The 115,343-nt window shown below is 61.8% G+C and carries 101 protein-coding genes and 3 tRNA genes (2 of these 104 running past the window's edge); 69 read left to right on the top strand and 35 right to left on the bottom strand.

Annotation, left to right across the window (positions count from 1 at the left end; translation table 11 throughout):
* From K3759_RS14445 to K3759_RS14420, 6 genes are all read left to right on the top strand, one after another.
* A protein-coding gene (locus tag K3759_RS14445) for a TRAP transporter substrate-binding protein (RefSeq protein ID WP_259982823.1) crosses the window boundary here: on the top strand, positions 1–307 show its 3' portion. It extends 824 nt beyond the left edge of the window; the window shows 307 of its 1,131 coding nt (coding positions 825–1,131); its start codon lies beyond the left edge, outside the window; the stop codon is at positions 305–307.
* 75 nt (positions 308–382) lie between these two features.
* Positions 383–967, top strand: a complete 585-nt coding sequence (locus tag K3759_RS14440) for a TRAP transporter small permease subunit (protein ID WP_259982821.1) — start codon at positions 383–385, stop codon at positions 965–967.
* On the top strand, positions 964–2,382 hold the full coding sequence (locus K3759_RS14435) for a TRAP transporter large permease subunit (RefSeq protein WP_243261476.1): 1,419 nt from the start codon (positions 964–966) through the stop codon (positions 2,380–2,382). The genes K3759_RS14440 and K3759_RS14435 overlap by 4 nt, the downstream gene beginning before the upstream one ends.
* Positions 2,372–3,727: an amidase gene (locus tag K3759_RS14430; RefSeq protein WP_409202490.1), complete on the top strand. Its 1,356-nt coding sequence runs from the start codon at positions 2,372–2,374 to the stop codon at positions 3,725–3,727. The genes K3759_RS14435 and K3759_RS14430 overlap by 11 nt, the downstream gene beginning before the upstream one ends.
* Positions 3,728–3,737: 10 nt before the next feature.
* Entirely contained in the window at positions 3,738–3,899 is a 162-nt protein-coding gene (locus K3759_RS14425; protein ID WP_162931793.1) for a hypothetical protein, read from the top strand.
* A gap of 3 nt (positions 3,900–3,902) precedes the next feature.
* A complete protein-coding gene (locus K3759_RS14420) occupies positions 3,903–4,862 on the top strand; it encodes a D-glycerate dehydrogenase (protein WP_259982817.1) in 960 nt (319 codons plus the stop codon).
* An 8-nt stretch (positions 4,863–4,870) separates the two neighbouring features.
* Here the strand turns inward: K3759_RS14420 and K3759_RS14415 are convergent, their stop codons facing one another.
* Both K3759_RS14415 and K3759_RS14410 read right to left on the bottom strand, forming a co-directional pair.
* Positions 4,871–5,806, bottom strand: coding sequence for a DMT family transporter (locus K3759_RS14415; protein ID WP_259982815.1), 936 nt, complete (start codon positions 5,804–5,806; stop codon positions 4,871–4,873).
* Positions 5,803–6,390, bottom strand: coding sequence for a TetR/AcrR family transcriptional regulator (locus K3759_RS14410; RefSeq protein WP_259982814.1), 588 nt, complete (start codon positions 6,388–6,390; stop codon positions 5,803–5,805). Before K3759_RS14410 ends, K3759_RS14415 begins: the two co-directional genes overlap by 4 nt.
* Before the next feature lie 353 nt (positions 6,391–6,743).
* Between K3759_RS14410 and K3759_RS14405 the strand changes: the two genes are divergently transcribed.
* The 11 genes from K3759_RS14405 to K3759_RS14355 all read left to right on the top strand — a co-directional run bounded on the left by K3759_RS14405 (position 6,744) and on the right by K3759_RS14355 (position 19,955).
* Positions 6,744–7,928 (top strand): ROK family protein, encoded by a 1,185-nt coding sequence (locus K3759_RS14405; RefSeq protein WP_409202489.1) that lies wholly within the window; start codon positions 6,744–6,746, stop codon positions 7,926–7,928.
* A 3-nt stretch (positions 7,929–7,931) separates the two neighbouring features.
* Positions 7,932–8,858, top strand: a complete 927-nt coding sequence (locus K3759_RS14400; protein WP_259982813.1) for a carbohydrate kinase — start codon at positions 7,932–7,934, stop codon at positions 8,856–8,858.
* 149 nt (positions 8,859–9,007) lie between these two features.
* The gene (gene zwf, locus K3759_RS14395) at positions 9,008–10,471 is read left to right on the top strand and encodes a glucose-6-phosphate dehydrogenase (RefSeq protein WP_259982812.1); all 1,464 of its coding nucleotides are present in this window, start codon (positions 9,008–9,010) and stop codon (positions 10,469–10,471) included.
* Positions 10,468–12,276: a phosphogluconate dehydratase gene (edd, locus tag K3759_RS14390; RefSeq protein WP_259982810.1), complete on the top strand. Its 1,809-nt coding sequence runs from the start codon at positions 10,468–10,470 to the stop codon at positions 12,274–12,276. The genes zwf and edd overlap by 4 nt, the downstream gene beginning before the upstream one ends.
* A 3-nt stretch (positions 12,277–12,279) precedes the next feature.
* A complete protein-coding gene (gene eda / locus K3759_RS14385; RefSeq protein WP_259982809.1) occupies positions 12,280–12,933 on the top strand; it encodes a bifunctional 4-hydroxy-2-oxoglutarate aldolase/2-dehydro-3-deoxy-phosphogluconate aldolase in 654 nt (217 codons plus the stop codon).
* Positions 12,934–13,077: 144 nt separating this feature from the next.
* On the top strand, positions 13,078–14,109 hold the full coding sequence (locus K3759_RS14380; protein WP_259982806.1) for a LacI family DNA-binding transcriptional regulator: 1,032 nt from the start codon (positions 13,078–13,080) through the stop codon (positions 14,107–14,109).
* Positions 14,110–14,224: 115 nt separating this feature from the next.
* Positions 14,225–15,529, top strand: coding sequence for a sugar ABC transporter substrate-binding protein (locus K3759_RS14375; protein ID WP_259982804.1), 1,305 nt, complete (start codon positions 14,225–14,227; stop codon positions 15,527–15,529).
* A 118-nt stretch (positions 15,530–15,647) separates the two neighbouring features.
* Positions 15,648–16,514 (top strand): carbohydrate ABC transporter permease, encoded by an 867-nt coding sequence (locus K3759_RS14370; protein WP_259947585.1) that lies wholly within the window; start codon positions 15,648–15,650, stop codon positions 16,512–16,514.
* Positions 16,515–16,526: 12 nt separating this feature from the next.
* Complete coding sequence (locus K3759_RS14365; protein WP_259982802.1) at positions 16,527–17,357, top strand: carbohydrate ABC transporter permease; 831 nt, start codon at positions 16,527–16,529, stop codon at positions 17,355–17,357.
* A 15-nt stretch (positions 17,358–17,372) separates the two neighbouring features.
* Complete coding sequence (locus K3759_RS14360) at positions 17,373–18,377, top strand: ABC transporter ATP-binding protein (RefSeq protein ID WP_259982800.1); 1,005 nt, start codon at positions 17,373–17,375, stop codon at positions 18,375–18,377.
* Between the two features lie 72 nt (positions 18,378–18,449).
* Positions 18,450–19,955, top strand: a complete 1,506-nt coding sequence (locus K3759_RS14355; RefSeq protein ID WP_259982798.1) for a mannitol dehydrogenase family protein — start codon at positions 18,450–18,452, stop codon at positions 19,953–19,955.
* A 7-nt stretch (positions 19,956–19,962) separates the two neighbouring features.
* Here K3759_RS14355 and arsJ read toward each other — a convergent pair whose 3' ends face one another.
* The 3 genes from arsJ to K3759_RS14340 are packed head-to-tail and all read right to left on the bottom strand — an operon-like array spanning position 19,963 to position 23,059.
* Complete coding sequence (gene arsJ / locus K3759_RS14350; protein WP_259982796.1) at positions 19,963–21,225, bottom strand: organoarsenical effux MFS transporter ArsJ; 1,263 nt, start codon at positions 21,223–21,225, stop codon at positions 19,963–19,965.
* Positions 21,222–22,220, bottom strand: coding sequence for an ArsJ-associated glyceraldehyde-3-phosphate dehydrogenase (locus K3759_RS14345; protein ID WP_259982795.1), 999 nt, complete (start codon positions 22,218–22,220; stop codon positions 21,222–21,224). The genes arsJ and K3759_RS14345 overlap by 4 nt, the downstream gene beginning before the upstream one ends.
* On the bottom strand, positions 22,217–23,059 hold the full coding sequence (locus tag K3759_RS14340; protein ID WP_259982793.1) for a helix-turn-helix domain-containing protein: 843 nt from the start codon (positions 23,057–23,059) through the stop codon (positions 22,217–22,219). Before K3759_RS14340 ends, K3759_RS14345 begins: the two co-directional genes overlap by 4 nt.
* Before the next feature lie 622 nt (positions 23,060–23,681).
* On the opposite strand from K3759_RS14340, the gene K3759_RS14335 reads away from it, so the two are divergent.
* The 3 genes from K3759_RS14335 to K3759_RS14325 all read left to right on the top strand — a co-directional run bounded on the left by K3759_RS14335 (position 23,682) and on the right by K3759_RS14325 (position 25,175).
* Entirely contained in the window at positions 23,682–24,212 is a 531-nt protein-coding gene (locus tag K3759_RS14335) for an autoinducer binding domain-containing protein (RefSeq protein WP_259982791.1), read from the top strand.
* 17 nt (positions 24,213–24,229) lie between these two features.
* Positions 24,230–24,400, top strand: coding sequence for a helix-turn-helix domain-containing protein (locus K3759_RS14330; RefSeq protein ID WP_259982790.1), 171 nt, complete (start codon positions 24,230–24,232; stop codon positions 24,398–24,400).
* A 67-nt stretch (positions 24,401–24,467) separates the two neighbouring features.
* Positions 24,468–25,175 (top strand): SDR family oxidoreductase, encoded by a 708-nt coding sequence (locus K3759_RS14325; RefSeq protein WP_259982788.1) that lies wholly within the window; start codon positions 24,468–24,470, stop codon positions 25,173–25,175.
* A 15-nt stretch (positions 25,176–25,190) separates the two neighbouring features.
* Here the strand turns inward: K3759_RS14325 and K3759_RS14320 are convergent, their stop codons facing one another.
* Positions 25,191–26,996, bottom strand: a complete 1,806-nt coding sequence (locus tag K3759_RS14320) for a histidine kinase N-terminal 7TM domain-containing protein (protein ID WP_259982787.1) — start codon at positions 26,994–26,996, stop codon at positions 25,191–25,193.
* 457 nt (positions 26,997–27,453) lie between these two features.
* Here K3759_RS14320 and K3759_RS14315 point away from each other — a divergent pair, with 457 nt between their 5' ends.
* Positions 27,454–28,956 carry an ATP-binding protein gene (locus K3759_RS14315; RefSeq protein WP_259982785.1) on the top strand — a complete coding sequence of 501 codons (1,503 nt, stop codon included), beginning with the start codon at positions 27,454–27,456 and terminating at the stop codon, positions 28,954–28,956.
* A gap of 63 nt (positions 28,957–29,019) precedes the next feature.
* Here the strand turns inward: K3759_RS14315 and K3759_RS14310 are convergent.
* Positions 29,020–29,096 (bottom strand) — tRNA-Arg (locus tag K3759_RS14310).
* Positions 29,097–29,201: 105 nt separating this feature from the next.
* Here K3759_RS14310 and K3759_RS14305 point away from each other — a divergent pair.
* Positions 29,202–29,723 carry a superoxide dismutase family protein gene (locus K3759_RS14305; protein ID WP_259982783.1) on the top strand — a complete coding sequence of 174 codons (522 nt, stop codon included), beginning with the start codon at positions 29,202–29,204 and terminating at the stop codon, positions 29,721–29,723.
* A gap of 187 nt (positions 29,724–29,910) precedes the next feature.
* Positions 29,911–32,628, top strand: coding sequence for a Hint domain-containing protein (locus K3759_RS14300; RefSeq protein WP_259982782.1), 2,718 nt, complete (start codon positions 29,911–29,913; stop codon positions 32,626–32,628).
* Between the two features lie 325 nt (positions 32,629–32,953).
* Here K3759_RS14300 and K3759_RS14295 read toward each other — a convergent pair.
* Positions 32,954–33,028, bottom strand: a tRNA-Thr gene (locus tag K3759_RS14295).
* Between the two features lie 85 nt (positions 33,029–33,113).
* On the opposite strand from K3759_RS14295, the gene K3759_RS14290 reads away from it, so the two are divergent.
* The 8 genes from K3759_RS14290 (at position 33,114) to K3759_RS14255 (ending at position 38,969) form a co-directional block, all read left to right on the top strand.
* Positions 33,114–33,290, top strand: coding sequence for a hypothetical protein (locus K3759_RS14290; protein ID WP_259982781.1), 177 nt, complete (start codon positions 33,114–33,116; stop codon positions 33,288–33,290).
* 3 nt (positions 33,291–33,293) lie between these two features.
* Positions 33,294–34,565, top strand: a complete 1,272-nt coding sequence (gene murA, locus K3759_RS14285) for a UDP-N-acetylglucosamine 1-carboxyvinyltransferase (RefSeq protein WP_259982779.1) — start codon at positions 33,294–33,296, stop codon at positions 34,563–34,565.
* Positions 34,562–35,032 carry a DUF2948 family protein gene (locus K3759_RS14280; RefSeq protein ID WP_259982777.1) on the top strand — a complete coding sequence of 157 codons (471 nt, stop codon included), beginning with the start codon at positions 34,562–34,564 and terminating at the stop codon, positions 35,030–35,032. The genes murA and K3759_RS14280 overlap by 4 nt, the downstream gene beginning before the upstream one ends.
* Before the next feature lie 29 nt (positions 35,033–35,061).
* A complete protein-coding gene (locus tag K3759_RS14275) occupies positions 35,062–35,391 on the top strand; it encodes a hypothetical protein (RefSeq protein ID WP_243261423.1) in 330 nt (109 codons plus the stop codon).
* Positions 35,392–35,443: 52 nt separating this feature from the next.
* A complete protein-coding gene (hisD, locus tag K3759_RS14270; RefSeq protein WP_259982774.1) occupies positions 35,444–36,745 on the top strand; it encodes a histidinol dehydrogenase in 1,302 nt (433 codons plus the stop codon).
* Between the two features lie 304 nt (positions 36,746–37,049).
* Positions 37,050–37,937 (top strand): DUF2189 domain-containing protein, encoded by an 888-nt coding sequence (locus K3759_RS14265; protein ID WP_259982772.1) that lies wholly within the window; start codon positions 37,050–37,052, stop codon positions 37,935–37,937.
* A 90-nt stretch (positions 37,938–38,027) separates the two neighbouring features.
* Positions 38,028–38,507, top strand: coding sequence for a UPF0262 family protein (locus tag K3759_RS14260; protein WP_259982770.1), 480 nt, complete (start codon positions 38,028–38,030; stop codon positions 38,505–38,507).
* On the top strand, positions 38,508–38,969 hold the full coding sequence (locus K3759_RS14255) for a low molecular weight phosphatase family protein (protein WP_259982767.1): 462 nt from the start codon (positions 38,508–38,510) through the stop codon (positions 38,967–38,969). It abuts the gene before it with no gap.
* 4 nt (positions 38,970–38,973) lie between these two features.
* Here the strand turns inward: K3759_RS14255 and K3759_RS14250 are convergent, their stop codons facing one another.
* Positions 38,974–39,336: a hypothetical protein gene (locus tag K3759_RS14250; RefSeq protein ID WP_259982765.1), complete on the bottom strand. Its 363-nt coding sequence runs from the start codon at positions 39,334–39,336 to the stop codon at positions 38,974–38,976.
* A gap of 215 nt (positions 39,337–39,551) precedes the next feature.
* Here K3759_RS14250 and lepA point away from each other — a divergent pair, with 215 nt between their 5' ends.
* The 5 genes from lepA to K3759_RS14225 all read left to right on the top strand — a co-directional run bounded on the left by lepA (position 39,552) and on the right by K3759_RS14225 (position 45,144).
* Positions 39,552–41,351 carry a translation elongation factor 4 gene (lepA, locus tag K3759_RS14245; protein WP_259982764.1) on the top strand — a complete coding sequence of 600 codons (1,800 nt, stop codon included), beginning with the start codon at positions 39,552–39,554 and terminating at the stop codon, positions 41,349–41,351.
* 186 nt (positions 41,352–41,537) lie between these two features.
* Positions 41,538–42,446, top strand: coding sequence for a hypothetical protein (locus tag K3759_RS14240; RefSeq protein ID WP_259982763.1), 909 nt, complete (start codon positions 41,538–41,540; stop codon positions 42,444–42,446).
* A 358-nt stretch (positions 42,447–42,804) separates the two neighbouring features.
* Positions 42,805–43,317, top strand: coding sequence for an alkylphosphonate utilization protein (locus K3759_RS14235; RefSeq protein ID WP_259982762.1), 513 nt, complete (start codon positions 42,805–42,807; stop codon positions 43,315–43,317).
* A 139-nt stretch (positions 43,318–43,456) separates the two neighbouring features.
* A complete protein-coding gene (locus K3759_RS14230) occupies positions 43,457–44,287 on the top strand; it encodes a 3-keto-5-aminohexanoate cleavage protein (protein ID WP_259982761.1) in 831 nt (276 codons plus the stop codon).
* Between the two features lie 80 nt (positions 44,288–44,367).
* Positions 44,368–45,144: an MBL fold metallo-hydrolase gene (locus tag K3759_RS14225; protein ID WP_259982759.1), complete on the top strand. Its 777-nt coding sequence runs from the start codon at positions 44,368–44,370 to the stop codon at positions 45,142–45,144.
* A gap of 17 nt (positions 45,145–45,161) precedes the next feature.
* Here the strand turns inward: K3759_RS14225 and K3759_RS14220 are convergent, their stop codons facing one another.
* Positions 45,162–45,806 (bottom strand): 5-formyltetrahydrofolate cyclo-ligase, encoded by a 645-nt coding sequence (locus tag K3759_RS14220; RefSeq protein WP_259982758.1) that lies wholly within the window; start codon positions 45,804–45,806, stop codon positions 45,162–45,164.
* Between the two features lie 211 nt (positions 45,807–46,017).
* On the opposite strand from K3759_RS14220, the gene K3759_RS14215 reads away from it, so the two are divergent.
* Genes K3759_RS14215 through K3759_RS14165 form a run of 11 tightly spaced genes read left to right on the top strand, consistent with a single transcriptional unit; the run spans position 46,018 to position 58,092 of the window.
* Complete coding sequence (locus K3759_RS14215; RefSeq protein WP_259982756.1) at positions 46,018–47,073, top strand: C4-dicarboxylate TRAP transporter substrate-binding protein; 1,056 nt, start codon at positions 46,018–46,020, stop codon at positions 47,071–47,073.
* Positions 47,074–47,100: 27 nt separating this feature from the next.
* Entirely contained in the window at positions 47,101–47,634 is a 534-nt protein-coding gene (locus tag K3759_RS14210; protein ID WP_259982754.1) for a TRAP transporter small permease, read from the top strand.
* Entirely contained in the window at positions 47,634–48,974 is a 1,341-nt protein-coding gene (locus K3759_RS14205) for a TRAP transporter large permease (RefSeq protein WP_259982753.1), read from the top strand. Before K3759_RS14210 ends, K3759_RS14205 begins: the two co-directional genes overlap by 1 nt.
* On the top strand, positions 48,971–49,756 hold the full coding sequence (locus K3759_RS14200; protein ID WP_259982751.1) for an IclR family transcriptional regulator: 786 nt from the start codon (positions 48,971–48,973) through the stop codon (positions 49,754–49,756). Before K3759_RS14205 ends, K3759_RS14200 begins: the two co-directional genes overlap by 4 nt.
* Before the next feature lie 17 nt (positions 49,757–49,773).
* Positions 49,774–51,870, top strand: a complete 2,097-nt coding sequence (locus tag K3759_RS14195) for a 3-hydroxyacyl-CoA dehydrogenase NAD-binding domain-containing protein (protein WP_259982749.1) — start codon at positions 49,774–49,776, stop codon at positions 51,868–51,870.
* The gene (locus K3759_RS14190; protein WP_259982747.1) at positions 51,867–53,042 is read left to right on the top strand and encodes an acetyl-CoA C-acyltransferase; all 1,176 of its coding nucleotides are present in this window, start codon (positions 51,867–51,869) and stop codon (positions 53,040–53,042) included. The genes K3759_RS14195 and K3759_RS14190 overlap by 4 nt, the downstream gene beginning before the upstream one ends.
* Positions 53,043–53,053: 11 nt before the next feature.
* On the top strand, positions 53,054–54,253 hold the full coding sequence (locus K3759_RS14185) for an acyl-CoA dehydrogenase family protein (protein WP_259982745.1): 1,200 nt from the start codon (positions 53,054–53,056) through the stop codon (positions 54,251–54,253).
* The gene (locus K3759_RS14180) at positions 54,250–55,383 is read left to right on the top strand and encodes an acyl-CoA dehydrogenase family protein (RefSeq protein ID WP_259982744.1); all 1,134 of its coding nucleotides are present in this window, start codon (positions 54,250–54,252) and stop codon (positions 55,381–55,383) included. The genes K3759_RS14185 and K3759_RS14180 overlap by 4 nt, the downstream gene beginning before the upstream one ends.
* Positions 55,364–55,771: a PaaI family thioesterase gene (locus tag K3759_RS14175; RefSeq protein WP_259982743.1), complete on the top strand. Its 408-nt coding sequence runs from the start codon at positions 55,364–55,366 to the stop codon at positions 55,769–55,771. Before K3759_RS14180 ends, K3759_RS14175 begins: the two co-directional genes overlap by 20 nt.
* On the top strand, positions 55,768–56,535 hold the full coding sequence (locus K3759_RS14170) for an oxepin-CoA hydrolase, alternative type (RefSeq protein ID WP_259982741.1): 768 nt from the start codon (positions 55,768–55,770) through the stop codon (positions 56,533–56,535). The genes K3759_RS14175 and K3759_RS14170 overlap by 4 nt, the downstream gene beginning before the upstream one ends.
* Positions 56,536–56,589: 54 nt before the next feature.
* The gene (locus tag K3759_RS14165; RefSeq protein ID WP_259982740.1) at positions 56,590–58,092 is read left to right on the top strand and encodes a class I adenylate-forming enzyme family protein; all 1,503 of its coding nucleotides are present in this window, start codon (positions 56,590–56,592) and stop codon (positions 58,090–58,092) included.
* A gap of 27 nt (positions 58,093–58,119) precedes the next feature.
* On the opposite strand, the gene rpe is transcribed toward K3759_RS14165, so the two are convergent.
* Together rpe and K3759_RS14155 are read right to left on the bottom strand one after the other, a co-directional pair.
* Positions 58,120–58,809 carry a ribulose-phosphate 3-epimerase gene (gene rpe / locus K3759_RS14160; RefSeq protein WP_259982738.1) on the bottom strand — a complete coding sequence of 230 codons (690 nt, stop codon included), beginning with the start codon at positions 58,807–58,809 and terminating at the stop codon, positions 58,120–58,122.
* Positions 58,810–58,872: 63 nt separating this feature from the next.
* Positions 58,873–62,079 (bottom strand): 4Fe-4S double cluster binding domain-containing protein, encoded by a 3,207-nt coding sequence (locus K3759_RS14155; RefSeq protein ID WP_259982736.1) that lies wholly within the window; start codon positions 62,077–62,079, stop codon positions 58,873–58,875.
* A 122-nt stretch (positions 62,080–62,201) separates the two neighbouring features.
* On the opposite strand from K3759_RS14155, the gene K3759_RS14150 reads away from it, so the two are divergent.
* The 5 genes from K3759_RS14150 to K3759_RS14130 all read left to right on the top strand — a co-directional run bounded on the left by K3759_RS14150 (position 62,202) and on the right by K3759_RS14130 (position 67,504).
* Positions 62,202–63,221 (top strand): ABC transporter substrate-binding protein, encoded by a 1,020-nt coding sequence (locus tag K3759_RS14150; RefSeq protein ID WP_259982734.1) that lies wholly within the window; start codon positions 62,202–62,204, stop codon positions 63,219–63,221.
* A gap of 177 nt (positions 63,222–63,398) precedes the next feature.
* Complete coding sequence (locus K3759_RS14145; RefSeq protein ID WP_259982733.1) at positions 63,399–64,658, top strand: sodium:proton antiporter; 1,260 nt, start codon at positions 63,399–63,401, stop codon at positions 64,656–64,658.
* Between the two features lie 81 nt (positions 64,659–64,739).
* Positions 64,740–65,507 carry an ABC transporter ATP-binding protein gene (locus K3759_RS14140; protein ID WP_259982731.1) on the top strand — a complete coding sequence of 256 codons (768 nt, stop codon included), beginning with the start codon at positions 64,740–64,742 and terminating at the stop codon, positions 65,505–65,507.
* A complete protein-coding gene (locus tag K3759_RS14135) occupies positions 65,500–66,306 on the top strand; it encodes an ABC transporter permease (RefSeq protein WP_259982729.1) in 807 nt (268 codons plus the stop codon). The genes K3759_RS14140 and K3759_RS14135 overlap by 8 nt, the downstream gene beginning before the upstream one ends.
* A 283-nt stretch (positions 66,307–66,589) precedes the next feature.
* Positions 66,590–67,504, top strand: coding sequence for a D-amino acid aminotransferase (locus K3759_RS14130; RefSeq protein WP_259982728.1), 915 nt, complete (start codon positions 66,590–66,592; stop codon positions 67,502–67,504).
* Between the two features lie 254 nt (positions 67,505–67,758).
* Here K3759_RS14130 and K3759_RS14125 read toward each other — a convergent pair whose 3' ends face one another.
* The 6 genes from K3759_RS14125 to K3759_RS14100 form a co-directional block, all read right to left on the bottom strand.
* The gene (locus tag K3759_RS14125; RefSeq protein WP_259982727.1) at positions 67,759–68,250 is read right to left on the bottom strand and encodes a copper chaperone PCu(A)C; all 492 of its coding nucleotides are present in this window, start codon (positions 68,248–68,250) and stop codon (positions 67,759–67,761) included.
* Between the two features lie 43 nt (positions 68,251–68,293).
* Positions 68,294–68,665, bottom strand: coding sequence for a hypothetical protein (locus K3759_RS14120; protein ID WP_259982726.1), 372 nt, complete (start codon positions 68,663–68,665; stop codon positions 68,294–68,296).
* A gap of 118 nt (positions 68,666–68,783) precedes the next feature.
* Positions 68,784–68,858, bottom strand: a tRNA-Gln gene (locus tag K3759_RS14115).
* A 62-nt stretch (positions 68,859–68,920) separates the two neighbouring features.
* Positions 68,921–70,264 (bottom strand): mechanosensitive ion channel family protein, encoded by a 1,344-nt coding sequence (locus K3759_RS14110; RefSeq protein ID WP_259982725.1) that lies wholly within the window; start codon positions 70,262–70,264, stop codon positions 68,921–68,923.
* A 67-nt stretch (positions 70,265–70,331) separates the two neighbouring features.
* Positions 70,332–71,324 (bottom strand): NADPH:quinone reductase, encoded by a 993-nt coding sequence (locus tag K3759_RS14105; protein ID WP_259982724.1) that lies wholly within the window; start codon positions 71,322–71,324, stop codon positions 70,332–70,334.
* Between the two features lie 77 nt (positions 71,325–71,401).
* Positions 71,402–71,911, bottom strand: coding sequence for an SH3 domain-containing protein (locus tag K3759_RS14100; protein ID WP_259982722.1), 510 nt, complete (start codon positions 71,909–71,911; stop codon positions 71,402–71,404).
* Between the two features lie 155 nt (positions 71,912–72,066).
* Between K3759_RS14100 and K3759_RS14095 the strand changes: the two genes are divergently transcribed.
* The 4 genes from K3759_RS14095 (at position 72,067) to K3759_RS14080 (ending at position 78,010) form a co-directional block, all read left to right on the top strand.
* Complete coding sequence (locus K3759_RS14095; protein ID WP_259985649.1) at positions 72,067–73,053, top strand: D-glycerate dehydrogenase; 987 nt, start codon at positions 72,067–72,069, stop codon at positions 73,051–73,053.
* A gap of 106 nt (positions 73,054–73,159) precedes the next feature.
* Positions 73,160–74,563, top strand: coding sequence for an FAD-binding oxidoreductase (locus tag K3759_RS14090; protein ID WP_259982721.1), 1,404 nt, complete (start codon positions 73,160–73,162; stop codon positions 74,561–74,563).
* Positions 74,564–74,774: 211 nt separating this feature from the next.
* Positions 74,775–77,267: an FAD-dependent oxidoreductase gene (locus tag K3759_RS14085; protein ID WP_259982720.1), complete on the top strand. Its 2,493-nt coding sequence runs from the start codon at positions 74,775–74,777 to the stop codon at positions 77,265–77,267.
* Positions 77,264–78,010: a hypothetical protein gene (locus K3759_RS14080; RefSeq protein WP_259982718.1), complete on the top strand. Its 747-nt coding sequence runs from the start codon at positions 77,264–77,266 to the stop codon at positions 78,008–78,010. Before K3759_RS14085 ends, K3759_RS14080 begins: the two co-directional genes overlap by 4 nt.
* A 91-nt stretch (positions 78,011–78,101) precedes the next feature.
* Here K3759_RS14080 and K3759_RS14075 read toward each other — a convergent pair whose 3' ends face one another.
* From K3759_RS14075 to xdhA, 11 genes are all read right to left on the bottom strand, one after another.
* Positions 78,102–78,890 (bottom strand): glycoside hydrolase family 25 protein, encoded by a 789-nt coding sequence (locus K3759_RS14075; protein WP_259982716.1) that lies wholly within the window; start codon positions 78,888–78,890, stop codon positions 78,102–78,104.
* The gene (locus tag K3759_RS14070; RefSeq protein ID WP_259982715.1) at positions 78,887–79,540 is read right to left on the bottom strand and encodes a class I SAM-dependent methyltransferase; all 654 of its coding nucleotides are present in this window, start codon (positions 79,538–79,540) and stop codon (positions 78,887–78,889) included. The genes K3759_RS14075 and K3759_RS14070 overlap by 4 nt, the downstream gene beginning before the upstream one ends.
* A complete protein-coding gene (locus tag K3759_RS14065; RefSeq protein ID WP_259982713.1) occupies positions 79,537–80,475 on the bottom strand; it encodes an aldo/keto reductase in 939 nt (312 codons plus the stop codon). The genes K3759_RS14070 and K3759_RS14065 overlap by 4 nt, the downstream gene beginning before the upstream one ends.
* Before the next feature lie 65 nt (positions 80,476–80,540).
* A complete protein-coding gene (locus K3759_RS14060; protein WP_259982712.1) occupies positions 80,541–81,158 on the bottom strand; it encodes a glutathione S-transferase family protein in 618 nt (205 codons plus the stop codon).
* Positions 81,159–81,273: 115 nt separating this feature from the next.
* On the bottom strand, positions 81,274–82,347 hold the full coding sequence (locus K3759_RS14055; RefSeq protein WP_259982711.1) for a BMP family ABC transporter substrate-binding protein: 1,074 nt from the start codon (positions 82,345–82,347) through the stop codon (positions 81,274–81,276).
* Between the two features lie 70 nt (positions 82,348–82,417).
* Complete coding sequence (locus tag K3759_RS14050) at positions 82,418–83,338, bottom strand: ABC transporter permease (RefSeq protein ID WP_067935773.1); 921 nt, start codon at positions 83,336–83,338, stop codon at positions 82,418–82,420.
* Positions 83,338–84,420, bottom strand: a complete 1,083-nt coding sequence (locus K3759_RS14045) for an ABC transporter permease (protein WP_259982708.1) — start codon at positions 84,418–84,420, stop codon at positions 83,338–83,340. Before K3759_RS14045 ends, K3759_RS14050 begins: the two co-directional genes overlap by 1 nt.
* 42 nt (positions 84,421–84,462) lie before the next feature.
* The gene (locus K3759_RS14040; RefSeq protein WP_243261379.1) at positions 84,463–85,980 is read right to left on the bottom strand and encodes an ABC transporter ATP-binding protein; all 1,518 of its coding nucleotides are present in this window, start codon (positions 85,978–85,980) and stop codon (positions 84,463–84,465) included.
* Positions 85,977–86,732, bottom strand: a complete 756-nt coding sequence (gene xdhC / locus K3759_RS14035; protein ID WP_259982706.1) for a xanthine dehydrogenase accessory protein XdhC — start codon at positions 86,730–86,732, stop codon at positions 85,977–85,979. The genes K3759_RS14040 and xdhC overlap by 4 nt, the downstream gene beginning before the upstream one ends.
* Positions 86,729–89,143, bottom strand: coding sequence for a xanthine dehydrogenase molybdopterin binding subunit (gene xdhB / locus K3759_RS14030; protein ID WP_259982704.1), 2,415 nt, complete (start codon positions 89,141–89,143; stop codon positions 86,729–86,731). The genes xdhC and xdhB overlap by 4 nt, the downstream gene beginning before the upstream one ends.
* Positions 89,140–90,531, bottom strand: a complete 1,392-nt coding sequence (xdhA, locus tag K3759_RS14025; RefSeq protein WP_259982702.1) for a xanthine dehydrogenase small subunit — start codon at positions 90,529–90,531, stop codon at positions 89,140–89,142. Before xdhA ends, xdhB begins: the two co-directional genes overlap by 4 nt.
* 199 nt (positions 90,532–90,730) lie before the next feature.
* Between xdhA and dnaE the strand changes: the two genes are divergently transcribed.
* Together dnaE and K3759_RS14015 are read left to right on the top strand one after the other, a co-directional pair.
* Positions 90,731–94,267 carry a DNA polymerase III subunit alpha gene (dnaE, locus tag K3759_RS14020; protein ID WP_259982700.1) on the top strand — a complete coding sequence of 1,179 codons (3,537 nt, stop codon included), beginning with the start codon at positions 90,731–90,733 and terminating at the stop codon, positions 94,265–94,267.
* A gap of 97 nt (positions 94,268–94,364) precedes the next feature.
* Entirely contained in the window at positions 94,365–94,931 is a 567-nt protein-coding gene (locus K3759_RS14015) for a hypothetical protein (RefSeq protein ID WP_259982698.1), read from the top strand.
* Between the two features lie 13 nt (positions 94,932–94,944).
* On the opposite strand, the gene K3759_RS14010 is transcribed toward K3759_RS14015, so the two are convergent.
* The gene (locus K3759_RS14010; protein ID WP_093928613.1) at positions 94,945–95,139 is read right to left on the bottom strand and encodes a SlyX family protein; all 195 of its coding nucleotides are present in this window, start codon (positions 95,137–95,139) and stop codon (positions 94,945–94,947) included.
* A gap of 167 nt (positions 95,140–95,306) precedes the next feature.
* Between K3759_RS14010 and hisS the strand changes: the two genes are divergently transcribed.
* From hisS to K3759_RS13965, 9 genes are all read left to right on the top strand, one after another.
* Positions 95,307–96,803: a histidine--tRNA ligase gene (gene hisS / locus K3759_RS14005; RefSeq protein WP_259982696.1), complete on the top strand. Its 1,497-nt coding sequence runs from the start codon at positions 95,307–95,309 to the stop codon at positions 96,801–96,803.
* Positions 96,803–97,885: an ATP phosphoribosyltransferase regulatory subunit gene (locus tag K3759_RS14000; protein ID WP_259982695.1), complete on the top strand. Its 1,083-nt coding sequence runs from the start codon at positions 96,803–96,805 to the stop codon at positions 97,883–97,885. The genes hisS and K3759_RS14000 overlap by 1 nt, the downstream gene beginning before the upstream one ends.
* Positions 97,882–98,571 (top strand): ATP phosphoribosyltransferase, encoded by a 690-nt coding sequence (gene hisG / locus K3759_RS13995; protein ID WP_259982693.1) that lies wholly within the window; start codon positions 97,882–97,884, stop codon positions 98,569–98,571. Before K3759_RS14000 ends, hisG begins: the two co-directional genes overlap by 4 nt.
* Before the next feature lie 210 nt (positions 98,572–98,781).
* Positions 98,782–99,597 (top strand): ABC transporter ATP-binding protein, encoded by an 816-nt coding sequence (locus tag K3759_RS13990; RefSeq protein WP_259982692.1) that lies wholly within the window; start codon positions 98,782–98,784, stop codon positions 99,595–99,597.
* A 73-nt stretch (positions 99,598–99,670) separates the two neighbouring features.
* Positions 99,671–100,675, top strand: a complete 1,005-nt coding sequence (locus tag K3759_RS13985; RefSeq protein WP_259982691.1) for a branched-chain amino acid ABC transporter permease — start codon at positions 99,671–99,673, stop codon at positions 100,673–100,675.
* Positions 100,672–101,742, top strand: a complete 1,071-nt coding sequence (locus K3759_RS13980; RefSeq protein WP_259982690.1) for a branched-chain amino acid ABC transporter permease — start codon at positions 100,672–100,674, stop codon at positions 101,740–101,742. The genes K3759_RS13985 and K3759_RS13980 overlap by 4 nt, the downstream gene beginning before the upstream one ends.
* Before the next feature lie 27 nt (positions 101,743–101,769).
* Positions 101,770–102,978: an ABC transporter substrate-binding protein gene (locus tag K3759_RS13975; protein ID WP_259982688.1), complete on the top strand. Its 1,209-nt coding sequence runs from the start codon at positions 101,770–101,772 to the stop codon at positions 102,976–102,978.
* Between the two features lie 71 nt (positions 102,979–103,049).
* Positions 103,050–103,844 (top strand): ABC transporter ATP-binding protein, encoded by a 795-nt coding sequence (locus K3759_RS13970; protein WP_259982686.1) that lies wholly within the window; start codon positions 103,050–103,052, stop codon positions 103,842–103,844.
* A 10-nt stretch (positions 103,845–103,854) separates the two neighbouring features.
* On the top strand, positions 103,855–105,672 hold the full coding sequence (locus K3759_RS13965; protein ID WP_259982685.1) for a long-chain fatty acid--CoA ligase: 1,818 nt from the start codon (positions 103,855–103,857) through the stop codon (positions 105,670–105,672).
* Between the two features lie 3 nt (positions 105,673–105,675).
* Here the strand turns inward: K3759_RS13965 and K3759_RS13960 are convergent, their stop codons facing one another.
* Positions 105,676–106,128: a DUF1489 family protein gene (locus tag K3759_RS13960; protein ID WP_409202488.1), complete on the bottom strand. Its 453-nt coding sequence runs from the start codon at positions 106,126–106,128 to the stop codon at positions 105,676–105,678.
* Positions 106,129–106,262: 134 nt separating this feature from the next.
* Here K3759_RS13960 and K3759_RS13955 point away from each other — a divergent pair, with 134 nt between their 5' ends.
* Both K3759_RS13955 and K3759_RS13950 read left to right on the top strand, forming a co-directional pair.
* Positions 106,263–108,542, top strand: coding sequence for an adenosylcobalamin-dependent ribonucleoside-diphosphate reductase (locus K3759_RS13955; protein WP_259982683.1), 2,280 nt, complete (start codon positions 106,263–106,265; stop codon positions 108,540–108,542).
* Between the two features lie 335 nt (positions 108,543–108,877).
* A complete protein-coding gene (locus K3759_RS13950) occupies positions 108,878–109,990 on the top strand; it encodes an AAA family ATPase (RefSeq protein ID WP_259982682.1) in 1,113 nt (370 codons plus the stop codon).
* Between the two features lie 10 nt (positions 109,991–110,000).
* Here the strand turns inward: K3759_RS13950 and K3759_RS13945 are convergent, their stop codons facing one another.
* The 4 genes from K3759_RS13945 to K3759_RS13930 form a co-directional block, all read right to left on the bottom strand.
* Positions 110,001–111,104 carry a hypothetical protein gene (locus tag K3759_RS13945; protein WP_259982680.1) on the bottom strand — a complete coding sequence of 368 codons (1,104 nt, stop codon included), beginning with the start codon at positions 111,102–111,104 and terminating at the stop codon, positions 110,001–110,003.
* Positions 111,091–111,726 carry a hypothetical protein gene (locus tag K3759_RS13940; protein WP_259982679.1) on the bottom strand — a complete coding sequence of 212 codons (636 nt, stop codon included), beginning with the start codon at positions 111,724–111,726 and terminating at the stop codon, positions 111,091–111,093. Before K3759_RS13940 ends, K3759_RS13945 begins: the two co-directional genes overlap by 14 nt.
* Positions 111,727–111,928: 202 nt before the next feature.
* Complete coding sequence (locus K3759_RS13935; protein WP_259982678.1) at positions 111,929–114,928, bottom strand: type I restriction endonuclease subunit R; 3,000 nt, start codon at positions 114,926–114,928, stop codon at positions 111,929–111,931.
* Positions 114,929–114,939: 11 nt separating this feature from the next.
* On the bottom strand, positions 114,940–115,343 hold the 3' portion of the coding sequence (locus K3759_RS13930) for a hypothetical protein (RefSeq protein WP_259982676.1). Its footprint extends 4 nt past the window's final position; the window shows 404 of its 408 coding nt (coding positions 5–408); the start codon falls outside the window, past its right edge; the stop codon is at positions 114,940–114,942.

Raw genomic sequence — 115,343 nt, 5'->3', positions numbered from 1 at the left:
GAAATACGCCGTCGAAGCAGTCTCGACCGCGAACACGGCCAAGGCGATGGATCGCTACTCAGCAGACCTACAGTTCCTACAGAACGAAGCCGGTGTGAACGTGCGACGGACCTCCAAGGAGATCCTCGATGCGCAGCTCAAGGCATGGGACGAGTTGATCCCTGAGCTGGAAGCGGATCCCTTCATGAAGAAGACGCTCGACAGCCAGCGCGAATGGGTCAGCCGTGTGTCTTATTACGAGCTGATGAACTCGCCGGATTACGGTCTTGCTTACGAGCATTACTTCCCCGGCAAGATCAAACTCTGATCACGCAACCCATAAAAGCAATGTGAACTCCGGCGCCAACGTGCGCCGGGGTTTCCTGCGAGATACAGGGGCATCATGATTTCATTCATTCGGTTCGCCGATAACCTTTCCGCATGGTTCGGCAAGGCCTTCGCTTGGCTCATTCTGCTGATGTCTATCGGCACGGGCTACGAGGTTTTTGTGCGCTATGTGCTGAACAATCCCACCGCTTGGGCGCTGGATGTGTCCTTCATCATGTATGGCACGCTCTTTATGATGGGCGGGGCCTATACGCTGTCGCGAGGCGGCCATGTGCGGGGGGATTTCCTTTACCGGCTATTCCAGCCGCGCACACAGGGCATGATCGATCTGGTGCTCTATATCATCTTCTTTTTCCCCGGGGTCACGGCGCTGATCCTCGCGGGTTGGAAATACGCGGCACGCTCTTGGCAATACGGCGAAGTGTCGGTCAACAGCCCGGCGGGGGTTCCGATCTACCAGTTCAAGGCGATCATCGTGGCGGCGGGGATACTGCTGTTCATCCAAGGCATGGCACAGGTTTGCCGCTGCCTGATCGCCATACGTTCCAATTACTGGCTCGAAGCAGAAGAGGACGTCTTTGAAACCGAAGACCTCATGATGCGTGCCGCCAACCAGGCCGAGAAAGACCATATCACATGACCGATCCGCAAATTGCCCTGATGATGCTCGGGCTCTTCATCGTCTTCGTCTTTCTGGGGTTCCCAATTGCCTTCACGCTGATGGCGATGGGCATCGGCTTTGGCTACTACGCCTATTTCGACGCGCGCCGCATGTGGCGCAGCTTTGACCGGCTGGAGGAAACCGCCGGCCCCTGGGAGCAATGGTCGACGTGGTTCGAGGGGTTATTTAACAACCGAATATTCGACCTCTTCGTGAACCAAACCTTCACGGTGATGTCGAACGAAGTGCTGACCGCCGTGCCGCTGTTTTTGTTCATGGGCTATATCGTCGAGCGGTCGAACATTGTGGACCGTCTGTTCACCACGCTCAACATCGCGTCCAAAAACATTCCCGGTTCGATGGGCGTCGCGGCGCTGATCACCTGTGCGCTCTTTGCCACCGCCACCGGGATCGTCGGTGCCGTGGTGACGCTGATGGGCCTGCTAGCGCTGCCTGCGATGCTGAAGGCGCGCTATGATCCGTCCTTTGCGGCAGGGATCATCTGCGCGGGCGGGACACTGGGCATCCTGATCCCTCCGTCGATCATGCTAATCGTCTATGCGGCGGCAACGAACGTCTCCATCGTGCGGCTCTATGCGGCGGCGCTCCTGCCGGGGCTGACGCTGGTCGGGCTCTATCTGGTCTATATCATCGGTCGCTCGCTGTTGCAGCCATCCTCCGCGCCACGCCCGACGGCGGATGAGGTGCCGGACATGCCGATGGGCAAGCTCTTGTTGATGATCGCCACCTCCTTCCTGCCACTCGCCTTCCTGATCTTCGCGGTGCTGGGGTCGATCCTTTTCGGCCTTGCAACCCCGACTGAGGCGGCCTCGATCGGTGCATTGGGCGGCATCTTCCTCGCCTTCATCTACCGGGCAATGACATGGCAGCGGATGCGCGAAAGCGTGTACCTCACGGTGCGCACCACGGCGATGGTCTGCTGGCTGTTTGTCGGCTCCTACACTTTCTCGGCAGTCTTCTCCTACCTCGGGGGCGAGCATGTGATCTCCGAGTTCGTTCAATCGCTGAACCTCTCGCCAATCATGTTCCTGATCCTCGCGCAGCTCATCATCTTCCTGCTCGGCTGGCCGCTGGAATGGTCAGAGATCATCATCATCTTCGTGCCGATCTTCCTGCCGCTGCTGGCGGTGTTTGAGATCGACCCGCTGTTCTTTGGCATCCTCGTGGCGCTGAACCTGCAAACCAGTTTCTTAACGCCACCGATGGCCATGTCAGCCTATTATCTCAAGGGCATCGCCCCGCCGGAACTACGGCTGACACAGATCTTCGCGGGGGTCATGCCCTTCCTGTTCTGCGTCATCCTGTCGATGGTGCTGATGTATGTCTTCCCGCAGATCGTCTTCTACCTGCCGGAGCTGTTCTATGGGGGCTGAGGCAAAGATGACAGCCGCCGCAGCGCTCGGCGTGGTCGAACTGCGCGACCGCTTGGCGAGCGGCGCGCTCGACGCGTTGGCGCTGGTGGAAAGCTGTATCGCGCGGATCGAAGCGCGCGAGGAGGTGGTCGGCGCTTGGGCATGGTTCGATCCCGAGTTTGCCCGCGCGCAGGCCCGCACGCTCGACAGCTATCGCCGGGCAGGCAGGCCGCTGGGGCGTTTGCATGGGCTGCCGGTGGGGCTGAAAGACGTCATCGACACCCGCAGCATCCCCACGGAAAACGGCGCGGCCCATGACAAGGGGCGCGTGCCGCTGCGCGATGCTTTCATCGTGGAGCGGCTCAAGGCCGAGGGCGCGATCATCATGGGCAAGACGGTCACGACCGAACTGGCCTTCATGCATCCGAACAAGACCACCAATCCGCACAACCCAAACCATACCCCCGGCGGCTCGTCCCAAGGCTCGGCTGCGGCGGTGGCGGATGGAATGGTGCCTCTGGCCATCGGCACGCAGACGGGCGGCTCGGTGATCCGGCCTGCGTCTTTTTGCGGGGTGACGGGGTATAAACCCACCTTCGGCGCGATCCCACGGCGCGGGGTGCTGACGCAATCGCCCTCGCTCGACACAATAGGAGTTTTTGCCAGCGATCCCGCTGGTGCGGCGCTGCTGGCCGAGGTGCTATTCGGTCATGACCCCGATGACAGCGCCACCGCGCTGGCGCCGACACCTGCGCTGTTTGCGCAGGCCACCAGCGCCCCGCCGATCCCGCCGGTCTTCGGGTTCGTCCGCCCGCCGGGGTGGGGTGACGCCGATCCCCAGCTTCACGCCGCCTTTGAGGAATTGGTCGCAGCACTTGGCGATCAGGCGTTTGAGCTGCCGCTTCCGTCGGTCTTCAACGGGGCGGCCGAGGCGCGCAAACGCATCAACTTTGCTGAGATGGCCTACCACTTTTACCCGTACCTGCGCGATGCTCCCGAATTGCTCTCGCCAGTAACCCGCGAGGCGATGGAGGCGGGTAACAAGGTGCTGGCCCGCGATTACCAATCGGCCCGCGACCTGCCCAAAGTGCTGACCGCCGCGCTGGAGGAGTTGCTGACCCGCTGCGATGCGATCCTTTGTCCCTCCGCCACCGGCCCCGCTCCGCGCGGGCTGGAGACGACCGGCGATCCGATTTTCAACGGGCTATGGACGCTCTGCGGCAGCCCCTGTGTGAACGTGCCTTTGATGACTTCGGAAGACGGGCTGCCGATGGGCGTGCAACTGGTCGGCGGTCACGGCCAAGACGGACGATTGATGCGCAGCGCCCAGTGGCTTTTCGACTGGGCCGACGGAACAACCCAATGAGGATTGAAACATGAACCGCTTGCTTGCCCTTTTCGCCTTTGCCGCGATTGCGGTCTTTTTGCTGATCCTTGCTGTAGAGGTGCCCAGCATCGACCTGATCATCATCGTCGCGGTGACACTGGCCTTCGTAGCCTATGATTTCTTCACCTCCAGTCGGAAAGACCGGGACTGACCCATGGCCAAACCCGTCATCTGGATCACCCGACAGCTTTCGGACGCCACGCTTGAACGGGCGCGCCGTGATTATGAGGTGATCTGGGATCCCGCCGACGAACCCGGCAGTGCCGAAGACATCATCGCGATGAGCGCGCGGGTGGATGGGATGATCCCCTGCCATTCCGAGCATTTCAGCGCGGAGGTCGTGGCGCAGCTTGACCCTCGGCTCAAGATCATCGCCAACCACTCCGTCGGCGTAGATCACTGCGATCTGCCGAGCCTCAAGGAGCGGGGTATTGTCGTGACGAACACGCCCGGCGTTCTGTCGGATGCCACGGCGGAACTGGCGCTGATGTTGATGCTGGGTGCCGCGCGTCATGCGGTGGCGGGTGATCGGCTGGTGCGCAGCGGGCAGTGGCAGTCGTGGTCGCCTGCGACGCTGGTGGGCAAGCAGCTTTCCGGCGCGCGGCTTGGCATCGTCGGGATGGGCGGCGTGGGCCGTGCCTTTGCCCGCAAGGCGCGCGGGCTGGATATGGAGATCCATTATCACAACCGCCGTCGACTGGATACGGAAGCGGAGGCGGGGGCGACCTATCACGCAGCGTTGGACGACCTGCTGGCAGTGTCGGATTTCCTGTCGCTGCACTGCCCGGCCACGCCCGAAACCATTGGCCTCTTGAACGCTGCGCGCCTCGCGCAGATGCCCAAGGGCTGCGTGATCGTGAACACCGCGCGGGGCAATTTGGTGGATGAGGCGGCGCTGCTCGACGCGCTCATCTCAGGCCATGTTGGCGCGGCGGGGTTGGATTGTTTTGTGACCGAGCCGGGCGGCAACCCGGCCTTTGCTGCGCATGACAACGTCATGATGATGCCCCATGTCGGCAGCGCCACGGTCGCCACCCGCAATGCGATGGGTTCTAAGGCGCTTGATAATCTCGATCACTTTTTCCGAGGGGAAACCCCGCCGGACCAGTTGTAGGCATCCTTTCAAACGACACCCGGCGGCGGTGCGGGCGCGGCGCGACGCAGCCGTGACGGCAAGGGCAGGGTGATGATGGCAAGACAGCCGATCACCAGTGCCACACCAATCCAGCCAAGCGGAGGCAGGCGTTCGCCCACGATTAAAACAGCAAGCACCGCTGCGACGACCGGTTCGAAAAGGGTGATCACGGTCGCCGTGCTCGCCTCCACCCGGGCAAGGCCGTAGCCAAAGGCAATATAGCCCAGAAACATCGGCACGGCGGCCATATAAAGCCCCACGGCAGCGTTGCTCCATGATGCCAGAAACGCCCCGCCCGAGACCATCAGCACCGGCATCAGAAGTAGGCCACCCAGTCCAAAGGTGGCGCCCATCGCGATCTTGGAGCCTGTTCCTTGCAGCATCATCCTCCGCGCGCTCCACGAATACAGCGCATAGGTAAGGCCGCCGATCAGACCCAGCAAAACGCCCAGAGGCGCCGAGGATCCGCCTACCACCTGACCGTGCGCAGCACCTTCGGCCAAACAGATCAGCCCCATGCCGATCAGCCCCACCGCCGCGCCAAGAGACCAGCGCAGGGTGAGGCGTCGACCATCCAGCACGTATTCGATCAGCGCCGAAAGCAACGGCGCAGAGCCGATCGTGATGACCGTGCCCACCGTCACCCCCGCCAGCCGCATCGCGCCGTAGAAGGCCAGCGGATAGACCGCGACCGCCAGTGCCCCGATGACCAGCAGGCAGCGTTGCTCCCATAGGCGGGCGCGCTGGTTCCTAATGCCCCGCCCTGCCCAAAGTGCTTGTCCGATCCCGCCCAGACCCATGGCCGCCGCGCCGATGGCGGCGGCGCTGACACCGGGGGCGAAAGTGGCGGCGGTGCCGGTCGTGCCCCAGACCACGGCGGCGAAGAGGATGGCGATCACGCCCCAGCGGCGGCCCTCCATCATGTCAGCGCCTTCAGCATGTCATCAGCCATCGCACGTGCCGCGAGCAGCTGACGGCTGTCGCCTTCCAACCCCGCGCGGGCCATCGCGCCTTCGAGCAGGAAGGCCAGATGTGCGGCAATGGGGGCGGCGCGTTCCGGCGTGTTTGGCAATAAGTCGGAAAGGTGCCGGGCGAGGATGCGTTCCACTTCCTCCTTATGCCGCCGCACCGCCGCGCGCCCGGCGTCGCCTGCTTCAAGCTCTGCCGCTGCGTTCAACAGGCCGCAGCCGCGAAACCCGTTTTCATAGGCGAGTTCAGCGTGATCCTGATAGGCATCAAAGACCGCCAAGGTACGGGTCCGTGCTGTCTGTGCGGTCGTGACGCGCGCCTCGTAAAGCCCCAGCCACTCCGCATGCCGCGCCTCAAGGTACTGGCTCACCAGATCGGCTTTGGAGGTGAAGTTGTTGTAGAGGCTTTTCTTGGCGACACCCGCCCGCGCGACGATTGCGTCAATGCCCGTGGCGCTGATGCCGTGGTTGTAAAACAGCTCCATCGCGGCCTGCATGAGGCGGTCATAGGCCGGGGGTCGTTTCTGGATCTCGGACATGGTCGCTCCCGTAAGCTAGGTAGACCGGTATACCTACTCACTTACCCGCACAAGAGTTTCGTTTACAATGAGGCCCTCGCCAAACGTTTCGCGGCGGTCACAGCATCGTTGCCATGCAGCGATGTTGACCAGCGCAGTGGCTATCGCAGCGCTTCGCGCGAAGCTTATTTTTTGCCGCGACAGTAAGGCACGCCGTCTTTCGCTGCCGAATGGGCGGCAACGATGGCGTGAAACAGGCGTTAGGCGAGGCTTCAACCTCAATAAGTAAATAAGATTGATTTAATCATTGACTCATCCCTACTCATTTGGGATTTGTCCCTTGAAACGCGGCATAGACCGGAGGGGAGGCCAGCTTGCAGCACGCACAAGGACCCATTGACCGGACCGGGCGTGGTTCAAACCAGAGTGGGATGCGGGCCTATAACGAAAGGCTCGTCCTGTCGCTGATCCGGCGTAGCGGGCCGACCTCCAAGGCTGAGATTGCCCGGCTCACGGGCCTGTCGGCGCAGACTGTGTCCGTCATTATGCGTGCCCTCGAAGCGGACGGGCTGTTGAAGAAGGGCGCGCGGGTACGGGGCCGGGTGGGGCAGCCTTCGGTGCCGATCAGCCTGAACGCGGAAGGCGCGTTTTTTCTGGGGCTTAAGGTGGGACGGCGCAGCGTCGCGCTGATCTTGACCGATTTCGAAGGGCAAGTGACCCGCCGCAGCAGTGACGTCTACGCCCATCCGACCCCCGCGGCGGTCATGGAATTTGCGCGGCTTGCTCTGCAGGACACACTTGGCTCGCTAGCCGCAGAGCAGCGGGCACGGGTGGCTGGGCTCGGTGTCGCCCTGCCGTTTGGCATGTGGGAATGGGAGGTCACTGGCGGCGATCTGAGCGATTGGCAGGGGTTCGATATTGAGACCGCTTTAGCAGAGGTGGTCGATCTGCCGATCTTCATTTGCAATGACACCTCTGCTGCCTGCGGGGCGGAACTGGTCTTCGGTGCGCAGGACAAACCGCGCGATTTTCTGTATTTCTATATCGGCTATTTCGTAGGCGGCGGGCTGGTGCTGGATAGCAAGCTCTACACCGGCAAAAGCGGCAATGCGGGGGCACTTGGCTCCATGCCGTTGGCGGGGAATGCACAGCGACAATTGGTCGATGTCGCGTCGCTGGCGACTTTGGAAGCGGCGCTGAGAGACGCCGGAGAGGCCCGCCGCGCCCCATGGAGCGATCCGGCGGCATGGGACTTTTCCGCCGATATTCTTGACCCCTGGCTCGACAGCACCGCAAAGGCGCTGGCGCAAGCGACACGGGCGGCGGTCTGCCTGATTGATTTCGACACGGTGCTGATTGACGGATCATTCCCCGAAAACATTCGCGCGGAAATCATTGCGCGCGCCCGACACCATCTTGCTGCCCTGCCTCTGCCGGGCGTCACCCTTCCGGACTTGCGCGAAGGGACCGTCGGCAGCGACGCCCGCGCGCTTGGCGCCGCAAGCCTGCCGCTTTCGGACCGTTTCCTCGTCGACCGCGACGCATTTTTGAAAGGCTGACAGATGATCCTTTGCTGCGGAGAAGCCCTGATCGATATGATCCCGACCCCAACCACCGCAGGCCCCGACGGCTTTGTGCCCCATGCGGGCGGGGCGGTCTTTAACACGGCCATCGCCTTGGGGCGGCTCGGGGCGCAGGTGGGGATGCTGTCGGGCCTGTCGTCTGACATGTTCGGGCGGCAGTTGGTCGATGGGCTGAAGGCCAGCCATGTGGAGGTCTCGCATCTGGTGCTGTCCGACCGTCCGACGACGCTGGCCTTTGTTCGGCTGGTGGGCGGCCACGCGACCTATGATTTCTATGACGAAAACTCAGCCGGTAGGATGATCACACCGGAGGATATGCCCACGCTGTCGAGCGAGGTCTCTGCGCTGTACTTCGGTGGGATCAGTCTGGCCTGCGAGCCGGGGGCGGATGCCTATGCCGATCTGCTGGCGCGCAACGCCGAAGGGCGCGCGGTGATGATCGACCCCAACATCCGCCCCGGTTTCATCAAGGATATCGAGCGCTACCGCCAAAGGCTCGACCGGATGCTGGCGCTGTCGGACATCGTGAAGGTATCAGATGAAGATCTGAATTGGATCAACCCCGAGCCCCTGTCGCTGCGCGACAAGGTAACCGAGTTGCTGGAGAAGGGGCCGTCGGTGGTCATCCTGACCCGTGGGGGTGAGGGGGCAACGGGCTATCTGGCGAATGGTGAAGAGGTGCAAGTCCCTGCCGTAAAAGCGGAAATTGTCGATACGGTGGGGGCAGGCGATACGTTCAACGCAGGCGTCTTGGCAAAGATGTCCGAGCTGGGGCAGCTGCATAAATCCGCCCTCTCCACCCTCTCGCCCGAGATGCTATCCGAGGCGCTGGCCTATGGCGCGCGCGTCGCCGCCGTGACCGTTTCGCGGGCCGGGGCGAACCCGCCTTGGGTTGTGGAAGTATGAAATGTTGAAGAACCGCCTATCTTTTTCCCTCAGATATGTTAGCGCTACCAGTGGCCGCCCGGAGGAGGGCGCGAAGGGGATGACGATGGCTTTGAGCAGTCGAAAACATGGTGCCGCCGTGCATCAACGCAGGCAGGAGGGCTGACCCCATGGTATCGCGCGTAATTCCCGTTGATCCTTTCGACCTCGTCATTTTCGGTGCGACCGGCGATCTCGCCCGGCGCAAGATCCTGCCCGGTCTGTTCCACCGTTTCACCGTCGGCCAGATGCCGGAGGCCGCGCGGATCGTCGGCGCGGCCCGTTCCGAGCTTGACGCCGATGACTTTCGCAAGATGATCCGCGACAGTCTGCTGGAGTTTGCCCCCAAGCTTGTGCAAGAAAGCGCCGCCTTGGAGCGGTTCCTTGGCATGGTACATTACGTGCGCGTGGATGCGTCGGGCGATGCGGGCTGGGCGGACCTCAAAGACCTGATGCGCGATGATGTCGTGCGGGCCTTTTACCTCTCGGTCTCGCCGTCGCTGTTCGGGACGATCGGCGGCAAGCTGCATGGCCACGGCATCGCCACATCCGACAGCCGCATCGTTGTCGAAAAGCCCTTTGGTCATGATCTGGCGACCGCGCAGGCGTTGAACGCCGATCTGCGCGCCAATTTCGACGAAAGCCAGATCTACCGCATCGACCACTACCTTGGCAAAGAGACGGTGCAGAACCTCATGGCGCTGCGTTTTGCAAATGCGCTGTGGGAGCCGCTGTGGAATTCCACCCATATCGACCATGTGCAGATCACCGTCTCCGAGAGCCTAGGCGTCGAAGGGCGGGGCGAATACTACGATAAATCCGGTGCCATGCGCGATATGGTGCAGAACCACCTGATGCAGCTTTTGTGTCTAACGGCGATGGAGCCGCCTTCGCGCTTTGACCCCAACGCGGTGCGTGACGAAAAGGTGAAGGTGATCGAGGCGCTGGAGCCTGTGGCGCAGAAGGACATTGCCCGCGGCCAGTACCGCGCGGCGAAAGGCGAGGGCAGCTACCGCGACCATGCGGGCGACCCCGACAGCCGGACCGAGAGCTTCATCGCCATGAAGGTTAAAATTGCCAATTGGCGGTGGGCGGGCACGCCGTTTTACCTGCGCACGGGCAAAAAGCTGCGTGGGCGCAGTTCCGAGATCGCGGTGATTTTCCGCGACCCGCCGCATATGATCTTCCCCGCGATGGAGGGGCATAAGGGCAATGCGCTGATCATCCGCCTGCAGCCGGACGAAGGCATCACCCTGCGCAACACGATCAAAGACCCCGGCCCCGGTGGCATGCGTCTGGCCGAAGTGTCGCTGGATATGACCTTTGCCGATGCCTTGGGCGAACAGGCCACTCCGCAAGACGCCTATGAACGGCTCATCATGGATGTGATCCGCGGCGATCAGACCCTGTTCATGCGCGGGGACGAGGTCGAAGCCGCTTGGGCTTGGGCCGATCCGATCATTCACGGCTGGGAAGAGACCCGGCAACCTCCCTACCCCTATGACCCCGGCAGCTCCGGCCCCGAAGAAGCGCTGATGCTGATGCACCGCGACGGCCGTCGCTGGCGCGAGATCACACGAAAGGACGAGACATGACCCTGCATTCCACGATTGACCGCGTCACCGACCGTATCATCGCCCGCAGCGAGGCGACCCGGCGGCCCTATCTGGATCGGATGGAAGCCGCCCGTGCCAAAGGGCCTGCGCGGGCACATTTGTCGTGCAGCGGGCAAGCCCATGCCTATGCCGCCTCCGGCGAAGACAAGGACCGGCTGGCGACCACCAGCGCAGGCAACCTCGGCATTGTGACGACCTATAACGACATGCTCTCGGCGCATCAGCCGTTTGAGCGTTACCCCGAACTGATCCGCGACGCGGTACGTGCAGCAGGCGGCACTGCGCAGGTCGCGGGCGGTGTCCCGGCGATGTGTGACGGGGTGACCCAAGGGGAGGCGGGGATGGAGCTGTCGCTTTTCTCGCGCGATGTGATTGCTTTGGCGGCGTCGGTTGCGCTCAGCCACAACACATTCGACGCGGCAGTTTTCCTTGGGGTCTGCGACAAGATCGTGCCGGGGCTGGTGATTGCCGCGCAGGCCTTTGGGCATCTGCCTGCCGTCTTCCTGCCCGCCGGGCCGATGGAGAGCGGGCTGTCGAATGATGAAAAAGCCAAGGTGCGCCAGCAGTTCGCCGCGGGCGAAGTCGGGCGCGACGCGCTGATGGCCGCCGAGATGGCCGCCTATCACGGGCCGGGCACCTGCACATTCTACGGCACCGCCAACACCAACCAGATGTTGATGGAGTTCATGGGGCTGCACCTGCCGGGGGCCAGTTTCGTGCCACCGAACGGATTGCTGCGCGATGCGCTGACCCAAGAGGGCGCGAAACGGGCGCTGGTGCTGAGCGCTCTGGGCAATGATTATACCCCCGTCGCCTCGGTTCTGGATGAAAAGGCCTTTGTAAACGGCATCGTCGGGCTCAATGCCACGGGCGGGTCGACCAATCTGCTGATCCACCTTATCGCCATGGCGCGGGCCGGGGGGATCATTCTGGATTGGGAGGATTTCTCGGATATCTCCGACATCACGCCGCTGCTGGCGCGGGTCTATCCCAACGGTCTGGCCGATGTGAACCATTTCCACGCGGCGGGCGGCTTGGGCTATATGATCGGTGAGTTGTTGAAATCCGGCCACCTGCATCCCGACACTCATACCGTCGCCGGGCAGGGGTTGGAGCATTACACGTCTGAGCCGAAGCTAAAGGCCGACGGTCTGGTTTGGGAAGAGGGCGCGGGCGAAAGCCTGAACGAGAAGATCCTTCGTCCCGCCAGCGATCCCTTCCAGCCCACCGGCGGGCTGCGCCGCATGGCCGGATCGCTCGGCACCGCCTGTATGAAGGTCTCTGCCGTGGCACCCGAACATCACGTTATCGAAGCCCCGGCGCGGGTTTTCGCGGATCAAAACGAGGTGAAGGCAGCGTTTAAAGCGGGCGAGTTGACCGGGGATCTGGTCGTCGTCGTCCGCTTCCAAGGGCCCAAGGCCAACGGCATGCCCGAGTTGCACAGCCTGACGCCGCTTCTGTCGATCCTTCAGGGGCGCGGGCAAAAGGTGGCGCTGGTCACCGATGGGCGCATGTCGGGGGCTTCGGGCAAGGTGCCTGCGGCGATCCACGTCAGCCCAGAGGCGGTCGATGGTGGCCCCATCGCGCGGGTGCAAGATGGCGATCTGCTGCGCGTCGATGCGGTGGCGGGCAGGCTGGATGTTCTGGCCGAGGGTTTTGAGGACCGCCCCAACGCCACCGCCGATCTGTCGGCCTATCACGCTGGCACGGGGCGCGAGCTTTTCGCCATGTTCCGCAATACCGTCGGGGCCGCCACCAGCGGCGCGACCATTTTTGGAGGTTGATCCATGACGCTTACTGCAAAAGGTGCCAGCCGTCGCACCCGTGAAATCTGCGCGCTCGCCCCGATCGTGCCTGTTCTGGTGATCGAAGACGCCGTCCACGCCCGCGCATTGGCCGAGGCCTTGGTCGCCGGAGGGCTGCCCGCCTTGGAGGTGACACTACGCACCCCTGCCGCACTCGATGCCATTTCGGCCATGGCCGAGGTCGCGGGCGGTCATGTGGGGGCGGGGACGTTGATCTCCCCTGAAGACGTGCGCGCGGCGAAACGGGCGGGGGCGACCTTTGGCGTCTCGCCCGGTGCCACCGAGGCGTTGATCGCGGCCTGCGAGGAAGAAGACTTGCCGCTGCTGCCCGGCGCTGCCACTGCGAGCGAAGCAATGCGCCTGTTGGAACGTGGCTATGACATGCTCAAGTTTTTCCCCGCCGAAGCCTCTGGCGGGGCACCCGCACTCAAAGCCATCGGCGCACCGCTGCCGCAGATCACCTTTTGCCCGACCGGCGGCGTCAGCCCCGACAATGTGGAAAGCTACCTGAGCCTGCCCAATGTACTTTGCGCAGGCGGCAGTTGGGTGGCCCCGAAAAAGCTGATCGACGCGCAAGACTGGGCAGGGATCGAAGCGCTTGCCCGCGCCGCGGCGCAATCCGGGCAAAAAGGCTGATTTCTATTCGGACCGAGGGCTTTCCGCCGAGGTTAAAAGTTGTCGCGGAAAGCTCGACACCATCAGACCCTTGCTGGCTGACCGAACTTATCTCTATATTGACTTTAGTTTACGCGCGCTGCGTTTCGTCAAGGGAGGGTTAAGATGGGTCAGCAAAAGATCCGAAATATGGAGGAGTTTGCCTCTGTAAGTGGCATCTCTCGGCCCACCCTGTCGAAATACTTTAACGATCCCGACAGCGTGCGCCGCTCCACCCGCGAACGGATCGAAGCGGCCCTCAGTCAGTATGACTACCGCCCCAACGTCTATGCGGTGAACCAGAACCGCCGCAAAACCCGCAACATTGGCGTGGTCGTGCCCAACCTCGCGGACCCGTTCTTCTCTGAGATTGGTCGTGAGGTGGAGCTGGCCTGTCTTGCCGCAGGCTATAGTCCCATTTTGCTCAGCTCTCACGGCAACCCGGCGCAGGAACGGGCCAATCTCGATTCGCTTCGGGCGCTAAAGCCTGCGGGCGTGCTCTTGGCGCCCTTCGGCAAGGCCTCGGACCGAGAGGCCATCGCGCGCTTTTGCAGGGACGTGCCGGTCGTGACCCTTGATGCGAATGTCGAAGGGGTCTGTGAGGCTTTTGTCGGCACCGATAACTTCCAAAGCGTTGACTTGATTGTCGAATACCTTTGTCGCAGCGGCGAACCGCCGTGCTTTTTTGAGATGAGAACCCCCAGCAACCCGAACGCCAACAAGCGCCGCCAAGCCTATTTCGAGGCCATGGAGCGACACGGCTTTGCACCGCATATCCATCAGGTGCCAGGCGAGGGGTGGAATTTCGAAGAGATCGGCGCGACTGAGGGCGGGAAGCTGATTTCGGCGGGCGCGTTTGAGACGGATACGGTGCTCTGCTCGAACGACCGTTTGGCCATCGGCATGCTGTCGGCTGCTTATGAGTTGGGTGTGCGGGTTGGTCATGGCAAGAATTGCACCATGCGTATCGCCGGTCAGGACGATCACCCATTTTCGCGTTACACCTGTCCGCCACTGACCACCATCGCGCAGGATTACGGGGCCATCGCGAATCGTGCGGCCAGTACCCTGTTCCGCATTATCGACACTGAAACCCGATTGGCCGAACGAGAAGAGACTTTATTCGAGGGCAAACTGGTGATGCGCACCTCGGCCTAACCCCTTGAGTTCGCAAGTTGCCCAGAAAATAATTAACGCGCGTAAAATTTAAGTTGACTGCGCGTTAGGTCGATCGCTAGTCTCCCCTCATCATCTATAGAGGGAGGAACTATCGATGTTCTGCGATAAATCACTTTATGCCGCGACGGCTCTGGGCCTGATCATGGGCGGCGGCGCTGTGGCCGAGACGATCACCATCGCCACCGTGAACAACGGCGATATGATCCGGATGCAAGGCTACACCGACAAATTCACCGAAGAGACCGGCCACGAAGTGGAGTGGGTCACGTTGGAAGAGAATGTGCTGCGCCAGCGCGTCACCACCGACATCTCGACCAAGGGCGGTTCTTTCGACATCATGACCATCGGCATGTATGAAACGCCTATCTGGGGCGCGAACGGCTGGCTGGTGCCGCTAGACGACCTGAGCGAAGACTATGACGCGGACGATATCCTGCCCGCGATGGCCGGTGGTCTGAGCCACGACGGCACGCTTTACGCCGCACCCTTCTACGGCGAAAGCTCCATGATCATGTACCGCACTGATCTGATGGAAAAAGCCGGCATGGAAATGCCGAAAGACCCGACATGGGACTTCATCCGCGAAGCCGCGGCCGCCATGACCGATCGTGAGAACGACATCAATGGCATCTGCCTGCGCGGCAAGGCCGGTTGGGGCGAAGGCGGCGCGCTGATCACGGCGATGTCCAACTCCTTTGGCGCACGCTGGTTCGACGAAGACTGGAACGCCCAGTTCGACACCGAGGCTTGGGCCAACACCATCAACTTCTACAAAGACCTGATGGATGAAAGCGGCCCGGCGGGCTATGCCTCCAACGGCTTCAACGAGAACCTCTCGCTGTTCCAGCAGGGCAAATGCGGCATGTGGATCGACGCCACTGTGGCGGCGTCCTTCGTGACCAACCCCGACGATTCCACCGTGGCCGACAAGGTTGGTTTTGCGCTGGCACCTGACACGGGTCTCGGCAAACGCTCCAACTGGCTCTGGGCATGGGCGCTGGCGATCCCGGCGGGCACTCAGAAAGAAGATGCCGCGAAAGAGTTCATCGAATGGGCCACCTCGAAAGACTATATTGAGTTGGTTGCAGAGAACGAAGGCTGGGCAAACGTCCCTCCCGGTGCCCGCAAGTCGCTCTATGAGAACCCCGAGTACCAGAAAGTGCCCTTCGCGCAGATGACGCTCGATTCGATCCTATCGGCTGATCCTGAGAACTCCACGGTTGATCCGACGCCCTATGTCGGCGTGCAGTTCGCCGCGATCCCTGAGTTTGCAGGCATCGCGACCGACGTGAGCCAGGAGTTCTCCGCCGCCTATGCCGGTCAGCAGACCGTCGAAGAGGCGCTTGAGAAGGCACAAGCTCTGACCAACGACGCGATGGAAGCCGCAGGCTACCGTTAAGCCGCCGCTTCAACGGCTTACAGGGCGGCGGTCACCGCCGCCCTTTTCCGCCCCACCACCCGATATGATAGCCTTGACCTAACCGCGGCATCCGCCGCCAGCAGAGGAGATGTGCCCGATGGCTACCCAACATTCCCGATCAGCGGCACGCCTGATGATGGCCCCGGCGGTGGTCTTGCTACTTGGATGGATGCTCATCCCGCTGACCATGACGCTCTATTTCTCGTTCAAGAAATACCTGCCGATGCGCGGCGGTGATCTCGGCTGGGTCGGGTTCGACAACTATGTGCGTTTCGTCACCTCAAGCGCCTTCTGGCCCTCGGTGATGACCACGCTGATTATCGTCGGCGGTGTGCTGGCGATCACGGTGGGTCTGGGCATCCTGCTCGCCATCCTTCTGAACCAGCCGATGTGGGGGCAGGGCTTTGTCCGCATCCTTGTCATCGCGCCCTTCTTTGTCATGCCCACCGTGTCGGCGCTGGTGTGGAAGAACATGTTCATGGACCCGAACTATGGTCTCTTCGCCCATCTGTGGGAGTTCTTCGGCGCGACCCCGGTGCAATGGATGAGCCAAGCCTCGTTGTCGTCGATCATAATCATCGTGTCATGGCAGTGGCTGCCCTTTGCGACGCTGATCCTGCTCACCGCGATCCAGTCGCTCGACCGCGAGCAGCTGGACGCCGCCGAGATGGACGGCGCGCCCGCCACCAAACGTTTCGCCTATATCACCCTGCCGCATCTGGGCCGCGCGATCACCGTGGTGATCCTGATCCAGACGATCTTTCTCTTGTCGATCTTTGCGGAGATTTTCGTGACCACGGGCGGTGCCTTTGGGACCAAAACACTGACCTATCTCATCTTCCAGCGGGTACTGGAAAGCCAGAACATCGGCCTCGGATCGGCAGGCGGTGTCTATGCAATCATTCTCGCCAATATCGTTGCCATCTTCCTGATGCGCATCGTCGGCAAGAACCTGGACGCCTGAGGAGGAGACATCATGGCACGCGCAGTCACCAGACAACGCAAGATCGTCAACACGGCCATCGCATGGGGCATCGGTTTCCTGATCTTCTTCCCCATCCTTTGGACCATCCTCACCAGCTTCAAGACCGAAGCGCAGGCCATCGCCGATCCGCCGATCTTCCTCGGCTTTGATTGGACGCTGGCCAACTACGAGGCGGTTCTGGAGCGGTCGAACTACGGGCGCTTCCTGTGGAACTCGATCATCATCGCCGGGGGCTCGACCATCCTTGGCATCTTGATCGCGGTGCCCGCCGCATGGTCGATGGCCTTTGTGCCCGGCAAGCGGACCAAGGACATTCTGCTCTGGATGCTCTCGACCAAGATGCTGCCAGCGGTCGGTGTGCTCTATCCGATCTATCTGCTCTGCATCCAGTTTGGCGTGCTCGACAGCAAGATCGCTTTGGTCATCATCTTGATGCTCATCAACCTGCCGATCATCGTCTGGATGCTCTACACCTACTTCCGCGAAATCCCCGGCGAGATCTTGGAAGCGGCACGGATGGATGGGGCAAGCCTGCGTGAAGAGGTGCTCTATGTCCTCACGCCGATGGCGATCCCCGGCATTGCATCGACGCTCTTGCTGAACTTCATCCTCGCATGGAACGAAGCCTTCTGGACGCTCAACCTCACCGCGGCCAAGGCCGCACCGCTCACGGCTTTCATCGCGAGCTATTCCAGCCCCGAAGGCCTTTTCTACGCCAAGCTCAGCGCGGCCTCCACCATGGCCATCGCGCCAATCCTCATCCTCGGCTGGTTCAGCCAGAAACAACTCGTCAGCGGCCTGACTTTCGGCGCAGTCAAGTAAGCAAGGGACAGTCACATGGGACAAATTAAACTCAATCAGGTTTCCAAAAGCTTCGGCGATGTGGAAGTCATTCCGCCCCTTGATCTGACCATCGAAGATGGCGAGTTCACGGTCTTCGTCGGCCCCTCGGGCTGCGGGAAATCCACACTGCTGCGGCTGATCGCGGGGTTGGAGGATATCACCTCGGGCCATATCGACATCGACGGCACGGACGCGACCCACGTGCCGCCCGCGAAACGCGGTCTGGCGATGGTGTTCCAATCCTACGCGCTTTACCCGCATATGTCGGTGCGCAAAAACATCGCCTTTCCGATGAAAATGGCCGGGCTGCCTGCGGATGAACAAAACCGCCGCATTGAGGCGGCTGCCAAAGCGCTGAACCTGACCGATTACCTTGACCGTCGTCCGGGCCAACTGTCAGGCGGACAGCGCCAGCGTGTCGCCATTGGCCGTGCCATTGTGCGGGAGCCTTCGGCGTTCCTCTTCGATGAGCCGCTGTCGAACCTCGACGCCGCGCTGCGCGTGGGGATGCGTCTGGAAATCAGCGAGCTGCACAAGCGGCTGGCCACGACGATGATCTACGTGACCCACGATCAGGTCGAAGCGATGACCATGGCCGATAAGATCGTCGTGCTACGGGCGGGGCATATCGAACAGGTAGGCACCCCGCTTGAGCTTTACTACAAGCCGCGCAACGAATTCGTCGCGGGTTTCATCGGCTCGCCCAAGATGAACCTCATCAAAGGTGCCGAAGCCGAAGCGCGCGGCGCGCCGACCATCGGCATCCGGCCCGAGCATTTCGACGTTTCCACCACCGAGGGCGCGTGGGAAGGCACCATCGGCGTGGCCGAACATCTGGGTTCTGACACCTTCCTGCATGTCCATGGCGTGGCGGGCTGCGACCCGATGACCGTGCGCGTGGATGGCGAATTGTCGGTCCGACATGGGGACCGGATTTTTCTCACCCCGCAGGCGGACAAGCTGCACCGGTTCGACGCACAGGGCCTTCGGGTCGAGTGATGCAAGCGACAGGAATGACAGGCCGACCCCCGCACCCACTCCCCGGTGCGCGGCCCTTTGAGGATGTGGATCATGGATAAGCTGGTAGACCTCTCAAATGCGACGCTGGGCGATCTGGACATCGCACGCCCCACCTATGATCGCAGCGCCCTGACGCCCGGTATCGTGCATATTGGCGTGGGCAATTTCCACCGTGCGCATCAGGCGTGGTATCTGCACCGTTTGATGCAGAACGACCAAGCGCATGACTGGGCGATCCTTGGTGCGGGGGTGCGCCCCTATGATGCGGCGATGCGGGAAAAGCTCTTGGCGCAGGACTGTCTGACGACGCTGATCGAACTCGACCCCGCGCAGACCTCGGCTGAGGTTGTGGGGTCGATGATCGACTACCTGCCGATCGAAGAGGGCAACGGTGCGTTGATCCGCGCCATGGCCGATCCGGCCATCCGCATCGTCGGGCTGACGGTGACCGAAAGCGGCTATTACATCGACCCCGTAAGCAAGGAGTTCGACGCCGCTCACGCGGATATCATCCATGACGCGGCGAACCCTGACACTCCGTGCACCGCCTTTGGGGCCATGGTCGCGGCCTTGCGGTTGCGCCGCGATGCGGGGCAGGGTCCGTTCACGGGGCTGAGCTGTGATAACCTGCAGGGCAATGGCGATATCCTGCGCCAAGCGGTCGTGTCGTTGGCGAAGATGTCCGACCCGGCGCTAGCCGATTGGATTGAAGCGAACGCCAGCTTCCCTAACTCCATGGTCGATTGCATCGCCCCGGCTACTGGCCCTGTCGAGATTGCGCAGGCGCGGGAGTTCGGCGTGAACGACGCCGCCCCGGTGACGCATGAAGCCTTTCGCCAATGGGTGATCGAAGACGACTTCTGCGCAGGCCGCCCGGATTGGGATCAGGTGGGAGCGACCTTCTCGGACGATGTGCATGCCTATGAAAAGATGAAAATCCGCATCCTAAACGCGGGCCATCAGGTCTTGGCCAATGTCGGTGAGGTGCTGGGGATCGAGACGATTTCCGCCACCATGGCGCATCCGGCGATCCGCGCGATGTTCCACCGCGTACAGGCCGAAGAGATCACCCAGACGGTCGCTCCGGTGCCCGGCATGACGCCGCTGGCCTATCTCGATCTGATCGAACAGCGGTTCTCGAATCCGCGCATCGTCGATACCAACCGCCGCGTTGCTTTCGACGGGTCGGCGCGGCACACCGGGTTTGTCCTGCCGATCTTGCGGGATCAACTGGCGGCGGGGCGCTCTGTCAGCGGTCTGGCCTTGGTCGAAGCGCTCTGGGCGCGGATGTGTGCGGGCACGCGGGAAGATGGTACTGAGATCGTGGCGAATGATCCGATCTGGGACGCGTTGCAATCCGTGGCGCAGGCCGCGCGGGAACGGCCTGAAGCGTGGCTAGAGCAAGACCGCCTTTACGGTGATCTGGCGCAGACCGAAGCCTTCCGTGATGCTTTTGTCGCTTGGCTCACGCTCATCTGGGACGCGGGCGCAGTCGCGGCGATGAACGCCTATACGCAGGTCGATCAAAGCAACGGTCGCGCCAGCAAAGCAGGGTGACCCCCGACTAGCTCTGGTCGGGTTTCAAGAACCCGACCAGCAGCGCCGACAGGGCCACCATGATCGCCGCCGCCCCCAACATCAGGGGCAGACCGCCGATCTGATAGCTCAGACCCGACATCAACGTTCCCAACAGCCGCCCGGCGGCATTGGCCATGTAGTAGAACCCCACATCCATCGTCACCCGTTCGGCCTTTGTGAAGGACAGGATGAGGTAGGAGTGCAGGGAGGAGTTCACCGCAAAGACCGCGCCAAAGGCCAACAGGCCGATTACAAGGGTCACGGTGAGCCATGTCTGCGGCCCGTCGCTGAACAGCGCCGCCAGCGTCAGCGCCGCAGGCACGGCGGCGAGCGACCATGCCCAGCCCTTCGCGGCTGAGATCAGGTCTCCTGCCGGGCGGGATTTGGCGCGGAGCAAGCGTGGGGCGTAGATTTGCACCAACCCGTAGAGGATCACCCAGACCGCCATGAATGTGCCGATCATGAAGAAGGCCGCACGGTTGCCCTCCTCCGTGCCGTCCGAGAGGACCGCGTAGAAATAGATCGGGATGCCCACCACGAACCACACATCCCGCGCGCCGAAGAGAAACACCCGCGCCGCGCTGAGCCAATTCACATTGGGGGATTTAGAGAAGACTTCGGAGAATTTCGCCCCCTTGCGTCCTTTGGGCAGGCCGGGCGGCATGGCGGTCAGCACGGCAATCAAGATCAACGCAAGGATTGCCGACATGCCCAGCACGGCCCAGACAAAGCCGAGCGTCGCCAGCAAGGCCGCGCCGAGTAGAAAACCTAAGCCCTTGACCATGTTCTTGGAACCGGTCAGCAGCGCCACCCAACGAAACAGCCCGCCATCCTCGGAGGGCGCCAGCAGTTTGACGGCGGATTTGGACGACATCTTGGCCAAATCCTTGGCCACGCCGCTTGCACCCTGCACCAGCATGACGAAAACGACCGAGGCGCCAACCGCCCATGTGGGATCAAGCAGCGCCAGCGCCAGCAGCGCCACGATCTGCAACCCCAGCCCCGCATAAAGCGTCGAGGCGAGCCCGAAGCGCGCCGCGATCCAGCCCGCGCAGAGGTTGGTAATGACCCCTGCGATCTCATAAAGCACAAAGAGATAGGCCAGTTGCACCGGCGAAAAGCCCAGCCGGTGGAAATGCAGCAACACCAACATGCGCAACGCGCCATCGGTCAGCATGAAGGCCCAATAGGCCGCCGTGACCGCGATATAGGCCGAGAGCCCCTCGGGGCGGGTCGCGCTCTGGCTCACAGGCTTGCCCCGACCATCAGCGCCACATCGACCAAACGGTGCGCATAGCCCATCTCATTATCGTACCATGCGTAGATCTTTACCTGCGTGCCGTTCACGACCATCGTCGAGGGCGCATCGACGATGCTTGAGCGGGTGTCGTTGGTGTAATCGGCTGAGACGAGCGGGCGCTCCTCATAGCCGAGGATGTCTTTCAACTCCCCTTCGGCCGCGGCTTTGAACAGGGCGTTCACCTCTTCCACCGTCGTCTCGCGCTCTACCTCAAACACGCAATCGGTCAGCGAAGCGTTGAGCAGTGGCACCCGCACCGCGTGGCCGTTCAAACGACCTTTGAGTTCGGGGTAGATAAGCGTGATCGCCGTGGCGCTGCCGGTGGTCGTCGGGATCAGGGAGTTCAGGGCCGAACGCGCGCGGCGCAGGTCTTTGGCAGGGCGGTCGACGATGGTTTGCGTGTTGGTCACATCGTGGATCGTGGTGATGGAGCCATGTTTGATCTTCATCGCCTCCTGGATCACCTTCACCACTGGGGCGAGGCAATTGGTCGTGCAGCTTGCCGCTGTGACGATGCGGTGACGGGCGGGGTCATAGACGCCTTCGTTGACGCCATAGACGATATTTGCCGCATCGCCATCTTTCACCGGGGCCGAGATCACCACCTTCTTCACCCCTGCATCGAAATAGGGGGCGAGCTTGGCCTCGGTCTTGAAGACCCCAGTGCAGTCGATCACCACATCCACCGTATCGAGCGGCAGCGCGCTGAGGTCGCGCGCGCCGATGAAGGGCAGGCGGGTGCCGTTGATCGTGACGCTGTCGGCGTCATGGGCGAAATCCGCCTCCCAGCGCCCGTGCACCGTGTCGAATTCCAGCAGATGGGCGTGCATTTCCGGATCGCCCACCGCGTCGTTGATCCATGCAATCTCGGCCCCCTGTTCCAGCAGGGGTTTCAGGGCGAGCTTGCCGATACGGCCAAGGCCGTTGATCGCGTAGGTAATCATGCGGGGGTTCCTTCTTTGTTGGTTTGGCCAGCGTCATCCAGCGCCTTTTGCAGCGAGATGCGGTCGAGCGAGGTAAGGGGCAGGCTGGTAAAGCCCAAAATGCGGTTGCGCAGGGTGCCGTAGGCTTGCTGGAAGGCGAGGCTCTTTTCGGCGTCCGAGCCTTCGACCTTCACCGGGTCGGGCAGGCCCCAATGCGCGGTGATCGGCTGGCCGGGCCATGTGGGGCATTCTTCGTTTGCTGCTTGGTTGCAGACGGTAAAGACGAAGTCAAAGGCGGGCGCATCCGTGCACTGAAACTCTGATACGTGTTTCGCGCGCAGGTGCGATATGTCGTGGCCCTTCTGCTTTAGCACCTCAACCGCATGTGGGTTCAGCTCAGACCGGGGCCGCGTACCTGCTGAGTAGACGTTGAAACGATCCCCCGCGAGGTCGCGCAGGATGCTTTCGGCAAAGATCGACCGGGCGGAGTTACCGGTACAGATGAACAGGACATTGAACTTATGGCCGGTAATCGGGGCATTGCCGTCAGGAGAGCTGAGCGGGACGCAAATCTCAGGCCGTCCACGACAGCAGTCGTTCAGCAGGTAACCGATGGTGTCTCGGGCGGCCTCAAGATCAATTGCATAGCGTAGAGAGGTGCCTTGTCGCTCCTGAGTGACAAGCCCGGATTGCAATAACGCGCCGATATAGGCCGAAAGGGTATTTGGCTTTAGCCCAAGCGCCTGCGCCAGTTCGGTCGCCGGTACGCGATCAGGATAGCGCCGCATGAGCAGCCGGAAAAGCGCGAGGCGCTGCGGGTGGCCGAGGGTGGCAAGGCGGCTTGAAATCACTTGTTCCATGATTCGTGAATTACGGAATTGGCGAAGTCTGGGCAAGTGAAAGTTTTGTTACAGTGTCGCCAAAGGTGAGTGGCGGGGCAGTGCTTTCCCGCGTTGATTCACCGCACCTGTAAATTCTACCAGCTTTACAAGTTCGATCTCTGCCACTCAGGCCGAATGTGCCGAAAAACTAATTGAACGATTGCAAAGGCTTGTGGTGCTATGGCGCTAATTTTGTGATCTGGGTTTGCGGTTGTCTGGAATGGCAGCCAAACGAGAGATGCGCGCTACGGCTGACGCGACCTTTCAGCAGGGCCTGCCATTTGGCTCTGCCGGCGGTCCCCGCCACGGAAGCCGTGCCCCTGTCCGGTGTATTGGACAACTGTGTTGATGTAGGGGTGCAAGGGTTTCTGGGCGGGGGCCGTTCTATTCCGCCGCGCCGCCTTTGGTGCAGCATAACGCCCCGGACATCAGCGGGGCGCCCAGTGGTGTTGACCCAAGGGCGTGGGGGTAAATTTGCAACGCTCTGCGCCATTTCGCCTATTCTGAGCCGTCATTTCACCGGCTGCATGTTCCCTCAATGGTTGAGGTGTCCTATCAAGAATGCTCTATTTTTATCAAATGAGCATTTGAGCGCCGCCCTATGGTGACCCCCCTTTCAGACCGCTACCTTGCCTTGAAAGAGCAGCAACCTGACCTCAAAACCGATGAGATGTTGCGCATTTTGGCGCAGGATATGGGGCTGAATAACCTGTCCTATCTGGGGTTCCACAAGACGACGTCCGGCAACAGCGATCCGGTCATTCATACGACCTATGACCCTGCTTGGCTGGCGCGCTATCAAGAAGAAAGCTATCACCTGATCGACCCGGTGGTCGACCAATCCCTTGAGGGCACCTTGCCCGTGGATTGGAGCGAATTGCCCAAGGTCGACCGAACCACGCGCAACTTTTTCGGGGAGGCGATGGAGTTTGGCGTGCGTCAGAATGGTGTGTCGATCCCCATTCGGGACCACCTGCATGGTAGGGCGGTGCTGACGCTGAACTCTGACCTGCGCATTCACGAATGGCGCAAATACAAGCGCGGGATCATCGCTGATGCGATCTATCTGGGCTGCCTGATCCAAAGCGATATTGTGGCAGGCATCAGCGGCGCGCCACTGGGCCGCGGTTAAGCAACCGCGAGAAGGAGGTGCTGAAATGGGCGGCTGTGGGCAAGACGGCATGGGAAACGGCGCAGATCATGACAGTCTCTAACAGCACCGTGAACCACCATCTTTATAACGCTTGCGCCAAGCTGGAGGTGGTGAACAAGACCCATGCGGTGGCCAAGGCTATCCGAGCGCAGATCATCACGGTTTGATCCAGATGGCAGGGCTTTGCAAAGCCCTGCGCGTCGCGGTAAGCCGCCGCCAACATAGGAGAGCGATATGGAACTGCGCGACAAACGTATTTTGGTCACTGGCGGTAGCGATGGGATCGGGCGACATATCTGCCTGAAACTGGCAGAAACCGGTGCGCGGCTGGCCATGCTGGGCCGCGATGAGAAGCGTCTGCAAGCAGTGGCAGAGGCCTGCCAAGCTGCAGGCGCGCCGGAGGCGGTGGGGCTGACCTGCGACCTGCAAGACCCTTCGGCGATTGCGCAGACCGCCGCGCAGGTGGTGGAACGCTTCGGCGGCTTGGACATTCTGATCAACAACGCCGGGATCTGGCACAAGGCCGGGCCGCTCGACACAATCGCGCCCGAGATGTTGCAAGCTACGGTACAGACCAATCTGACAGGCTTGATGCAGATGACACAGGCCACGCTGCCCGCATTGCGCGACAACGACGAGGCGATCATCCTCAATGTCGTTTCCAAATCCGGGGTCGTGGCGCAGGCCGGGCAGTCGGTCTATACGGCCACAAAATACGGCGTGCGCGGCTTTACCGAAGTGCTGAAGGCAGATGAGGAGGGCACCGGCGTGCGGGTTGGTGGGCTCTATCAGTCGGGGACCAATACCGGCATGTTCGCCAAGGCGGGCGAGGATGTGCCGAACCACATTTTTACCGAGCCGGATGATCTGGCGGATGTGGTGGTCTTTGTCCTTTCGCGCCCGCCGAAACTATGGATTCACGATATCCGCATCGAACTTTAGGGGAGGCAGAGCCGATCAGGCTGTCTTTTGCAGTACTCCGGCATCCGCCTTTGGGGGGAGATCACCCTCCGCCCCGATGCCAAATTCGACATGGAAAGTCGATCCGACGTCAACTTCGCTTTCGTAAAAAAGATCCCCCGCCATCTGCCGCGCCAGTTGGCGGGAGATATGCAGACCAAGGCCAGAGCCTTGGGTCGATTTCTGACCGTCGCCGTCCAACTGCCCGAAGCGGCCAAAGACCCGTTCCTCCATCCCCTCGGGGATACCCCGCCCATGATCGCGGATCGAAATCCGCACCCGGCCTTGGTGGGTCGTCAACGTCCCCTCCACGGTATCGCCCACATGAGAGAATTTCACCGCGTTCGAGATTAGATTGTCGACCACCTGCCGGATCGCAAAGGCATCACCTAAGACCACGGCGGGTTGGCCGATCTTGCCGATATCAAGTCTGATGCCACGCTCATGGGCGTACATGCGATTTTCTTCGATGCTTTCGCGCAGCAGGGCGGGCAGATCGACGGGCAGCCATTCAAGCGACAATGCCTGCACTTCAAGCTTTTGCACCAACAGGATATTGTCCACCAGCCGCGACAAGCGCACCCCGTTGCGGTGGGCGATGTCGAGCGAGGAACGCAGCGGGCCTTTGACCTCGCCTAGCTTGCCGCTGAGCGCCAAGGCCAAGCCGCCTTTCAGGGAGGTCAGCGGCGTGCGCAGCTCATGGCTCACGACCGAGATGAATTCGTCCTTGGCGCGGTTGGCCTTATCGGCCTCATTCAGCGCTTGTTCAAGGGCCGTGGTGGTGGCAATCCGTTCGGTCACATCGAGGAAGGTAACGCTCCAGCCAATTGCGGGGCCTGCGGGGGTAAGCGGGTTTTCGATGGGGTGGATGCGTGGCTCATAAAGGCGGTCGTTACAGGTAATATGCGACGAGCTGCCTTCGGCAGTTTGCGCCTTGATCCCGGCGATCAGATCGTCGCCAAGGTCCGGATCCGTAAGCAACCCGCTGCGCTTGGCCGCGGCGTTCGTGCGAATGACATGACGGCGCGCGTCCAGCAGAATGAGCGGTTCGCTCATCGTGTCGAACAAGGTGGATTGCCCGACCGAGGGCATGTCCATCGTCTTGTTCGTGACCAACAGCCATGAAAAAGCGAAGATGCCCAAGGTGAACATGAAGGCCGTCGGATCAAGCCCAAGCACCGTGAAGCCAAATAGCGCATAGGCGGCATTTGCCGCCAGCGGGGTCAGGGTGATCACCACCAGCATCGTGAGCAGCGGCCAAGCAGCCCGTTTCGCCCGCAAAAAGGCGCGCCCCAGCCAGATGAGTGTCGCCATCACGAAGCAATAGAGCACCGCAAGCACAAGAAAATACCCTGCGCCATGGTCAAAGGTGATTTGATCCTCACCGGCGTGGATCGCGGTCTCGGTCGTGTAGATCAGGTGATGGGAGTCGTTCGTCGCGGCAAGGACAAAGGCCGTCAGTGGCACGGCGATAAGGGCCAAAAGGCTCGCCCTGCCACGCGCTTGGTTCGAGGGGCCGACATAGTCAAAGATAAAGAAACACCATGCCACCGGGACCAGCCCATGACCCAACCATGCCAATTGAGCCTGTTGCATCTGGCAAGCGTAGCTGGGCGTTGCCGCCTCGGCCCCGACCATCATCAGGGTCCAGATCATCCCGAAAAAGGTCAGCGCGTAGTAAATCTTGCCATGGAACTGTTGGAACTTAAGTGTCCAAAACGCGACAGCTGCAGCGATCGTGCTGACGGCGATCACGGCCCAATAGACCGGGTCCAGCATCAGCCCTTGAAAACACGTTAGCATGGCAGAGTTACCTATGAGCCAAATACAATGAGCGCAGATCAGCATTAAAATACGGCGCAAGTTGGGCGCAGTAGTGGCGTATTAATGCAGGTTGATGCAACCCTTGGGTGTGAACGAGCCCGGTTTGCTGCGAATTTTATTCTGCGGTGGGCGGCACCTGTAGGCGATGCAATGCGACATCAAGGATCCCTGGGAGCGTGGTTTTGCGTGAGTTTGGGCGCGAGGAGGCTTTAGGCCGCGGCGGCGAAATCTGTCTTAACCGGCCCCAGACGAAGGCCCGCCGCTCATGTCCGTTCGTCAGAGCCCCGCCAAGCGCGCTGGTTTTACTACGTGAAATTACCGCCAAAAAGAACGCCCGGAGACAAGGTTTCGACGCATTCCTTGGAGAATACTAGCATGATTATCTTGAGGTTAAAAAATGTTAACAGTTGCTCATTCTATGCGCTCTGACCACGATATGACGTTGGTCCTGCTTGCGGCGCTATTGTGTACTTTCGGCAGTTGGGTGATCACAAATCTTTACCGACATGCGCTTAAGCAGACCCCGCGTCAGGCGCTGTTGTGGTATTTTATGACCGCTGTGACCTCGGGTATCGCCATTTGGTGTACGCATTTTATCGCAATCCTCGCCTATCAGCCTGATGCCCCGGTAAGCTTTGACCTTGGCCTCACTTTTGCATCGCTGGTGATCGCGATCCTTGGCTGTACCATCGGCATCCTGATCGCCGGGATGTTCCGGCTTTGGGCAACGACCGTAATTGGCGGAGTGATCTTGGGCCTGTCGATTTCGGCCATGCACTACACCGGAATGGTCGCCTATCGGGTCGAAGGGATCATTCATTGGGATCAGACCTATCTGATCGCCTCCGTCATTCTTGCTATGGTGTTCGCGACGGTAGCCTTGTTCTTTGGCATGCAGGACGCGAAATATGCCACGTTGAAGATGACCCTCACCTTTGCGCTGGCGATTGTCGGGCTGCACTTCACCGGGATGGCCGCCTTCCATGTGACGCCGACCACATTGATGGGGGGCTATAGCAACCCGGATGAGTTCAAGCTGCTGGCACTGGTGATCGCGGGAACCGCTGCGATGATCGTGCTCGGGGGGCTGTTCACCTATTTCATCGAAAACCGCACGCGGATGGAGAATATCGTCGAGTTGCGCCAGGCACGGGACGAGGCGCGCAATGCCAGCCGCGCCAAGTCAGAGTTCATGAGCGTGCTGAGCCATGAGCTTCGCACCCCTCTGACGATCATCAACGGCTACGCCAGTTTTTTGACGAACCTCAAAGGCCATACCATGGCCAAGCTGAAGCCGAATGAGCCGATCACCAAGGTCCATTTCGACGAGCTGGGCGATCAGACAGAGCGCTACGGGGGTCGGATCAAATCCGCTGGCGACCATCTGTTGACCATTATCAACGAACTCCTGGACTACACCAGCATCGAGTTGAACTCGATCAAGCTTAACAAAACCTGTTTTCAACCCGGTGACCTCCTCGCCGAGTTGGAGGAGCAGTTTCAGGGCCTTGCAAAGGAAAAGCAGTCACTGCTGGAGATCGAATTTGATGGGTTCAACGTTTTGGCCGACCGGGGGCGCTGCAAGCAGATCCTCATCAACTTGCTGGGCAACGCATTGAAATTTTCCGCGGCCTCCAACATCCGGATGCGGGCCAAGATGATTGGCGAGACGTGCCGTCTAGAAGTGGAAGACAACGGCTGCGGGATGCCCGCGGAGGACCTCGAGCGGATTTTCCAAGCCTTTATCCAAGCTGAGACTGCGACCAAAAGCGCGGAGGGTGGCACGGGGCTGGGCCTTGCGATCAGCAAAAAGCTTGCCGCGGCGCATGAGGGTGACATTCAGGTTGAAAGCACCATCGGAGTCGGGACGAAGTTCACCGTTGACCTGCCAAATTGCGCGTCGGTGATTGAAGCGGAAAAGGCGCTCGCTGCGGCCTGAGGGGCAGTGGGGCGCTTGGGCTACGCGGTCCGTATGGGCGAACTGACAAAGCGGACATGCAAATGGCGCTCCCTGAAGGATTCGAACCCTCGACCTGCCGATTAGAAGTCGGCTGCTCTATCCAGCTGAGCTAAGGGAGCACTCGGCCGCTTATAGGGGCAAGCCTTGCCTTGCATCAAGAGGAACCCGACGCCATCCGGGCGGGTTGAGTTGTCATCTGATAGAGAACCCAACGGAGGACAGCCATGTATCTGCGCAATATCCTACTCGGGGCCGCTTTGGCCGCTACGGGCGCCGCTACGGCGCAGGCCGAAGGCCACATGCAAACGGCGGCGACCGCTCAGGTGGCTGGCAATGCTGACGATATCAACGGCAGTGTTACGCTGAACACGACCGCTTCGGGCCGGACCTTGGTCAAGATCGACGTGACAGGCGTTCCGGCGGGCACGCATGGTGTGCACCTCCATGAGACCGGCGATTGCTCGGCGGAGGACTTCAAATCGGCGGGCGGCCATATTGCGGGGGATCACCAACATGGTGTGCTCGTCGACGGTGGGCCGCACCCCGGTGACATGCCAAATATGGTCGTAGGCGAAGATGGGGTGCTTCAAGCCGAAGTCTTCCTCGACCTGCTCGACATTGAGGCCATGATCAAAGACGACGATGGCGCTGCCTTTGTCATTCACGACGGGGCGGATGACTATACCTCGCAGCCAGCAGGCGACGCGGGGTCGCGGATTGCCTGTGGGGTGTTTGAAGCGTCCTGACGCGGTCTGAGCAACTAAACAATTCCTCCTGTCCCGCCTGTCGGGGCAGGGGTTTTCTGCGGTAACATATTTGCAACGCTCATGGCGCTCGCCCAATTGCCGTCCAATCTTCGCCATATTTCAAAGCGAATGAATGCCCTCACGAGAATGAAGGTCATAAGACCTCGAGATCTAAGGGGCGCGTGCAGTGGGTTATCAATTTACCGTCTATGATTGGTCTATGTTCGAGACCCCGTCGGACTTGTCGGAGGCCAATCTGACCGGCGATGTGCAGGCCAACGATAGCGCGGCGCGCTACTACGACAGCTCCAAACCCAGTTGGCTGGATCAGGATTTTACCTTCAAGGGCGGCGAAGGTACGGATATCGTTATCAATGACGATGACGCCTATTTTGACGATGGATACGTCGAACAAGGCGGTGCGCAGACCCTCGCACAGCCTGTAACGATAAACGGGGTCACCTACCCCGCAGGGTCAGTTCTTGAGAATGAATTCTCGCTCATTGACGCCTCTGGCACAGAGGTCTACGTCCTGCGGATTGACGGGCAGAACGTGGGCTTTGTCTATCCGGCAGCGGATCAACCCTCGGCGGGGGAAAGCTTTTCCGCATCCTCTTCGCGCAACGGTCACGCGATGGACAGTGCGGATGGGGAAAGCTCCTCTGTCCGCTATGCTTCAACCGACACACGGCCCGGTGTTGTCGAAGGCACCTCTGAGGGAGAGAGCATCGACGCGCAATATACCGATGCCGACGGCGACAGCATTGATGATGGGAACGGTGGCGGGGCAGAGGGCAACGACGATGTGGTCTATGGCGGCGATGGCGCCGACCGGATCAACGCGGGCGCAGGCGATGATACCGTCTATGGCGAGGCGGGCCGCGACTATATTGAAGGAGGGGCGGGCGACGATTCCCTCGACGGCGGTGCGAGCAATGACACGCTCAGCGGGGGCGAGGGGGCAGACACCCTAAACGGCGGCGCCTGCCATGACATGATCGACGGCGGCGCCGGCGATGACGTGATTGACGGCGGCAGCGGCAACGACCAGCTTTATGACGGCGATGGCAACGACCGGGTCGAGGGCGGCGCGGGGAATGATACCTTCTACATGGGCGGGGGGAATGACAGCTTCTCTGGCGGCACGGGCATGGACCGCTTCGTGGCCAATGATGGTTTCGGCAATGATACGGTCGATGGAGGCGGCGGAGACTATGACACCGATTACATCGATTTCCGCGGCCACAGCCAAAGCGTCACCGTCACCTTCACCGGATTTGAGCAGGGCACCGCGCGGGCGGGCGATGATCAGGTCACCTTTACCGACATCGAAGCCATCTATCTCTCTGAACAGTCTGACCGGATTGATGGCACGGCCAGCAGCGGGGCCATGGCTGTCAGCGCGGGCGACGGGGGTGACACGGTGCTCGGCGGCTCTGGCGATGATTACTTCCTTGGCGGGGCGGGCAATGACAGCATTGCGGGGAATGCGGGCCATGACACGATCTATGGCGGCACCGGAGATGATACCATCAGCGGCGGAGCGGGGGATGATTTACTCTACGGGGAAACAGGCCATGACAGCATCAGCGGTGGTGAGGGCGCGGACCTGATCTATGGCGGTGAGGGGGACGACACGCTCCACGGCGGCGCTGGCGGCGATACGCTTTATGGCGGTGACGGTGCGGATGAGATCGACGGCGGCACGGGTAACGATCTGATCTACGGCGGTGCCGATAATGACCATCTTGAAGGCGGTGAGGGGGATGACATTCTCCACGGCGGCGGCGGCAATGACGCGCTCTCTGGCGGGGCGGGGAATGACAAGCTCTTCGGTAACGAGGGGTCTGATCGCATGAGTGGTGGTCAAGGCAACGACTATGTCGACGGGGGCGCGGGCGACGACTATCTCTCAGGCGATGACGGCAGTGGCGCGGGCGGCAATGACACCCTTGCTGGCGGGGCAGGGAATGACACGCTGGACGGGGGCGCGGGTGATGACCAGCTGATCGGCGGTGACGGCAACGACCTGTTCCGGGTCAGCGAAGGGCATGACACGGTCAACGATTTTGGCGTTGGCAATACCGGGCGCGCGGGCGACGGAGACCCCAGCAACAACGATTCCCTCGATCTGGGGGCCTATTATGACAGCCTTGATGAACTGCGCGCCGACCAAGCCGATGACGGGGTCTTGAACCAATCCAACACCCATGACGACGAAGGCAACGCCGTCGACTACACCGATAACGCGCGGTTCGAGCAAAGCTCTCTCACGGTGAAGAATGCCACGCCAGACAGCTATACCTATGACAACACCGGGATCGTCTGCTTTGCCGCAGGAACCGAGGTACAGACCCCCCAAGGTTCGGTGGCGATTGAGACGCTCAAACCCGGTGATCTGGTAGAGACATTGGACCATGGGCCACAGCCGCTTTTGTGGATCGGTCAGCGTCATGTCAGCGATGCTGAGCTGACCGCGAATGAGGAGCTGCGCCCGGTACGGATCGCCAAGGGGGCCTTGGACAACCGCCGCGCGATGCTGGTGTCGCGCCAGCACGGCATGATGATCGGCGATAGCCACCTTGTACGCGCCATCCATCTGGCCCGCGATATGCCCGGCGTGCGCATCGCCCATGGCAAACGCGAAGTCACCTATGTGCATCTGTTCTTTGCGCAGCATGAGATCATCTTTGCCGAAGGCATACCGAGTGAGAGTTTCTATCCCGGTCGCACTGCCTTGCGGATGCTCTCTGCCGAGGCGCGCGCAGAGTTTGCCCGACTGGTACCTGCTTTGGCCAAGGCGGAAACGGCAGGGCAGGGTGATCCGGCAGAAGCTGCCTATGGCCCCACTGCGCGGCCTTTCGTGAAACTATGTGACATGCGGCTTTCCTCGCTCGCAGCCTAGACCCAATGTAAAAGACGACTGCTCGCAGCCTCCTTCGCCAAAGCTAAACCTGCGAATCGCAGACAGGCAGCTATCTCGGGTCGTGCTGGGCGGGGATATCGCTACACTTGGGTTAGTACTGCCTTCGATAGCCACCGGAAGGCGAGGGCACAGGTCGAATGCTCAGAATCCATGCGCGGTTCGACCCGGTTAGGTGTAAGGATGGTTCGTGATTCAACGACAGGCAACTATGCTCTCGCACTCAGACCGACCCGCAGCGCTGGACGTTAGTCGAGAGCCCGGCGCTGATGCGAGGGAGGATGTATATAACGGAATGAGAGGTTCATGGTGCTGCTGGAGAGAATTGAACTCTCGACCTCTCCCTTACCAAGGGAGTGCTCTACCTCTGAGCTACAGCAGCGCCGTGGGCGGGTGATTAGCCGCAATCGAAATGGGGCGCAACCCCTGATCTGGACGCTTCGTGCACCCTGCGCTAGATAGGCGGCATGGCAAAGCAAAACGTCCCAGAAAAGACCGCCAAAACGCCGAGCGCGCGCGACGCGCGGTTGAAGGCTGCGCTCAAGGCCAATATGGCCCGGCGCAAGGCGCAAGCGCGTGCGCGGGCCGAGGATGTGGCGCAGGATACAGGCAATGACCCCCAAGGGTCGGAAAAGGACAGCTGAACGATGGATTCTATTCTGGTCAGGGGCGGCGGTGAGCTGAACGGGCAAATTCCCATCGCGGGGGCCAAGAACGCCTGTCTGGCGCTGATGCCGGCGACGTTGCTGAGCGAAGAGCCGCTGACGCTGACCAACGCGCCGCGCCTGAGTGACATCCGCACGATGACCGAGCTTTTGCGCTCTCTGGGTGCCGAAGTGGCCTCGATGCAAGACGGCAAGGTTATCACAATGGCCAGCCATGGTGAGATCAACACCCGCGCGGAATACGACATCGTGCGCAAGATGCGGGCGTCTAACCTAGTGCTGGGTCCGCTGCTGGCCCGTGAAGGCCATGCCGAAGTTTCCCTCCCCGGTGGCTGCGCTATTGGCGCGCGGCCAATGGACATCCACACCGATGGGCTGGCGAAGATGGGCGCGGAAATCGATCTGCGTGACGGCTATCTTTACGCCAAGGCTGAGGGTGGCAAGCTCAAGGGGGCGGTGATCGACTTCCCCTTCGCCTCTGTCGGTGCGACCGAGAACATCCTGATGGCCGCAACGCTGGCAAAAGGCACGACCGTCATCAACAACGCTGCACGGGAGCCTGAGATCGTCGATCTCGCGGACTGTCTGCGGGCCATGGGCGCGCAGATTGAGGGTGACGGCACACCGAGCATCACCATTCAGGGCGTCGACAGCCTGCATGGCGCGACCCACAAGGTGGTAACCGACCGAATCGAGCTTGGCACCTATATGTTGGCGCCCGCTTTTTGCGGCGGCGAGGTCGAACTGCTGGGCGGGCGGATCGACTTGCTGCAAGCCTTCTGTGAAAAGCTCGACGCGGCAGGGATTGAAGTGACTGAGACCGAAGCAGGCCTCAAGGTCGCGCGGCGCAACGGGCGCATCTCGGCGGTGGATGTCACGACCGAGCCTTTCCCCGGCTTCCCGACAGACCTTCAGGCGCAGATGATGGCGCTGCTCTGCACGGCGGAAGGGACCTCCGTGTTGGAGGAAAAGATTTTTGAAAACCGCTTCATGCATGCGCCGGAACTGATCCGCATGGGCGCGCGGATTGACGTGCACGGCGGCACGGCCAAGGTCACCGGGGTTGAAAAGCTCAAAGGTGCGCCGGTGATGGCGACCGATCTGCGGGCCTCCATCTCGCTGATCCTTGCCGGGCTGGCCGCCATTGGCGAGACCACGGTAAGCCGGGTCTACCACCTTGATCGCGGCTATGAGCATGTGGTGTCGAAACTGCGCGGCGTGGGTGCGGATATCGAAAGGATCAGTGGCAAATGACCGAAGATGCACGTTTCGAAGACGGCCGCGAAGCACCCCTGAACCTCGGCGCGCTCGACGCCGAGGATCTGACGGTGATCGCCTCGCTTACCCAAGACGCTGTCTTTCCCGCCTCGGAAATGCGCTGGCACCGCACGGGCGCGCGTTTCGCGCTGCTGCTGAACCGGCTGCGGCATGAGGATACGGGTGCTGCACGTCACGCGCCCGAACGTGTGCAATCGGTACTGATGTTCAACAACGTGCAGCGTGTGGCGAGCCAAGGTGTGCCCAAGGGCGACGCCGATACGATCCTATCGCTGCTCGACATCACTTTTGAGGAAAGCGACGCACCCTCAGGCCATGTCACCCTGACATTGGCCGGGGATGGCGCGATCCGATTGGAAGTCGAAGCGCTTGAAGTGACACTTAAGGATGTGACCCGTCCCTATGTCGCCCCCTCCAAAAAACGGCCCGTTCACCCCGAGTGACATCCCGTCACGGTGGCAAGGATCGCGAGATGCCTGAACTTAAACAGAATAGATTTACCCGGGGGCGCGTTGCGGCCCTCATGACCGAGGCCACCGGCTGGGCGCTTTTGCTGCTTGGGGTGGCGCTGGCGGTGCGGCATCTGTTGGGCACGGTCACATTACCGGGGCTTTTGGCTCCTGCAGCGGCGATCGCTGGCGGGCTGTTTGCCATTCTGGCAGCCCATGTCGCCCGCGCCGTTTTCGACAACGCCCAAGACACCCGCGCCATGCGTCTCGCGCAGCGCTCTGCCCCCAGTGCTGCCGTTAAAACCTCGGGTCTGCGTGCCGAACCCAGTCTGCGCCGTCCTTCCGCGCCTTGATACCTTTGGGCCAACCCCTCGCGGCGGCCCCCTTTTTCGAAAGCCTGCACCCATGCCCGTCACGCTCGATGCCACCGCACCCGATTTCGAAACCGCCTTTGACAAACTGCTCAACGCCAAGCGCGAGGATAGCCCCGATGTAGATGCCGTGGTGGCCGAGATCATCGCCGACGTCCGCGCCCGTGGCGACGCCGCCGTGATCGAACTATCGCAAAAATTCGACCGCGTGACCCTGACGCCTGAGACCCTGCGCATCAGTGCCGCAGAGGTCGACGCCGCCGTGGCCGAAGTCTCTCCCGAAGACCGCAAGGCGCTGGAACTCGCCGCCGACCGCATCCGCGCCTACCACGTCCGCCAACTGCCCGAAGACGCCGAATGGACCGACCCCGACGGCGCCACCCTCGGCTGGCGCTGGACGCCAGTCTCCGCCGCAGGCCTCTATGTTCCGGGTGGTCTGGCAAGCTATCCATCGTCGGTGCTGATGAACGCCATCCCCGCCAAGGTCGCAGGCGTCGAGCGCCTCGCCATGGTTGTGCCAACCCCCGACGGCGTGTTGAACCAGCTGGTCCTGCTCGCCGCCCGCATCGCCGGGGTGGATGAGATCTACCGCATCGGCGGCGCGCAAGCTGTGGCAGCACTGGCCTATGGCACCGCGACGATCCCGCCCGTCGATAAGATCACCGGCCCCGGCAACGCCTTTGTCGCCGCCGCCAAACGCCGGGTGTTCGGCAAGGTCGGCATCGACATGATCGCTGGCCCGTCGGAGATCCTCGTCATCGCCGATGGCGACAACGACCCTGATTTCATCGCGCTTGATCTGCTGAGCCAAGCCGAGCACGACGAGAGTGCCCAGAGCATCCTCATCACCACCGATGCTGACTTTGCCCGTGCCGTCGAAGAAGCCGTCGAAAAGCGCCTTCTGACCTTGGAACGCCGCGCCATCGCGGGCGTCAGTTGGCGGGACAACGGGGCGATCATCACCGTGCCGGACCTCGGCGCCGCCGCAGCCCTCAGCAACCGCATCGCGCCCGAACACCTCGAGCTTTGCGTTGCGGACCCCAAAGCGCTCTCGGCCAAGATCACCCACGCGGGCGCGATCTTCCTAGGCCAGTGGACGCCCGAAGCCATTGGCGACTATGTCGGCGGCCCGAACCACGTGCTGCCCACCGCCCGCTCTGCGCGGTTCTCCTCTGGCCTCTCGGTGCTGGACTTTATGAAACGCACAACGCTGGCCCAGATGTCGCCCGAAGCTCTGCGCGCCATCGGCCCCTCGGCGGAGCGGCTGGCGCAGTCCGAAAGCCTCGAAGCCCACGGCCTCTCGGTCACCGCGCGGCTGCGCAAGCTGAACACCTAGGGCAGGCCGCTGAGGGCATCGCCCTCCCTGGGGGGCGATCCTAACGTCGCAGGATGACACTCGGGTTCAACAAAGCGTTGGCCAATCCGTCTGCCGAAACGCTGCAAAATCGCCCTCCGGGGGGAGGGAGGGCGATGCCCGGTGTGCCACCGGGCGGGGCGCCAGAACGGACCCTACACCTTCACGTGATTGGCGCACAGAATCGGCTCAACCGTGCTATGATGCCCCCAATCCCCGCTGCGGGAACTGTCTGTTATCGCGGGGCAAACGCCCTTTTATGGGCTTCACCAAAGAGGTGTGCACCATGGCCAAGACAGCTCAACCCAAGATCATCGGCAACCCGCTGACCTTCGCGGCCCATACCGCGCAAAGCGGATCGCGCTATGTCGGCGACGGCATGCACGAACTTGGCGCTCATGACCACGCCCCCGTCGAATACTACGACCTCTCCCTGTCCGACCTCACCCAATCCCTGCGCAAAGGTCTCGATGATTTCGCCGCCATGCGCAGCGATGTGATGTTCATCGTGCTGGTCTACCCGGTCATTGGCCTGATGCTCGCCGTCTTCGCCATCAACCGCGACCTGCTGCCGCTGCTCTTCCCGCTGATCTCGGGCTTTGCCCTTCTTGGGCCGGTCGCCTCCATCGGCCTTTATGAACTCAGCCGCCGTCGCGAAGCGGGGCTGCCAACCGGCTGGGGCGATGCGTTCAACGTCATCAAATCCCCCTCCTTCACGCCCATTCTGGTGCTCGGCGGATACCTCCTGATGCTCTTTGCCGCATGGATGCTGGTGGCTTTCGGCCTCTACAACGTCACCCTTGGCCCCGAAGCGCCGACCTCGGCCATGGCGCTGCTCAACGATGTCTTCACCACCAGCGCCGGGCTCACCATGCTCATCGCGGGGCTGCTGATCGGCGGGGTCTTCGCTGCCGCTGTGCTGGCCTCCACCGTGGTTTCTTTCCCGATGCTACTCGACCGCCATGTCGGCCTGCCGCGCGCGGTCGCCACCTCCATAGAGGTGACCAAACGTAACCCGCTGGTCGTGGCCGCTTGGGGGGCGATCGTCGTGGCACTCCTCGCTATCGGGGTGCTCACGCTCTTTATCGGACTGATCGTGGTGCTGCCGGTGCTGGGCCACGCCACATGGCACCTCTACCGCGAAGCGGTGGTGCCGCGCCACGCAGAGCCTTGAGCGACACGCCCATAGGTCATCATCCCGCATTGCCCCCTTTGCAGTGCTGCGCTATCCACAATCGGTATCGCCAGCAAAAAGGATGCGCTGATGACCCGCATCACCCATATCGCGCTTGATGACGCGAACATGCCGCCGCCCACGCCCGAGATTGATCAGGAGCGTAAAGTCGCCATGTTCGACCTGCTGGAAGAGAACAGCTTTGTCCTGCCTGAGCGCGAAAAAGGCCCGGTGCCTTCCGGGCCTTACCACCTGTCGCTCTCCATCCGCGACAAGCGACTGGTGTTCGATGTGCAGACCGAAAAGGCTGAAAAAGCCGCGGAATTTCACCTTTCCCTAGGGCCGTTCCGGCAGGTGGTGAAGGATTACTTTCAAATTTGCGAAAGCTATTTCGAAGCGGTCAAGAAACTGCCTCCCAGCCAGATAGAGACGATCGACATGGCTCGGCGCGGTATCCACAACGAAGGCAGCAGGGTGCTGCAGGAGCGCTTGTCGGGCAAGGCCGAGATTGACACCGACACCGCGCGGCGGCTTTTTACCCTGATCTGCGTTCTGCATTTCGGCGGATAAATGAAGCAGGTGCTGCCTCAATCCGTTCTCTTCTGCTGCGACCATAACGCCGTCCGCTCGCCTATGGCTGAGGGGTTGATGAAAAAATTCTACGGCACCGGCACCTATGTGCAATCCGTGGGCGTGAAGAATGATATGGAGATCGACGGTTTCTCAATCGCCGTTTGCAGTGAGTTGGACGTGGAGCTGGCCCGTCACCGTAGCCGCAGTTTCGATGAGATGGAGGAGTGGGGCGACGATCTGGGGTCATTCGACCTTGTGATCGCGCTCAGCCCCGCGAGCCAGCGCCGGGCGCTGGAACTGACGCGGTTTTACCATCTCGACGTGGAATATTGGCCAATCCTTGATCCCACGGGACTGGGGGAGGGGCGAGAGGCCAAGCTCACCCAGTTTCGCGCCGCCCGCGATCAGATCGTCGGACGGCTGATTGACCGGTTCGGACCGCCGCTGAACGAAAGCTGAAAGGTTAGGTGTTGGAGCAAGCCGCCGCGGCGCTCTGACCGAAGGCTTTCCACGTGCTCCAGAAAGCATTGTGGCTTTTGTTGTCGGACTGGCGCATTTCCTGCAACCGATGGGGATCGCGGAAAATTTTGGCACCTTGGCGCTGGTCTGAGCGGGACAGAGTTTGATCCGCTACGGCTTGGACACAGCCGCAACGGGCGTGGCTCGATTCCCGGCGCCCATCGGCCAGACAGGCCTTTTGGATCGGTCCGGTGGCAAAAAGCACCGGGGAAGGCGAAAAGCGCCCCACGGCCGCATCGCTGGAATAGCGTGAACCGCCACAGCCCGCCAAGACGACGAGCGCCATCAAACTTACAACTGTCCGCATTGATTTGCCCTATTGTTTTGGACCACGGGGTTTTCCCCTTGTCGGCCCGGTCTGCTCTGCCGAACATTATGCCGCAAAACAGGCTGTCACGCAATTCTCCTTTGAGGCGGTTGGATGCTAAGGCCTGCGATAAAGCGCCGTGACCTGCGGATAGGGGGCTTGCGCGCGTTTATGGCCAATTGACGCAGCCGCGGCTCTGCGCCATATCCCCCTGCATGATACCGCTTGAAAACATCCGCAATTTCTCCATCGTCGCGCATATCGACCACGGGAAATCTACGCTCGCCGACCGGCTGATCCAATCCACCAAAACGGTGGCCGACCGGGATATGAAAGAACAGATGCTCGACAGCATGGATATCGAGCGCGAGCGCGGTATCACGATCAAGGCCCAGACCGTCCGGATCAACTACACCGCCGACGACGGGCAGGATTACATCCTCAACCTGATCGACACCCCTGGCCACGTCGATTTCGCCTATGAAGTCTCCCGCTCCATGCGCGCGGTCGAAGGCTCGCTGCTGGTTGTCGACAGCACCCAAGGGGTCGAGGCCCAGACACTGGCCAACGTCTACCACGCCATCGACGCGGACCACGAGATCGTCCCCGTCCTCAACAAGATCGACCTGCCCGCCGCCGATTGTGACCGCGTGGCCGAGCAGATCGAAGACGTCATCGGCATCGACGCTTCCGAGGCGATCCGCGTGTCGGCCAAAACCGGCATCGGCATCAAGGAAACGCTTGAGGCCATTGTCACCCGTCTGCCCGCCCCCAAAGGCACGCTCGACGCGCCGCTGAAAGCGATGCTGGTGGATTCGTGGTACGACAGCTACCTCGGCGTCATCGTCCTCGTCCGCATCATGGACGGCCAGCTTAAAAAGGGCGACCGCGTCCGCATGATGCAAAACGGCTCGGTCCACCATGTCGACCGCATCGGCGTCTTCCGCCCCGCGATGACGGAAATCGACGTGCTCGGCCCCGGCGAGATCGGCTTCCTCACCGCCTCGATCAAACAGGTCCGCGACACCCGCGTGGGTGACACGATCACCCATGAGAAAAAAGGCACCGACAAAGCGCTGCCGGGCTTCAAGCCATCGCAGCCCGTGGTCTTCTGTGGCCTCTTCCCCGTCGACGCCGCCGAATTCGAAGACCTGCGCGACAGCATCGAGAAACTCGCCCTCAACGACGCCAGCTTCTCCTACGAGATGGAAACCTCCGCCGCCCTCGGCTTTGGCTTCCGCTGCGGCTTCCTTGGCCTGCTGCACCTCGAAGTTATCCGCGACCGGATCGAGCGCGAATATGACATCGACCTCATCACCACCGCGCCCTCCGTTATCTACGACATCCACATGAAAGACGGCACCGTCGAGCAGTTGCACAACCCCGCCGACATGCCCGACCTCACCTACGTCGACCACATCGAAGAGCCGCGCATCAAGGCGACGATCCTCGTGCCGGACGAATACCTGGGCGACGTGCTGAAACTCTGCCAAGACCGCCGCGGTATGCAACTGGACCTCACCTACGCCGGCTCCCGCGCCATGGTCGTCTATGATCTGCCGCTCAATGAAGTGGTGTTCGACTTCTACGACCGCCTGAAATCAGTCACCAAGGGCTATGCGAGTTTCGACTACGCAATGATCGGCTACCGCACCGACGCGCTGGTGAAAATGTCGATTCTGGTGAACGACGAGCCCGTCGACGCGCTCTCGACCATGGTCCACCGCGACCGCGCCGAGACACGGGGCCGGGCGATGGTCGAAAAGCTCAAAGACCTGATCCCCCGACACATGTTCAAGATCCCGATCCAGGCGGCCATCGGCGGCAAGGTCATCGCGCGCGAGACGCTTTCGGCGATGCGCAAGGACGTAACCGCGAAGTGCTACGGTGGCGATGCGACGCGGAAGAAGAAGCTGCTGGAGAAGCAGAAGGCCGGTAAGAAGAAGATGCGCCAGTTCGGGAAGGTGGATATCCCGCAGGAGGCGTTTATTTCCGCTCTAAAAATGGACAGCTAAAAGCTGGCCATTTTTAGAGCGCGCGGGAGGCAGCGTATTGCGCAGCAATGCGCGTTCCCGCTCGGTTGTGTTCAAGAGGTCACAGCTATTTAAGACACTAGACTCCATCCGGTCGAAGCTGATGCGTTTCTCGACAGCTGAGATAAGGGCCAATACTCTCTGGACTGATTTAAGGAATAGAGGGTTATGAGTTTGTCTATTGATTTGTCAGAGCGGCCTGCGTCTGTGGACGCGGACATTGTACTATTGATCAAGTATGATGAAGAAACTTCTTCTGCGGCTCATGCATTCGAAATTGCCGCGGAACTAATTCGCTCGTTGGAGGATCTTGATCGCGTTTTGACGCAATCTATTGATCCGAAGTTAACTACAGCTTTGATAATAGAAGATCTTGAGAAATCTAGTCTCAAGGTTTTTTTGAAGAATGTATTGAAGGCCCTTCCAGACGAAGCGCTACGCGACGGAGATGTGAAGAAGCTGGTAGGGCATTTTCTGCTTAAAGGAAAGTATGCCGCAATTAGATGGCTTGATAAGCCGGAAGATGAGCCGAGGAGAATAGGTGACCTTACCGACGAAATAGCAAGGCTAGCTCGAGAAACTGATCTAAAGCAACTTCCCGACTACCCAGCTCCAAATCCGCATCGACTTGCCCAACCTCTCGATCGATTTCAGGAGGCGAAGAAGCGCTTTTCTGAAAACGAAAGTCTTACGATCACCTTGGGTGAGGACGAATATTCAGTTCAACTAGACCGAACTTGGCTCCCTTCTGAAGGAATTGAACCAGATGAAGGGGAGAAGGAGCTTATCAGCGAACAGGATCAATTCCTGATTATTGGGAAACCCGATTTCTTTGGGGAAACAAAATGGTCATTTCGGCATGGGAAAAAGAAAGTAAGCTATGAAGTTACCGACCAGGACTGGCTTTCTGAGTTCCGGTCGGGAGCTTATCCTATTAAGCCGGGTGACGCGCTGCGCGTAAGGATCCGAGTTAGGCATGTATACGATAAGAAGGGGGATCTTGTAGAAAGCTCTGAAGAGGTAGTTAAGGTTTTCTCGGTCATCGAAGGTGAGACTGAGGGTCCCTTGCTTATATAGTATGCCAAATCTTTGATTTGGCAGCGCCCGAACCGCCCCCACGGGGCGGGCGCTTCGCTTTTCCCCGCCCCTCGGTTCGGGCGCGGCGGTCCCAATCAACCACACCCAATCTATCCCCGGCCCAATTCTCGCGAATTGTGCGTTCGGCACTTTGAACAGTCCCCCGGACTGTTCAATCCGGCTGCGCCGGACCATGCCTCACCCCCACACGGGGCGGGCGCTTCGCTTTTCCCCGCCCCTCGGTTCGGGCGCGGCGGTCCCAATCAATCCCCAGCCCAGTTCCCGCGAATTCTGCGTTCGGCACGTTGAACAGTCCCCCGGACTGTTCAATCCGGCTGCGCCACCCTAAACCACCCCCATGACATGCCCCCTCTGCGCCACAGCCAGCGCCCCGCTCACCCAAACCCCGGTCCCCGGCGGCCCCGCTGACGCCAGCGCCGAAATCTGCCCAACCTGCGCCGAGCAAACCGCCAGCGACACGCCAGACCCGGCCCACTTCCGCGCCTTGGCCGCGACCATGTGGTCCGAAGACCCCGTCATTCAGGTCCTCGCCGCCCGCACCCTCGCCAAAATCCCCGAGCCTTGGGCCCGCGATCTTGCCGAGCAGCTCTACCTCGACGACGAAACCAGAGCATGGGCCGAGAACGTCCCCCAGCCCTCCGCCCATCGCGACAGCAACGGCGTGCCGCTGGCCTCGGGCGATACCGTGGTGCTGATCAAGGATCTCACCGTCAAGGGCGCGGGCTTCACCGCCAAACGCGGCACCGCCGTCCACCGCATCTCGCTGGTCGCCGACAACCCAGCCCAGATCGAGGGACGGGTTGAGAGCCAGCGCATCGTGATCCTGACTGAATTTGTGAAAAAACGCTGACGCCAACCCTGCGACGCGCATATGCACGCCCGGTGTACAGCCGGTGTACAATATGTGACATTTAACCTCTGATTAACAAATCTTCGCGCAACACTTCCACTTTGCGCGCCAAGCCTTTGTCACCACAGGAAGATCGGCCATGACCAACCCCTGCATCCTCTGCGTCGCCATCACCGGCTCTGTCCCCACGAAATCGGCCAATCCCGCGGTGCCGATCTCGATCTCCGAACAGGTCGAATCCACCCACGAAGCCTATGAAGCAGGGGCCGGTATCTGCCATGCCCATGTCCGCAACGACGATGAAACCCCGTCCTCCGACCCCGAAAAATTCGCCCGGTTGATGGAGGGGGTCAAGGCGCATTGCCCCGGCATGATCATCCAGTTCTCCACCGGCGGGCGCTCGGGCGCGGGGCGGGAGCGGGGCGGGATGCTCTCGCTCAAGCCCGACATGGCCTCGCTCTCGGTCGGGTCCAACAACTTCCCGACGCGGGTTTATGAGAACCCGCCGGAACTGGTCGACTGGCTGGCTTCGGAGATGAAAGCCCATGAGGTCAAACCCGAGATCGAGGCATTTGACCTCAGCCACATCCACAAGGCCGCCGAGATGAACCGCGATGGCCGCATCCCCGGCCAGCTTTATGTGCAATTCGTCATGGGTGTGAAAAACGCCATGCCAGTGGACCGTGAGACCTTCGATTTCTACATCCAGACGCTGAACCGCTTGGCACCCGATGCGCAGTGGTGTGCCGCCGGGATCGGGCCGAACCAGATCGTGCTGAACGAATGGGCCATCGCGGCGGGCGGTCATACGCGGGCGGGGCTGGAGGATAACGTGCGGCTGGACCGCGACAGGCTGGCGCCGTCGAACGCCGCCCTGATTCAGCGGGCGGCTGATTTATGTGCGAAATATGACCGGCCCGTCGCCACACCAGCACAAGCGCGTGAGATCCTCGGCCTGCGGCCGGCATAGGATTGCCGTATGGGCGGCGCTGCGTTGAAATGCGGGGCGGGGCAGCTATGTCCCGTTTCAGCAACCAACAGGAGCCTGAAATGACCCAGACCCGCCGCCATTTCCTTGCCACCTCCGCTGCCGCCGCTGGCATCGTAACCCTGCTGCCCTTTGCCGCCCGCGCTGCTGCGCACAGCGGTGACACATTCGACACAGAGGCAGGCCCGATCACGGTACATCCCGTCGATCACGCCTCCATCGTGTTGGAGACGCCTGCGGGCGTGATCTATGTTGATCCGGTGGGCGAGCCTGCGCAGTACAGCGATTTCCCCGCCGCCGATCTGATCCTCATCACCCATGAGCATGGCGATCACTACAATGCCGACACCCTAGCCGCGCTGGCAGGGGATGAGGTGCAGATCATTACCAACCCCGCCGTTTTTGACATGCTGCCTGAGGCGCTTGCCGCCAAGGCCAGCAAAGTCGCAAACGGCGAAACGACGGAGTTCAACGGCCTGCCGATCAACGCGATCCCGGCTTACAACATCACCGAAGAGCGCAAGAACTTCCATCCCGAAGGCCGCGACAACGGCTATATCCTCGGGTTTGAGGGTTTCCGCGTCTATATTTCGGGCGATACCGAAGACACGCCAGAGATGCGCGGGCTTACCGACATCTCGCTCGCCTTTGTCTGCATGAACCTGCCATTCACGATGGATTCCAACGCCGCCGCCTCGGCCGTGGCGGAGTTCAAGCCGACCTATGTCTATCCCTATCACTTCCGGGGCAAAGACGGCGGTACGCAAGATCCAGAAGAGTTCGCCAAACGCGTCGGCACCGACGTCGAGGTCAAGTTCGGCGACTGGTACGGCAGTTAAGCTCTTTCGGCCACGCCTTAACGGGCGTGGTCAATCACCCGGCCGTCGCCCAGCACGGACTGCTGCATGGGCACGTCCCATGGCATGGGAAAGATCGTATCCAGCGGGCAAAAGATATGGCCCACACCGATCACCCGGGGCATTATGGGCAGCGCTGCAAGCGTTCGGTCATAATACCCGCCGCCATTGCCCAAACGAAAGCCCGCGGCATCAAGTCCCAGCAGCGGTGCAATCACCACATCGGGGGTCAGCGGCGCGGCGGTCTCTGGCACGGGGATATTCCAAACCCCTCGGGTCATCGCGCACCCCGGTGTCCAGCGGTGAAAAGCGACTGGCGCGTCTTTCTCTATGACGACTGGCAGCGCAATCTGCGCCCCGTGGTCGTGCATTTCCCCCATCCAGCCGCGCAGGTCCAACTCCCCCCGGATCGGCCAATAGGCGGCGATGGTCAGAGAGGGGGAGGCCGAGATCAACCGCGTCAATGCCCGCGCCACCCGCGCAGACTGCGCTGCTAGGTGATCCGCCGATAACCCCCGCCGTGTGGCCATGAGCCGGGCCCGTTCCGCGCGGCGAAAGCGGGCCACATCGCGCCGGGTTTCTGGGTCTACGGGCTGGCCGTTCACCAGCAAATGGGCAAAGCAGGGGGCGCTCTCTTTTGTCATATCGGCAGCCTGCCGTGCCGCAACACTGCACGCAAGCGGCGTTTCTTCCCGCTGCATAATGTTTTCATACAGTGATTTCAGATGCCTAGAAGATGCCCCTGCAAAACTGCGAAGTTTTGCTTGATCGGTTTCGACCTGCGGACTAGCGTGACCTGCGACAAATGCGAAACAATGTTTTGCATTGCGAAACAAGTCTCTGGGAGGAGCCGATATGACAATTTTCAAACACCTGAGCTGCGCCGCAGCTCTGGCGCTGGCTGGCGGCGCTGTAAGTGCCGAAACCGTGTTGATTCACGGTGAAGCCGGCCCAAATCGCGGCGCCCGCGCCGATGCGTTGCAGTGGTTCGCCGATCAGGTTGCCGAACGCTCGGACGGTGACATGCGATTCGACATTCAATGGGGTGGGGCGCTGTTCAAAGCCAACGCCGCCGTGCAATCCATCGCCGATGGCGTGGCTGACACAGGCTCGGTCATCGCTGTTTACTACCCGCAGGAAATGGCAGGCTATGGCATCGCTGACCTGCCTGTAAACAACCCCGACGCTTGGGTCGGCATGCGCGCCACGGATGAGCTGATGCGCTCCAGCCAAGCGATCCAAGACGATCTGGCCGACAAGAACCTCGTCTATATCGGCACTTGGACGACATCTCAGGTGAACATCGGCTGCAAGGGCGGCGCGATTAAATCTGTGGGCGATATCTCGGGCAAGAAAGTCCGCGGCGTGGGCGCATACGGCAAGGTCTTCGGCGAGCAGGGCGCGAACATGGTCAACATGTCGATCTATGACGCATACCAGGGTCTCGACACCGGTCTGATCGACTGCTCGCAGGGCTACAGCTATGCCGTCGCGGCGCTGAAACAGGCCGAAGTGATGGACAGCTACACGATCCTCGACTGGGGTCAGGTTGGCGGCCTTGGCATCTTCATGAACAAGGACATGCATGACAGCCTGACGCCCGAGCAGCAGGAAACGCTGGCTTCCGTCGGTTCGGACATGGCGGATGAGTTTGGCCGCATGATCACAGAGGCCAACGAAAAAGCCATCGCTTCGATGAAAGAGCAGGGCGTCGAAGTCATCACCCTGCCCGAAGAAGACCGCACGCAACTCGTTGATGCCGGTAAGAAGTTCCTCGACGAATGGGTGCAAACTGCCAGCTCTGCCGGTCTGCCGGGTGAGGAACTGCTGGAAGAGTACAAAGGCCTCATCACCAAATACACCGAGCAGCGCGACGCCAATGGCTACCCTTGGGAAGCCAAAAGCAACTGATCGCGTAACACTGGGGAGGGGCAGCATATGTTGGTAAATCTAGAGAAAATCCTGTTGAGTTTGGGCGCTTTGGCGGTAATCGCTTTGGGGGTGCTGATCACCTCCAACGTGATCGCTCGTGCGCTTTTTGCCAGTCAGGTGCCCGATAGTGTGACCATGGTGCGCGAGCTCATGGTCGCCGCCATCCTGCTGCCCCTCGCCGCTGCCACCGCAGCCCGTGCGCATGTCTCCGTGGCCTTCGTGACGGACCGGTTTCCCGACCGCGCTCGTTCCGTGTTGATCGTTGCAGGCTCTGCCATCGGTATGCTGGCGCTGGCCCCGCTGATCTATTCCGGCGGGCGCGAGTTCTTTGCCGTGGTGGAGAAGGGCAGCTTTTTCTACGGCGACCTGAACCTGCCAAAATGGCCCGGACGGCTGCTGTTCCTTGTCGGGATGATCGCCACCTTCCTGCGACTGGCTGAACTAACGTGGCGCGATGGGCGCACGGTTCTGTCGGGCGGTGTCGTCTCGGACGAACAACAACATGCTGCTGACCTGATGGTCGAAAAGGACGTGCTGTAATGGATGCCTCGACCATCGGAATGATCGCCTTTGCCGCGGTGCTGATCCTGCTTGCCCTACGCGTGCCAATCGCCTTTACGCTGGCTGCTGTGGCGACCGTCGCCACCTTCTTTATCTTCGCCTTCCGCACCGGCACCTTCATGCCCGAACGCGCGATCAAGGCGACCACCTCAATGGTGTTTTCCAACTCCTTCGACCTCATTCACTCCTACGACCTGTCGATGATCCCGCTTTTCGTGGCGCTTGGACATATCGCCTATCGTGCCGACATCACGACCAAGATTTACCATGCCGCAAAGGTCTGGCTGACCCGTCTGCCGGGCGGCGTTGCGATGGCCAGCGTCATGGGCTGCGGCGGGTTTTCCGCGATCACCGGGTCGTCCATCGCCTGCGCCTCGACCATGGGGAAAATCTGCACGCCCGAGATGCTGCGCATGGGCTATGACCCACGTCTGGCCACGGCCTCGGTCGCGGCGGGCGGTACCTTGGGCTCGCTCATCCCGCCTTCGGTTCTGTTCATCATCTACGGTATCTTCACCGAGACCTCGATCTCCTCGCTCTTCCTTGCAGGCGTGTTGCCGGGCCTTCTGACGCTGGCGGGCTTCATCCTTGTCATCGCCGTCTGGGTCTGGCGCGATCCGGCCATCGCACCGTCGACCGACCAGCGCTACACCACCGGTGAGCGTTGGCAGGCGGCCCTCGAAAGCTGGCCCGCGATCCTGCTTTTCGTGCTGATCATCGGGGGCATCTATGGCGGCATCTTCACCGCGACCGAAGCCGCTGCCGTCTGCGTCGTCTCGGCCACGCTGATCGGTTTCGTACAGGGCAAGCTCAACTGGGCGGGTCTTTGGGAGGCAGTAAAAGAAACCTGTGTGCAGACTTCTGCTATCTTCCTGATTGCTGCCAGTGCCAAGATTTTTGTAGCCTTCGTGGCGCTGACGGGCGTCGCGGGCACCATCGTTGGTTTCGTGTCGGATGCGCAGATGTCGCTTGTCGTGCTGATGCTCTGCATCGCGCTGATCTATCTGCTCTTGGGCATGTTCCTTGATCCCATCGGCATCATGGTCCTGACCCTGCCGCTGATGATCCCGCTGGTGGAAAGCTATGACCTCAACCTCATCTGGTTCGGCGTCGTGGTCATCAAACTGCTGGAAATCGGCCTGATCACGCCGCCCGTGGGCCTGAACGTCTTTGTCATCGCCAATGTGGTGGGCCGCGAAGCGCCGATCGACAAGATCTTCGCAGGCATTACCCGTTTCCTCAGCGTCGATTTCATCGTGTTGATCCTGATCATGTCCTTCCCGATGATATCGCTCCTGATCCCGATGGCGGCGCGATGAAGGACCGCGACGAAACGACAACTGACCGCAAGTTCGCCAATACGCTGGCGCGGGGTCTCGGGATTCTGCGCGCCTTCCGTGCCAGTGACAGCGGGTTGAGCCACGCGCAGATTGCCGAGCGGACGGGGCTGCCGAAACCTACCGTTTCGCGGCTAACTTATACACTGTGCGAACTGGGCTATCTGGCGCATGGCGGGCGCAACGACAAGTTTCGGCTAGGGCCTGCGGCGATTGCGCTCGGCTCGGTCGCCTCGGTCGCGGTCAGCTTTGTTGATATGGCGTCAGATGCGATGCAACAATTGGCGGATGAGACCCGCACGCTGGCGCTGATCGCCGTGCGCGATGGCGACCGGATGATGCTGGTGCGCACATGGCGTCCGCATACCGCCTCGACCATCTGGCTAGAGCCGGGGCACCGCATCCCGGTCTATGGTTCTTCCTCGGGCCTCGCCACGCTGGCCAGTCTGGACGAGAACCGTTTTGACGGGCTGGAGCCGGATGACCGGCTGCGCAATTTCCGCCGTGAGGGGTATGAGCAACTGCTGGCGCAGGGCTTTGTCCTCGCCCCGCCCGAAACCCGCTATGCCCGCAGCATCAACGCTGTGAGCGTGCCCTATTACGCAGGGGAATTCGGAGAGCCTGTGGCCTTCACCTGCGGCGCTTTGCCGGGCGACTTGCCCGACAGCCGCATTCTGTCACAAGTGGGACCAGCGCTGCGTGACGTGGTCAGCGGCATCGAACAACGCACCGGACGGGCACCGGCCCTGTCCCGGCGCGGATAGATCAAGGAGTTACTGATATGACTGACAAGATTGCCTATTCCCGCCATGACGACATCGTCGTGCTGCGCATCGAAAACCCGCCCGTCAACGCGCTGAGCCAAGCCGTGCGGCAGGGGCTGGCCGACGGCATGGACCGTGCCGAGGCTGAAGACGGCGTGCGCGCCGTGATGATCGTGGGCGAAGGCCGCGCCTTCATCGCCGGGGCCGACATCACCGAATTTGGCAAGCCGCCGATGGAGCCGCATCTGCCCAACCTCTGCAACCGGATCGAAGCCTCGCCGCTTCTGGTCGTGGCCTCCATGCATGGCGTGAGCCTCGGCGGCGGTCTCGAAGTGGCCCTCTCGGCGCATTACCGCATCGCTCAGCCTTCGGCGCGTGTCGGTCTGCCGGAGGTGCACCTCGGCCTGATCCCCGGCGCGGGCGGCACCCAGCGTCTGCCGCGTCTGATCGGCGTTGAACCGGCGCTTGATGCGATCACCACAGGCCGCCATATTAAGGCACCGCAGGCGCTTGAGATGGGCATCGTCGACCGCGTGGAGGAGGGCGATCCGCAGGAAGTGGGCCTCGCCTACGTCGGCGAGTTACTCGACAGCGGCGCGGAACGTCGTCCGATCTGCGACATGCCCGCACCCGCGCCCATCAACTGGGATGCCGCATACGAGGCGACGCTGAAGAAAGGCCGCGGCCAGATTTCCCCCGCCGAGGCGGTGCGCGCCGTGCAGGCGGGTGTCGAGAAACCCTTCGAGGAGGGTATGAAGGCCGAGCGCCGCATCTTCTCCGAACTGATGAACACCGACCAGCGCCAGGGCATGATCCATGCCTTCTTCTCCGAACGCGCGGTCAGCAACCTGCCCGAGCTGAAAGGCGTCGAGCCGCGCGAGTTGAAAGCCATCGGCGTGATCGGTGGCGGCACAATGGGGGCGGGCATCGCCACGGCGGCGCTCTTGTCGGGCTTCTCGGTCGTGCTGATCGAGATGAAGGACGAAGCCGCCAAGGCCGCGCACGACCGCATTTCGGGCAACCTGCAGGGCGCGCTGAAACGCGGTAAAATCGATCAGGCGAAGTTCGATCACCTGACTGGTGACGCCCTCAAAGTCTCCACCGAATACGACAGCCTGTCGGACGTCGATCTGGTGGTCGAAGCGGTCTTCGAGGACATGGACGTCAAAAAGCAGGTCTTCGGCAAGCTCGACGCCGTCTGCAAGCCGGGCTGCGTGCTGGCCTCCAACACCTCTTATCTCGACGTGAACGAGATCGCCGCCTCAACCAAGCGCCCCGAGGACGTGATCGGGCTGCACTTCTTCTCGCCCGCGCATGTGATGAAACTGCTTGAAGTGGTTGTCGCCGACAAGACCGCGAAAGATGTGGTCGCTACGGGCTTTGCCCTCGGTAAGGCGCTTGGCAAGATCAGCGTCCGCGCGGGCGTCTGCGATGGCTTCATTGGCAACCGCATCCTCGCCACCTACCGCACCGCGGCGGACCACATGGTGCTGGACGGCGCCAGCCCCTACAAGATCGACGCGGCACTTGAGAAATTCGGCTTTGCCATGGGCCCCTTCGCCGTGGCCGATCTCGCTGGGCTCGACATCGGCTGGGCCACGCGCAAGCGCAAGGCCGCCACGCGCCACCCCGAGGAGCGTGTACCGACCTATATCGACCGGCTCTGCGAACAGGGGCACTTCGGCCAGAAGACCGGCCAAGGCTACTACATTTACGAGAAGGGCAAACGCGGCGGCACGCCGAACCCGGAAATCACCCGCCTGATCGAAGAAGAGCAGAAGGAACGCGGCATCACCCCGCGCGAGTTCACCGAGGCCGAAATCGTGCGCCGCTATATGTGCGCCATGGTCAATGAGGCCGCCAAGGTGCTGGAAGAGGGCATCGCCAAACGCCCGCTCGACGTGGATATGACGCTGCTCTTTGGCTACGGCTTCCCGCGTTATTGGGGTGGCCCGATGAAATGGGCCGACATTCAGGGCCTGCCCAACGTCCTCGCCGCGATCGAAGGCTTTGCCGAGAAAGACCCTTGGTTCTGGAAACCAGCGCGGCTGCTGGTCGAACTGGTCAAGACCAACCGCAACTTTGATGATCTGAACAAGGAAGCTGCCAAATGAAACAGGCCGTAATCGTCTCTGCCGTCCGCACCGGGCTGGCCAAATCCTTCCGCGGGTCATTCAACATGACCCATGGTGCCACCATGGGCGGCCATGTCGTTGCCGAAGCCGTGAAACGCTCGGGCGTCGATCCTTCGGCCATCGAAGACGTGATGATCGGCTGCGGCTACCCCGAAGGCGCAACTGGCTCGAACATCGCGCGCCAGATCGCTCTGCGCGCTGGCCTGCCGGTGACCGCCTCGGGCGTGACCGTGAACCGCTTCTGCTCGTCGGGTCTGCAAACCGTCGCCATGGCCGCCAATGCGATCTGCATGGAGGGCGCAGGCCCGATGGTTGCAGGCGGGGTCGAAAGCATCTCGCTGATCCAGCCGGATGTGAAATCGGTCAAGGAAGCCTGGCTTCTGGAGCATAAGCCCGAAGTCTATATGGCGATGATCGACACCGCCGACATCGTCGCCAAACGCTATGGCATCTCACGCGAGGATCAGGACGCCTACGGTCTGCGCAGCCAGCAGTTGATTGCCGCCGCGCAAGAGGCCGGTCTCTTCGACGACGAGATCGTCCCGATGCAGACCACCATGGGCGTGCAGGACAAGGAGACCAAGGAGATCTCCACCCGCGAGGTCACTGTGGACCGCGACGAATGCAACCGGCCCGGCACCACGCTCGAAGGGCTTGCAGGCCTGACGCCCGTGCGCGGCGAGGGGGCCTTCATCACAGCGGGCAACGCCAGCCAGCTTTCCGACGGTGCCGCGGCCCTCGTGCTGATGGACAGCAAAGAGGCCGAGCAGCAGGGCCTGCAAGCCATGGGCGCGTTCAAAGGCTTCGCCGTCGCGGGCTGCGAACCTGACGAAATGGGCATCGGCCCGGTCTTTGCCGTGCCACGTCTGCTGGAGCGTCATGGGCTGACTGTCGATGACATCGACATCTGGGAGCTGAACGAAGCCTTCGCCAGCCAAGCGCTTTACTGCCGCGACAAACTGGGCATCGACCCCGACAAATGCAACGTGAACGGCGGCTCCATCGCCATCGGCCACCCCTTCGGCATGACCGGGGCGCGGATGACCGGCCACATCCTGCGCGAAGGCCACCGCCGAGGCGCGAAACTGGGTGTCGTGACGATGTGCATCGGCGGCGGCATGGGGGCGGCTGGCCTCTTCGAAATCTACTAAAGGGGACCGACATGGACCTGAGCTATACAGACGAAGAACGCGCCTTCCGCGAGGAGGTGCGTCAATTCCTCGCCGAGAAACTGCCCAAGGAACTCTCCGAGAAGGTGCGCCGCGGGCGAGAGCTGACGAAGGACGATCACGAACGCTGGCACGCCATCCTGAACGATCAAGGCTGGCTGGCCACCAACTGGCCCAAGGAATTCGGCGGGGCCGCGTGGAATGCCGTGCAGCGCCATATTTTCGAGGAAGAGGCCGCCGCCCATCACGCGCCGCGCATCGTGCCCTTTGGTCTCTCGATGCTGGCGCCCGTCTTGCAGAAGTTCGGCTCGAAGGAGCAGCAGGACTACTGGTTACCGCGCATCCTCTCGGGTGAAGACTGGTGGTGTCAGGGCTATTCCGAGCCGGGCGCCGGGTCGGATCTGGCCTCGTTGAAGACCACCGCGGTCAAGGATGGCGACCACTACATCGTCAACGGCCAGAAGACATGGACCACCCTCGGCCAGCACGCCAACATGATCTTCTGTTTGGTGCGCACCGATAAAGACGTGAAGCAGCAGGAAGGGATTTCCTTCCTCTTGATCGACATGGACACCCCCGGCATCACCGTGCGCCCGATCATCCTTTTGGATGGCGGCGCTGAGGTGAACGAGGTGTTCTTTGATGATGTCAAAGTCCCTGCCGAGAACCTCGTTGGCGAAGAGAACAAGGGCTGGACCTACGCCAAGTATCTCCTGACCCACGAGCGCACCAACATCGCGGGCGTGGGCTTCTCCCAAGCCGGTCTGGCGGCGGTGAAACGCATCGCCAAATCCGAAATGGCCGGGGGCCGCCCGCTGATCGAGAATCCGCATTTCGCCGCTCGTGTGGCGCAGGCAGAGATTGATCTGATGGCGATGGCCACGACCAACCTGCGCATCATCTCCAAGGCCGCCGCAGGGCAGGCACCGGGGGTGGAAAGCTCCATGCTCAAGGTTAAAGGCACGATTATTCGTCAGGAAATCAACGATCTGGCGCGCCGTGCGGCTGGCGTCTATGCGATGCCCTTCGCCTCGGAAGCGGTCGCGGGCAGCAACGATGCGCTGCCTGACCCGAATGAGGCCGGCCCGGTGGCCGCGCAGTATTTCAACAACCGTAAGCTGTCGATCTTTGGCGGCTCTAACGAAATCCAGCGGCAGATCATCGCCAAGACAACGCTGGGAGGTGCAAAATGAATTTCGACCTGACCGAAGAACGCCAGATGCTGCAAGACAGCCTGCGCCGTTTCCTGCGGGATAAGTACGACACCGCCACGCGCAACGGCATTCTGGAAAGCGAAGCAGGCTTCTCTGCTGATATCTGGAACGGCTTGGCCGAATTGGGCGTCATCGGCGCGCTGTTCACCGAAGAGCAGGGCGGCTTTGGTGGCGCGGGTTTCGACATTGCAGTGGTGTTCGAAGAACTGGGCCGCGCCGGTGTGGTCGAGCCCTTGCTCGACAGCGCCGTGCTGGCTGGCGGCTTGGTTGCCGATCTTGGCAGTGAAACGCAGCAGGAGCATATTGAGGCGCTGATCGGCGGCACGTTGCAACTGGCCTTTGCCCATGGCGAGCCGACCAGCCGCTATGACCTTGAGCGCGTCTCCACCACCGCGTCGCAAAACGGCGGTGACATCGTGCTGAACGGTCGCAAAGCCGTCGTCGCCAATGCCGAGGCTGCCGATATGCTCGTCGTCTCTGCCCGCGAAAGCGGAGAGGCTGGCGATCAGGCGGGCATTTCGCTGTTCCTTGTGCCAGCGGATACCAAAGGGCTCACCGTCACGGGCTATGCCCTGCTGGCCGGTGGCCGCGCCGCCGAAGTCACGCTGGACGATGTGAATCTGCCCGAAAGTGCCCGCTTGGGCGAGGCTGGCAAGGCGTTTGACGCCATCGAGGCCCGTGTGGCCGTGGCGACCACCGCGCTCTGCGCGGAAACGCTGGGCGCGATGGAAACCGCCTGCGATCTGACCCGCGAATACCTCGGCACGCGCAAGCAGTTCGGCCGCCCGATTGGCAGCTTCCAAGCGCTGGCGCACCGCATGTCGGACCTGCTGATTGACCTCGAACAGGCGCGCTCTGCCGTGATCAATGCCGCAGGCCATCTGGCCGATGACCGCGCCAGCCGCGAGCGGCATGTCTCAGCGGCCAAGAACCTGATGGGCCGTGTCGGGCGTCTGGTGGCCGAAGACACGATCCAAATGCATGGCGGCATCGCCATGACGCAGGAGTATGAACTCGCGCATATCGCCAAACGCATCACCATGGCGGACCACCGCTTTGGCGACACTGACCATCATTTGGAGCGGTTCATTGCACTATCCGCCGCATGAGGCACCGACCAGCGGGGTTCAGCAGCTTATCGGGTTTCGGCCCGATCTGTCGAACCCCGATGGCAGCACCCGCGTTACACTCGACCTTGGCCCGCAGCACCTGAACGTCTCAGGTGTGCTGCACGGCGGCTTGCATACGCTGCTATTGGATGTGGCCACGGGCTTTGCCTGTGCGCGGCACTGCGCGATGAGCGGGCCCTTCGTGCCGATGCTGACCCTGTCGCTGACCACCGATTACATCTCGGCGGTGCGCGAGGGGCGGGTTGTGGCGACAGGCCGTGTCACCGGTGGGGGCTTTAAGATCCTCTATGCCGAGGCGCAGCTCCACGACGCCGAAGGCAAGCTGCTGTCGCGGGCGACGGGCGTGTTCAAGAGGGCCAAGACATGAGCGCGCGGATCGAGGACCTTGGCGACCGGTTGATCGTCTGGAACGGCAATGCTGAGAAACGTGGTGCGTTGACGCCGGCACTTTACGAGGCCATCGCCGAAGCCATGCGTTTGGCCGAGGAGCCGCGCATCCGTGCGGTGATCCTCACTTCTGAAGGGCGGTTCTTCTGCGCCGGGGGCGACCTTAACGTGCTGATCGAGCGGCGCAAGCTGACCGAGGAGGTGCGCCGCGAGCGGGTGGATGCGCTGCATAGTCTGGTGCGGTCGATCCGCGCTTGCCCGGTGCCCGTCATCGCCGCCGTCGAAGGTGGAGCTGCCGGGGCGGGGATGTCTTTGGCGCTGGCCTGCGATTTGATCGTGGCCTGCGAAGAGGCGCAGTTTACCGCCGCCTATGTGAAGGCCGGTCTGGTGCCGGACGCCGGACTGACCGCATCGCTGGCACGGCTGTTGCCGCGCCCCTTGGCGATGGAGATGTGCCTTTTGGGCCGCCCCGTCATGGCCATGCGTTTTGCTGAACTGGGCGCGGTCAACCGCATCTGCGCCAAGGGCAAAGCCTTGGATGAAGCCTTGATGCTGGCCGACACGCTGGCCGCGGGGCCGCGTGCGGCACAAGCTACGATCCGGCAGTTGGTGGCACAGGCCTATGAGACCGAGGAGGCCGCACAACTCGACGCTGAGCGCAACGCCATGGCCCATGCAGCTGGCGGGGATGAGGCCGCCGAAGGGATCGCGGCCTTTTTGGATAAACGTAAGCCCCGGTTTTAAATCGGGCGGCGGCACTCGGAGGAGGGCGTCGCAGATAGGCAGGAGGAGACACCCATGAATGCCAGGGTACAGGATTTTCTAGCTGAGCAATTGGCGACCCGACCAGAGGCACCCGCGCTGAGCGATGCCAGCGGTGCCGCGTGGAGCTACGCCGATCTGGACCGTGCGCGCGTGGCTTTGGCCGCTGAGTTGCGCAGCGCGGGTGTGCAGGCGGGCGACCGCGTGCTTTTGATGGTGGAAAACTGTGTTGCGGCGGTGGCCTCGCTCTATGCCGCGTGGGAGTTGGACGCGGTGGCGATCCCCGTCAATGCCCGCCAGACCGAAGCCGAAGTCACCCGCATCATCGATCACGCCACCCCGGCGGCGGTGCTGCTGACCTGCGATGTCTCGCCCGAAGCGGCGGCCCACGCGGCGCGGCTGAACGCACGTGAGGTCTCGGGCACTTTCGGCAGCCTGCACCTTTCCACACCGCTCCCCAGCAGTCCCGATGCTGATCTGCATGACGTGGCGGTGCTGCTCTATACCACCGGCACCACGGGCGACCCCAAGGGCGTGATGCTGACCCATTCCAACCTGCGCTTTGGCGCGCGGGCCTCGGCGGACCTGCGACAGATGGTGCCGGGCGATGTGGTCTATGGCGTGCTGCCGATGACCCATGTTTTCGGTTTGGTGTCTGTCTTGATGGCGGCGGTGAGTTCTGGCGCGAAGGTCCGGCAGGAGAGCCGCTTCTCGGCGGCGAAGCTCCACGCGGCGACCCACGAAGACGTGACGATCCTTCCCGCAGTGCCGCAGATGCACGCGCTGGTGATGCAGTACTCGCGCGAGCGCGGGATGCCCAAACTGGAAAGCCCCACGCTGCGCTATGTTTCATCAGGCGGCGCACCGCTGGACCCGGCGTGGAAACGCAAAGCCGAGGCGTTTTATGAACTGCCGCTGCAAAACGGCTTTGGCATGACCGAGACATGCTCGGGCGCCTCGGCCACCACCAACGCGCTTGGCTCGCCCGATACGTCGGTCGGACCGGTCACGCCGGGCACCGAATGCAAGATCGACGACCAAGCCCCCGGCGGCAATGGCGCGGGCGAGGGTGAAGTGCTGGTGCGCGGCCCGCATGTGATGAAAGGCTACTACCGCAACCCGACCGAGACCGACAAAGCCATCGACGCCGAGGGCTGGCTGCACACCGGCGATCTGGGCAAGCTCGATGAGAATGGGCGGTTGCACATCCTCGGGCGCAGCAAGGAATTGATCATTCACGGCGGTTTCAACGTTTATCCGCCCGAGGTCGAAGCCGCGTTGAACGATCACCCGCGCGTGGTGCAATCGGCCGTGGTCGGACGGCGGCGCGAAGGCGATGAAGAGGTGCTGGCCTTCGTGCAGGTGGCACCGGGGGACGAGGTGACCGCAGAGGAGTTGCGCAGTTTCGTCAAAGAGCGGTTGACCGGCTACAAGCGGCCCGCGCAGATCATTGTGGCCACGGACCTGCCCGCTGCACCCACGGGCAAGATCCTGAAACATCGTCTGCTGACGACCTTTGCCGACCGGCTGGAGGGCTAGGCGCGACTTGAACCGCGCCCGGCCAGATCAAACATAGGTGCCTTCGGCGGCGGCGCGGATCGCGCGGATGTTCTCGCCGTAAGGCGCGGGGTCGCTGACCGAGCCGCCCTTGAAAACGGCGGATCCCGCCACCAGCACATCGGCTCCGGCCTGCGCCACCAGCGGCGCGGTCTTGGGGTCGACGCCGCCGTCGATCTCAATATGCACGGGCCGGTCGCCGATCATCGCGCGCAATTCGCGGATTTTGGCTGTCATGTCGATGAACTTCTGCCCGCCGAAGCCGGGGTTCACGGTCATCACACAGATCAGGTCGACCATGTCGAGCAGTTCGGCCACCGCGCTGGCTGGCGTGCCGGGGTTGAGTGCCACACCCGCTTTCGCGCCCGCGCCGCGGATCGCCTGAAGCGTGCGGTGGATATGGGGGGTGGCCTCGACATGGGCGGTGATCACATCGGCGCCGGCCTTGGCGAAGGCTTCGATATAGGGATCGACCGGGGCGATCATCAGATGCACGTCCATCACGCCCTTGATGTGGGGCCGGATCGCCGCGCAGGTGGCGGGGCCGAAGGTGATGTTGGGCACGAAATGCCCGTCCATCACGTCCACATGCACCCAGTCCGCGCCTTGCGCCTCGATGGCTTCGCATTCGGCGCCGAAGTTGGCGAAATCGGCGGCAAGGATGGAGGGGGCGATCTTGATCGAACGGTCGAATGTCATGGGGCAGCCCTTTGTTGCAGAGGTTGGCTTCTCTTAACGGCTGCGCGCTTTTTGCGAAAGGGGTTAGAGGTCGAGTTCCAGCACACCGCCTGCCTCTGCCGCGCGGGATTGGCAGAGGATGATCGCGCCTTCGCGTTGCTTGGCGGAGAGCACGAAGTCGCGGTGTTCTACCGCGCCGCCCCGCAGGCCGCATTTACAGACGCCGCAGATGCCATCGCTGCATTTCAGATCCACCGGCACCCCCGCCGCAATCAGCGCGTCGGCGGCTGTTTCCTCGGCAGAGACGGCGACCTCGCGGCCAGAGCTGAGTTTCAGCGTGAAGGGGTGATTGACGTAATCCGGCACTTCGGGGGTTGAGAAATATTCCAGATGCCGCGCGCCTTCGGGGATGCCTGCGGCCTCGGCGGCTGCCATGACCGATTGCATGTAGGCGTCCGCGCCGCAGGTGTAGACATGGGTGCCGGGTGCGGCGCGGTCCATGAGGGCGGGCAGGTCGGCGCGGGTGCTCTCAGACGAGATATGCAGGTGCACGCGGTCGGCCCAAGGAGCCTGCACCAGTTCTTCGGCAAAGGCGGCGGCTTCGCGGTCAGTGGCCGAGTAGTGCAGATCAAAGGGCCGCCCAAGGGCGTGCAGGCGATGGGCAAAGGCGATCATCGGTGTGATGCCGATGCCGCCGCCCATGAGCAGGCTATGCGGCGCGTCCTCGGCCAGTTCAAAATGGTTCACCGGCTTGCCGACAAAGATGCGCCGCCCCTTGGTGAAGACCCGGTGGAGCAGGGCTGATCCGCCCCGGCCCGCGTCTTCGCGCAGTACCGCGATGCGATAGCGTTTGCGGTCACTCGGATCACCCAGCAGGGAATAGGGGCGCAGGAATTCGGGCGCGACGACCAGATCAAGATGCGCGCCAGCGGTCCATGCGGGCAGGTCGTGGCCTTCGGGGTGGGCGATGTCATAAAGTGCCGTGGTCGCGTTCAGGTGGGTGACTTGCGTGATGCGCAGGTCAAGCACGGGGGTGTCGCTGCCGACCTTGTAAAGATGCAAGTGATCGGTCTCGCCCGCTGCAGTCTTGCGGCGGTGTTCGTCGGCGCTGAGCAATGCGGCATGTGCCTTGATCCCGGCCTCGCGGTTCATCGGGTCGGGATAGGGCCAAGGGTGCGGGGCCAGCGGGGCGGGGTAGACGGCGAGTGTCTGGTCTTCGAATTTGAGGTCGAGATCGGGTTGCAGATCGCGCGCGTTCACCGGCTGCGCGGGGGTGTCGAACCGGCCCGTGGCGTCGCGCTCAATGTCCCACCACCATTTCTTCACCGGGTTCAGACGGCCCTTGCCGACCTTGTCATCCAGCTTGGCCAGAAGCGGTGCGGCGGCGGGGATGTTGGAGGCGACCCAGCGGAAAGGCGCTTCGGCGAAGAGCCCCTCAAGGTTCCATGGGCAGGTCTTCATGCAGCGCCCGCACATCGCGCCGCCTTGGTTGGTGATCCGGTAGGTAGCGCATTTCTGGCTGTCAGATTTCCAGATTTCGTAGCCGTTGAACATACGCTTTGGCCCGGCGGTGATCGCCCCCGAGGGGCATTCACGGGCGCATTTGTTGCAAGCCTCGCAGAATTTTTGCAGGCCAAAGTCGATAGGTTTGTCGTGGGCGACGGGTAGGGTGGTGGTGACCACGCCGGATTTCAGGCGCGGGCCGAGGAAGGGGTTCAGGATCACTTCGCCGATGCGAGAGACTTCGCCCAAGCCCGCAAGCAACAAAAGCGGCGGTTGCAGCACGTCGCCATCCATCACCGTATGCGCTTTGGCGGAATGGCCGAGGTTGCGCAGATGCTGGGCCATCACGCCACCCAGCATCGAGAACCGCAGATAGGCCCGCATGGATTGCGACACGGCGATCCAGTCGTCGCCCGAGGAACCTTCCATCGTGTCGAAGCCTTGGTCGATGATAAGGCTCAGCGCTTGGTCATGCGGCGGGGTGATCGGGGTGCCGGTGGCGTCGTGGCTGTACCATGTCCAATCGGGGCAGGCAGAGAGGCCCGCAGCATCGGCCCCCAGAAAGTAGCTTGCCGCTTTAAGGTTCGCGGCATTGCGGGCGCTGTCCGCCATAGCGGGCGCGGCGTCGTTCACCGGGCCATCTTGCAGCAAGATCAGCGCGCCCAGCAGCCGGCGCTGCGCGGCGGAGGGAGCGGATTTGACTACATGGTGCCCGCCTTTCATGGCGTTCTGCACCTTTGGCCCCATGTCGCCGAACTGCCCGCGTGCGAAAAGATCCCCGCGTTTCGGCACGCGCGGGACATTGGGCGCGTCGATATAGGTGGTCGGCTCGTCCACCCGTTTTAGCGTCTCAAACGGATGCGGCCCTGCGGCATAGTCGCGCCGCGCGTAGGGGTCGACATCGCGGGCGCTGACCCCGCCGTGGGTGCCAAGCTGCCAATGCGGGCCTTTGAGCACCGACCACGGTTGTTCGGAGAACGGAGCGAGCGGCATATCGGGCGCGAGGTCCATGTCGGTGGTAACAACCGCCAACCCGAAGCGTGAACCGATCCACGGCGCTTGCGGCCTACCGTCTTCCCAAACCGCCAACCCCGCCGCCACGGCCAGTTGGCCGAGGTTCACATCGGCGGTGGTGGCGGAGTGCACCTTGGCCGCGAAGCCCAACTGACGGATGTATTCCGCCAGCACGGTGGCGTTTTCGGTGCCGCGCAGGCAGGCGCGCTCGGCTTGGGCGTCGATGATCCAATCGCTGCCCGGCTCACCCGCGCGCGGGTCACGGGGGTAGGCGGTGAGGATCACCAGCGCGTGGCTGTGACGGTCGATTGCGGTTTCGGGCGCGTCTACCGCGTCGCGCAGGTTCGCCATGATGACATCCACCCCGGCGGCGAGCGTCTTGGTCTGGCGGCTGCGCAGTCCTTCAGCCAATTGCGCGGTACCTTCGCTGCGGCGGGGCGTGGCTAGATGCGCCTCTTGCGGCAGGGCGCAGATGCCCATCATCGAGGCGTCGTTGTAATAACCGAATGATTTGAGGTGATTGGCCCGCTCGGCCAAACTGTCGGGGATGACCGCGCCCGCCGTATTGATCGGCCCATCCCGAAGCACGTCCATCATCGCCTGAAAGGGCGCCATGGCGTTGCAGATGCTCTGCGGCGTCTCGGGCCGCTCAAACCGCAGCACCGGCATGGGCGCGTCCGGCAGTTGGTCATGCGGGGCATGCAACCGGCGCAGCCGCTCCGACGGGAAGGGGCCGAGGTGCATGGGGCGGGTCTTGGATGAAAAGAGCTTCATGGCAAATCGATGCCATGCTTTGAAATGATATGCCAGTCCCGGTTGTGGCCGCTGAGGGCGCTCTCGCTTGACTTTCGGCGTGGCCGCCGACCATGCTGCGGCAAAATTGGAGGAGTGAGATCATGACCCTGTTCAACCGCCGTCAGGCCATCGCAACCTTGGGTGCCGCAACCGCTGTGGGGCTGGCGGCTCCGGCGCTGGCGCAAAACCGCAAGATCACCGTGGGCGCGCTGCGCTTTACCAGCCACGCGGGCAGCTTTGTCGGCTTTGAGCGGGACTATTTCAAAGAGGCTGGTCTGGACGTTGAACTGCGCTTTTTCGAAGCCGCGCAGCCGATGGCCGTGGCGATTGCCAGTGGCGATGTGGACTATGCGATCACCGCGATTTCGGGCGGTCTGGTGTCCCTGGCGCAAAAGGGCGCGGTCAAGGTTATCGGCGGCGGTCTGCAAGAAGAGCCGGGCATCGACGGACAGAAGTTCCTCGTCTCCGACGCGGCCTATCAAGCGGGCATCACCGCGCCGGGCATGTTGGATGGCAAAAGCTTTGGCATGACGCAGGCCGGGTCGTCCTTCCACTACATGGGCTCCAAAATGGCCGAGGCCGAGGGGATCAGCCTGAAGTTCAAGCCCCTGCAAAAGGTCGGCGCGGTGATTGGTGCGCTGAAGTCAGGCCAGATCGATGCGTGGTCGATCGTGCCGCATATTGCCAAGCCGTTGGCCGGGTCTGGTGCCGTGCATATCATCGGCGATGTGGCGACCTATCTGCCGGATTATCAGGTCACCACGGTCTTTACCTCGACCAAGAATGCCAGTGATGAGCAGGAAATGACCAAAAATTTCCTTGCCGGTTATTCCAAAGGGGTCGCCGACTACAACGCCGCGATGATCGCCAAGGATGGCGGCGATGCGGGCGTGGATGAGATGGTCGACCTGATCCATAAATACGTCTACACCGACCGCCCTCGCGACAAGGCAGCGCCATCGATCATCAACGGCACCATGCGCCTGAACGAAGGGGCCAAGCTGAATGTCGCCTCCGTCCGCGATCAATTGGAGTGGTTCCAGTCCGAAGGGCTGGTCGATGCCGACATCACGTTGGAGACGTTGATCGACACCTCTTACGTCGAGACGATGGACAGCTAAACGCGCCACTGGCGTTTAGAAGTTATTTTAAAAGGCGCGTCCGAGATGTTCGCGCCTTTTTCTTTTGGCCGGGCGCGGCGGCGATTTCCGGCCAGTAAGGCTGGCAATGCCGCCCCCCAAAGATACCTTTGATGCTGATGCGGGGCCAAGCCCCTGACCAGAAAAAGGGAATTTGCAGTGAGCGACGGCAGCTTTTTCGCCCTAGACGGCTATCATTTCGCTTTGGGAGCCGTCGGTGCGGTTGTCATCCTTGCTCATTGGCTGCCGCGTTTCGTCAGCCGACGCGAGCCTGCAGCATCGGGGCTTTTGATCCTTTTGGGCATGGGTATTTTCGCCCTCGTCCCCGGTATGCCGACATTTCCCGATCCGCGCATCTATCCCTTCCCGTGGGAGATGGTGTCAGAGCTTTGCGTGATCGTCGCTCTGTTCGCGACGGGGCTGCGCATTGACAAGCTTTCGGACTGGTCCCGCTGGGGGCCAACGGCGCGGCTCTTGGCGCTGACCATGCCACTGACGATCCTGTCGGTCGCCGTGATGGGCTGGGCCTTTGCCGGGATGACTGCTGCCGGGGCGATCTTGCTGGGCGCGGTGATGGCCCCGACCGATCCGGTTCTCGCGGCCGATGTGCAGGTCGGCCCGCCGCATGAGGGCGGAGAGCATCCGGTGCGTTTTGCGCTGACGACCGAGGCGGCGCTGAATGATGGATTGGCCTTTCCCTTTGTCTATCTTGGGATTTTGGTCGCAGCCGAGGGCTTGGCCCCGGCGGCTTGGGGTGTGGAGTGGCTGGCGCGCGATGTCTTTTGGCGCATCGCTGTGGGCACCGCCATGGGCGCGGCGGGCGGTTGGGCCTTGGGGCAGGTCTTGTTCGTCGTCCCGCGCAAGGCGGTTCTGGCCGAGACCTCCTCGGGCGTGGTGGCCTTGGCCGGTGTGCTTTTGTGCTATGGCACGACGGAATTGGTCGAAGGCTATGGCTTTATCGCCGTGGCGGTGGCCGGTCTGGTGATCCGACGGGTTGAGGCAGACCACGAATTCCACCGCCGTTTGCATGACTTCACCGCCGCCGTTGAGCACGCCCTGACGGCACTGCTGCTGGTGGCGATTGGCGCGGTGCTGCCCGCCTTGCTGGCTGATCTGACCCTCTCCGGTGCGGTGATCGTACTGGCATTGATCTTTGTCGTGCGCCCTTTGGCGGGGTGGGTGGCGCTTTTGGGATCGTCTATTGAGGCGCGCCCCCGCTGGGTCGTAGCGCTCTATGGCATTCGGGGGATCGGGTCGATCTACTACCTCGCCTATGCGGCGGGGAAGGTGGAGTTTCTGGACGAAGAGCCGCTTTGGGCGATGGTGGGGTTCGCGATCCTTGTGTCGACCTTGGTACATGGGTTTACCGCCGGGATCGCGGTGGATGGGCTGCGCGGGAAAGAGGGTGAGCAGCCTTAAGCACGTCACCGGCGGCGGACGGCTGTCCTAGTGTGCGGATCGTACATTGCGTGCGCAACGTTTTTGCTGAAAAAGGGCGGCATGGACCTCAAGCTTTCCTCCGTCAGCCATTTTTATGGCGATACCCAAGTGCTGCGTGATATCACGCTCGACATTCCCTCTGGCCAGATCGTTTGCATCGTTGGCCCCTCTGGCTGTGGCAAGTCTACCCTGCTGCGCATGCTCGGCGGGTTGGAGCGGCCCAGCGAAGGCCGCGTGCTGCAAATGGGCGAAGCGCCTGAGGGCTGTCTGAACCCGCTGACCTATATCTTTCAGGATTTCGCCCTGCTGCCGTGGCGCACGGTGCGCGGCAATGTGGCGCTGGTGCTAGAGGATCACGGGCTGGGCAAGGCGCAGCGCGAGGCGATCATCGCCGATGTGCTGGCGCGGACCAAGTTGACCGATTTTGCAGATGCCCTGCCCAAACAGCTTTCTGGCGGGATGAAGCAGCGGGTGGCGATTGCCCGTGCGCTGGCGGTGAACCCTGCCGTGATGCTGATGGATGAGCCCCTTAGCGCGCTCGACAGCCAGACCCGCGAATTGTTGATGGATGACCTCGTGGCGCTTTGGACGCGGCAGCCTTTCACGGCGGTCTATGTGACCCACAACCTCGCCGAAGCGGTGCGGCTGGGGCATAAAATCGTCGTCCTGTCGCGCCGTCCGGGGGAACTGCGCGAGGTGGTGAACCTAGACATGCCGCTGGCCGAGCGTCGCCACGGCGACCCGGTGCTTGAGGCCCAACAACAGCACCTTTGGGGGCTGATGCGCGATGAGGCTGCGGCGGCGGATGCGGAGTTGATCGATGGCTGAGATGACAGATGCAAATGCCCGCGAGGTCACCTTTCGCGGCGGTGGTTTCCAGCCCGGCACGCGGCGCGGGGTAGGGCTTGCGGTCTTCGTGGTGCTGATCCTGTTGGCGGAATGGGGCACGCGCAGTGGCTTTATCTCGGCCCTGACGCTGCCCCGGCCCAGCGATGTGTTGCTGACGTTTCAGGAGCTTTACCAGTCAGGGATGCTGTTCAAACACCTCGGCCCCTCGCTGACCCGACTGGCCGTGGGCGCGCTGATCGGTGCCTCGGTGGGGATCGGGATTGGGGTGCTGATCGGGCTGTTTTCCTTGGCCCGCGCGGGGCTGGTGCCCTTGGTGGCGGCGATTTTCCCCATCCCAAAGATCGCGCTTTTGCCGCTGTTTGTCATTTGGTTCGGCATTGATGAGGCGAGTAAGTACGCGCTGATCGCCTTTGGCACTTTCACGCCCACCGTTGTCGCCACCTACGCGGCGGTCGACAACGTAGACCGAGTGCTGATCCGTATGGGGCAGAGTTTCGGCCTCGGTTGGTGGTCGATTGTTTCGAAAATCGTGGTGCCCGGCGCGATGCCGGGGATCCTGTCGGGGCTGCGGATTTCGCTGACGATTGCGATTATCCTGTTGGTGGCGGCTGAGATGCTGGGCGCGGAATATGGGATCGGGGCGTATATTTTGCAGGCGGGGAGTCTGTATGATTTGGAGCGCCTGTTTGCAGGCGTGGTGATCCTGTCGCTGCTGGGCGTGGCGGTGTCTTCGGTGGTGGCCTTTGTGGAGCGGCGCGTTCTGAACTGGCGGGTCTGAGGGTTTCGGAAGGGCCAGCGCCTGACCGCGGGTCGGCGATCTGACGTAAATTGGTCTCACTTTATTTCTCGGCTTTGATGTGCGGTCCGAGAGGGCACGCCCAGCCTCACCAAATCGCCTACCCGGTCGCACCAAAGGTGCGCCCATATAGGCTGGCACGCCTCCGGCGTGACGGGCGGGCAGGCGACGGCCCGGCGCCTGCGGCTTGATTTCGGGCTGGGGTGGTAGTCCTGAACGGCTTTGCTATCAATGCTGCAACCGCCCTCACCAACGGATCTCTCCCATGACCGACCACACCACCACCCACGCCGCTGACGAAGACGTCCGCAACCGCGACATCAAGATCTACGTCAACGGCGACATCGTTCACCGCGACGAAGCCAAGGTCTCGGTCTATGACGCGGGGTTCATGCTAGGCGACGGCATCTGGGAAGGCATGCGCCTCTATAACGGCACATGGGCGTTCTTCGACGAGCACATGGACCGCTTCTTCAACTCCTGCAAAGCGATCTCGCTCGACGTGGGGATGGACAGGGCAGGCATCGCAGACGCCCTGCGCCGCACGGCAGAGGCGAACGATATGCACGAGGACGTGCACTGCCGCCTGATGCTGACCCGAGGGATTAAGGACAAACCGTTCCAGCATCCCTCGCTCAGCACCACCGGGCCGACGCTGGTAATCATCATGGAGCATTCCAAACCCATGGACCGGCTGCAGTCCAAGGGCATCCGTTTGGCCTCCGTCCCGCAGGTGCGCGGCCTGCCGCATAGCCAAGACCCCAAGCTCAACAGCCACTCGAAGCTGAACTGCATCATCGCATGCTTGCAGGCCGAGGCGGCGGGCGCGGATGAGGCGTTGATGCTCGACCCGCATGGTTTTGTGAACACCACCAACGCTTGCAACTTCTTCATCGTGCGGCGCGGAGAGGTTTGGACCTCGACCGGGGACTACTGCATGAATGGCGTGACGCGGCAAAAGGTGATCGACCTGTGCCATGAAAACGGCATCCCGATGCGGGAAAAGAACTTCTCGCTCTATGAGGCTTATGGTGCGGATGAAGCCTTTCTCACCGGCACCTTCGGCGCGCAGACCCCGGTGGCGGAGATTGACGGCAAGGCCATCGGCACCGGCGCGCGGCCGGTGACCAAGCGCATTCAGGCGCTCTATAAAGAGCTGATCAAACAGCACACGGCCTGAGGGCCGAAAGATGCCCGCCCCCGCAAAGGGGCGGGCGGCGCGTTGTGAAACCGCGCGGTTTCATACCGGCGTGCGATGTAGCAGCCACTTATCCAACCCTATGCCAAGCAGCGTGTTGCCCACCATGGGAATGACCCGCGCTGTGGAGAGACCACAAAGACATTTTTCCACCGCGACGCTGCGGGCCGCAGTACCACAGGCCAAAAGCAAAGGTGCTGAAGGTTTCGATCAACCCGCTGCGCCGCATTTGTGGCCTAGTGGTGCATCTCGTTTGAGGTGTGATCCATCTCGCCCGCGTCATGGCCGCGACGGCTTTCGACATTAAAGGTCACGTCCAGCCTGCCAGCCTTCTCAAAGATCAGAGTGGCCGGGATCTTCTCATCTTCCTCAAAAGGGTCACCGTCCAAACCCATGAACATGACATGCAGCCCGCCCGGTTCCAGCATTACCGTTTCGCCCGCGGGCAGGTCGACGCCCTCGACATGTGTCATACGGGCCACCCCCATGTCGTCGGTCGTGGTCTCATGAAGGGAAACTTCGTCAAAGCCTTCGGCACTGATGCCGACCAAGCGGTCGGCGGTCTCTCCGCTATTGGTGATCGTCAGGTATCCACCCCCAACGCGGGCGGTTTTCGGGGTCTCAAAGGCCATTGGGTGATCGACGGTGATGGCACCCGCCTGATACTCATGCGCGGTGGCAGGCAGGGCGAAGAGGGCAGCCAAGGCTGCGGCGTAGATTGATTTCATTGGTGTATTCCATTGTCTGATTAACTGCGTGAAAGGCGAGCAATCAGACCACTGGTGGGCCGCGCAGGGGGGGCGGCGCCCCGGCCGGGCTGCGCGGCACCCAGAGCGGGCGCATGGTCTGTGGTGCTGCAATGCGCGTGTTTTCGGGCGGCAGCAAGACATCGGCCGGGGTGGGTAAAATCAATGCGCCAACGATCCGACAGGCTTCGCAGTCAAGCGCGGCGTGGCCTTGGCCGCCGAGCGGCCCATTGCAAAGATCGCTCAGCGTGCCGCCCGCTTGGACAAAGGCAATGAACACCGGGTCCTGCTGGGTTTGTGCGCTGGCACGATGCGCTAGGGGCAGGCTGGCGAGTGCCAGAACCAGCCAGAGGGTCAGGGTGACCTGAAGCGAGGATATGCGCGAAGCGGCGGACATGCGCCCTGTTACCCTGCGTGGTGAGGTAACGCTATAGAGCGGTGCGATCTGCGACGTGATGTCGTAGGGCAGCGCACAGCTTTGGGGGCGTGAGGATTGAGCTATCGGAGGAGTGTGTTGGCTGGGATGGTAGGATTCGAACCTACGGTACACTGTACCAAAAACAGTTGCCTTACCACTTGGCTACATCCCAACACAGGGCGCTAATTAGAGTTCTCTGGCCCGGGGTGCAAGACCCGTTTTTGATAAATTAGCCTATTCTTCGGCTGCATCAACAGAGAGCAGGTCTTCACGGGGCAATTCGGCACGTTCCTGCGCTACGATGCGGGTCAATTCACGGTCAGCCTGCGCTTCAACTGGCTGTACGGGGGCGGGATTGGCGCTCTCCGTTGGCGATTGAGGCGATTCTTTCCGCTCGGTGCTGGACGATTCGCTTTGCGTTATCAATCGGTAGGCCGGGGGCTGTGCGGTAAGCGCTGCCGCGTCGAAGGCGGCCAGCGTCAGGCGAATCGCTTCGCTGCGCGCGGCGGCCAGATCGGTGGTCTCTTGGTTGATCCAAGCGGCGAATTGCATATTGATCCAGTGATCGGCCACCTCTTCAACCCATGCGGCGGCTTCGGGGGAGGGGAGGACGAAATGCAGGTCATTCAGCACCTCCAGCGCCAATTCCCGGGCGCGGGCCAGATCGGCGTCGCTGGCCACCGAGAGGGTAAAGGTGAACCGCCGCTCGGCATTGCGCGAGTAGTTGATGATGCGGCTTTTAAAGACAGTCGCGTTCGGGATGCGTACGTGGTTGCCGTCATAGCTGAGCAGGATCGTGGCGCGGCTGGTCAGGCGGATCACCTTGCCGGTGTCGCCATCAATCTCGACCGTGTCATTGGGGCGAAACGGTTGTCGGATCGACAGCATGACGGAGGCAATGAAATTCTCCACCGTGTCACGCACCGCAAAACCGATGGCGAGGCCGACGATCCCCGCCGCACCAAGGATGCCCGAGAGAAGCGCCGTTGCGCCGAGGATATCAAGCGCCACGACTAGGGCCGCGATGATAAAGGCCAGCCGGATGATCTGGCGGTAAATGTCAGCGATAAAGGCATTGGGGGCGAGCCGCTCCCACGGGTTGCGCAGCCGCGCTAGTGCCAGCCCGGCAACGACGATCAGGGCAAAGACCCCAAACGCCACTAGGGCCAGCGGCAGGAAGGCCACGGCCTGCTCCATCCGCGCCGTGAAGCGGTCCACGGCAGGGTTGAGCCGTTCGGACACATCGGTGCTTTCGCGGACCTCGTTGCGGATTGCGACCACCCCTTCGACACGGCCTGCGAGATCGCTCAGACGTGCGGCGCTGGCGGTGTCGAGCGTGGTGCCGCGCAGGGTGACGATGCCGGAAGAAACCGAGACGCTGACCTTCTCAAACCCTTCAAGCTCGCGCAGGATGGCGCGGATGCGGTTGGCGATGGCGGCATCTGCCGTGGCGTCCCCTTCGACGGCGATGGTGCCTTCAGGCTGGTCGTTGTCCTGCGCCGACGCAGGGGGCACCGGCAGGGCAAAAAGCAAAAGCAGGCACAGGATCAGGCGGGGCAGGGCAGCAATCAGGCGCATGGGGATCTCCGTCAACGGACAAGGCCGCCGCCCCTCCATGAGGGCGGTGGCTTGGTCAATTAGCGCGCTACCCCTGACAATCGAGCAGCACCGCCCCGTTACGGTGCCCGGCCTCGACAAGTTCATGGGCGCGGGCAGCTTCGGAGAGCGGCAGGACAGTGTCGACAGGACAGCGCAAGGCGCCATCTTCCAGCGCATGATGCAGGCGGGTGATCGCCTGTTCGCGCGGGCCTGCGGGCAGCAGATAGATTAGGATGATGTCGATGGTCACCGCTTTGAACAGCAGCGGGTAGAAGGGCAGTGTGGGCGACATTTCCCCTGCCGAGCCATAGGCGGCGATGCGGCCGTTGGGGGCGATGACTTCGGTATCGGTGGTGAGGTTCAGGCCGAACTCCGTTTCGACGATGGTCTCGACAGGCTTGCCGCCGTTGGCGTCCAAAACGGCGGCGGCGAGATCGGGATCGGCGTAGCTCAGCACCGCATCAGCGCCAGCATCGCGGACCAGATCACTGTCGCGCGGGCTGCAGGTGGCAATCACCTTGGCCCCGCCCCATTTCGCCAATTGCACGGCAAGGTAGCCCACCGTTCCGGCACCGCCTTGAATAAGCACCGTCTCCCCGGCCACCCCGCCGCCGCCGAAAACGGCGTGGCAAGCGGTCAGCCCCGGAATCCCAAGCTGCGCCCCAACCTCGGTTGAGATGCCCTTGGCCAGGGGTACAGCTTGATGCGCGGGCAGGGTGATCTGCTGAGCCGCCGTACCAAAGGCGCGCTGCCATTGGCCGTTCCAGACCCAGACCTTTTGACCTACACGGCTCGGATCGACGCCTGCACCCACCGCGATAATCTCTCCCGCGCCGTCGCTATGGGGGATGACCTGCGGGAAGGGTGGTTTGGTCACGCCGGGGCGGGTGCCTGCGCGGGCCTTGACGTCAGAGGGGTTCACGCCCGAATGGCTCAGCGCCACGCAGACCTCGCCGGGTTGCGGTGCGGGGCTGTCGATTTCCGACAGGCGCAGCACATCGGCAGCGGCTCCGAATTGGTCATAAGTGATGGCGTGCATGGTGCTTTCTCCGGCTTGAATTCAACGCGCAGAGTGGCGCATGCGCCGGGATCATGCAATTGGCCTGAAGGGCGGGCTTATTCGCGCAGTTCCTGAGGGCCGACACCCCAAAGCCGTACTTTGGGCGCCCAGCCGGTAAAGCCGCCCGAGCGTAGTTCGCACCATTCCAGCGTGCATTCGCCCAAACGCGCCACCACGCCCAGCTCCAGCCGCGCCACAACGGCGGCCTTTGGGTCGGGGTTGACGTGAAGTTGCAGCATGTCTTGCTCAACCAGCACGGTGCGGGTGCCCGACAAAAGCGAATAATGCACCCAGCCGCCCATGCCGTCGCGGTCCTCTACCCGGCGCCAATGGCCGTGTTCGGCGGTGATCCTGAGCGGCAGGTCGCGGCGTTTGTAAACCCAGTCGATCCGATGCGACAGCGAAGGGCCACGGCGCACGTTGCCCTCGGAAGCTTTAAGCGAAACAAACCGGGGAAGGGGGAGGTTCGTGACCTGTCCGCGCGCCTCTTCTGCGGCCCCGGGGCTTGCCTGAGCCAAAAGCAGCGCGCCCACCAAAAGGGTGCTGCGAAAGAAAGCGGTTATCATGGAATTGCCTGCTATGCGGTTCACTGCTGTGGGTCGGTGCTGTGCAAATCTGCGGGTTATTGTTGCTCTTTTTCCGGCGCGAGTTCTTGTGCCTCGTCGCTGCATGAGACACCATGCCCCGGAAACGAGGCGACGCCAAGGCCGGGAGAGCAGGCATGTCAAAGAAGCGGTTGAGTGTTGTAGTGACGCGACGGTTGCCAGAGGCGGTGGAAACACGGCTATCAGAGCTGTTTGACGTGACCCTACGCGAAGATGACAAGCCCATGACCCGCGAGGAATTGGGCGCGGCGATGCGCCAAGCGGATGTGCTGGTGCCAACGATCACGGATGAGATCGACGCGCCGCTGATCACCCAGGCGGGCGAGCGGTTGAAACTGATCGCGAATTACGGGGCGGGGGTTGATCACATTGATGTGGCCACCGCACGCCAGCGCGGCGTACTGGTGTCGAACACCCCCGGTGTGCTGACCGACGATACCGCCGATATGACCATGGCGCTGATCTTGGCCGTCACCCGCCGTATGCCTGAGGGCATGGCGGTTATGCAGTCTGGCAATTGGGATGGCTGGGCGCCGACGGCCTTGATGGGCGGTCGGGTCGGCGGGCGTCGTTTGGGCATTCTGGGCATGGGCCGGATCGGTCAAGCCGTGGCGCGCCGGGCGCGGGCCTTTGGGATGCAGGTGCATTACCACAACCGCAAACGTCTGCGCGAAGAGGTCGAAGGCGCTTTGGAGGCGACCTATTGGGACAGCCTTGACCAGATGGTCAGCCGGATGGATGTAATCAGCGTCAACTGTCCACATACGCCCAGCACCTTTCATCTGATGAACGCGCGCCGTTTGGGCTTGATGAAGCGTGACGCTGTGATCGTAAACACCTCACGCGGGGAGGTGATCGACGAGAACGCCCTGACGCGGATGCTGCGCACTGGTGACATCAAAGGCGCGGGGCTGGATGTTTATGAGCATGGCCGCGAGATCAACCCGCGCCTGCGTGAGTTGAAGAACGTCGTGCTGCTGCCGCATATGGGGTCGGCCACGCTGGAGGGCCGGATTGAGATGGGTGAGAAGGTTTTAATTAACATCAAGACTTTCGATGACGGCCACCGTCCGCCGGATCAAGTTGTGCCCTCCATGCTGTAAGCCCGCGTAGGGCGATGGCGGTATGGCGGCTATTGGGTGAAAGTATTTTCGCAAGTTGCGCCCGCAGGGCTTCCTCCGGCGCACAGACGCTGTTTGGAGATGGAAATTGACGAAGATCGCAGAACTGCCGCGAAATGAGGCGGGGATCGCCGCCGCGCTGGACGAGTTGCAACAAGCCTTCGGGGACAATCTGCTGACCGGCCAAGCCATTCGCGAGCAGCACGGCCACACCACCACATGGATCGACACGCAGGCGCCCGACGCGGTGGTCATGGCACGTTCGACCGAAGAGGTGGCGCAGGCGGTGCGCATCTGTGCGGCGCATAAAGTGCCGGTGATTGCCTTCGGTACGGGAACCTCGCTGGAAGGTCATGTGAATGCCCCCGCGGGCGGCATCTGCATCGATGTCATGCAGATGGACCAAGTGCTTGAGGTCAACGCGGGTGATCTTGATTGTCGGGTGCAGCCCGGTGTGACCCGCGAAGCGCTCAACACCTATCTGCGCGATCAGGGGCTGTTCTTTCCGATCGATCCCGGTGCCAATGCCTCGCTCGGTGGGATGACGGCGACACGGGCCAGCGGCACCAATGCGGTGCGCTATGGCACGATGAAAGATAATGTGCTGAGCCTTGAGGTGGTCATGGCCGATGGCCGGGTGATCCGCACCGGGGGCCGGGCGCGGAAATCCTCGGCGGGCTATGATTTGACGCGGTTGATGGTGGGCTCGGAAGGGACGCTGGGGATCATCACCGAGATCACACTGCGCTTGCAGGGTATCCCTGAGGCGATTTCCTCGGCGCGTTGTTCTTTTCCGACGGTGCAAGCGGCCTGTGAGACCGTCATGGCGGTCATTCAATACGGCCTGCCCGTGGCGCGGATTGAGCTTTTGGACGCCGATGTGGTGAAGGCCGTGAACGCCTATTCCAAGCTGACCCTGCCAGAAACCCCGCTTTTGTTGTTGGAGTTCCACGGCTCTGACGCCGGGGTTGTCGAACAGGCCGAGACCTTTGGCATGCTGGCCGAGGAATTCGGCGGCAACGGCTATGCGGCGACCACCACGCCCGAAGAACGCAACAAGCTGTGGCAAGCACGGCATGATGGCTATTGGGCGGTGCTGGCGCTGCGTCCGGGGTGCAAGGCCGTGGCCACAGATGTCTGCGTGCCGATCTCGCGGCTCGCCGATGCCGTGGTCGCGGCACAGGCGCGGGCGGAGGAGTTGAAGCTGATCGCGCCCATCGTGGGCCATGCGGGGGATGGGAACTTTCACGCGTCGCTACTGATCGACATGGACGACGCCGACGAGGTGGCGCGGGGCGAGACCTTCGTGAGTTGGCTGGCGGAATTGGCGATCTCCATGGACGGCACATGCACCGGCGAGCACGGGATCGGGCAGGGCAAGCAGGCCTATCTGAGCAAGGAGTTGGGCGCTGCGGTGGAAGTCATGGCAACTCTAAAAAGGGCGCTGGATCCGGACAATATTCTGAATCCGGGGAAGATTCTGCCGGGGTGAGATGGCGTGGCCTGCCCTGATGTTGTGCGGCGGGAAATGAGGTGCACGGTATTTGGAAAAGGATGAAGTTGGGGGGAGGGGCGCCTCAACGCGGGATTGGCGGGTTTGGTGAGGTAAGGTCGGTTTCTGGCGATGTTCGGTCGGCTGGTGCCCGCGGCTTCTTGCCGTGCTGCGTACAACAGGGATGAGCCTAGCGCAGAGGGATTGGCACATGAAAACGCAAGTCAAAGCATTGGTTGTCGGTGGCGGCGCGGTTGGCACCTCGATTGCCTATCATCTGGCGAAGGCCGGTTGGGATGATGTGATGCTTTTGGAGCGGGATGAGTTGACGTCGGGCTCGACTTGGCATGCGGCGGGGCTCTTGCCTTTGTTTAACATGTCTTTTGCGACCACGCATATCCATCAGTACTCGGTCGAGTTTTATAAGACCTTGGAGGCTGAAACCGGGCTGAATGCGGGGTTTGCCGTGGTGGGTAATCTGAGGATGGCCCAGACGGATGCGCGGATGGATGAGTATATGCTCTATGCCTCCACCGCGGAAACCTGTTGCGTGCCGTATGAATGGCTCACCCCGGATGAGATCAAGGCGAAGTGGCCGCTGATCGAGACATCGGATTTGAAGGGGGCGCTTTATCACCGGACCGACGGGTATATTAACCCTGCTGATGTAACCATGGCGATGGCCAAGGGTGCGCGGCAGCGGGGCGTGGCGATTGAGCGCAAGTGGCAGGCGGATGCGTTTGAGTGGAATGGCACCCATTGGGAAGTGACCTGCACCAAGATGGTGGAGAAGGGCGGGAACCTTGTGCCGTCGGAGGAGCAGATCGTTATCACCGCCGAGCATGTGGTTACTGCCAGCGGCAACCATGCGCAGCGCACCGCGCAGATGCTGGGGATCAAGATGCCTGCGATTCCCGTGGAACATCAGTTTATCGTCATGGATCGCGATCCGGCGCTGGTTGATTATCGGGCAGCGGGGAACGTTGAGCATCCGGTGATCCGCGATGCCGATGCGCAGAGCTATGTGCGTGAGGAACGGGGCGGTTGGATCCTTGGGGTCTATGAGAAAAACGCCCCGGCGCGATTTGAATATGGGGTGCCGGACAGTTTCCGGGCCGATCTGTTCCAGCTCGATCTGGAGCGGATCGAAGATCAGTATATGGCGATGAACCACCGCATCCCCTCGGCGGAGAATTGCGGGTTGAAGGACGATTTCAACGGGCCGATTTGCTACACGCCTGATGGTAATCCGCTGGTGGGGCCAGCGCCGGGACTGCGGAACATGTGGCTGGCGGAAGGGTTTTCCTTCGGAATCACCGCGGCGGGGGGCACGGGCTATTATCTGGCGCAGATGATGGTTGAGGGCGAGGCCGAGATCGACATGGCGAGCCTTGATCCGAAACGCTACGGCGATTGGATGACCACGGAATATGCCGCGCGGAAGAATGAAGAGGCCTATGAGCACGTCTACATTCTGCACCATCCGGATGAGGAACGTCCGGCCTGCCGGCCCTTGCGGACCTCTCCGGCCTATGACCGACAGGCGGCGCGGGGGGCACAGTTTGGGCAGGTGAATGGCTGGGAGCGGGCGAATTATTACGCGCCTGAGGGGTTTAATGATCATGACAGCCGCTCGTTCCGGCGCGGGGGCTGGTGGCAGCACGCGGTGGAGGAAGCGCGGGCTATTCGTGAGGGGGTGGGGCTGATTGATGCGACGGCCTTTACCAAACATCTGGTACGCGGGCCGGGGGCGACGGCGTTTCTGGATTGGTTTACCTGCAACAAGCTGCCCTCGGTGGGGCGGATCAATCTGACATATGCCCTGACCGGGGCGGGGACGACGCGGACGGAATATACCATCGTGCGGCTGGCGCAGGATGAGTATTATTTAGTCTCTGCGGGGGCGTGGTCGGCTTATGACAGTGACTATCTGCGCAAGGCGATTGCCGACAAAATGCCCGAGGTGGGCTATGTTGAATGTCATGACGTGACCACGCAGTGGGGTGTATTTGCGATTGCTGGGCCGAAGTCGCGTGACGTGTTGCGGGATTTGGTGCGGGATGCGGAGCCCAACACGGTGCTGAGCAACAAGCGGTTCCCTTGGCTGACCATGCGCAACATTGAGCTGGGCATGGTGCCGGTGCGGGCGATCCGGGTGGCCTATACCGGGGAACTGGGCTGGGAGTTGCACCACCCGATCGAGATGCAGAACCATCTCTTTGATGCGCTTGAGAAAGCTGGCGAACCGCATGGGATGAAGCTGGTTGGTGCCCGGGCGCAGAACTGGCTCAGGCAGGAAAAGAGCTACCGTGCTTTTGGCAATGAGTTGGGCCGGGATGCAACGCCGCTAGAGGCCGATCTGCCACGTTTCGTGGATCTCAGCAAAGAGTTTCACGGGAAGCAGGCGATGGTCGATCACGGCATCCGCGTGAAATGCGTGACGCTGTTGATCGACGGGCCCGAGGATGCGGACCCCTGGGGGCGCGAGGTGCTCTATAACGGCGAGCGGCGTACCGGGCGGCTCACGTCGGGTGGCTATTCCGTTGCATTCGGCAAGAGCATCGGCATGGGCTATGTGCAAGCTGAAGACGCGGTGGTAGGAACAAAGCTGAAGGTAAAGATGCTTGACCGGATGTGGGAGGCCGAAGTGGTCGAAGACAGTCCCTATGACCCGAAGAACCAGCGCATCCGGGCGGATATTTGATCCGCCGGGGGCTGCTTGCTTTCTTCTGTGTGTTGGCGCTGACGGCAGCACTGTTGCGGGACAATCCGGTTGTCAGCGCGGCGCAGGGCTATGCCGCTGATGTGGCGACCACGGCGGCGGCGTCCTATGTCACGCTGCGCACGTTGAACGCCTTTTTGTCGACCGCGCAGGAGATCGAGGTGGGGCTCTCGTTCATTGCTTCGGGCTCAGCGCGGCCATTGAAAGTGTTGGAGCCGATTGACGACACGGTTGAGCGTATCGCCGGGTTGGTCTTTGGCGTGATGGTGGCTACGGGCGTGATCGCGGTGGCCTTGGGGCCGGTGAGTGCGATTGGCCTGGGGTTGTTGGCGGCAGCGCTGGCAGTCTGGGCGCTGAGCAAGCGTGGTCACGCAGGGCTGCCACGGCGGCTGGCGTGGTATGGCGGGTTTTTAGGGCTTGCCTTACCGCTGGCCTTGGTTGTGTCCGAGCCGCTTGCGGGGCAGCTTACCGAAGGGGTCTATCTGCGCAATATGGAGGTGATTGAGGAGATCACCGCCCGTGTCGGCGGCAGTGAGGCTTTGGGTGAAGAAGAGCCGGGTCTGACAGAATACCGACAGCTTGCCAGCAATCTTTGGAGCCGGGCGGATGAGTTAATCGGCGCTTTGCTTGCGGTGTTGGGCGTGCATGTGTTTCGGATTTTTTTGTTGCCGCTGTTGCTGGTGGGCGGGCTCTTTGTTGTGGCACGTCATTATGCGCGGGATTGACGCGCAACAGCAGCGTTGCGCGCGGGGCTGCTGAGGCGCAGCGGTATTTAAGAAAGGATGAAAGGGGGGAGGTGCGCCCTCACCTTGGCGTTTAGCGTGCGGCGCGGGTGGCGACCCAGTTTTGCCAATCGGCGCGGCTGCCGGAGAAGGTGTTGAGGTCTACGTCACCGCCGATGCCGGGGACAACGCCGGTGGCGCTGTATTGCCAGAAGCGCCAAGTTTGGCTGGGGTAGGCCTCGGCGGGGGTTTTGGCAGTCGTGCGCAGCCAGAAGTCGTAGCCTTTGAAGCTGCCAAGGTCGTTTTTGCGGTAGAATTCTGGCGTGGTGTAGATGATTGGGCGTTGGCCGTAGTGCCGCTCAACCACCGCGAGCCAGCGGTGCATTTGGTCGCGGACTTCGGCCGCTGGAGGCCGGATATGCGCGCAGGTGGGGGAGAAGGGGTTCCATTCCATGTCGAGCACCGGGGGCAGCATGCCGGGGGTGCGCGGCACGTTGCGGATGAACCAGCGGGCCTGATCCTCGGGTGAGGTGCAGAAGTAATAGAAGTGATAGGCACCGCGCTTTACGGCGGCTTGGCCTGCGCCTTGCCAATGGGTATCGAAGTTGATGTCTTTGAGGTCGCCGCCTTCGGTGGCTTTGATAAAGGCAAAGTTCACGCCGTTCTGTCGGGCGGTACTCCAATCGATGTTGTTCTGAAAACGGGCCACGTCGATCCCGTGGACGGGGAAGGATTGCGGATTGCGACCGTGGAAGTCCACCGGGTCACTGTCGCTGAACCGCGCCGGGAAGAGCGTGCCGGGATCGGCGGGAGGCGGGTTGCCGGGGCGGCCACAGGCGGCGAGGGCCAGAAGCGACAGGATCAGGGCGCGACGGAGGATCATGGGCTGGGGTTTCCTGCGATAAAGGCGAGATTGTTGGCGGGCATGGCCACTTCGTCGATGGGGCTGAGGCCAGCATCGCTGAGCCAGCGGGCCATGTCGAGGTTGTCTTTGTAGCCGATCATTGGGTCTGCGGCGCGCAGTTCGGCGTCAAAGCGGGTGTCGCCGGGAGAGGTGGTTTGGCCTGCGCGTTTGAACGGGCCGTAGAGGATGAGCTTGCCGCCGGGGGCAAGGGCGGCGGCAGCCTCGGTGATGAGGCATTGGGTGGCTTCGGTCGGGATCAGGTGCAGGAGGTTGGCCAGCATGATCAGGTCGAAGGGGCCATGCTCGGCTGCCCAGCCGGGGCTGGTGGCGTCGAGCGGAAGGGGGGAGGCGATATTGGGCAAGGCGGCCTCGGCTGCGTAGGCGTTGATGCTGGCGCGGCGGGCGGTGTCGATGTCGCTGGGGTGCCATGTGAGACCGGGGAGGCGTCTGGCGAAGCCCAGGACATGTTGCCCGGTGCCACTGGCAATCTCCAGCGCGCGGCCTGTTGGTGGCGCGTGATCCGCCAGCAGATCGCAGAGCGCGTCGAGGTTGCGCGCGGCGGCGGGTGCGAAGAGCCGGTCGCCGCCGGCAGCCTCGGCGACGCTGGCACTGGGCGGCAGGCGGGTCATGTCTGTTCTTCCAGCCGATCGGTGGCGGGCGGGGGCGTGGGCGAAAGGGCTGCAATCGCGGCGTAGGTCTGCGGCGTCATCTGATAGGTCAGCGCCGCGAGCGAGGGTTCAAGCTGCGCCAAAGAGCGGGCAGAGATGATCGGCGTCGGCCGCGTGGGGTGGGCTGCGGCCCACGCCACGGCGAGGGTTGCAGGATGAGTGCCCAGATCGCGGGCGAGAGCGGCCAGTCCGGCTGCGGCGCCGTGCATTGCTTCTTGACCGTAGCGGGCGGCATAGCGCTCATCTTCGCTCAGGCGGCCTGTGCCCCCGGTGGCGTATTTCCCGGTCAGCAAGCCGCCGCCCAGAGGGGAGTAGGGGGCGACGAGGATTTCGAGGTCGTGGGCCATGGGCAGAATCTCGACCTCGGCCTGACGTTTAACGAGGTTGTACATCGGCTGGATCACGGCGATCTCCAAGCCGAAGTCGGCGGCGATATGGGCCGCTTTGACGACCTGCCATGCCGCGAAATTCGACAGGCCTACCTGACGGATATGGCCCTGCTCTTTCAACTCGGCCAGCGCAGCGAAGCTTTCGGTCAGCGGTGTGTCGGAGTCAAAGCGGTGCAGATAGAGCACGTCGAGCGTATCAAGCTGCATTCGCTGGCGCGACATCTCGGCTGAGGCGAGGATATTGGCGCGCCCTGCGCCGCCGGTATAGGCGGCTTTGGTGGCTACGATCAGGCTGTCGCGGCGCTCCTGCACGAATTGGCCCAGCAGCGTTTCAGAGGCCCCCTCGGTATAGACATGCGCCGTGTCGAAATGGGTGATCCCCGCCTCGACACAGGCGTCGAACATGGCGCGCGAGGCCGCCGCATCAGCGCGACCACCGAACTGCATGGTGCCGAAGGAAAGGCGGCTGGCGGGGGTGCCATCAAGGCTGGTAAGCATCTGTGTCATGCCCGATTGGTGGCATGGGTGCCGCCCGCGCGCAATGGGTTTGGCGCGGGGCAGGCGGTGGGGCGCTAGGCCGCTTGCGGCTCACCCTTTTCAAGGGCGCGTTGATAGGCCGGGCGGCTTTGAATCATCTCAACGAAGCCTTTGAGGGCCGGGTAATCAGCGGCGCGGCCTTGGCGCATGGCGACTTCGGCGGGGAAGCTGAGCATGATATCGGCGGCAGACAGCGTATCCTGCACAAAATGTCCCGAAGGGCGCACCAGGCTGTTCATATAGCTGTAGTGATTGTCCAATTCAGAGCTAATGCGCGGATGCAGCGGCGCTGCGGCATCGCCAAGGCGCGAGACATAGAGGTTGAGCAGGATCGGCGTCATGGCAGAGCCTTCGGCGAAATGCATCAGCTCCATATAGCGCAGGAAGGCGGGCGTATCGCGTTCGGGGATCATCTCGGGCGCGAAGCGGGTGCAGAGCAGATCGACGATGGCAGCGCTTTCGACAACCAACTGGCCATCAATCTCGATCATCGGGGACTTGCCCAGAGGATGCACCAGTTTCAACTCGGGCGGGGCGAGGTTGGTCTTGGCATCGCGCTGGTAGCGGATGACGTCATAGGGCTGATCCAACTCCTCCAGCAGCCAAAGGATGCGCTGCGAGCGGGAGCGGTTGAGGTGGTGCACGGTGATCATGGCAAGCGCCTTTCACAAAGAGGGAAGGGCGAGCCTAGCAACCCCGGCGCGGGCCGCAATGGAAAAGGGGCGCACGGTTGCCCGCACGCCCCTGTGATCTGTCAGCCGGTTCGGCTTACTGCGGGATGGTGCCTTCGATGCCTTCGACATAGAAGTTCATGCCCGCGAGCGTGCCGTCATCGGCGGTCTCGCCCTCGGCCAGCCACGCGGAGCCGTCCTGTTTGTTGATCGGCCCGGTGAAGGGGTGGTATTCGCCCGATGCGATCTTGTCTTTCATTTCCAGCGCTTCGGCTTTCACGTCGGCGGGAACGGCGTCAGAGATCTCGCCGATCTTGACCATACCCTCGCGGATACCATCCCAAGTCGCGGTAGACTCCCAGGTCCCATCCATCACAGCCCGGGTGCGTTCGATGTAATAGGGCGCCCAATCGTCGATGATTGACGAAACACGAGGCTTGGGGGCGTATTGCTCCATGTCGGCAGCTTGTCCGAACGTATAAACATTTCCTGCTTCTTCGGCTGCGGCATGAGGCGCCGTGGAATCGGTGTGTTGCAGGACAACGTCAGCGCCCTGTTCGATTAGCACCTTGGCGGCGTCGGCTTCTTTCGCAGGGTCAAACCATGTGTAGGCCCAGACGATTTTGAACTGAACATCCGGGTTTACTTTGCGGGCGTGGATGAAAGAGGCGTTAATGCCGCGGATCACTTCGGGGATCGGGTAGGAGCCGATATAACCGATGATATTGCTCTTGGTCAGTTTGCCAGCGATATGACCCTGAATGGCACGACCTTCGTAGAAACGTGCGGAATAAGTGGTAACGTTTTCAGCTTGCTTGTAACCGGTAGCATGCTCGAACTTCACGTCCGGAAATTTCTTGGCGACGTTTATGGTGGGATCCATGAAACCGAAAGAGGTGGTGAAGATCAGATCAGCACCGTCTAATGCCATTTGAGTGATCGCGCGCTCGGCGTCGGGACCTTCGGAGACATTCTCCTGGTAGATGGTCTCTACCTTGTCGCCGAATTCTGCTTCGATCGCCTTGCGGCCAACATCGTGGTGATAGGTCCAGCCGCCATCGCCAATCGGGCCGACATAGATGAAGCCGACTTTGGTCTTGTCCTGAGCCATCGCGCCAGTCGCGAGGCCGAGCACCATGGCAGCGCTGGTCAAAAGGGTGGTTAGTTTCATGAGGTTTCCCCTGTTTACGTGCCCCTTACCGGGGCTTGATGTGCGGCCAAGGCCGCGAGATGTGATGCCCCTAGTTTGAGGCGTGGAAGGTACGGCCCAGTGACGCCGGCGCGGCGCTTTTGTCCGCCGACAGCACCACCAGAACGATGATGGTGATGATATACGGCGACATTGCCAGATACTCTACTGGAATGGCAACGCCCGCGCCTTGCAAGTTCAATTGCAACTGAGTGATGCCGCCGAAAAGATAGGCACCCAAGAGTGCGCGCCATGGTTTCCACGAGGCAAAGACGACGAGGGCAAGGGCGATCCAGCCGATCCCGGCGGTCATGCCTTCGGTCCATTGCGGCACACGGATCAGGCTGATGTAGGCCCCGCCCAAGCCCGCGCAGGCCCCGCCGAAAAGGATCGCGGCAGTGCGGATGCGCTTGACCTTGTAGCCGAGCGCATGGGCCGCATCATGGCTTTCGCCGACCGCGCGCAGGATCAGGCCCGCGCGGGTGAACTTCAGCACCGCCCAGACCCCGGCGACCAGCGCGATCCCGAGGTAGAGGATGATGTCATGGGTGAAGAGGATCGGCCCAATCACGGGGATATCGGCCAGCGGGCCGAAGTCGATATCGCCAAGCCGGGGCGGTTTGATCCCGACGTAGCTTTGGCCGATCAACGCCGAGAGGCCGAGGCCAAAGAGGGTGAGTGATAGGCCAGAGGCGACCTGATTGGCGAGTGCCACCTGCGTTAGGAAGGCGAAGAGCAGGCTGAGCACGGCACCGCCCGCGGCGGCGGCGGCGAAACCCAAGAGCGGCGATCCAGTCTCGACCGCCGTGGCAAAGCCGCAGATCGCGCCGGTGATCATCATGCCCTCGACCCCGAGGTTCAGCACGCCGGATTTCTCGACCACCAATTCGCCGATGGCGGCGAAGATCAGCGGTGTCGCGGCAACGAGGAAGCCTGCGACGAACAAAAGCGGGTTGATTGCGGAAAGATCCATCAGGCAGCCTCCGCCGCGCCAAAGCGCAGCCGGTAATGTGTGAAAACGTCCAGCGCGAGCAGGAAGAACAGGAGCATCCCTTGGAACACTTGGATCGCGGCGGCGGGCAGGCCGAGGTTCGACTGCGCGATGTCGCCGCCGATGTAGGTCAGCGCCATCAGCCCGCCTGCGAGCAGGATGCCGATGGGGTGCAAACGGCCAAGGAAGGCCACGATGATCGCGGTGAACCCATAACCTACGTTGAAGTCGATGGTGATCTGACCGGAGGGGCCGGAGACTTCGAACATCCCCGCAAGCCCGGCGAGCAGGCCAGAGGTGCCGAGGCAAAACAGCACCAGCCGCGCCGGGTTCACACCCGAGAACCGCGCGGCGCGGGGGGCTTCGCCTGTCACGCGGATGGCAAAGCCCAACCGGTGTTTGGCGAGTAGGACGTAGGCGAATATCACCGCGATGAGGGCTGCGACCACGCCCCAATGCATGCCAGACCCGGCGAACAACTCGGCGTTATGGGCAGAAGCGTATTGTTGCAGGTTGCGCGAGCCGGGAAAGCCGTAGCCTTCGGGGTTTTTCAGCAAACCCAATGACATAGAGGCAAGGAATTGCTCGGCCACATAGACTAACATCAGCGAGACGAGGATCTCATTCGTGCCAAAACGCACCTTCAAAAGGGCCGGGATCATCGCCCAAAGCCAACCGCCCAAGGCCCCCGCGAGCACCATCAGCGGGAAGATATACCATCCCTCGGCGGGGTAGAACGCCAGCCCCGTCGCCGCGCCAAATATGGCGCCCATGATGTATTGCCCCTCGGCCCCGATGTTCCAGATGCCCGCTTTGAACCCAAGGCTCAGACCGATGGCGATCAGTACCAAGGGCGCGCCTTTGATCAGCAGTTGCGGGCGGTAATAAAAGGCATATTCGCCAAACAGTGGCTGCCAGAAAATCGTTTGCAGCGCCTCGACCGGGTCTTTGCCAAGCACGGCAAACAGCAGCCCGCCAAAAACGAATGTCGCCAGTACTGCCATGATCGGCGTCGACAGCGAAAGGGCCCGACTGGGCTGCGGGCGCTTTTCAAGGCGGATCACAGATCACCCCCAATGGTCAGAGTGAAAGATGCGAGGTTTGGCTTAGACATGCGCCACCTCCATGCCATGTGCGCCACCCATCATCAGGCCAATCTCTTCGACAGTCAGCCCCTGCGCGGGGCGCGTTGACGACAGGCGGCCTTCGTTCAGGGCGGCGAAATTGTCGGAAATCTCCATTAACTCGTCTAGGTCTTGGCTGATGACGATCACGGCGGTCCCACCCGAGGCGAGATCCAAAAGTGCCTGCCGGATCGCGGCGGCGGCAGAGGCATCGACGCCCCAAGTCGGCTGGTTCACCACCAGCAGCTCGGGCCGTTGCAGCACTTCGCGTCCGATAACGAATTTCTGCAAGTTCCCACCCGACAGCGAGCGCGCCGCATTGCCGGGGCCGGGGGTGCGCACGTCGAATGTCTTGATGATCTTCTCGGCAAAGCTGCGCGCCTTGCCCCAGTCGAGCATACCGCCCCGCTCCAGCCCTTCGCGGGCGGCCCCGGTCAGCATGGCGTTTTCCGTCAGCGACATGTCCGGCACCGCGGCGTGGCCCAGCCGCTCTTCGGGGGCGGTCAACACGCCAAGCGCGCGGCGGGCGGTTGGGCCAAGAAGGCCAATGTCGCGCCCGTCAAAGGTAATCATGCCCGCGCCGACCAGTGTTTCGCCCGAGAGCGCGTTGAGCAATTCGTCCTGCCCATTGCCCGCGACGCCGCCAATGCCCAGCACCTCACCGCGCCGCACCTCAACCGAAATCTCGCGCAGCGGCATGCCGAAAGCATGGGCCGAGCGGGCCGAGAGTTTGTTCAGCGTCAGCGTCACCTCGCCCGGTTCTTTGCTATCGCGCGTCGGTGTTTTCAGCGCCGAGCCGACCATCATCTCGGCCATGTCGCGGGCCGAAGTTTCACGCGGGGTGCAATGGCCGACGACCTTGCCCAAGCGCAGGATCGTGGCGCTGTCGCACAGGCTGCGGATCTCTTCGAGCTTGTGCGAGATATAAAGGATCGCGGTGCCCTCTGCGCTGAGTTTGCGCAGGGTTTTGAAAAGGATTTCAACTTCTTGCGGTGTCAGGACCGATGTCGGCTCGTCCATGATCAGCAGTTTGGGATCCTGCAGCAGGCAACGGATGATCTCAACCCGCTGACGTTCCCCCGCCGACAGATCTCCGACGATACGGTCCGGGGCCAGCGGCAGGCCGTAGGTGTCCGACACATCGCGGATCTGCTGGCTGAGTTCGCGCATGCGCGGCGGGTTTTCCATGCCGAGCGCGATGTTCTCCGCCACGCTGAGCGCGTCGAAAAGCGAGAAATGTTGAAACACCATGCCGACGCCCGCCTGCCGTGCGGCATGGGGATCGGTGGGGGCGAAGTTTTCGCCCCGCATCTGCATCTGGCCCGCGTCAGGTTTGACCAGCCCGTAGATCATCTTGACCAGCGTAGACTTGCCCGCACCATTTTCGCCCAGCAGGGCGTGAACCTCGCCCGGGGCGATCCGCAGGGACACGTCATCGTTCGCGACGACGCCGGGGTAGGCCTTGGTCAACCCGGAGAGGTCGAGAAGTTTGTCAGTCATGCGGAAGCCTTTGTCTGGGTCCGGGCGATGAGAGAGATCAACGCGCCATGGGCAATTTGCGTAGGCAGCTTGCCCAGCGATTTATCGCCAATAGGGCAGATGATGCCAGAGGGATCCAGCCCCATGTCGCGCAAGCGGCGGGAAAACCGTGACTTTTTTGTGTCAGAGCCGATCAGGCCGACGCTCTCTGCCCCCCGTTTAAGCAGGGCCGCGCAGAGGGCGAGATCGATGTCATGGGAATAAGTAAAGATCAGGTGATGCGCGTTTTGCGGCGCGTGGGCGGCAAGGCGCGGCATGTCGGCGGTGGGGGTGGCGGTGACATGGGGTGGGATCTCGGCGGGGAAGCGGTCGCGGGCGCTGTCGATCCATGTGATGGCAAAGGCCCGGGGCGGGCAGGCGGCCACCACTGCGCGGCCAACGTGCCCCGCGCCCCAGAGCCAAAGGGGCGTGTCGCTCTGCACATTCGGCAGTGGCAGTGGGGTGGCCGCGTCCAATGGGCGCGGCGAGGTTGTGTAGCGCAGGCTCACCGCTCCGCCACAACATTGTCCTAGGCCGGGGCCGAGCGGCACGGTCTGCGTGTCCTCAAGCCGCCCGTTGGCTAACATTTTGCGAGCATGTGCAATCGCCTGATGTTCCAGCGCCCCGCCGCCGATGGTGCCGTCGATGCTGTCGGGCGAAACCTTCATCGCCGTGCCCGCATCGCGCGGGGCCGATCCGCGCGTGGCGGTGACCTCGACGAAAATCGCGGTCATTTTCGCGCCCGTCCCACGGCGGCAAGGACGGCCTCGGCGGTGGCGGGGGCTTGCAGGTCGCCGTAGCTGTCGCCGCAGGCCGCCACGGCATCCGAGAGCGCCATGAAGGCCGAGATGCCCAGCATGAAGGGCGGCTCGCCCACGGCCTTCGAGCGATACACCGTCTGCGCCGGGTTGGGTTGGTCCCAGAGCGCTACGTTGAAGAAGGGCGGGCGGTCCGAACAGGCAGGGATTTTATAGGTCGAGGGCGCATGGGTGCGCAGGGTGCCGGTTTCGTCCCAGACAAGTTCCTCGGTCGTGAGCCAGCCCGCGCCCTGCACGTAGCCGCCCTCGATCTGGCCAATGTCGAGCGCCGGGTTCAGCGAGGCACCGGCGTCGTGCAGAATGTCGGTGCGCAGGATGCGGTTCTCGCCGGTGAGCGTGTCGATCACCACCTCGGTGCAGGCCGCGCCATAGGCGAAGTAATAAAACGGCCGCCCGCGCCCGGCGATGCGGTCCCATTCGATGTCGGGCGTCTTGTAGTAGCCGGTCGAGGAAAGGCTCACGCGGTTTTCATAGGCCGAGGCGGCGGCAGCGGCGAAGGTGATCTCTTCGCTTCCAATCTGCACCATGCCGTCGGTGAAACGCACCTGATCCGGCGTGGTCTGATAGCGTTCGGCCAGATGCGCCGCCATGCGGTCGCGGATCGTGTCGCACGCGTTCTGCGCCGCCATGCCGTTGAGGTCCGACCCCGAAGAGGCCGCGGTGGCTGAGGTGTTGGGCACCTTCGCGGTATCCGTGGCGGTGATCTTGACCAGTTCCGGCGAGACGCCGAAGCGCGAAGCCGCGACCTGCGCGACCTTTTGGAACAGCCCTTGCCCCATCTCGGTGCCGCCGTGGTTCAGGTGGATTGAGCCATCCTGATAGACATGCACCAGCGCGCCCGCTTGGTTGAGGTGGGTAAGCGTGAAGGAGATGCCGAATTTCACCGGCGTGATGGCGATGCCGCGCTTCAGCAGCGGGTTCTTCGCGTTCCACTCGGCGATTGCCGCGCGGCGCGCGTCGTAGTCGCAGTTTTTGACCAGACGGTCGGTGAGCGCATCGATGATGCAATCGGTGACCGGCTGCTGGTAGGGCGTGGACTGCACGTCCGAGGGGGCGACGGGGCTATTGGCACTCTCTGCCGGAGCGGGCGGCGCGCCGCGCGAGGACAGGTCACCCTCCCCGGCGGGCGGTGTGCGGTTGTCGATCGCGGTGCCGGTGTTCTCCACCTCGGTCGGGCGGTGGGCGTTGTCGCTGTAATAGTTGGCTCGGCGCACGGCGAGGGGGTCAAGGCCCAGCTCATGCGCGATATGGTCCATGACGCGCTCGATGCCGACGATCCCCTGCGGGCCGCCGAAGCCACGGAAGGCCGTGGCGCTGGCGGTATTGGTCCGAAGCCGGTGCGAGGTGATGCGGATGTCGCTCAAATGGTAGGCGTTGTCGGCATGCAGCATGGCCCGGTCGGCGACCGGCAGCGAAAGGTCCATCGACCAGCCGCACCGGGTGTAATGCGTGACGTCGAGCGCGGTGATGCGGCCATTGTCGTCGAAGCCCACGTCATATCCGATGCGGAAATCGTGCCGCTTGCCGGTGATGATCATGTCGTCATCGCGGTCATAGCGCATCTTGCAGGGTTTGCCGGTCAGCGATGCCGTCACCGCACAGGCCATGGCCAGCGCATTGCCCTGACTTTCCTTGCCGCCGAAACCGCCGCCCATGCGCCGGGTCTCGACCCGGACGGCATGCATCGGGCGGCCGATGGCATGGGCTACTTTATGCTGAATCTCGGTTGGGTGCTGGGTCGAGGAATGCACCAGCATGTCGCCGTTGTCCTGCGGCAGCGCCATGGCGGCCTGACCTTCGAGATAGAAATGCTCCTGCCCGCCCATCTCGATCTGCCCCGAGAGGTGGCGGGTGGCTTTCGCAAGCGCGGCCTCGGCATCGCCCTTCTGGTAGATGCGGGGGCCGTCCTCGAAACGGCTGTTCGCCGCAAGCGCCTGTTCCACCGTCAGGATCGGGTCGCGCGGGGTGATCTGCGGCTTGCCGAGTTGTGCCGCACGGCGCGCTGCGAGGTGGCTGGTGGCCACGACCAGATAGAGCGGCTGTCCCGCGTAATGCACCTGATCGGTCGCCAGCAGCGGCTCGTCATGGTTCGAGGGCGATGTGTCGCAGTCATGCGCAAGGTCAGCGGCGGTCAGCACCGCGACGACGCCGGGGGCCTCGCGCACGGCGGAAAGGTCAAGCCCGGTCAGCTCGCCCGCCGCGACGGGGCTGAGGCCAAAGGCCAGATGCAGCGTGCCGCGCGGGGTGGGGATGTCGTCGACATAGCGCGCGGCGCCGGTGACATGCAGCAGGGCCGCGTCATGGGGAAGGGGCTTTGCGACGCTCATGCCGAGACCTCCAGCAGGTTCGTGGGGGTGCCATTGGCATCGTGGAAGTAGCGCAGCAGCATGTTCTGGGCCGCCTGCATCCGGTAGGCCGCCGAGGCGCGCATGTCCGACAGCGGGGTGAAGTCCTTGGTCATCGCCTCCATTGCCTTGCGGATGGCCTCTTCGTTCCACGGCTGGCCAATCAGCGCGGCTTCGGCGGCGGCAGCGCGTTTCGGGGTGGCGGCCATGCCGCCGAAGGCGATGCGGGCAGTTAGTATTTCGCTGCCGTTGCCGGTGATCGAAATACAGCCGCAGACCGCCGAGATGTCTTGATCGAAGCGTTTCGACAGTTTGTAGCAGCGCAGCGTATCGTGCTGGCGCGGCACGGTGATCGCCTCGACGAATTCCCCCGGAGCGCGGTCCTGCTTGCCGTAGTCGAGGAAGAAATCCTCGAGCGGCATCTCGCGCCGCGTGTCACCACGGCGCAGATGCAGCGTGGCGCCAAGCGCAATCAGGGCGGGCGGGCCGTCTCCGATGGGAGAGCCATTGGCGATATTGCCGCCCAAGGTCGCTGCATTGCGCACCTGCGTCGAGCCATAGCGCCGCAGCATGGTGCCCAAGCTGGGGTGCAGGGGGCTCAGTTTCGCCTCAACCTCGGTTAGCGTCGTCATCGCGCCAATGCGCAGGCCGGTTTCATCCTCGGTAATCCCGCGTAGATCCGCGCAGCGGTTGAGGAAGGCCACGGCGCCAAGATCGCGGAAGCCTTTGGTGACCCAAAGACCCACGTCCGTCGCCCCGGCGATCAGTGTGGCGTCCGGATTGTCGAGATACCAAGCGGCGAGTTCGTCGCTGCTTTCGGGCTGCACATGCGGCGCGCCTTTGGCTTTGGCGGGGGCTGGGATGTCCTGCGCCAACTTTGACTTGAGGGTGCGCAGATGTTCTGGCACCGGCGCGCCTTCGGCGGCTTTGGCCGCGCGGATGATCGGCGCGTAGCCGGTGCAGCGGCAGAGGTTGCCTGCCAGTTGCACGTCATGATCCGTTGCACCATTAAGATGCGCCGTGGCCATCGAGACGACGAAGCCTGGCGTACAGAAACCGCATTGGCTGCCGTGGTGTTCGACCATCGTCTCCTGCACCGGATGCAGCGTGCCATCGGCGCTGGCCATGCCCTCAACCGTGGTGACGGCTTTGGCATTCACCTGCGGGAGGAAGAGGATACAGCCGTTCAACGCACGGCTTCCCTCCGCATCGGTAATCATTACTGAACAGGCGCCGCAGTCGCCCTCATTGCAGCCCTCCTTGGTCCCGGTCAGGCCACGCTCTTCGCGCAGCCAGTCAAGCAGGGTGGTGGTCGGGGACACGTTGGAGAGTGACACGACTTCTCCATTGAGAAGAAAAGTGATGTCCATTGGTTCTCATCCGCCGCGGTACAAAGTGGCCCATATCATTGCGCGGGGTTCGATGCGGCGTAGAACCGGGCGCGGGCGAGGTAGAGGTCAGGCTAGCGGGGCAGGGGGCGTTTTGGCAAGGAAAAATACCTTGGGCGAAAAATGCGCTGGGCGCGATCGGGTGCTGGTGCCTCAGGGGTGGCTGGCGTAGTTTGCGGCCATGTCAAATGATCCCCGATTCATTCATCTGCGTAGCCATTCCGAGTATTCCTTGCTGGAGGGCGCGCTGCGGCTGAAAAAGCTGCCCGGCATGTGCCGCGATGCGGGCATGCCCGCGCTGGCACTGACCGATAGCAACAACATGTTTGCGGCGCTGGAGTTTTCCGTCGCTATGGCTGGCGCCGGTGTGCAGCCGATCATCGGCTGTCAGGTTGATGTCGCCTATGTCGAGGTGCAGCCCGGTGAAAAGCCGCGCCCACCCGCGCCGATGGTGCTGCTGGCGCAGAGCGAATTGGGCTATGAGAATTTGATGAAGCTGAACTCCTGCCTCTATCTCGACAAGGGCGGGGCGGTGGCGGAGGTGGCGCTGGACGAGTTGGAAGCGCTGAGCGCTGATATCATCTGCTTGACGGGTGGTCCCTTGGGGCCGGTGGGCATGCTCTTGCAAGGCGGCCAGCGCCCGGCGGCAGAGGCGTTGATGGCACGGTTGAAAGCGGCCTTTGGCGATCGGCTCTATGTTGAATTGCAGCGTCACCCCGAAGACGGCGGCCAGCCCGAGCCCGAGCGCCTGACCGAGCGCGGCTTTGTCGAGATGGCCTATGCGATGGACATCCCGCTGGTGGCCACCAATGACGTCTATTTCCCCAAGCCCGATATGTATGAGGCGCATGATGCGTTGATTTGCATTTCGGAAGGCGCCTATGTTGACCAGCAACAGCCGCGCCGCCGTTTGACCGCGCAGCATTACTTCAAATCCCAAGCCGAGATGGCCACGCTTTTTGCCGACCTGCCCGAAGCGCTGAGCAACACCGTCGAGATCGCCAAACGCTGCGCTTTCATGGCCTACCGCCGCGACCCGATCTTGCCGAAGTTTGCCGACGACGAGGTCGCGGAATTGCGCCGCATGGCCAACGAGGGTCTGCAGGCGCGTCTGGCGGTGATCCCGCATGCGGTGAGCGTCGAGGAATACCAAAAGCGCCTCGATTTCGAACTGGGCATCATCGAAGGCATGGGGTTTCCCGGCTACTTCCTGATCGTTGCCGACTTCATCCAATGGGCCAAGGACAATGACATTCCCGTGGGGCCGGGGCGGGGCTCGGGGGCGGGGTCGCTCGTGGCCTATGCGCTGACAGTGACCGACCTCGATCCGCTGCGCTATTCGCTGCTGTTTGAGCGTTTCCTCAACCCCGAACGAGTGTCGATGCCCGACTTCGACATCGACTTTTGCATGGACCGCCGCGAAGAGGTGATCCGCTATGTGCAGGAAAAATATGGCCGCGACAAAGTCGGGCAGATCATTACCTTCGGTGCGCTGCTGTCCAAAGCTGCGGTGCGCGACATTGGGCGCGTGTTGCAGATGCCCTATGGGCAGGTGGACCGTCTGTCCAAAATGATTCCGGTTGAGGGGGTCAAACCCGTCAGCATTGAAAAGGCGTTGGCTGATGAGCCGCGTCTGCGGGAAGAGGCGAAGAACGAAGAGGTCGTGGCGCGGCTGTTGAATTACGGCCAGCAGGTCGAAGGGTTGCTGCGGAACGCATCGACCCACGCGGCGGGGGTGGTGATTGGCGACCGGCCGCTGGACCAGCTTGTGCCGCTTTATCAAGACCCGCGCTCTGACATGCCTGCCACGCAGTTCAACATGAAATGGGTTGAACAGGCCGGGCTGGTCAAGTTCGACTTTCTGGGCCTGAAAACCCTGACCGTCATTCAAAACGCCGTGGATCAGATTAAGGCGGGCGGGCGGCATCTGCATCTCGCCGCCGATGGGCGCGAGCTTTATCAGCCGCCCGAGGGGCATATCGACGACATCGCCACCATCCCGCTTGATGACAAGGCGACCTACAAGCTCTATTCCAGCGCGAAGACCGTCGCCGTGTTTCAGGTGGAATCCAGCGGTATGATGGATGCGCTTAAACGCATGAAGCCGACCTGTATCGAGGATATCGTGGCTCTTGTGGCGCTCTACCGTCCCGGCCCGATGGAGAATATCCCAACCTATTGTGAGGTGAAAAACGGCCAGCGCGAGCTGGAATCGGTGCACCCCAGCATCGACTACATCCTTGAAGAAACCCAAGGCATCATCGTTTATCAGGAACAGGTGATGCAGATCGCGCAGGTCATGGCGGGCTATTCGCTCGGCGGCGCGGACCTCTTGCGCCGTGCGATGGGTAAGAAGATTGCCGAGGAGATGGCCAAGGAGCGCCCCAAGTTCGAAAAGGGCGCGATGGCCAATGGCGTCGACAAGAAGAAAGCGGCGGAGGTTTTCGACCTTCTCGAAAAATTCGCCAACTACGGTTTCAACAAATCCCACGCGGCCGCCTATGCGGTGGTCAGCTACCAAACCGCTTGGCTGAAAGCGAACCACCCGGTTGAGTTCATGGCCGGGGTGATGAACTGCGATATTCACCTCACCGACAAACTGGCCGTGTACTTCGAAGAGGTGCGCAAACGGCTGGAGCTGCCTTGGGTGCCGCCCTGTGTGAACCGCTCGGATGCCTCGTTCAAAGTGGTTGATGGCGCGCTGGTCTATGCGTTGGGCGCGCTGAAGAACGTCGGACTTGAAGCGATGAAGCTGGTGACCGAGGGGCGCAAGGTGGATGGCGTCGATCGGCCTTTCGCTACGCTCTACGACCTCGCGCGGCGAGTCGACCTGAAACGCGTCGGCAAGCGGCCTCTGGAAATGCTGGTGCGCTCGGGGGCCTTTGATCAACTCGACAGCAACCGGCGCCGGGTGTTTCAATCGCTCGACGGGCTGGTCAGCTATTCGGCGGCGATCCATGAGCAGAAGGCCAGCAATCAGGTCTCGCTCTTTGGCGAGGCGGGCGATGATCTGCCTGAGCCGCGCATGCTGCCCTGCGATGACTGGCAGTCGGCGGAGCGGCTGGCCGAGGAGTTCAAGGCGGTGGGCTTTTATCTTTCGGGCCATCCGCTTGATGACTACATGGTCCCGCTGCGTCGCAAATGGGCGCGGGAGACTGGGCTGCCTTTCCTGACGCTGGACGAGTTGACCGAGAAGGTCAGCACCCGCGGTGCGATGAATGCGCGGCTGGCGGGGGTCGTGGCCGGGCGGCAGGAGAGGAAATCGGCGCGGGGCAACCGCTTTGCCTTTGCGCAGCTATCTGACACCACGGGCGGCTATGAGGTGACGCTGTTCTCCGACACGCTGGAACTTGCGCGGGAACATCTCGAAGTCGGCTCAAAAATCGTCATCACGGTCGAGGCCACGATGGAAAGCGATCAGCTCAAGCTGCTGGGCCGGTCGGTGGCACCCATTGATGCGGCGGTGGCGGATGCGGGCAGTATGGGGCTGCGGGTCTTTATCGACGGGCCGGGGGCGATTCAGGCGGTGGCCGATGTGCTCGACGGCGCGCGCCAAGCGGTCAAGGCGGCGGGCAAGGGGCCGGTGCAGTTCTGCCTGATGGACCCAAGCCTACCCGGCGAGGTCGAGGTCGATCTGGGCCGCGAGTTCCCGGTGACACCGCAGATCAAAGGCGCGATCCGCTCGCTCGACGGGGTGATGGAAGTCGAGGAAATCTAACCCCGGCGGCGCGCGCAGATCCGCCCTTTTTCCGGCCCATTGGTGGACGGCAAGCGGTGGCTGCGCTAATTCCCTGACAACCAAAGGGGAGCCGACCATGTACCGACGCATCAGCCTTCTAGTTATGGCAGCGCTTCCCTCAGCCTGCGGCATCGCGCCCACGGCGCCATCGCCACAGGTCGCGGAGATCGGCTTTGGCACCGCTTTGCCATTTGGCGAGGTCGCCCGTGTCTGTGATGTGCGCGAGCAGGATTTGGGGAAGATGGTCGAAGAACCTGCGGCACGGGGCTACCGGCTGTTCGATTCGCAACCCGGCAGCGCGGGGCCGCGCAGCTTCTATATTACCGGCTTTGCGGATGATTGCGCGCGCCAGTTGACGGCAGCCAATGTGTTATTCGGCACGCCCTCGGTCTACGAACAGTTGCACTATGGCCCGGGCGGGGAGAACCTGCCCATCGCCGAGACTGACGCGGCCTATGAGGCGATCAAGGCCAGTGTCTGCGGGGCGGGGCGCGGCAAACCCTGCGGCAAGCGGATTGGCACGCTCGATAAAACGGCGTTTTTCGTCAATGCTTATGAGCGGTTGGGCGAAACCGCGCGTTGGTCTGAGGTGCTGGTGCATGACGGGGCCGTGGCCGCCGTGGCAATGAAATCAGCGAATTGAGCGAAACTGCGGCTCAGTAATGCGGGGGCCGTTCGTCGCCCAAAAGCACCGCGCCACCGCCTGAGGCATCCCGCTCCCCCTCGCGCTGCATCAACATATGCACGCGGCGGTTCAGGGTGACGATCTCATCCTCCTGACGGGTGACGATCTCTGACATATCGTCGACCGCGCGGGTCAGGTGGGCGATCTGCTCTTCGAGTTGGTTAATTCGTTCTGCGGTTTGATCTGGGGTTTGTTCTGACATAGGGGCGCGTCCTTTTTGCGCGATTTAGCATGTGCGGGCGGCACAAGACAGGGGCAACACGCAGCGTTGCTTGCTCTTGCGGGGGGCTTGGGCTAGACGCGAGGCCAATTGATGCACCGAGGATCCTTGCCATGGCAAAGCCCAAGAAAACCCCCCGTCCCAAGGCGCAGACCCCAAAGGGGTTCCGCGATTATTTCGGGACCGAGGTGACCCATCGGGCCGAGATGCTCAGCAAGATCGCCGCAGTTTACCACCGCTATGGGTTCGACGCGCTGGAAAGCTCGGGCGTGGAGACGGTCGAGGCGCTTGGCAAATTTCTCCCCGATGTGGACCGCCCGAACGAAGGCGTTTTTGCGTGGCAGGAAGATTCCGAAGGCGACAAGCCCGGCGATTGGCTGGCGCTGCGCTATGATCTGACAGCGCCCTTGGCGCGGGTCTATGCCCAGCACCGCAACGATCTGCCGATGCCCTACCGCCGCTATGCGATGGGGCCGGTTTGGCGCAATGAAAAGCCGGGGCCGGGGCGGTTTCGTCAGTTTTATCAGTGTGATGCGGATACCGTAGGTGCGCCATCGGTGGCGGCAGACGCGGAGATCTGCGCGATGCTGGCCGATTGCCTTGAGGAAGTGGGCATCGCGCGCGGCGACTATGTGGTGCGGGTGAACAACCGCAAGGTGCTGAACGGTGTGCTGGAGGTTGCGGGCCTTGCCGGAGACGACAAGGATACCGAACGCGGCATCGTGCTGCGCGCCATCGACAAGCTGGACCGCCTCGGCCCGGAGGGCGTGCGCGCCTTGTTGGGCGAGGGCCGCAAGGACGACAGCGGCGATTTCACCAAGGGTGCCGGATTGGAAGACGCGCAGGCCGATGTGGTCATGGGCTTTATGCAGGCCAAACGCGACAGCGGTGCCGAGACGGTGGCGCGGCTGCGCGAGTTGGTCGCGGGCTCCGATGTCGGTGTGCAAGGTGTGGATGAGCTTGAGTTGATCTCTGACCTTCTGGCCGCGGGTGGCTATGGTCCTGACCGGGTTGAGATTGATCCGTCGGTCGTGCGCGGCCTTGGCTATTACACAGGGCCGGTGTTCGAGGCCGAACTGACCTTTGAGATCAAAGACGAAAAGGGCCGCGCGCGGAACTTCGGATCGGTCGCGGGCGGTGGGCGCTACGACGATCTGGTGAAACGCTTCACCGGGCAGGAAGTGCCCGCGACGGGGGTCTCCATCGGCGTTGACCGGCTGCTGGCCGCGCTGGCCGCGAAGGGGCGGCTTGAGGCCGAGGCCGCAGGCCCCGTCGTCGTCACCGTGATGGACCGCGACCGCATGGCCGATTATCAGGCGATGGTCGCCGAGTTGCGACAGGCGGGCATCCGGGCGGAGGTCTATCTGGGCAACCCCAAGAACTTCGGCAATCAGATGAAATACGCCGACAAGCGGCAGAGCCCGGTCGTCGTCATCGAAGGCGGCGACGAGAAAGACCGCGGCGTGGTGCAGATCAAGGACATGGTGCTGGGCGCGCAGCTTGCGCAAGAGGCGAGCCACGATGAGTGGAAAGAGCGCCCGAACCAATATGAAGTGCCCCGCGCCGATCTGATCAAAGCGGTCCGCGATATTCTGGATCGGGCGAGCTGATGCCGACACGTTCCGAAACGCTGGCGCGCGCGGCTTCCCTGCGCGCGATTTTCGAGGCGCAGGGCGCCGTGCTGGTCGAGCCGCCGATCTTGCAACCGGCCGACACGCTGCTGGACCTTTACGGCGAGGACATCCGCGCGCGCGCCTATGTCACCTCGGACGCGCTGCGTGGCGAGCAGATGCTGCGCCCCGATTTTACCGTGCCCGTGGTGCAGATGCATATGGCCCACGGGGCCGAGCCCGCGCGCTATACCTATTCCGGCGAGGTTTTCCGCCGTCAGGAACACGACCCGAACCGCGCCAATGAATACATTCAGGTGGGTTTCGAGGTCTTCGACCGCGCCGACCCGGCGGCGGCAGATGCCGAGGTTTTCGCCCTGATCGCCGAGGCGATGCAGGGGCTGCCGGTGCGCCCGGTGACGGGGGATATCGGTGTGCTGATGGCGGCGGTGCAGGGGCTTGATACCTCGCCCGCGCGCAAACAGGCATTGATGCGTCACATCTGGCGCCCGCGCCGCTTTCGCGCGCTGCTGGACCGCTATGCGGGGCGCAGCTCTGTGCCTGCCGGACGCAAAGCGTTGTTGGCCAAGGCAGAGGCCGAGATTTCGGCACCCATGGTCGGACTGCGCTCACAGGCAGAGATCGAAGCCCGCGTGGCAGCGCTGCGCGAGGATGCCAAGACCGCGCCGATTTCCGCGCAGCAAGTCGATCTGTTTGAGGCGCTGTTGGAGGTCAAAGAAACCCTGCCCAACGCGCTGAGCCGTCTGCGCGATCTGGCCGTCGACATGCCTGCCATTGGCGATGCCGTGGCCCGTGTCGCCGCCCGTGCCGAGGCGATGCGCGCCCGTGGTATCGAAACAGATACGCTCATGTTCGAGGCCAGCCATGGCCGGTCGTCGATGGAATATTACGATGGTTTCGTCTTTGCCTTCCGGGCCGAGGCGCGCCCCGATCTGCCCAGTATCGCCTCGGGCGGACGCTATGACGCGCTGACCCGGCGGCTGGGGCAGGGCGGTGAAATCCCGGCGGTGGGTGGTGTCATGCGCCCCGGTCTGATGCTGGAACTGGAGGCCGGGCAATGACGCTGAAACTTGGCGTGCCGTCCAAAGGGCGGCTGATGGAAAAGACCTTTGAGTGGTTCGGCGCGCGCGGCGTGAGCTTGCAGCGCACCGGGTCCGACCGAGAATATGCGGGCCAGGTTGAGGGCATTGAGGATGTCTCTCTGGTGCTGCTCTCAGCCGGGGAAATCCCGCGCGAACTGTCTGCAGGGCGCATCCACCTTGGCGTCACCGGCACCGATCTGGTGCAAGAGAAGCTGGCGCTTTGGGATCAATTGGTCGAGCCGCTGGAAGAGTTGAACTTTGGCCATGCGGATCTGATCATTGCGGTGCCGCAGGCTTGGGTCGATGTCGATACGTTGGATGATCTGGATGCTGCCGCTGCGGCCTTCCGTGCCGAACATGGCTTCCGCCTGCGGATTGCTACGAAATACCACCGACTGGTGCGGGAATTTCTGCGCACCCACGGCGTGGCTGACTATGCGCTGGTCGACAGCCAAGGCGCAACCGAAGGCACGGTGCTGAATGAAACCGCCGAGGCGATTGCCGATATCACCTCCAGCGGAGAGACCCTGCGCGCCAATCACCTGAAGATCCTCAGCGATGGTTTGATCCTGCAATCGCAGGCGACGCTGTGGCGGTCGCGTATGGCCCCCTTGGAAGATCACAGCCGCAAAGCGCTGAAAAAGCTGATCGAAAAACTGACCTGACGTAGCGTCATAACGCTGATTATTCTTATGTATTGCAACACATTGCAGCCCCCGGAGCCCTGCCGCTCCGGGTTGTTTTACTGTGCGGATCATCAAGACTCTTGCGGGATGCCGTCACTCGGATAGGGTGAAGGGATCAACAGGCCTATTGTAGAAGCCCCGGCAAAAGGGGAGCGACATGGGACATAGGGAGGATCCGTCGATGATCGGATGTCACGCGCCCCTTGCGAGGGGCCGCAGCCGTCGCCGCATGGGAGTGGGCGATTGCTGAAGATTGAGGATTTGCATCTGTCCTTTGGCGGCATCAAAGCGCTGCAGGGGGTGAATTTCGAAGCCAGGGCCGGAGAGATCACCGGTGTCATTGGCCCGAACGGCGCGGGCAAGACTTCTCTTTTCAATGCCATATCAGGGTTTTACAAACCCGACCGGGGGCGTGTTTCCTTTGAGGGGGAAGACATCACTGCGCTCAGCCCCGACAAACGCGCAGCGCTTGGGTTGGCGCGGACTTTCCAGAACATCGCCCTGTTTCGGGGCATGACCGTGCTCGACAACATCAAGCTCGGTGGCCACACGCGGTTGAACACCAACGTCTGGCAAGCTCTGCGCTACTTCGGGGCGGCTCAGAAGGCAGAGTTGGAACTGCGCCGAGAGATTGAGGAACAGGTGATCGATTTCCTCGAGATCGACCACATCCGTAAATACCCGATCACCATGTTGCCCTATGGCCTGCAAAAAAGGGTCGAACTGGGCCGGGCGCTGGCGATGCGACCGAAGGTTTTGCTGCTGGATGAGCCGGTGGCAGGCATGAACCGCGAGGAAACCGCCGACATGGCACGTTTCATCCTCGACGTGCAGGAGCAGTTCGGCACCACCATCCTGCTGGTCGAACATGACATGCATATGGTGATGGATATTTGCAGCCGGATCATCGTGCTGAACTTTGGCCAGCAGATCGCCAGCGGAACGCCGGAAGAGGTCTCAAAAGACCCGGCGGTGATTGAAGCATATCTGGGGGCAGCAGCATGACGCCGATTTCTTTTAAAGAAATCGGGCCGGAATTTTTGAAAAATTCCGGGGTACAGGAAAGGGAGGCGCTCTGATGGGGCAGTTCGTGCAATTTGCGATCAACGGGCTGATGGCGGGGGCGATTTATGCGCTTATCGCTGTGGGGATCGTCAGCGTCTACAAGGCCACCAAAGTAGTGAACTTCGCCCATGGCTACCTGATCATGTTCGGGGCCTATTTCTATTTCACCTTCGCAGTGATCGTCCCCGGCCAACCTTGGGCCCCGACGTGGCTCGCGTCATGGCAGCCCGGCTGGATGGTTGAGATGCGGGGCGAATTGCCGATGTTCTCACCCGTGGCGGCGGTGCTGGATTGGGTGGCGAACCTGCCGCGCATTCTGCTGGGGCTGGCTGGGGCGCTGGTTTGCAACGCCATTCTGGGCCGCATTATCGAACGCGTCCTGATGCGCCCGCTGATGGGCCAGTCGATCTTTGCGATGATCATGGTGACGGTGGGGCTGATCTCGATCCTCTCGGGCGCGGCGCAGTTGATCTGGACCGCAGATGCGGCCTCCGTGCCCTATATCGCGCCCAATATGCCAATCCGGTTCGAGCTGTTCGGCACGATGATCTTCCTCTTCGGTACTGACCTTGTGAACATGGCCGTAGCGCTGCTGCTCTTTGGCGGCATCGTCGCCTTCGTGAAGTTCACCAAGGGCGGCATCGCCATCCGCGCCACCGCCGAAGACCAATCCACCGCCTATTCGATGGGCATCTCGGTGCCCAAGGTCTTCTCCCGCGCTTGGGTGCTGGCCAGCACCACAGGGGCCATCGCGGGGGCAATCCTCGCCACCCGCAACGGCATTTCACCGAGCCTTGGCCTCTTCGGCTTCTCGGTGCTCGCAATCGTGCTGATGGGCGGGCTCGACAGCTATGTCGGCGTCTTGATCGCGGCAATGGTTGTTGGCGTGCTTGAGGCGATGACGCAGTGGAAGATGGGCGGCGGCTGGGCCGAGATCGTGCCTTATGTCACCGTGCTGGTCGTGCTCGTCTGGCGGCCCCATGGCTTAATGGGTCAGAAAGAGGTTGAGCGGATATGATTAACGCGAACCTGAAGTCCAGTTATGCCGCCGACGAGCGGGTGCTGAACAACCGCTACAAACAGGCCTTCGTCTACGGCTCGATCCTTGCGCTGGCGCTCTTCACCCTGTTCGGCAACGACTATCTGATCCTGATCGCCAGCCAGATGGGCATCCTGCTGATTGCCGTGGTGGGGATCAACATCCTGACGGGCTACACTGGGCTGGTGTCGCTGGGCCATGGCGCCTTTGTCGCCATCGGCGCCTATGCGGTGACGATCTTCGGCAATCTCGGGGCGGGGGTGATCCCGGCGGGAATAATGCCCTTCGTCTCGGTCCCGCTGGCGGTGGCGCTGGCGGCGGCGGTGGGCGTGCTGGTGGGGCTGCCGAGCCTGCGGGTCAAGGGGCTCTACCTCGCCGTGGCGACGCTGGCCGCGAATTTCATCGTGATCTTCCTGATCGAGGAGGACATTTTTGCCCCTTGGACCGGCGGCATGGTGGGGATCAACACCAATGTGCCGAACCTGCTGGGCTGGGAGCTCGACACCAAGCGCGAGATGTTCGGGCTGATCGCCGTGGTGGGCCTCGTCTCGCTGCTGGCGGCGCAGAACCTGATCCGTACCCGCGTCGGCCGCGCCTTCATCGCGATCCGCGACCGGGACTATTCCGCCGAGATCCTCGGCATCTCGCTTCTGCGCTACAAGCTGATGAGCTTTGCCCTCTCCGCGGCCTACTGCGGTCTTGCCGGAGCGCTCTTCGCCTATTTCTACGCCCGCATCCTGCCCGAGCAGTTCGAGCTGGCGCTGTCGCTCAACCTCGTGGCGGCGCTGATCATCGGTGGCATGGGGCGTACGATGGGGCCGGTGTTCGGTGTCATCATCGTGGTTATGGTGCCGGAGGTGATCAAGGTGCTGTTTGGCGCGCTGGCGGGCGACAGCGCCGGGGCAGGGCAGTTGCGCGCGCCCTTGCAGCAGATCGCCTTCGGCGTGCTGCTTGTTTTGTTCCTGCTCAAGGAGCCCTTGGGCATCAACCAGATCGTCGATCGCATCCTGCGCGCCGCAAACCGTTGGCCGTTTGCGCGCGGGTAATCAAAAGGCCACATCAGGGAGAAGACAATGACCATGAACCGCCGATCCTTCCTCGCCACCACGGCCGCCGCGACGGCAGTCATCGGCACGCCGATGATCCTGCGCGCCCAGCCCAAGGAATACGTGCTTGGTGCCTCGCTGCCGCTCACGGGGCCTTTTGCCACTGCGGGCCAGCTCGTCGCCCCGGCCTTCGCCATGGCGACCAAGCTTTTCAACGACGAGGGCGGCGTGGCCGGCGTGCCCATCCGCTTCGTCACCGAGGATTCAGGCTACGTGCCGCAGAACGCGCTGAACAACTACCAGCGCGCGCTGGCCTCGGAAGGCAAGAACATGATCGGTTACTTCGCCGACAGCACCGGCGCGATGAAGCTGATCGCGCCCGAGCTGAAGGGCGAGAACGCCCGCATCATGGGCTCGACCTCCTTCGCCTCGGAACTCGCCAACCCCGAGACGCATCCCTACCAGTATCTTTCTGGCCCGACCTACCAGAGCCAGTTCGACATCCTGTTGCAGAACATCAAGAACGAGGGCGGGCAGAAGGTGGCCTTCATCTTCTCCAACACCGAGTTCGGGCGCGATCCGATCGAACACGGCCGCAAGACCGCCGAGGCACTGGGCCTCGAGGTCGTGCTGGAGGAAAGCACCAAGGCCGAGGGCGCGGACATCCCGACCCATGTCACCAAGCTGGCGCAGTCCGGTGCGGATCACTGCATCCTGCAAGGCTATGTCACCGGCGTCTGGCCACAGCTCATCGGCGGTGCACGCCAGTTTGGCCTGCCGGTCAAGTTCAAGGGCACCTTCTGGGGCATGGAGAAGCTGATCGCCGACCGGATCACCGCTGAGGCGGGGCCGTTCCTTGCCGGGTACGAGGGCGTCATGCCCTACCGCTATTTCTACGACCGCGAAGAGGCGCCGCGCTACCAGCAGTACGCTGAACTCAGCAAGCAGATGTTCGCGGGTACGCCCCTGGAGAACTACATGTCGACATGGGCGATCCAGACCATGTGCGGGCTGGAAATCGCCATGAAAGCCTTCCGCGACACCGCCGAGGCCGGGCTGGAACTGACGCCTGACAATATCGCCGAGAAGCTGGCGGGGATTTCCGATTGGGATACGGGCGGCTTCTTCGGCGGGCCGGTGAGCATGGAGAACAACGCCATCGGGACCGGCCGGGTCTATGGCTACAACCCGGAAGACGGGCTGTTCACGCCGAAATCGGACTGGTTCACCGTGTAAGCGAAAGAGGTTCGGGGGCGCTGCCCCCGGACCCCCGAAGTATTTCCGGCCAAAAAGAGAGAGGGCCCCGCGTGCTGATCATCGAGAACATCGAAGTGACCTATCACCACACGGTGCAGGCGCTGCGCGGGCTGTCGCTGGAGGTGCCGGACGGCAAGATCGTCACGCTTCTGGGCACCAATGGCGCGGGCAAGACCACGACGTTGAAGGCGGCGAGCAACCTGCTGGCGCTAGAGAACGGTGAGGTGGGTGAAGGGCGGATCAGCTTCAAGGGCCAGTCGATTATGATGATCCAGCCTGACCGTTTGGTGCAGCAGGGACTGTTTCACGTGCGCGAGGGGCGGCGCATTTTCAGCGAGATGACGGTTGAGGATAACCTAATCGCCGCGTCTTATGCACTGGATCAGCGCAAGGCGAAGCCTGACTATGATAAGGTCTATGCCTTCTTCCCCCGGTTGAAAGAGCGGCGCAAGCAGATCGCGGGCTATCTCTCGGGCGGGGAGCAGCAGATGCTGGCCTTTGGGCGGGCGATGATTGCGCGCCCTGAGTTGATCCTCATGGACGAGCCGTCGCTGGGGCTGGCGCCGAAGGTGGTGGCCGAGATCTTCGACACGATCAGGCGGCTGAACCAGGAGGACGGCACCGCGATCCTGCTGGTGGAGCAGAACGCCGGGGTTGCCTTCTCGGTCGCGGATTACGGCTATATCATGGAAAGCGGCCAGATCGTCATGGAGGGCGACGTTGCCAAGCTGCGCGGCGACAAAGACATCCAGTCCTTCTACCTCGGCATGGGCGAGGAGGGCGGCGCGCGGCAGTCCTTCCGCGACGTGAAACATTACAAGCGCCGCAAACGCTGGCTCAGCTAGGGAGGCCGTGATGGCATTCGACGAGTTCAAGGGCGATTTCGCGCCGCTGGTGCGCATGGTGCACAATCACGCCAAGAACCGCCCCGAAGGGGTGGCGATGCGGCAAAAGGAATTCGGCATCTGGAACGAGATCACCTGGGCGGGCTTGCAAGAGATTATGCAGGCGACGGCAGCGGGGCTGGTCGATCTGGGGCTGAACGTGGGCGATCATGTCGGCATCCTCAGCGAGAACCGCAGCGAATGGGTTCAGGCGCAGTTCGGCATTAACGCGGCAGGGGGCGTGGTCGTGGGCATGTATCCCACCAGCCCCGCGGCGGAGCTGGATCATCTGATCAACGCTTCGGACAGCACGGTGCTGTTCATCGAGGATCAAGAGCAGCTCGACAAGATCAAGGAATTGGGCGGTAGGGTGCCGCAGCTGAGGCAATTGGTTATCTTCAACCCAAAGGGCACGCGAGGCGAGGCTCTGCTGGGGCTGATCAGCTTCGACGAGTTGCTGGAGCGGGGCCGGGCACGGCTTTCGGCGTTCGCCGATGACCTGCGCGCGCGGCAGGCGGGGATCAAGCCCGACGACACCGCTATGATGGTCTTCACCTCGGGCTCCACCGGCCTGCCCAAGGCGGCGGAGATTTCTTATGGCAATATCCACGCCGGTGTTGGTGTGGCGCGGGATGTTTTTGGGGACTATCCACCGGGAACGGATGTGCTGAGCTACCTGCCGTTGTGTCACATCGCCGAACAGGCGGTGACGGTGATCAACGGGCTGGCGCAGCAATTTGTGATGAACTTCGGAGAGAGCCTCAGGACCATCACCCTCGACCTGCGGGAGGTGGCGCCGCAGGTCTTCTTCGGTGTGCCGCGGATCTGGGAGAAAATGCAGGCCGGGGTGCTGGTGCAGGCGCAGACTGCGGGGCGGCTCAAGGGACCGATGACGCTTCTGGCGCTGAAGGGCGCGCAGCGGCGCGGGATGATCCGGCGCAACAAGTGGAACGCGGGGGACCGGCTGGCCCATGCTTTCTGGGATACGCTGGTTTACCGCCATATCCGCAGCTATCTAGGGCTTGGGCGCACGACATTCGCGATCTCAGCCGCCGCGCCGATCAGTGCGGAACTGTTGGGGTTCATGCGGGGTATCGGCGTGAACATCCGTGAAGCATGGGGCATGTCCGAAACCTCGGGCGTGGGCACGATTCAGCGTTCTTGGGGACAATGTGACGGGCGCATTGGCTTTCCGGTCAGCGGCGTGCGCACCAAGATTGCCGAGGATGGCGAGGTGCTGTTTACGGGCGGCACGATCTTTAAGGGCTATTACAAGAACCCCAAGGCCACCGCCGAGACCATTCAGGACGGTTGGCTGCACACCGGCGATGTCGGGCGGCAGGAGGCGGACGGCTCGATCACCCTGATCGACCGCAAGAAGGACATCATGATCAACGCCGCGGGCAAGAACCTCGCGCCCGCGCATATCGAGAACGTCATCAAGGCCAGCCCCTTCATCAAAGAGGTCATCGCGGTGGCCGACAAGCGGCCCTATGTGACAGCGCTTGTGCAGATCGACATGGACACCGTGCGGCTTTGGGCCGAGGGGCAGGGGATCGCCTATACCACCTTCCGTTCGCTGGCCGAGCATCCGAAGGTGCAGGAGTTGATCGAGGCCGAAGTGGCCAAGCACAACCGCGATCTGGCGCGGGTGGAACAGGTCAAGAAGATCTGGCTGATGCGCAAGGAATTGGACCATGACGACGGCGAGGTCACCGCGACGATGAAGGTGCGGCGCTCCAAGGTCTATGAGGTCTATGCCGGGGAGATTGAAGCGCTCTACGCCTGAGCCTCAGAGCACGCCGATTTCGGCCAGCGCCCGGTTCAGTTCCACCGGCAGATCAGCTTCATTCTCGCGGCCTTCTGGAAGGTCGGGCGGGGCGTCTTCTGGCGCAAGGTAGCGCCAGCCTTGGAACGCGCGGCGCTGGCTGCCTTGGGTGCGAATGATGTCGGGGTCGAGCACGATGGCGCAGCGGCGAATGCCGTCGGCGCGGGTGATCTCCTCTAGCCGAATGATGCGCTGGCGGGCCTGAATCACGCCCTTGATGACCCAGTAGATTGATCCGCCGTTCAGAATCTCGGCCTCACGCTTGGGCCACATGCGGGTCACATGGCGCGGCAGACCGTCTTTGGTCCGCACGTCCTTGCGCGCCTGCCATTTAGCGAGGCTCTCGACGCCTTCGGTGCCGACCGAAAGCTTTATCAGGTTAATTTTGCCGGTCACATCGCCCCCCAGCGATTCCATTCGTCTACGCCATATAAGGTAGTTGGATTTCAATCACATGCAAATTCTTGTATGATGAGGAGCGATTTTTCTATTTTCCTCACGGCATACCCTAGCTAGAAAGACCCTCTGCCACTGACCTCAGGAGTTTCACAATGTCCCGCTTTACCGCCCCGATCGCCGAACAAATCTGGGATATGAAATACCGTTTTAAAGGGGCTGATGGCACCGCGAAAGACGTCACGGTGGAGGACACATGGCGCCGGATCGCGCGTGACCTCGCGCAGGTCGAATCGGATGCCGATGTTTGGGAAGACAAGTTCTTCACCGCGCTGGAGGATTTCAAATACCTCCCCGCCGGCCGCATCACCGCCGGGGCCGGCACTGCGCGCCGTGTGACGCTGTTCAACTGCTTCGTCATGGGCACCGTGCCCGACAGCATGTCCGGCATCTTTGACATGCTGAAAGAGGCCGCGCTGACCATGCAGCAGGGCGGGGGGATCGGCTATGACTTCTCCACCATTCGTCCGCGTGGCGCGGATGTACTGGGCGTCTCGGCGGATGCCTCTGGCCCGCTGTCCTTCATGGACGTTTGGGACGCCATGTGCCGCACGATCATGTCCGCAGGCTCGCGCCGTGGTGCGATGATGGCGACGATGCGTTGCGACCACCCGGATGTCGAAGACTTCATCACCGCCAAGTCCGACCCGGCGCGGCTGCGCATGTTCAATATGTCCGTGCTGGTCACCGACCCCTTCATGGAAGCGGTGAAGGCAGACGGCTCGTGGGATCTGGTCTTCGGCGGCAAGGTCTATAAGACCGTCCAGGCCCGTGATCTGTGGAACAGCATCATGCAGGCGACCTATTCCTACGCCGAGCCGGGTGTGATTTTCATCGACCGCATCAACGCTGCGAACAACCTGAACTACTGCGAGACCATCGCCGCCACCAACCCCTGCGGCGAGCAGCCGCTGCCGCCTTACGGTGCCTGTCTGCTCGGTTCGATCAATCTCGCCCGGTTGGTCGCACAGCCTTTCGAGGAAGCCGCCCACCTTGACCAAGACGCGATGAGCGAACTGGTCGCCACCGCCGTCCGCATGATGGATAATGTGGTCGATGTGTCGAACTTCCCGCTGCCCGAACAGGCCGCCGAGGCGCAGAACAAGCGCCGCATCGGGCTGGGTGTTACCGGCCTTGCCGATGCGCTCCTGATGGTCGGCCTGCGCTATGGCTCTGATGAGGCGGCGGCACAGACCGAGGCCTGGCTCAAGGCCATCGCGCGTGCTTCCTATTTGGCCTCCGTCGAACTGGCGAAAGAGAAGGGGTCCTTCCCGCTGTTCGATGCCGAGCAGTTCCTCGCCTCCGGTACCATGATGCAGATGGACGACGACGTGCGTGACGCGATCCGTGAGCATGGCATCCGCAACGCGCTGCTGACCTCCATCGCGCCCACCGGCACGATCAGCCTCTATGCCGGGAACGTCTCTTCGGGGATCGAGCCGGTCTTTGCCTATGCCTACACCCGCAAAGTGCTGCAAAAAGACGGCAGCCGGACCGAGGAAGAAGTTGTCGATTACGCCGTGCAAATGTGGCGCGAGTTGAAGGGCGACACGCCGCTGCCCGATTACTTCGTCAACGCGCAGACCCTGCCACCCGCCGACCACGTCAAGATGCAGGCCGCCGCGCAGAAATGGATCGACAGTTCGATCTCAAAGACCATCAACTGCCCCGAGGATATCTCCTTTGATGATTTCAAGGATGTCTACATGCAGGCGTGGGATATGGGCTGCAAAGGCTGCACCACCTACCGCCCGAACGACGTGACCGGCTCGGTCCTCAGCGTATCGTCCGAGAAGACCGACAAAGCGCCCAGCGACAGCCCCGATCAGGTCAGCGAAGGCGGCGAGATCGTCTATATGTCCGACCCGCTGGACCGTCCGGCAGAGTTGGAAGGCAACACCTACAAGGTCAAATGGCCCGACAGCGAGCACGCGCTTTACATCACGATCAACGACATCGTGCTGAACGGCCACCGTCGTCCGTTTGAGGTCTTCATCAACTCTAAGAACATGGAACATTTCGCTTGGACCGTGGCGCTGACGCGGATGGTCTCTGCAGTGTTCCGCCGAGGCGGCGATGTGTCCTTCGTGGTTGAGGAATTGAAAGCCGTATTCGACCCGCGCGGTGGGGCTTGGATGCAGGGCAAATACATCCCCTCCATCCTTGCGGCCATTGGCGGCGTGATCGAGCAGCACATGATCGCCACCGGGTTCATCGCGGGCGAAGGCATGGGGTTGAAGACCGACCCGCAGGCGAAGGTCGTTGGGCTGGATGCCCCGCGTGGGAAGTCATGCCCGTCGTGCGGTCAGTTCGATATGCGGATGGTTGAGGGGTGCATGACTTGTGGGAGTTGTGGGCATAGTAAGTGTGGGTGATTGGGGCCTTTTGGTGTTATAGGTGAAATGCCCGGGGTAAATTTGCCATTCTAGGCATTTCGGCCGCCACTTGACAGGTCATGCTTTGCCACCTCGTCGTAAGTCTTTGATTTATCTAAAAGGCGAAAAACGCCGTTCCGACAGGGGCGGCGTTCTTCTTTGCCGATGGGCGGACTTGACCTTTTTGCCGCGCATTGTCTTCTTGTTGGTATGACACATCACCTTCCCATCGGCCTCATACGGGGCACCTGATCCGTCCCTCTCTTGGCCCCGGCTTAGCGCTAGAGCGTTTTGCCCGGCCCTGATCCGCTTCAGACCGACCACGGAAGACCCCCATGTCCAAAATCAAGATTATCCAAGTGCAAGTTCTCAACACCGACGAACGGGCCATCAAAAAACGGCTGCGCGAATTTCTTCGAGACCTTCGAAAACGCAACCTTGCGAAAGAGCTCATCGGCGACGACGAACACTCAGCCGATTTCGACGATGGCGACCTAGACCTCTTCAAGGCAGAACTGCCCGACGGCGGCCTCACCTACAAAGACGAGGCTGTGATCGCTAATCGCGTGCGTTGTCTAATTTCAAAGCGGAGCCGCGCGGAAGGTACGGCCCATCTCTCGAAGGAGGATCTCCAGCGGCTTTCTCCGAAGGAGGCGTCCATGAAGGCCTTGACTGCGCCGTCCGAGCATTGGGCCGATGAGGTTGCTGCAGCGTTGCATGAGGAAATGCCTTGGATGGGTAGAGCAACGGAGTGCGCTTGGCATGACCTGCGCCGAGTCGCGCGCCGAGGCACGGCGATCAAGGTCGAACCGCTGCTAATCAACGGCCCTCCAGGTATCGGCAAGAGCACCTGGGCGCGTGTCATGGCTACCCGACTTGGGCTGCCAATGGCGCAGAGCGACGCCGGGGTAGGCAGTGCCGGGTTCGATGTGGCAGGTGTTGAGCGTGGTTGGGGCAGCGCGCAACCCGGGCGGCCCGTAAATCTGCTGCTTGATCACCGGATCGCCAACCCGATCTTCGTCGTGGATGAGATCTGCAAGGCCGGTGTCGCGACCTCCACGCAAGGGCGTTCGTTTTCCCTGAGTGAGGCCATGCTCGGGCTCATGGAGCCGGCCACGGCCCGGACTTGGACCTGCCCCTACTTTCGGGTGGCGTTCGACATGAGCCACATCTCTTGGATCTTTACCTCGAACAATCTCGACACTGTGCCGGAGCCATTCCTGTCGCGCTGCCAGATCGTGGAGATTCAGGAAATCACCTCGCAGCAGCTGCACGACTTTGCCGTACGGCGCGGGACGGAGATGGGACTTTCTCAGGAGGCGCTCGAGGCGGTCTGGGAGGCCTTGGGGAGGGCACCCCAGGTGACGGGACGCCGGATGAGCTTCCGGGACGTGGTGCGGATGCTGGAGCGGGCGGAGGCGCTAGAGGGTCGGCCGCGGCTGCATTAAGGGAACAGCGTCACCAATAGCTCTGACTCGTGGGAACTGCAGTTTCCGCCAGGTGTCTGCGAATTGTCGGCATATCTCGGTCTATTAGATAGAAGCTACCAAGGGTTTCATTCGAGACCTCGCGGGCAAGCGCGGTAGTGTCCTTAGACAAGGTGACGAGACCATGCCACTTTTCAACTGAATCGATGATCTTCCTGGTCCGGTCTGGAGCATCGAGCATCATGGCGCTCTGCATATTGTTCGCCAACTCACTTAACCAGGTTTCAGTACCGGAAAGAACGGCCAAGTCTCTTCCAGATCTGCTCACGATCGTAGAAGACGGGCAGTGGAACATCAGGCTGGCAATGTCATAGCTGCTCAGTGCGTTGTCATATTCACTGTCGCTTTTGATATTTTTGAGGAGCCGGGTTGCCATCTTGGATCCGTCGTTCGTCTCTTTTCCCTTAGAATTGATTTTGTGGCCAAAAAGGAAAGGGAAGTTTCTGAAGCTCTCGCGCGTATTCTTGTCAACAACAGTGATCCCGCGGTGGATTTCGAACCCGTGTTCTTGGTAATCCACGCTGTCGAACCAATGTGATGGGACGACATCGACCTTCCGGCGAAACCCTCCCTCCGAAAGCTGGATCGACTTGGCATTTCCTTTATCGACCTTTGCGCCGTAGTATTGCTTGGTAAGTTCGTCTTCCGTGATAGTCCTCATCTTGAGGACCTCATCAGCTGCAGTGGATACGGAGCCAGACGGAATGTACGTGTTGGCCTTAGCGCCCGTAGGTGAGTAGGTGATTAGGGCTCCGTTGATTTCAAGTATATCAACGTCGCTTACGCCACGGATATGAATATTCAACGGAACGGATCCTTGCATTCGAAACTCAGGGTTGAAGCCCCTCTGAGGCATGCGTTTCTCGAGCGCCTCTTTAACCTTCTGAAACTCCTCATAGGAAATATCTGTGGATCTTGCGTCCACCTCTTGCAGCGCACCCAACGCATACTTTGTCGCCCTTTGGTTTGTACGCTTCTCGAAAGACTCCTGGTAGCTTTGTGTCCGAAGGCTGTCGTTCCAATTGTCTTGGCGTCGCGATTTCAGTCGGGCAATTCTATCATCAATTCCGTACATCTGTCGCCTTCCGTGTGATCGTCATGGTGCCGTGCCGGTAGCGGCCAAGGCCTGTGAAATATTGACCCTCGGCCGCCCCAAGGGTCCGTTCAAACAAAATGTCGCAATGACCTAAGTGCGATTGCATATCCGTATCGCCAGGGCGGGGCTGGTTCTTGTAACTGTAAATCAGGCGATACCCCGCAGATCCCTCATCAACGATTGCGGCCGAAACGCTTTTTGACTGACTCTCCGATGCCGAAAGGTGGACTGTGATCTTCTCGTAGCATTGTGTGATCACCAGTTTTCCGGTCCATGGTGTCTTGTCGCCAGTCGATGGATTGAAGGATAGCGCCCTGACGCTCCAATCCCCGGAGATATCCGGGACGCCGACGATGGACTTGAGACGCGCAGACTTCCAAATGAATTTATCAAAGATGACGAAAAGCAGTCCGAAAATTACGCCACCAGTTATCGGCCAAAGCACGATTTCGGGGATGCTGAAACCGGATCTTTGCAGGCTTGTCAGCACCAATCCCACTGCGGTCGCCACTCCACCGGCAATGGCGCCCGAAACGAACGAGATGTACATACCGATCTTTGCGCGACTGTGGCCGACCACGCTGTATTCATGCCATGCCATAAATATTCTTTCCAATATTCGAGATTATGCAAACCCTAATTACCTATGCTTCTGACGATTGCGTGGCATTCTCAAGCACCTCGGACCGAAGATCCGGCAGGGTGCCACACTCCTTCAGGGTTCGCCTCATTGCTGTACGAGTCTGCGAACGATGTCGTGGATTGTAAGTCTATCGTGGTCACTTGAAGTTGTTCGCTTCGCATCATGCCGCTCTACCAGCCCCACGAACCGCCCGCTGGAACATCAGCCCCATGAGCATGTTCCGCGCTTCTTGATCCTGCATGAAAGCGTTCCGCATCGCGTTGTCACGCTGGAACGCCTGGATCGCCCGGCGCATGAACTCTGCATCGAAACGCGGCCGGACATCACGGGGGTCATTACGGGCTAGCATCTCCACCCAGGTGTCATCCTCCAGAATGTCGGCGTTCACCGCCTCGAACCGGACGTAATCCTCTTCTGAAAACTCCGTGCCATGCCGTGAGTTGAATGAAGAAATGATCTCGCTAAGGGTTTTTTGTTCTTCTTCGGTGTAAGGGTTGGCCCCGAACCGGTCGATCGGGCTCAAGGCCCTGCTGTCGTCCTTGCCGAGGCGGGCGTCGGTTACTTCGCCCTCTTCCTTGATGACGTAGGCTTCGAGATCGAGCATATCATCAGTCACGTCTTCGCCTTGCGGCGCCTGTCGGGTGGGCAGGATGCGCTTCAGCCATGTGCCGTAGATGTGCAGCTTTTCAAGATCCCTGTCGCCCAGGTTGACCACCTGAGCGATAAACGAGTAGAACCGCAAGAAAGACGACAGAACCTGCCGGAACTCTTCTTGGTCATTCTCGTTTAAGGTCTCATTGAAGCGTGTCACAGCCTGGCGAACGATCCCTTCGAGGATCGGACGCTCATCGGTGCGTTTTGTGGCTTTCAGGAATCGATCGACGAAACGGTTAATTTCTGCTTCATCCAGAATGCCAAACGCTTTCAGCCGGGTTTCCAGATTGTAGATCTGGTTCGGGTCAGAAACGTCCTCCAGCATGGTGACGTTGTAATAAGGCTTGAAAGCTTCCTGAATCTCTTCGACCGTATTGCGGAAGTCCAAGATGTAAGTGCGCTCCTTGCTCGGGTAGATACGGTTTAGACGCGCCAAGGTCTGCACGGCCTGCAATCCGCTCAGACGACGGTCGATATACATTGCGACAAGCTTCGGCTGGTCAAAGCCGGTCTGGTATTTCTCGGCAACGACGAGGATATTGTAGGTGCCAGTGTCGAACCGCCGGGGCAGCTCCTTCTCGCCGAAACCGTTGATCCCCGGTTCCGTGAAAGTATCGCCATTTACATCGATTTCCCCGGAAAAAGCGACGAGTGTGCGCACGTCGGTGTAGCCGGCGTCGCGGATGTATTTTTCGATGGCGAAATGGGTGCGCACGGCATGTTCGCGGCTTGAGGTCACCACCATCGCCTTGGCATTGCCGTTCAGCTCCGGCAGAGCGTGACGCCGGAAGTGCTCGACGATCACCTCGGCCTTCTGAGCCATGGCGGTCTCATGAAATTCGATGAAGCGCGCCACCTTGCGGGCGGATTTGCGCTCCAGCAGCTTCGGATCGTCTTCGATCGCCTTTTCCAGCTTCGCATAGGACTTATAGGTCTGGTAGTTGCGCAGCACATCGATGATGAAACCTTCCTCGACGGCTTGACGCATCGAGTAAAGGTGGAAGGGCAGCGGTCCGTCCGCTGTAGGCACGCCAAAGCGTTCAAGGGTCACGTTCTTGGGTGTCGCCGTAAAGGCAAGATAGGACAGGTTGGCCTGGGGGCCACGTAAGCGCTGCAGCTCAAGCAAGGCCTGTTCGGTCTCGTCCAGCTCCTTCTCTTCTTCGGTGAGCTCTCCATCCGCCAGAACGCGCGCCATACTGTCTGCGTGTTTGCCCGACTGCGAACTGTGTGCTTCATCGATGATGATGGCGAACCTCTTTCCGGCCTCGTTCTTCAGGACTGACAGCTGATCGGTCGAGAACTTGTGGATCGTCGAGATGATGATTTTCGCACCTTGCTCCAGCGCGCGCTTCAGCTGGCGCGAGGTGCCATCGATCGGTACCACGTAGCCCTGCGTCTGTGAGAAAGATTTGATGGTTTGCTGCAGCTGCCGGTCGAGAACAACGCGGTCAGTCACCACGATGATCGTATCGAAGATCGCCTGATCCCGCTCGTCATGCAGGGTGGCTAGGTGATGCGCGGCCCAGGCAATGGTGTTCGATTTGCCGGATCCCGCAGAGTGCTGGAACAGGTAGTTGCGACCAGCACCATGGGTGCGGGCGTCGCCGATGAGCTTCTGTACGGCATCGAGCTGCTGGAAGCGAGGCCAGATGGTCGTGCGCTTGAGCGATCCGTCGTCCTGCTCGACCTCATCAACTAGAACGAATTTGTGCAGGATCCCCAGCAGGATCTCGCGCGAGAAGACCGCTTTACGCCAGTCGATGTCCCGATAGAGGTAGGCGATGCGAAACTCGTCATCCACATCCGGGTTGCCGGCACCACCCTCGCGGCCACGGTTGAACGGCAGGAACCGGGTCCGGCCGTTGTTGAGCTGCGTTGTCATCGACACGTTGTCCTGGTCCAAAGCAAAATGCACCAAGGCGCCGCGTTTGAAGGTTAGGAGAGGCTCACCGTTCGGGGCGCGGTCCTTGCGGTATTGCTTTTCGGCCGTCTGGTAAGTCGACCCTGTAAGGGTGTTCTTTAGCTCCAGCGTGGCCACCGGAATACCATTTACAAAGAGCACTACATCGATGGCATTCTCGTTCTTCAACGAGTAGCGGACCTGCCGCATGGCGGTCAGAATGTTGCCCTCGTAGTCCCGCATGTTCGAGGCATTTAGGGCGGAGGCTGGACGAAAGAAGCACAACGCGATCTTGATGCCCGGTACGATCTTGATGCCATTGCGCAGAACCTCCAGCGTACCGACGTCCTTCAGCGCCCGCTCCACCTGTCGCATCAGCGTGTCGCGCTCTTTGCCGGGGTACTGATCGCAAAGCTTCTTCCAGCCGTCAGGCTGGGTGCTGCGGACGAAGTCCTCTACCATTTCGGGATCGAGCGCCAGCTTGCGATCGTAGGCCGTATAGGGGCGTTCCCGCCAGCCCTGGCGTGTGATTAGCTGGTCGACGAGGTGGAGCTCGACGGCTTCTTCGGTGTGGAGTTTTTCGCGGGAAATGGCTGCAGTGGGCATGTTGAATAACCTTAGGAACTAATGGATTTTGTAAAACCGCCAAGCACTCCACCGACGAAGTTGTCGAGGCCGGAGTAGCTTGCCGAGCCGTCAGCGACATCCCGAACAGCATCGCCAAGGCGTTCATCTGAGTCAGACAAGAATGCTTGACCAAGCAATGCGAAACCATGCGCTGTGATGACCGGGTTTGCTAAGGGACTGCCACGGCGCACCTGCTCAATGTTTGTACAGCGGATAGTGCCTTCATCCAGCAAACAATGACAGCACCCCTCGAAGATAGATTTATCCTCGTCACTCTGTTCGAAGTCCAGTTTCTCAATGGTCAGCATCGTCCCGTAACGGATGCCATCTTCGAGAACAGCTTTCAGAATAAGGGCCGTCATGCGCTCTGATTTCTGAATGGCTGTGGTCTCAC

The sequence above is a fragment of the Sulfitobacter sp. W027 genome (assembly GCF_025143985.1).
Taxonomy (GTDB): Bacteria; Pseudomonadota; Alphaproteobacteria; order Rhodobacterales; family Rhodobacteraceae; genus Sulfitobacter.
Note: the sequence above shows the minus strand (reverse complement) of the source record. Positions and strands in the feature narration are given on the sequence as shown.

What these genes read in the sequence shown, in the direction of transcription:
- K3759_RS14000 (WP_259982695.1), top strand. Translation starts at nt 96,803, where the DNA reads ATGCCGACACGTTCCGAAACGCTGGCGCGCGCGGCTTCCCTGCGCGCG.
- K3759_RS13990 (WP_259982692.1), top strand. Translation starts at nt 98,782, where the DNA reads ATGTCACGCGCCCCTTGCGAGGGGCCGCAGCCGTCGCCGCATGGGAGT.
- K3759_RS13960 (WP_409202488.1), bottom strand. Translation starts at nt 106,128, where the DNA reads ATGGAATCGCTGGGGGGCGATGTGACCGGCAAAATTAACCTGATAAAG.
- K3759_RS14225 (WP_259982759.1), top strand. Translation starts at nt 44,368, where the DNA reads ATGACCCAGACCCGCCGCCATTTCCTTGCCACCTCCGCTGCCGCCGCT.
- K3759_RS13935 (WP_259982678.1), bottom strand. Translation starts at nt 114,928, where the DNA reads ATGCCCACTGCAGCCATTTCCCGCGAAAAACTCCACACCGAAGAAGCC.
- K3759_RS14015 (WP_259982698.1), top strand. Translation starts at nt 94,365, where the DNA reads ATGTACCGACGCATCAGCCTTCTAGTTATGGCAGCGCTTCCCTCAGCC.
- K3759_RS13940 (WP_259982679.1), bottom strand. Translation starts at nt 111,726, where the DNA reads ATGGCATGGCATGAATACAGCGTGGTCGGCCACAGTCGCGCAAAGATC.
- K3759_RS13945 (WP_259982680.1), bottom strand. Translation starts at nt 111,104, where the DNA reads ATGTACGGAATTGATGATAGAATTGCCCGACTGAAATCGCGACGCCAA.
- K3759_RS14240 (WP_259982763.1), top strand. Translation starts at nt 41,538, where the DNA reads ATGAGTTTGTCTATTGATTTGTCAGAGCGGCCTGCGTCTGTGGACGCG.
- K3759_RS14280 (WP_259982777.1), top strand. Translation starts at nt 34,562, where the DNA reads ATGACCGAAGATGCACGTTTCGAAGACGGCCGCGAAGCACCCCTGAAC.
- K3759_RS14195 (WP_259982749.1), top strand. Translation starts at nt 49,774, where the DNA reads ATGACTGACAAGATTGCCTATTCCCGCCATGACGACATCGTCGTGCTG.
- K3759_RS14180 (WP_259982744.1), top strand. Translation starts at nt 54,250, where the DNA reads ATGAATTTCGACCTGACCGAAGAACGCCAGATGCTGCAAGACAGCCTG.
- K3759_RS14055 (WP_259982711.1), bottom strand. Translation starts at nt 82,347, where the DNA reads ATGAAACTAACCACCCTTTTGACCAGCGCTGCCATGGTGCTCGGCCTC.
- K3759_RS14150 (WP_259982734.1), top strand. Translation starts at nt 62,202, where the DNA reads ATGACCCTGTTCAACCGCCGTCAGGCCATCGCAACCTTGGGTGCCGCA.
- K3759_RS14335 (WP_259982791.1), top strand. Translation starts at nt 23,682, where the DNA reads ATGGTGACCCCCCTTTCAGACCGCTACCTTGCCTTGAAAGAGCAGCAA.
- K3759_RS14130 (WP_259982728.1), top strand. Translation starts at nt 66,590, where the DNA reads ATGACCGACCACACCACCACCCACGCCGCTGACGAAGACGTCCGCAAC.
- K3759_RS13985 (WP_259982691.1), top strand. Translation starts at nt 99,671, where the DNA reads ATGGGGCAGTTCGTGCAATTTGCGATCAACGGGCTGATGGCGGGGGCG.
- K3759_RS14345 (WP_259982795.1), bottom strand. Translation starts at nt 22,220, where the DNA reads ATGATTACCTACGCGATCAACGGCCTTGGCCGTATCGGCAAGCTCGCC.
- K3759_RS14135 (WP_259982729.1), top strand. Translation starts at nt 65,500, where the DNA reads ATGGCTGAGATGACAGATGCAAATGCCCGCGAGGTCACCTTTCGCGGC.
- K3759_RS13980 (WP_259982690.1), top strand. Translation starts at nt 100,672, where the DNA reads ATGATTAACGCGAACCTGAAGTCCAGTTATGCCGCCGACGAGCGGGTG.
- K3759_RS14410 (WP_259982814.1), bottom strand. Translation starts at nt 6,390, where the DNA reads ATGTCCGAGATCCAGAAACGACCCCCGGCCTATGACCGCCTCATGCAG.
- K3759_RS14380 (WP_259982806.1), top strand. Translation starts at nt 13,078, where the DNA reads ATGGGTCAGCAAAAGATCCGAAATATGGAGGAGTTTGCCTCTGTAAGT.
- K3759_RS14415 (WP_259982815.1), bottom strand. Translation starts at nt 5,806, where the DNA reads ATGATGGAGGGCCGCCGCTGGGGCGTGATCGCCATCCTCTTCGCCGCC.
- eda (WP_259982809.1), top strand. Translation starts at nt 12,280, where the DNA reads ATGACGCTTACTGCAAAAGGTGCCAGCCGTCGCACCCGTGAAATCTGC.
- dnaE (WP_259982700.1), top strand. Translation starts at nt 90,731, where the DNA reads ATGTCAAATGATCCCCGATTCATTCATCTGCGTAGCCATTCCGAGTAT.
- K3759_RS14200 (WP_259982751.1), top strand. Translation starts at nt 48,971, where the DNA reads ATGAAGGACCGCGACGAAACGACAACTGACCGCAAGTTCGCCAATACG.
- K3759_RS14105 (WP_259982724.1), bottom strand. Translation starts at nt 71,324, where the DNA reads ATGCACGCCATCACTTATGACCAATTCGGAGCCGCTGCCGATGTGCTG.
- K3759_RS14190 (WP_259982747.1), top strand. Translation starts at nt 51,867, where the DNA reads ATGAAACAGGCCGTAATCGTCTCTGCCGTCCGCACCGGGCTGGCCAAA.
- xdhC (WP_259982706.1), bottom strand. Translation starts at nt 86,732, where the DNA reads ATGACCGCGATTTTCGTCGAGGTCACCGCCACGCGCGGATCGGCCCCG.
- K3759_RS14235 (WP_259982762.1), top strand. Translation starts at nt 42,805, where the DNA reads ATGACATGCCCCCTCTGCGCCACAGCCAGCGCCCCGCTCACCCAAACC.
- K3759_RS14100 (WP_259982722.1), bottom strand. Translation starts at nt 71,911, where the DNA reads ATGATAACCGCTTTCTTTCGCAGCACCCTTTTGGTGGGCGCGCTGCTT.
- K3759_RS14220 (WP_259982758.1), bottom strand. Translation starts at nt 45,806, where the DNA reads ATGACAAAAGAGAGCGCCCCCTGCTTTGCCCATTTGCTGGTGAACGGC.
- K3759_RS14230 (WP_259982761.1), top strand. Translation starts at nt 43,457, where the DNA reads ATGACCAACCCCTGCATCCTCTGCGTCGCCATCACCGGCTCTGTCCCC.
- K3759_RS14305 (WP_259982783.1), top strand. Translation starts at nt 29,202, where the DNA reads ATGTATCTGCGCAATATCCTACTCGGGGCCGCTTTGGCCGCTACGGGC.
- K3759_RS14095 (WP_259985649.1), top strand. Translation starts at nt 72,067, where the DNA reads ATGTCAAAGAAGCGGTTGAGTGTTGTAGTGACGCGACGGTTGCCAGAG.
- K3759_RS14170 (WP_259982741.1), top strand. Translation starts at nt 55,768, where the DNA reads ATGAGCGCGCGGATCGAGGACCTTGGCGACCGGTTGATCGTCTGGAAC.
- zwf (WP_259982812.1), top strand. Translation starts at nt 9,008, where the DNA reads ATGGTATCGCGCGTAATTCCCGTTGATCCTTTCGACCTCGTCATTTTC.
- K3759_RS14155 (WP_259982736.1), bottom strand. Translation starts at nt 62,079, where the DNA reads ATGAAGCTCTTTTCATCCAAGACCCGCCCCATGCACCTCGGCCCCTTC.
- K3759_RS14430 (WP_409202490.1), top strand. Translation starts at nt 2,372, where the DNA reads ATGGGGGCTGAGGCAAAGATGACAGCCGCCGCAGCGCTCGGCGTGGTC.
- K3759_RS14425 (WP_162931793.1), top strand. Translation starts at nt 3,738, where the DNA reads ATGAACCGCTTGCTTGCCCTTTTCGCCTTTGCCGCGATTGCGGTCTTT.
- K3759_RS13955 (WP_259982683.1), top strand. Translation starts at nt 106,263, where the DNA reads ATGTCCCGCTTTACCGCCCCGATCGCCGAACAAATCTGGGATATGAAA.
- K3759_RS14125 (WP_259982727.1), bottom strand. Translation starts at nt 68,250, where the DNA reads ATGAAATCAATCTACGCCGCAGCCTTGGCTGCCCTCTTCGCCCTGCCT.
- K3759_RS14400 (WP_259982813.1), top strand. Translation starts at nt 7,932, where the DNA reads ATGATCCTTTGCTGCGGAGAAGCCCTGATCGATATGATCCCGACCCCA.
- K3759_RS14435 (WP_243261476.1), top strand. Translation starts at nt 964, where the DNA reads ATGACCGATCCGCAAATTGCCCTGATGATGCTCGGGCTCTTCATCGTC.
- K3759_RS14085 (WP_259982720.1), top strand. Translation starts at nt 74,775, where the DNA reads ATGAAAACGCAAGTCAAAGCATTGGTTGTCGGTGGCGGCGCGGTTGGC.
- edd (WP_259982810.1), top strand. Translation starts at nt 10,468, where the DNA reads ATGACCCTGCATTCCACGATTGACCGCGTCACCGACCGTATCATCGCC.
- K3759_RS14275 (WP_243261423.1), top strand. Translation starts at nt 35,062, where the DNA reads ATGCCTGAACTTAAACAGAATAGATTTACCCGGGGGCGCGTTGCGGCC.
- K3759_RS14255 (WP_259982767.1), top strand. Translation starts at nt 38,508, where the DNA reads ATGAAGCAGGTGCTGCCTCAATCCGTTCTCTTCTGCTGCGACCATAAC.
- K3759_RS14215 (WP_259982756.1), top strand. Translation starts at nt 46,018, where the DNA reads ATGACAATTTTCAAACACCTGAGCTGCGCCGCAGCTCTGGCGCTGGCT.
- K3759_RS14265 (WP_259982772.1), top strand. Translation starts at nt 37,050, where the DNA reads ATGGCCAAGACAGCTCAACCCAAGATCATCGGCAACCCGCTGACCTTC.
- K3759_RS14370 (WP_259947585.1), top strand. Translation starts at nt 15,648, where the DNA reads ATGGCTACCCAACATTCCCGATCAGCGGCACGCCTGATGATGGCCCCG.
- K3759_RS14050 (WP_067935773.1), bottom strand. Translation starts at nt 83,338, where the DNA reads ATGGATCTTTCCGCAATCAACCCGCTTTTGTTCGTCGCAGGCTTCCTC.
- K3759_RS14340 (WP_259982793.1), bottom strand. Translation starts at nt 23,059, where the DNA reads ATGGAACAAGTGATTTCAAGCCGCCTTGCCACCCTCGGCCACCCGCAG.
- K3759_RS14110 (WP_259982725.1), bottom strand. Translation starts at nt 70,264, where the DNA reads ATGCGCCTGATTGCTGCCCTGCCCCGCCTGATCCTGTGCCTGCTTTTG.
- K3759_RS14210 (WP_259982754.1), top strand. Translation starts at nt 47,101, where the DNA reads ATGTTGGTAAATCTAGAGAAAATCCTGTTGAGTTTGGGCGCTTTGGCG.
- hisS (WP_259982696.1), top strand. Translation starts at nt 95,307, where the DNA reads ATGGCAAAGCCCAAGAAAACCCCCCGTCCCAAGGCGCAGACCCCAAAG.
- hisD (WP_259982774.1), top strand. Translation starts at nt 35,444, where the DNA reads ATGCCCGTCACGCTCGATGCCACCGCACCCGATTTCGAAACCGCCTTT.
- K3759_RS14375 (WP_259982804.1), top strand. Translation starts at nt 14,225, where the DNA reads ATGTTCTGCGATAAATCACTTTATGCCGCGACGGCTCTGGGCCTGATC.
- K3759_RS14065 (WP_259982713.1), bottom strand. Translation starts at nt 80,475, where the DNA reads ATGACACAGATGCTTACCAGCCTTGATGGCACCCCCGCCAGCCGCCTT.
- murA (WP_259982779.1), top strand. Translation starts at nt 33,294, where the DNA reads ATGGATTCTATTCTGGTCAGGGGCGGCGGTGAGCTGAACGGGCAAATT.
- K3759_RS13975 (WP_259982688.1), top strand. Translation starts at nt 101,770, where the DNA reads ATGACCATGAACCGCCGATCCTTCCTCGCCACCACGGCCGCCGCGACG.
- xdhA (WP_259982702.1), bottom strand. Translation starts at nt 90,531, where the DNA reads ATGGACATCACTTTTCTTCTCAATGGAGAAGTCGTGTCACTCTCCAAC.
- K3759_RS14140 (WP_259982731.1), top strand. Translation starts at nt 64,740, where the DNA reads ATGGACCTCAAGCTTTCCTCCGTCAGCCATTTTTATGGCGATACCCAA.
- K3759_RS14315 (WP_259982785.1), top strand. Translation starts at nt 27,454, where the DNA reads ATGACGTTGGTCCTGCTTGCGGCGCTATTGTGTACTTTCGGCAGTTGG.
- K3759_RS14165 (WP_259982740.1), top strand. Translation starts at nt 56,590, where the DNA reads ATGAATGCCAGGGTACAGGATTTTCTAGCTGAGCAATTGGCGACCCGA.
- K3759_RS14060 (WP_259982712.1), bottom strand. Translation starts at nt 81,158, where the DNA reads ATGATCACCGTGCACCACCTCAACCGCTCCCGCTCGCAGCGCATCCTT.
- xdhB (WP_259982704.1), bottom strand. Translation starts at nt 89,143, where the DNA reads ATGAGCGTCGCAAAGCCCCTTCCCCATGACGCGGCCCTGCTGCATGTC.
- K3759_RS14420 (WP_259982817.1), top strand. Translation starts at nt 3,903, where the DNA reads ATGGCCAAACCCGTCATCTGGATCACCCGACAGCTTTCGGACGCCACG.
- K3759_RS13950 (WP_259982682.1), top strand. Translation starts at nt 108,878, where the DNA reads ATGTCCAAAATCAAGATTATCCAAGTGCAAGTTCTCAACACCGACGAA.
- K3759_RS14355 (WP_259982798.1), top strand. Translation starts at nt 18,450, where the DNA reads ATGGATAAGCTGGTAGACCTCTCAAATGCGACGCTGGGCGATCTGGAC.
- K3759_RS14325 (WP_259982788.1), top strand. Translation starts at nt 24,468, where the DNA reads ATGGAACTGCGCGACAAACGTATTTTGGTCACTGGCGGTAGCGATGGG.
- K3759_RS14250 (WP_259982765.1), bottom strand. Translation starts at nt 39,336, where the DNA reads ATGCGGACAGTTGTAAGTTTGATGGCGCTCGTCGTCTTGGCGGGCTGT.
- K3759_RS14260 (WP_259982770.1), top strand. Translation starts at nt 38,028, where the DNA reads ATGACCCGCATCACCCATATCGCGCTTGATGACGCGAACATGCCGCCG.
- K3759_RS14205 (WP_259982753.1), top strand. Translation starts at nt 47,634, where the DNA reads ATGGATGCCTCGACCATCGGAATGATCGCCTTTGCCGCGGTGCTGATC.
- lepA (WP_259982764.1), top strand. Translation starts at nt 39,552, where the DNA reads ATGATACCGCTTGAAAACATCCGCAATTTCTCCATCGTCGCGCATATC.
- K3759_RS14120 (WP_259982726.1), bottom strand. Translation starts at nt 68,665, where the DNA reads ATGTCCGCCGCTTCGCGCATATCCTCGCTTCAGGTCACCCTGACCCTC.
- rpe (WP_259982738.1), bottom strand. Translation starts at nt 58,809, where the DNA reads ATGACATTCGACCGTTCGATCAAGATCGCCCCCTCCATCCTTGCCGCC.
- hisG (WP_259982693.1), top strand. Translation starts at nt 97,882, where the DNA reads ATGACGCTGAAACTTGGCGTGCCGTCCAAAGGGCGGCTGATGGAAAAG.
- K3759_RS14075 (WP_259982716.1), bottom strand. Translation starts at nt 78,890, where the DNA reads ATGATCCTCCGTCGCGCCCTGATCCTGTCGCTTCTGGCCCTCGCCGCC.
- K3759_RS14070 (WP_259982715.1), bottom strand. Translation starts at nt 79,540, where the DNA reads ATGACCCGCCTGCCGCCCAGTGCCAGCGTCGCCGAGGCTGCCGGCGGC.
- K3759_RS14360 (WP_259982800.1), top strand. Translation starts at nt 17,373, where the DNA reads ATGGGACAAATTAAACTCAATCAGGTTTCCAAAAGCTTCGGCGATGTG.
- K3759_RS14440 (WP_259982821.1), top strand. Translation starts at nt 383, where the DNA reads ATGATTTCATTCATTCGGTTCGCCGATAACCTTTCCGCATGGTTCGGC.
- K3759_RS14290 (WP_259982781.1), top strand. Translation starts at nt 33,114, where the DNA reads ATGGCAAAGCAAAACGTCCCAGAAAAGACCGCCAAAACGCCGAGCGCG.
- K3759_RS14185 (WP_259982745.1), top strand. Translation starts at nt 53,054, where the DNA reads ATGGACCTGAGCTATACAGACGAAGAACGCGCCTTCCGCGAGGAGGTG.
- K3759_RS14365 (WP_259982802.1), top strand. Translation starts at nt 16,527, where the DNA reads ATGGCACGCGCAGTCACCAGACAACGCAAGATCGTCAACACGGCCATC.
- K3759_RS14040 (WP_243261379.1), bottom strand. Translation starts at nt 85,980, where the DNA reads ATGACTGACAAACTTCTCGACCTCTCCGGGTTGACCAAGGCCTACCCC.
- K3759_RS13965 (WP_259982685.1), top strand. Translation starts at nt 103,855, where the DNA reads ATGGCATTCGACGAGTTCAAGGGCGATTTCGCGCCGCTGGTGCGCATG.
- K3759_RS14320 (WP_259982787.1), bottom strand. Translation starts at nt 26,996, where the DNA reads ATGCTAACGTGTTTTCAAGGGCTGATGCTGGACCCGGTCTATTGGGCC.